The sequence below is a fragment of the Bradyrhizobium sp. WSM471 genome (genome assembly GCF_000244915.1).
In the GTDB taxonomy this organism is placed as follows: domain Bacteria; phylum Pseudomonadota; class Alphaproteobacteria; order Rhizobiales; family Xanthobacteraceae; genus Bradyrhizobium.
This window is the reverse complement of the sequence record NZ_CM001442.1, coordinates 7,637,423-7,751,898: the sequence shown is the minus strand read 5'-3', so window position 1 is coordinate 7,751,898 and position 114,476 is coordinate 7,637,423. Positions and strand designations below refer to the sequence as shown.

Annotated in this window: 94 protein-coding genes and 2 pseudogenes (2 of these 96 running past the window's edge); 58 read left to right on the top strand and 38 right to left on the bottom strand. The window is 63.9% G+C overall.

The genetic code is table 11. From position 1 onward, the window contains the following. Positions 1-1,380, bottom strand: partial view of a bifunctional diguanylate cyclase/phosphodiesterase gene (locus BRA471DRAFT_RS35385; protein ID WP_007616025.1) — the 5' portion only. 357 nt of this gene lie to the left of the window's left edge; the window shows 1,380 of its 1,737 coding nt (coding positions 1-1,380); its start codon is at positions 1,378-1,380; the stop codon falls past the left edge of the window. Between the two features lie 209 nt (positions 1,381-1,589). Next, positions 1,590-2,555 carry a sensor histidine kinase gene (locus tag BRA471DRAFT_RS35380; protein ID WP_007616024.1) on the bottom strand — a complete coding sequence of 322 codons (966 nt, stop codon included), beginning with the start codon at positions 2,553-2,555 and terminating at the stop codon, positions 1,590-1,592. A 195-nt stretch (positions 2,556-2,750) separates the two neighbouring features. Between BRA471DRAFT_RS35380 and BRA471DRAFT_RS35375 the strand changes: the two genes are divergently transcribed. Next, complete coding sequence (locus BRA471DRAFT_RS35375; RefSeq protein ID WP_007616023.1) at positions 2,751-3,590, top strand: SDR family NAD(P)-dependent oxidoreductase; 840 nt, start codon at positions 2,751-2,753, stop codon at positions 3,588-3,590. A 140-nt stretch (positions 3,591-3,730) separates the two neighbouring features. On the opposite strand, the gene BRA471DRAFT_RS35370 is transcribed toward BRA471DRAFT_RS35375, so the two are convergent. After that, positions 3,731-5,107: a cytochrome P450 gene (locus BRA471DRAFT_RS35370; RefSeq protein ID WP_007616022.1), complete on the bottom strand. Its 1,377-nt coding sequence runs from the start codon at positions 5,105-5,107 to the stop codon at positions 3,731-3,733. A 255-nt stretch (positions 5,108-5,362) separates the two neighbouring features. Here BRA471DRAFT_RS35370 and BRA471DRAFT_RS35365 point away from each other — a divergent pair, with 255 nt between their 5' ends. Beyond that, positions 5,363-6,700 carry an IS1182-like element ISBrsp10 family transposase gene (locus BRA471DRAFT_RS35365; protein ID WP_007610752.1) on the top strand — a complete coding sequence of 446 codons (1,338 nt, stop codon included), beginning with the start codon at positions 5,363-5,365 and terminating at the stop codon, positions 6,698-6,700. Between the two features lie 197 nt (positions 6,701-6,897). Here BRA471DRAFT_RS35365 and BRA471DRAFT_RS35360 read toward each other — a convergent pair whose 3' ends face one another. Beyond that, entirely contained in the window at positions 6,898-8,133 is a 1,236-nt protein-coding gene (locus tag BRA471DRAFT_RS35360) for an LLM class flavin-dependent oxidoreductase (protein ID WP_007616021.1), read from the bottom strand. A 553-nt stretch (positions 8,134-8,686) separates the two neighbouring features. On the opposite strand from BRA471DRAFT_RS35360, the gene BRA471DRAFT_RS35355 reads away from it, so the two are divergent. Further along, on the top strand, positions 8,687-9,853 hold the full coding sequence (locus BRA471DRAFT_RS35355; protein ID WP_007616020.1) for a PHB depolymerase family esterase: 1,167 nt from the start codon (positions 8,687-8,689) through the stop codon (positions 9,851-9,853). A gap of 118 nt (positions 9,854-9,971) precedes the next feature. Here the strand turns inward: BRA471DRAFT_RS35355 and BRA471DRAFT_RS35350 are convergent, their stop codons facing one another. Next, positions 9,972-10,652, bottom strand: coding sequence for an MBL fold metallo-hydrolase (locus BRA471DRAFT_RS35350; RefSeq protein WP_007616019.1), 681 nt, complete (start codon positions 10,650-10,652; stop codon positions 9,972-9,974). Between the two features lie 172 nt (positions 10,653-10,824). Between BRA471DRAFT_RS35350 and BRA471DRAFT_RS35345 the strand changes: the two genes are divergently transcribed. Next, a complete protein-coding gene (locus BRA471DRAFT_RS35345; protein ID WP_007616017.1) occupies positions 10,825-12,423 on the top strand; it encodes an alpha-amylase family glycosyl hydrolase in 1,599 nt (532 codons plus the stop codon). Positions 12,424-12,577: 154 nt separating this feature from the next. On the opposite strand, the gene BRA471DRAFT_RS35340 is transcribed toward BRA471DRAFT_RS35345, so the two are convergent. After that, positions 12,578-14,275 carry an alpha-amylase family protein gene (locus BRA471DRAFT_RS35340; protein WP_007616016.1) on the bottom strand — a complete coding sequence of 566 codons (1,698 nt, stop codon included), beginning with the start codon at positions 14,273-14,275 and terminating at the stop codon, positions 12,578-12,580. Between the two features lie 260 nt (positions 14,276-14,535). On the opposite strand from BRA471DRAFT_RS35340, the gene BRA471DRAFT_RS35335 reads away from it, so the two are divergent. Then, entirely contained in the window at positions 14,536-15,585 is a 1,050-nt protein-coding gene (locus BRA471DRAFT_RS35335) for an IS110 family transposase (RefSeq protein ID WP_007604958.1), read from the top strand. Between the two features lie 321 nt (positions 15,586-15,906). After that, positions 15,907-16,395 carry an MmcB family DNA repair protein gene (locus tag BRA471DRAFT_RS35330; RefSeq protein WP_035974532.1) on the top strand — a complete coding sequence of 163 codons (489 nt, stop codon included), beginning with the start codon at positions 15,907-15,909 and terminating at the stop codon, positions 16,393-16,395. A 109-nt stretch (positions 16,396-16,504) separates the two neighbouring features. On the opposite strand, the gene BRA471DRAFT_RS35325 is transcribed toward BRA471DRAFT_RS35330, so the two are convergent. Both BRA471DRAFT_RS35325 and BRA471DRAFT_RS35320 read right to left on the bottom strand, forming a co-directional pair. After that, positions 16,505-17,059, bottom strand: a complete 555-nt coding sequence (locus tag BRA471DRAFT_RS35325; protein WP_007616013.1) for an ActR/PrrA/RegA family redox response regulator transcription factor — start codon at positions 17,057-17,059, stop codon at positions 16,505-16,507. Positions 17,060-17,161: 102 nt separating this feature from the next. After that, positions 17,162-18,472 (bottom strand): ActS/PrrB/RegB family redox-sensitive histidine kinase, encoded by a 1,311-nt coding sequence (locus BRA471DRAFT_RS35320; protein WP_007616005.1) that lies wholly within the window; start codon positions 18,470-18,472, stop codon positions 17,162-17,164. A gap of 105 nt (positions 18,473-18,577) precedes the next feature. Between BRA471DRAFT_RS35320 and BRA471DRAFT_RS35315 the strand changes: the two genes are divergently transcribed. From BRA471DRAFT_RS35315 to BRA471DRAFT_RS35300, 4 genes are all read left to right on the top strand, one after another. After that, a complete protein-coding gene (locus BRA471DRAFT_RS35315) occupies positions 18,578-19,381 on the top strand; it encodes an ABC transporter ATP-binding protein (protein ID WP_007616003.1) in 804 nt (267 codons plus the stop codon). Between the two features lie 106 nt (positions 19,382-19,487). Further along, complete coding sequence (locus BRA471DRAFT_RS35310; protein WP_007616001.1) at positions 19,488-20,306, top strand: ABC transporter permease; 819 nt, start codon at positions 19,488-19,490, stop codon at positions 20,304-20,306. A 121-nt stretch (positions 20,307-20,427) separates the two neighbouring features. Next, positions 20,428-21,756 (top strand): polyhydroxyalkanoate depolymerase, encoded by a 1,329-nt coding sequence (locus BRA471DRAFT_RS35305; RefSeq protein WP_007615999.1) that lies wholly within the window; start codon positions 20,428-20,430, stop codon positions 21,754-21,756. A gap of 217 nt (positions 21,757-21,973) precedes the next feature. Next, positions 21,974-22,813, top strand: coding sequence for a M48 family metallopeptidase (locus BRA471DRAFT_RS35300; RefSeq protein WP_007615997.1), 840 nt, complete (start codon positions 21,974-21,976; stop codon positions 22,811-22,813). A 252-nt stretch (positions 22,814-23,065) separates the two neighbouring features. Here BRA471DRAFT_RS35300 and BRA471DRAFT_RS35295 read toward each other — a convergent pair whose 3' ends face one another. Next, positions 23,066-25,279 carry a transglycosylase domain-containing protein gene (locus tag BRA471DRAFT_RS35295; protein WP_007615996.1) on the bottom strand — a complete coding sequence of 738 codons (2,214 nt, stop codon included), beginning with the start codon at positions 25,277-25,279 and terminating at the stop codon, positions 23,066-23,068. 166 nt (positions 25,280-25,445) lie between these two features. Here BRA471DRAFT_RS35295 and BRA471DRAFT_RS35290 point away from each other — a divergent pair, with 166 nt between their 5' ends. Continuing rightward, entirely contained in the window at positions 25,446-25,871 is a 426-nt protein-coding gene (locus tag BRA471DRAFT_RS35290) for a DUF1330 domain-containing protein (RefSeq protein ID WP_007615995.1), read from the top strand. Positions 25,872-25,989: 118 nt separating this feature from the next. On the opposite strand, the gene BRA471DRAFT_RS35285 is transcribed toward BRA471DRAFT_RS35290, so the two are convergent. The 3 genes from BRA471DRAFT_RS35285 to BRA471DRAFT_RS35275 form a co-directional block, all read right to left on the bottom strand. Then, a complete protein-coding gene (locus tag BRA471DRAFT_RS35285; RefSeq protein WP_007615994.1) occupies positions 25,990-27,216 on the bottom strand; it encodes an ABC transporter substrate-binding protein in 1,227 nt (408 codons plus the stop codon). 233 nt (positions 27,217-27,449) lie between these two features. Beyond that, the gene (locus tag BRA471DRAFT_RS35280) at positions 27,450-28,691 is read right to left on the bottom strand and encodes an ABC transporter substrate-binding protein (protein WP_035975290.1); all 1,242 of its coding nucleotides are present in this window, start codon (positions 28,689-28,691) and stop codon (positions 27,450-27,452) included. Between the two features lie 135 nt (positions 28,692-28,826). Beyond that, complete coding sequence (locus BRA471DRAFT_RS35275; protein ID WP_007615992.1) at positions 28,827-29,270, bottom strand: DUF1304 domain-containing protein; 444 nt, start codon at positions 29,268-29,270, stop codon at positions 28,827-28,829. Positions 29,271-29,279: 9 nt separating this feature from the next. Here BRA471DRAFT_RS35275 and BRA471DRAFT_RS35270 point away from each other — a divergent pair, with 9 nt between their 5' ends. Beyond that, entirely contained in the window at positions 29,280-29,810 is a 531-nt protein-coding gene (locus BRA471DRAFT_RS35270; RefSeq protein ID WP_007615991.1) for a methylated-DNA--[protein]-cysteine S-methyltransferase, read from the top strand. Positions 29,811-29,950: 140 nt separating this feature from the next. Here BRA471DRAFT_RS35270 and BRA471DRAFT_RS35265 read toward each other — a convergent pair whose 3' ends face one another. Further along, positions 29,951-32,740 (bottom strand): [protein-PII] uridylyltransferase, encoded by a 2,790-nt coding sequence (locus tag BRA471DRAFT_RS35265; RefSeq protein WP_007615990.1) that lies wholly within the window; start codon positions 32,738-32,740, stop codon positions 29,951-29,953. Between the two features lie 187 nt (positions 32,741-32,927). Between BRA471DRAFT_RS35265 and BRA471DRAFT_RS35260 the strand changes: the two genes are divergently transcribed. The 7 genes from BRA471DRAFT_RS35260 (at position 32,928) to BRA471DRAFT_RS35230 (ending at position 40,772) form a co-directional block, all read left to right on the top strand. Next, positions 32,928-33,899, top strand: a complete 972-nt coding sequence (locus BRA471DRAFT_RS35260) for an aliphatic sulfonate ABC transporter substrate-binding protein (RefSeq protein WP_007615989.1) — start codon at positions 32,928-32,930, stop codon at positions 33,897-33,899. Positions 33,900-34,129: 230 nt separating this feature from the next. Then, complete coding sequence (locus tag BRA471DRAFT_RS35255; protein ID WP_035974529.1) at positions 34,130-34,975, top strand: ABC transporter permease; 846 nt, start codon at positions 34,130-34,132, stop codon at positions 34,973-34,975. Between the two features lie 4 nt (positions 34,976-34,979). Next, entirely contained in the window at positions 34,980-35,765 is a 786-nt protein-coding gene (locus tag BRA471DRAFT_RS35250) for an ABC transporter ATP-binding protein (RefSeq protein ID WP_007615986.1), read from the top strand. Positions 35,766-35,834: 69 nt separating this feature from the next. Continuing rightward, complete coding sequence (locus BRA471DRAFT_RS35245; RefSeq protein WP_007615985.1) at positions 35,835-36,344, top strand: OsmC family protein; 510 nt, start codon at positions 35,835-35,837, stop codon at positions 36,342-36,344. 215 nt (positions 36,345-36,559) lie between these two features. Further along, complete coding sequence (locus BRA471DRAFT_RS35240; RefSeq protein WP_007604958.1) at positions 36,560-37,609, top strand: IS110 family transposase; 1,050 nt, start codon at positions 36,560-36,562, stop codon at positions 37,607-37,609. 322 nt (positions 37,610-37,931) lie between these two features. Then, complete coding sequence (locus BRA471DRAFT_RS35235; protein ID WP_007615983.1) at positions 37,932-38,735, top strand: hypothetical protein; 804 nt, start codon at positions 37,932-37,934, stop codon at positions 38,733-38,735. Between the two features lie 360 nt (positions 38,736-39,095). Further along, positions 39,096-40,772: a PAS domain-containing methyl-accepting chemotaxis protein gene (locus BRA471DRAFT_RS35230; protein WP_007615981.1), complete on the top strand. Its 1,677-nt coding sequence runs from the start codon at positions 39,096-39,098 to the stop codon at positions 40,770-40,772. Positions 40,773-40,824: 52 nt separating this feature from the next. Here BRA471DRAFT_RS35230 and mutS read toward each other — a convergent pair whose 3' ends face one another. Then, positions 40,825-43,563, bottom strand: a complete 2,739-nt coding sequence (mutS, locus tag BRA471DRAFT_RS35225) for a DNA mismatch repair protein MutS (protein ID WP_007615979.1) — start codon at positions 43,561-43,563, stop codon at positions 40,825-40,827. A 215-nt stretch (positions 43,564-43,778) separates the two neighbouring features. Between mutS and pcaF the strand changes: the two genes are divergently transcribed. The 6 genes from pcaF to BRA471DRAFT_RS35195 all read left to right on the top strand — a co-directional run bounded on the left by pcaF (position 43,779) and on the right by BRA471DRAFT_RS35195 (position 50,445). Beyond that, on the top strand, positions 43,779-44,987 hold the full coding sequence (gene pcaF / locus BRA471DRAFT_RS35220; protein ID WP_007615978.1) for a 3-oxoadipyl-CoA thiolase: 1,209 nt from the start codon (positions 43,779-43,781) through the stop codon (positions 44,985-44,987). A gap of 138 nt (positions 44,988-45,125) precedes the next feature. Beyond that, complete coding sequence (locus BRA471DRAFT_RS35215) at positions 45,126-46,019, top strand: dioxygenase (protein WP_007615977.1); 894 nt, start codon at positions 45,126-45,128, stop codon at positions 46,017-46,019. Positions 46,020-46,110: 91 nt separating this feature from the next. Then, the gene (gene pcaH, locus BRA471DRAFT_RS35210) at positions 46,111-46,812 is read left to right on the top strand and encodes a protocatechuate 3,4-dioxygenase subunit beta (RefSeq protein ID WP_007615976.1); all 702 of its coding nucleotides are present in this window, start codon (positions 46,111-46,113) and stop codon (positions 46,810-46,812) included. Further along, positions 46,813-47,403: a protocatechuate 3,4-dioxygenase subunit alpha gene (gene pcaG / locus BRA471DRAFT_RS35205; RefSeq protein WP_007598143.1), complete on the top strand. Its 591-nt coding sequence runs from the start codon at positions 46,813-46,815 to the stop codon at positions 47,401-47,403. Positions 47,404-47,613: 210 nt separating this feature from the next. Then, positions 47,614-49,305 carry a methyl-accepting chemotaxis protein gene (locus BRA471DRAFT_RS35200; protein WP_007615974.1) on the top strand — a complete coding sequence of 564 codons (1,692 nt, stop codon included), beginning with the start codon at positions 47,614-47,616 and terminating at the stop codon, positions 49,303-49,305. 75 nt (positions 49,306-49,380) lie between these two features. Next, positions 49,381-50,445: a phosphotransferase gene (locus BRA471DRAFT_RS35195; protein WP_007615972.1), complete on the top strand. Its 1,065-nt coding sequence runs from the start codon at positions 49,381-49,383 to the stop codon at positions 50,443-50,445. Positions 50,446-50,617: 172 nt separating this feature from the next. Here the strand turns inward: BRA471DRAFT_RS35195 and BRA471DRAFT_RS35190 are convergent, their stop codons facing one another. Genes BRA471DRAFT_RS35190 through BRA471DRAFT_RS35180 form a run of 3 tightly spaced genes read right to left on the bottom strand, consistent with a single transcriptional unit; the run spans position 50,618 to position 53,829 of the window. Next, positions 50,618-52,174 (bottom strand): MDR family MFS transporter, encoded by a 1,557-nt coding sequence (locus BRA471DRAFT_RS35190; protein WP_007615966.1) that lies wholly within the window; start codon positions 52,172-52,174, stop codon positions 50,618-50,620. 4 nt (positions 52,175-52,178) lie between these two features. Continuing rightward, positions 52,179-53,354, bottom strand: a complete 1,176-nt coding sequence (locus BRA471DRAFT_RS35185) for an HlyD family secretion protein (protein WP_007615965.1) — start codon at positions 53,352-53,354, stop codon at positions 52,179-52,181. Further along, the gene (locus tag BRA471DRAFT_RS35180) at positions 53,347-53,829 is read right to left on the bottom strand and encodes a MarR family winged helix-turn-helix transcriptional regulator (RefSeq protein WP_007615964.1); all 483 of its coding nucleotides are present in this window, start codon (positions 53,827-53,829) and stop codon (positions 53,347-53,349) included. Before BRA471DRAFT_RS35180 ends, BRA471DRAFT_RS35185 begins: the two co-directional genes overlap by 8 nt. Before the next feature lie 156 nt (positions 53,830-53,985). Between BRA471DRAFT_RS35180 and BRA471DRAFT_RS35175 the strand changes: the two genes are divergently transcribed. From BRA471DRAFT_RS35175 to BRA471DRAFT_RS35150, 6 genes are all read left to right on the top strand, one after another. Further along, complete coding sequence (locus BRA471DRAFT_RS35175; protein WP_007615963.1) at positions 53,986-54,480, top strand: Fur family transcriptional regulator; 495 nt, start codon at positions 53,986-53,988, stop codon at positions 54,478-54,480. Between the two features lie 36 nt (positions 54,481-54,516). Further along, on the top strand, positions 54,517-55,470 hold the full coding sequence (locus BRA471DRAFT_RS35170; protein WP_007615962.1) for a DMT family transporter: 954 nt from the start codon (positions 54,517-54,519) through the stop codon (positions 55,468-55,470). A 12-nt stretch (positions 55,471-55,482) separates the two neighbouring features. Then, positions 55,483-56,766: a flavodoxin-dependent (E)-4-hydroxy-3-methylbut-2-enyl-diphosphate synthase gene (gene ispG, locus BRA471DRAFT_RS35165; protein ID WP_007615960.1), complete on the top strand. Its 1,284-nt coding sequence runs from the start codon at positions 55,483-55,485 to the stop codon at positions 56,764-56,766. Between the two features lie 142 nt (positions 56,767-56,908). Continuing rightward, the gene (locus tag BRA471DRAFT_RS35160; protein WP_007615959.1) at positions 56,909-57,805 is read left to right on the top strand and encodes a TauD/TfdA family dioxygenase; all 897 of its coding nucleotides are present in this window, start codon (positions 56,909-56,911) and stop codon (positions 57,803-57,805) included. An 85-nt stretch (positions 57,806-57,890) separates the two neighbouring features. Next, entirely contained in the window at positions 57,891-59,228 is a 1,338-nt protein-coding gene (locus tag BRA471DRAFT_RS35155) for a Rieske 2Fe-2S domain-containing protein (RefSeq protein ID WP_007615958.1), read from the top strand. Between the two features lie 3 nt (positions 59,229-59,231). Beyond that, positions 59,232-60,053 (top strand): N-acetylmuramoyl-L-alanine amidase, encoded by an 822-nt coding sequence (locus tag BRA471DRAFT_RS35150; RefSeq protein ID WP_007615957.1) that lies wholly within the window; start codon positions 59,232-59,234, stop codon positions 60,051-60,053. 26 nt (positions 60,054-60,079) lie between these two features. On the opposite strand, the gene BRA471DRAFT_RS35145 is transcribed toward BRA471DRAFT_RS35150, so the two are convergent. From BRA471DRAFT_RS35145 to BRA471DRAFT_RS35135, 3 genes are all read right to left on the bottom strand, one after another. Next, complete coding sequence (locus tag BRA471DRAFT_RS35145; protein WP_007615956.1) at positions 60,080-61,687, bottom strand: Na+/H+ antiporter; 1,608 nt, start codon at positions 61,685-61,687, stop codon at positions 60,080-60,082. A 48-nt stretch (positions 61,688-61,735) separates the two neighbouring features. Beyond that, complete coding sequence (gene bla / locus BRA471DRAFT_RS35140) at positions 61,736-62,605, bottom strand: class A beta-lactamase (protein ID WP_007615954.1); 870 nt, start codon at positions 62,603-62,605, stop codon at positions 61,736-61,738. Positions 62,606-62,797: 192 nt separating this feature from the next. Continuing rightward, complete coding sequence (locus BRA471DRAFT_RS35135; RefSeq protein ID WP_007615952.1) at positions 62,798-63,172, bottom strand: nuclear transport factor 2 family protein; 375 nt, start codon at positions 63,170-63,172, stop codon at positions 62,798-62,800. A 90-nt stretch (positions 63,173-63,262) separates the two neighbouring features. Here BRA471DRAFT_RS35135 and BRA471DRAFT_RS35130 point away from each other — a divergent pair, with 90 nt between their 5' ends. Together BRA471DRAFT_RS35130 and BRA471DRAFT_RS35125 are read left to right on the top strand one after the other, a co-directional pair. Continuing rightward, complete coding sequence (locus BRA471DRAFT_RS35130; protein ID WP_007615951.1) at positions 63,263-63,691, top strand: GFA family protein; 429 nt, start codon at positions 63,263-63,265, stop codon at positions 63,689-63,691. A gap of 180 nt (positions 63,692-63,871) precedes the next feature. Next, positions 63,872-65,662, top strand: a complete 1,791-nt coding sequence (locus BRA471DRAFT_RS35125) for a caspase family protein (RefSeq protein ID WP_007615950.1) — start codon at positions 63,872-63,874, stop codon at positions 65,660-65,662. Between the two features lie 53 nt (positions 65,663-65,715). Here BRA471DRAFT_RS35125 and BRA471DRAFT_RS35120 read toward each other — a convergent pair whose 3' ends face one another. Both BRA471DRAFT_RS35120 and BRA471DRAFT_RS35115 read right to left on the bottom strand, forming a co-directional pair. Further along, positions 65,716-66,408: a DUF1345 domain-containing protein gene (locus tag BRA471DRAFT_RS35120; RefSeq protein ID WP_007615949.1), complete on the bottom strand. Its 693-nt coding sequence runs from the start codon at positions 66,406-66,408 to the stop codon at positions 65,716-65,718. Between the two features lie 7 nt (positions 66,409-66,415). Further along, a complete protein-coding gene (locus BRA471DRAFT_RS35115; RefSeq protein ID WP_007615948.1) occupies positions 66,416-67,339 on the bottom strand; it encodes a polyprenyl synthetase family protein in 924 nt (307 codons plus the stop codon). Between the two features lie 160 nt (positions 67,340-67,499). Here BRA471DRAFT_RS35115 and mtgA point away from each other — a divergent pair, with 160 nt between their 5' ends. The 3 genes from mtgA (at position 67,500) to BRA471DRAFT_RS35100 (ending at position 69,314) form a co-directional block, all read left to right on the top strand. Further along, complete coding sequence (mtgA, locus tag BRA471DRAFT_RS35110; RefSeq protein ID WP_007615947.1) at positions 67,500-68,174, top strand: monofunctional biosynthetic peptidoglycan transglycosylase; 675 nt, start codon at positions 67,500-67,502, stop codon at positions 68,172-68,174. A gap of 169 nt (positions 68,175-68,343) precedes the next feature. Further along, a complete protein-coding gene (gene rpmF / locus BRA471DRAFT_RS35105; protein ID WP_007598106.1) occupies positions 68,344-68,526 on the top strand; it encodes a 50S ribosomal protein L32 in 183 nt (60 codons plus the stop codon). A 143-nt stretch (positions 68,527-68,669) separates the two neighbouring features. After that, positions 68,670-69,314: a hypothetical protein gene (locus BRA471DRAFT_RS35100; protein ID WP_007615946.1), complete on the top strand. Its 645-nt coding sequence runs from the start codon at positions 68,670-68,672 to the stop codon at positions 69,312-69,314. Here the strand turns inward: BRA471DRAFT_RS35100 and BRA471DRAFT_RS35095 are convergent, their stop codons facing one another. After that, a complete protein-coding gene (locus BRA471DRAFT_RS35095; protein WP_007615945.1) occupies positions 69,315-69,575 on the bottom strand; it encodes a hypothetical protein in 261 nt (86 codons plus the stop codon). It lies immediately after the preceding gene. 221 nt (positions 69,576-69,796) lie between these two features. On the opposite strand from BRA471DRAFT_RS35095, the gene BRA471DRAFT_RS35090 reads away from it, so the two are divergent. Next, a complete protein-coding gene (locus BRA471DRAFT_RS35090) occupies positions 69,797-71,494 on the top strand; it encodes a bifunctional diguanylate cyclase/phosphodiesterase (RefSeq protein WP_007615943.1) in 1,698 nt (565 codons plus the stop codon). A 21-nt stretch (positions 71,495-71,515) separates the two neighbouring features. Here the strand turns inward: BRA471DRAFT_RS35090 and BRA471DRAFT_RS39910 are convergent, their stop codons facing one another. The 6 genes and pseudogenes from BRA471DRAFT_RS39910 to BRA471DRAFT_RS35070 form a co-directional block, all read right to left on the bottom strand. Then, entirely contained in the window at positions 71,516-72,307 is a 792-nt protein-coding gene (locus BRA471DRAFT_RS39910; protein ID WP_231171169.1) for a bifunctional diguanylate cyclase/phosphodiesterase, read from the bottom strand. A 72-nt stretch (positions 72,308-72,379) separates the two neighbouring features. Next, positions 72,380-72,802, bottom strand: a pseudogene (locus BRA471DRAFT_RS39905) (diguanylate cyclase domain-containing protein); the annotation flags it as partial. An 85-nt stretch (positions 72,803-72,887) separates the two neighbouring features. Continuing rightward, positions 72,888-74,291 (bottom strand): annotated as a pseudogene (locus BRA471DRAFT_RS39900) (PAS-domain containing protein); the annotation flags it as partial. Between the two features lie 247 nt (positions 74,292-74,538). Further along, positions 74,539-75,414, bottom strand: a complete 876-nt coding sequence (locus tag BRA471DRAFT_RS35080; protein WP_007615942.1) for a hypothetical protein — start codon at positions 75,412-75,414, stop codon at positions 74,539-74,541. A 37-nt stretch (positions 75,415-75,451) separates the two neighbouring features. Next, entirely contained in the window at positions 75,452-76,432 is a 981-nt protein-coding gene (locus BRA471DRAFT_RS35075; RefSeq protein ID WP_007615940.1) for an amino acid--[acyl-carrier-protein] ligase, read from the bottom strand. A gap of 64 nt (positions 76,433-76,496) precedes the next feature. Then, on the bottom strand, positions 76,497-77,714 hold the full coding sequence (locus tag BRA471DRAFT_RS35070; RefSeq protein ID WP_007615938.1) for an acyl-CoA dehydrogenase family protein: 1,218 nt from the start codon (positions 77,712-77,714) through the stop codon (positions 76,497-76,499). A gap of 357 nt (positions 77,715-78,071) precedes the next feature. Between BRA471DRAFT_RS35070 and BRA471DRAFT_RS35065 the strand changes: the two genes are divergently transcribed. The 3 genes from BRA471DRAFT_RS35065 to mtnA all read left to right on the top strand — a co-directional run bounded on the left by BRA471DRAFT_RS35065 (position 78,072) and on the right by mtnA (position 80,532). Beyond that, positions 78,072-78,344 (top strand): phosphopantetheine-binding protein, encoded by a 273-nt coding sequence (locus BRA471DRAFT_RS35065; RefSeq protein ID WP_007615936.1) that lies wholly within the window; start codon positions 78,072-78,074, stop codon positions 78,342-78,344. A gap of 184 nt (positions 78,345-78,528) precedes the next feature. After that, the gene (locus BRA471DRAFT_RS35060) at positions 78,529-79,404 is read left to right on the top strand and encodes an S-methyl-5'-thioadenosine phosphorylase (protein ID WP_007615935.1); all 876 of its coding nucleotides are present in this window, start codon (positions 78,529-78,531) and stop codon (positions 79,402-79,404) included. A gap of 18 nt (positions 79,405-79,422) precedes the next feature. After that, entirely contained in the window at positions 79,423-80,532 is a 1,110-nt protein-coding gene (gene mtnA / locus BRA471DRAFT_RS35055) for an S-methyl-5-thioribose-1-phosphate isomerase (protein WP_007615934.1), read from the top strand. A gap of 131 nt (positions 80,533-80,663) precedes the next feature. Here the strand turns inward: mtnA and BRA471DRAFT_RS35050 are convergent, their stop codons facing one another. After that, entirely contained in the window at positions 80,664-81,299 is a 636-nt protein-coding gene (locus tag BRA471DRAFT_RS35050; RefSeq protein WP_007615933.1) for an HAD-IA family hydrolase, read from the bottom strand. A gap of 110 nt (positions 81,300-81,409) precedes the next feature. On the opposite strand from BRA471DRAFT_RS35050, the gene BRA471DRAFT_RS35045 reads away from it, so the two are divergent. Together BRA471DRAFT_RS35045 and BRA471DRAFT_RS35040 are read left to right on the top strand one after the other, a co-directional pair. Then, positions 81,410-82,168 (top strand): trypsin-like serine protease, encoded by a 759-nt coding sequence (locus BRA471DRAFT_RS35045; RefSeq protein ID WP_035974520.1) that lies wholly within the window; start codon positions 81,410-81,412, stop codon positions 82,166-82,168. A 125-nt stretch (positions 82,169-82,293) separates the two neighbouring features. After that, positions 82,294-83,796: an NAD(P)/FAD-dependent oxidoreductase gene (locus tag BRA471DRAFT_RS35040; protein WP_007615931.1), complete on the top strand. Its 1,503-nt coding sequence runs from the start codon at positions 82,294-82,296 to the stop codon at positions 83,794-83,796. 225 nt (positions 83,797-84,021) lie between these two features. Here BRA471DRAFT_RS35040 and BRA471DRAFT_RS35035 read toward each other — a convergent pair whose 3' ends face one another. Together BRA471DRAFT_RS35035 and BRA471DRAFT_RS35030 are read right to left on the bottom strand one after the other, a co-directional pair. Continuing rightward, on the bottom strand, positions 84,022-84,951 hold the full coding sequence (locus BRA471DRAFT_RS35035; protein ID WP_007615930.1) for a response regulator: 930 nt from the start codon (positions 84,949-84,951) through the stop codon (positions 84,022-84,024). Next, positions 84,935-88,306, bottom strand: coding sequence for an ATP-binding protein (locus BRA471DRAFT_RS35030; protein WP_007615928.1), 3,372 nt, complete (start codon positions 88,304-88,306; stop codon positions 84,935-84,937). Before BRA471DRAFT_RS35030 ends, BRA471DRAFT_RS35035 begins: the two co-directional genes overlap by 17 nt. 166 nt (positions 88,307-88,472) lie before the next feature. Here BRA471DRAFT_RS35030 and urtA point away from each other — a divergent pair, with 166 nt between their 5' ends. From urtA to BRA471DRAFT_RS34990, 8 genes are all read left to right on the top strand, one after another. Then, on the top strand, positions 88,473-89,732 hold the full coding sequence (gene urtA / locus BRA471DRAFT_RS35025; RefSeq protein ID WP_007615926.1) for an urea ABC transporter substrate-binding protein: 1,260 nt from the start codon (positions 88,473-88,475) through the stop codon (positions 89,730-89,732). Positions 89,733-89,879: 147 nt separating this feature from the next. Continuing rightward, positions 89,880-90,806, top strand: coding sequence for an urea ABC transporter permease subunit UrtB (gene urtB / locus BRA471DRAFT_RS35020; protein WP_007615924.1), 927 nt, complete (start codon positions 89,880-89,882; stop codon positions 90,804-90,806). A gap of 18 nt (positions 90,807-90,824) precedes the next feature. Next, a complete protein-coding gene (urtC, locus tag BRA471DRAFT_RS35015; protein WP_007615922.1) occupies positions 90,825-91,967 on the top strand; it encodes an urea ABC transporter permease subunit UrtC in 1,143 nt (380 codons plus the stop codon). A 118-nt stretch (positions 91,968-92,085) separates the two neighbouring features. Then, positions 92,086-92,841: an urea ABC transporter ATP-binding protein UrtD gene (gene urtD, locus BRA471DRAFT_RS35010; RefSeq protein ID WP_007615920.1), complete on the top strand. Its 756-nt coding sequence runs from the start codon at positions 92,086-92,088 to the stop codon at positions 92,839-92,841. Positions 92,842-92,852: 11 nt separating this feature from the next. Beyond that, positions 92,853-93,542: an urea ABC transporter ATP-binding subunit UrtE gene (gene urtE / locus BRA471DRAFT_RS35005; RefSeq protein ID WP_007615918.1), complete on the top strand. Its 690-nt coding sequence runs from the start codon at positions 92,853-92,855 to the stop codon at positions 93,540-93,542. 27 nt (positions 93,543-93,569) lie between these two features. Continuing rightward, the gene (gene fmdA / locus BRA471DRAFT_RS35000) at positions 93,570-94,799 is read left to right on the top strand and encodes a formamidase (protein WP_007615916.1); all 1,230 of its coding nucleotides are present in this window, start codon (positions 93,570-93,572) and stop codon (positions 94,797-94,799) included. Between the two features lie 90 nt (positions 94,800-94,889). Then, the gene (locus BRA471DRAFT_RS34995) at positions 94,890-95,252 is read left to right on the top strand and encodes a zinc ribbon domain-containing protein (protein ID WP_007615914.1); all 363 of its coding nucleotides are present in this window, start codon (positions 94,890-94,892) and stop codon (positions 95,250-95,252) included. 46 nt (positions 95,253-95,298) lie between these two features. After that, on the top strand, positions 95,299-96,339 hold the full coding sequence (locus tag BRA471DRAFT_RS34990) for an aliphatic amidase (protein ID WP_007615912.1): 1,041 nt from the start codon (positions 95,299-95,301) through the stop codon (positions 96,337-96,339). A gap of 67 nt (positions 96,340-96,406) precedes the next feature. Here BRA471DRAFT_RS34990 and BRA471DRAFT_RS34985 read toward each other — a convergent pair whose 3' ends face one another. The 5 genes from BRA471DRAFT_RS34985 to BRA471DRAFT_RS34965 all read right to left on the bottom strand — a co-directional run bounded on the left by BRA471DRAFT_RS34985 (position 96,407) and on the right by BRA471DRAFT_RS34965 (position 103,919). Continuing rightward, on the bottom strand, positions 96,407-97,237 hold the full coding sequence (locus BRA471DRAFT_RS34985; RefSeq protein ID WP_007615910.1) for an MlaD family protein: 831 nt from the start codon (positions 97,235-97,237) through the stop codon (positions 96,407-96,409). Between the two features lie 147 nt (positions 97,238-97,384). Next, the gene (locus BRA471DRAFT_RS34980; RefSeq protein WP_007615908.1) at positions 97,385-99,604 is read right to left on the bottom strand and encodes an acetate--CoA ligase family protein; all 2,220 of its coding nucleotides are present in this window, start codon (positions 99,602-99,604) and stop codon (positions 97,385-97,387) included. Positions 99,605-99,759: 155 nt separating this feature from the next. Next, on the bottom strand, positions 99,760-100,740 hold the full coding sequence (locus tag BRA471DRAFT_RS34975) for a glycosyltransferase family 2 protein (protein ID WP_007615907.1): 981 nt from the start codon (positions 100,738-100,740) through the stop codon (positions 99,760-99,762). 154 nt (positions 100,741-100,894) lie between these two features. Then, positions 100,895-101,464, bottom strand: a complete 570-nt coding sequence (locus BRA471DRAFT_RS34970) for a class GN sortase (protein WP_007615906.1) — start codon at positions 101,462-101,464, stop codon at positions 100,895-100,897. A 193-nt stretch (positions 101,465-101,657) separates the two neighbouring features. Continuing rightward, positions 101,658-103,919 carry a marine proteobacterial sortase target protein gene (locus tag BRA471DRAFT_RS34965; protein WP_007615905.1) on the bottom strand — a complete coding sequence of 754 codons (2,262 nt, stop codon included), beginning with the start codon at positions 103,917-103,919 and terminating at the stop codon, positions 101,658-101,660. Between the two features lie 183 nt (positions 103,920-104,102). Between BRA471DRAFT_RS34965 and BRA471DRAFT_RS34960 the strand changes: the two genes are divergently transcribed. Next, positions 104,103-104,873: a helix-turn-helix transcriptional regulator gene (locus tag BRA471DRAFT_RS34960; RefSeq protein ID WP_007615904.1), complete on the top strand. Its 771-nt coding sequence runs from the start codon at positions 104,103-104,105 to the stop codon at positions 104,871-104,873. Positions 104,874-104,921: 48 nt separating this feature from the next. Further along, positions 104,922-106,442, top strand: a complete 1,521-nt coding sequence (locus tag BRA471DRAFT_RS34955) for a glycosyltransferase family 2 protein (RefSeq protein ID WP_007615903.1) — start codon at positions 104,922-104,924, stop codon at positions 106,440-106,442. Between the two features lie 74 nt (positions 106,443-106,516). Here BRA471DRAFT_RS34955 and BRA471DRAFT_RS34950 read toward each other — a convergent pair whose 3' ends face one another. After that, on the bottom strand, positions 106,517-108,067 hold the full coding sequence (locus tag BRA471DRAFT_RS34950; RefSeq protein WP_007615902.1) for a long-chain fatty acid--CoA ligase: 1,551 nt from the start codon (positions 108,065-108,067) through the stop codon (positions 106,517-106,519). A 264-nt stretch (positions 108,068-108,331) separates the two neighbouring features. Here BRA471DRAFT_RS34950 and BRA471DRAFT_RS34945 point away from each other — a divergent pair, with 264 nt between their 5' ends. The 6 genes from BRA471DRAFT_RS34945 to BRA471DRAFT_RS34920 form a co-directional block, all read left to right on the top strand. After that, positions 108,332-109,468: an acyl-CoA dehydrogenase family protein gene (locus BRA471DRAFT_RS34945; protein ID WP_007615901.1), complete on the top strand. Its 1,137-nt coding sequence runs from the start codon at positions 108,332-108,334 to the stop codon at positions 109,466-109,468. A gap of 123 nt (positions 109,469-109,591) precedes the next feature. Further along, a complete protein-coding gene (locus BRA471DRAFT_RS34940) occupies positions 109,592-110,755 on the top strand; it encodes an acyl-CoA dehydrogenase family protein (RefSeq protein ID WP_007615900.1) in 1,164 nt (387 codons plus the stop codon). Beyond that, positions 110,755-111,411, top strand: a complete 657-nt coding sequence (locus BRA471DRAFT_RS34935) for a glutathione S-transferase family protein (protein WP_007615899.1) — start codon at positions 110,755-110,757, stop codon at positions 111,409-111,411. The genes BRA471DRAFT_RS34940 and BRA471DRAFT_RS34935 overlap by 1 nt, the downstream gene beginning before the upstream one ends. 181 nt (positions 111,412-111,592) lie before the next feature. After that, positions 111,593-112,393 (top strand): AraC family transcriptional regulator, encoded by an 801-nt coding sequence (locus BRA471DRAFT_RS34930; protein WP_007615897.1) that lies wholly within the window; start codon positions 111,593-111,595, stop codon positions 112,391-112,393. Between the two features lie 215 nt (positions 112,394-112,608). Further along, positions 112,609-113,475 carry a 3-keto-5-aminohexanoate cleavage protein gene (locus tag BRA471DRAFT_RS34925; protein WP_007615895.1) on the top strand — a complete coding sequence of 289 codons (867 nt, stop codon included), beginning with the start codon at positions 112,609-112,611 and terminating at the stop codon, positions 113,473-113,475. Positions 113,476-113,589: 114 nt separating this feature from the next. Then, a protein-coding gene (locus BRA471DRAFT_RS34920; RefSeq protein WP_007615894.1) for an acyl-CoA carboxylase subunit beta crosses the window boundary here: on the top strand, positions 113,590-114,476 show its 5' portion. 730 nt of this gene lie beyond the right edge of the window; only the first 887 of its 1,617 coding nucleotides appear in the window; it begins with the start codon at positions 113,590-113,592; its stop codon lies beyond the right edge, outside the window.

The following is a 114,476-nucleotide window of genomic DNA, read 5'->3' as shown; positions in this document are numbered from 1 at the left end:
GGAATAGCCGGTCCCGAAATCATCGATCGAGATGGCGACGCCGAGCTTGCGGAACATCGGCAGGATCTCGGCCTGGAAATGATTCTTGGCGACGAAGGCGTCTTCCGTCACCTCGATCATGAAGCGCTGCGGGAAACCGGTGTCATCGAGCGCCTGGGCAAAGCTGCGCATGAACTCGGGGTTGCCGGCCTGCTTGGCCGCGACGTTGATGCTGATGGTCGCTTCCTCACCGAACGTCTCGTTGATCAGGTCGATCGACTTGACGATCTCGGCGAGCACGAGATGGGTCAGCTCGTCGATCAGCCCGAGTTCGGTGGCGAGATTGATGAACGAGCCCGGCGCCTGGATCACGCCCTCGTCGTCGCGCAGCCGCACCAGGGCCTCGATGCCCTTCACGTCCTGCGTGCGGATGTCGACCTTGGACTGGAAGGCGCAGCAGAAGCGTTTCTCGAGGATGGCGAGCCGCAGCGACTGCTCGATCTTCATCCGCGCCAGCGCCTCGCGCTCCATGCTGGAGTCGAAGAAGGCCGCCGATCCCTTGCCGTCATTCTTGATGCGGTACATCGCGATGTCGGCGTTCTGACGCAGTGTCTCGAAGCTGCTTCCGTGATCGGGGTAGAGGCTGATGCCGACAGAGGTCGAGGCGAACACTTCCGAATTGTCGATGAAGAACGGCGCGGTCAGCCGCTCCAGCGTCGATTGCATGAATTCGGCGACTTCCTCCTGGCTCTGGATCGGCGACAGCAGCAGCAGGAATTCGTCGCCGGAGATGCGCGACAGCATGTCCGAATCGCGAAGGCCGCGTCCAAGCCGCTTCGACAGCTCGACCAGCAGGGCATCGCCCACCGCGTGGCCGTAATAGTCGTTGATGTGCTTGAAATTGTCGACGTCGAGAAAGGCGAGCGCAAAGCGCTCGCCGGCGCGACCCTGCGCGAGCAGGCTGGTGGCGCGATGTTCGATCACGCGCCGCGAGGGCAGACCGGTCAGCTCGTCGAAATAGGCCGAGCGGAACAGCTGGTCCTCGAAATTCTTCTGCTCGGTGATGTCGGAGGAGGCCGAGATCAGCAGCTCGCGTCCATCGAAGCGGACCGGACGATGGGTGGTCAGCAGCACCTGGCGCGCGGCTCCGTCGTGGAGCGCTTCCTCGGCGACGACCGCACGGCCGGAGCTCAGGGCCTGCCGGCAGGCTTCCTGGCGCGGCGCGAGATCGCGCGAGGGGCGGCTGCCGTCCATGCCGAGCTGGGCGGCCGCGACATCGTTGACCAGGAGAAGTTCGCCTTGCGCGTCCTGCACGGTCAGGCCGGCAGGCAGCATTCTAACGATTTCCTTGAGAAATCCGAGTTCGGCTTCGCTCGCGCCGGAATATTTGTTGTCGTTCATAGAAGTCATGAATCTTGTTGTTTCAGCGCGCTTTTGCAATGACCGCGATCTTGCGCGGTTCCCTCTTAAGTTTGGTTAAGGGGTCCGGAGAATTACGGTGGTGTTTTGCGGCGATGCGACGCGCGCAGCCCATCGTCATTAACAGGGCGTCAACGCGTCCGGCGAAACCGCGAACGGACGCACGCGAACGGCTTTCGTTTGCGCCGCGTCTAACCGTCCTTGGGGATACGGCATTGCATGGTGCAATGAAGTCCGGTCCTGAGATAGGAAACCTCCGTCTTGCCGTCGAAGGCCGACAGCGCCGACTTCAACAGCTTGGTGCCGAAACCCGGCTCGGAGACCTTGTCGACGCTCGGGCCTTCGGTTTCATCCCAGGTCACGGTCAGGCGGTCGTCGCTGACGGTCCATGACACCTGCAACAACCCGCGCGGCGCGGAGAACGCGCCATATTTGCCCGCGTTGGTGGCGAGTTCGTGAAACATCAGGGACAGCGTGACCGCAAGCTTCGGCGGCAGGAACAGCCGTTCGCCGTTGAGCGTGAAGCGGACATGGCCGTAAGGGCCGAGCTCGGAGATCAGGAGGTCGCGAATGTCGCAGCCGGCCTTGTCGATCCGCGAAATCAAATCGTCGGTCGCGGCGAGCGATCGCAACCGTGGATCAATCCGGGCCCAGATTTGCGGCTGATCGTGCAGCACCTGATGCAGCACCGCATGCACCGTCGACAGCTTGTTCTTCAGCCGGTGCTGGAGCTCGTCGACCAGCAGCTTGCGGTAGTCTTCTTCTTCGATCAGGCGCCTGGAAATCCGGCGCTGCTCGACGAGGAGCGTGCGATAATGCTCGACGCCCCAGATGGTGAGCGCGCAGACCGCCCAATAGAGCGCCAGCAGGGCGAATCGCGCGTGATCGGCAAGGGCATCGCCGAAATTCACGACGACGCCGAGCACGCCGCCGACCAGCGCGGTGATGATGCCGATGCGGAAGCCGCCGAACGCGGCCGCAAAGAACACGGCCGGGAAATACGGCGTGAAATAGACGTCGGGCCGCACATGGGCGAGAGCCCAGCGCGCCAGCGTCGCAACAAGCAGGCAGGCGACCGCAAACGCAAGGCTCAGGCCGAGCGATGGCGGTGCCACGCCCTGCCAGCCCTTGCGGAATTCGTCGATCAGCTTCCCCATAAGCAGTCCGGTCGCGATATGCGTTCGACAATCGAGCGGTCGCCAGGAATGTTACGCATGTCGCTGGCCCCAAGCAAAGCTTGCCTTCTCGGAAGCCGGCAGGAATAGTGCCTGCTGCGGCGCCGACCGTCTTGGCGCCGTCGTCGATCGGTGTCCGCCATTTGGCGTCAAGGGGTTCGAAAACAGGGACATTCCATGGGCAGGCTGGATGGCAAGGTCGCGGTGATCACGGGCGCGACGAGCGGGATCGGGTTGCGGACTGCAGAAGTCTTCGTTGCCGAAGGTGCCAAAATTGTGATCGCGGGGCGGCGTATACTGGAAGGCGAGGCGCTGGCGAAGCAGCTCGGGGCGAATTGCGTCTTCCGCCAGACGGATGTGACGGTCGAAGCGGAGATGCAGGCGCTGATCGCGCTCGCGGTGGACAAATTCGGCCGCATCGACTGCCTGTTCAACAATGCCGGCGGCCCCGCGCAGACCGGCGGCATCGAAGGCCTCGAGGTCGAGCGCTTCGACGCGGCGATGGCCACCTTGGTGCGCAGCGTCATGCTCGGCATGAAGCACGCCGCGCCGCACATGAAGAAGCAGGGATTTGGCAGCATCATCAACAATGGCAGCATCGCCGGCCGTCTTGCCGGCTTCTCGTCGTCGATGGTCTATGGTGCGGCCAAGGCGGCGGTGATCCATCTCACCAAATGCGTGGCGATGGAGCTCGGCGAATCCAACGTCCGCGTCAACTCGATCTCGCCCGGCGCCATCGCGACCGGTATTTTCGGCAAGGCGCTCGGGCTTTCGACCGACGCGGCGGAGAAGACGCCCGCGGTGATGCGCGAGATCTACAAGACCGCGCAGCCGATCCCGCGAGCCGGCCTTCCCGATGACATCGCCCATGCAGCGGTGTTCCTGGCCAGCGACGAATCCAGCTTCATCAATGGCCATGACCTCGTCATCGACGGCGCGATGACCGGCGGCCGCAACTGGAGCCAGCAGCAGCAGGGCTATGTGGCGCTGCGCAAGGCGTTCGATCAGGGGGCGTAGGAGGTTGGTCTCGTGCCCCGGACGCGGCGCGGCGCGAAGTGCCGCTCCGCAGAGCCGGGGCCCATCTCTCGCACGGAACGTGGCTCACGATTCTGGGTCTCGGCTCGCGCTTCGCGCGTCCGGGACACGCAAATGGAGCGCTAAACCGCCTTCACCCGCACGCGCAATCCGTCGCGCGGCTTCGGGATCGGCCACATCTGCCAGTCGGGCTTGTAACCCGGCTCCAGCGAGACCTCGATGTTCTGCAGGAAGTGCCGCGCGAAACATTTGGCCTGCATGTAGGCGAAGTGCAGGCCGAGGCACATATGCGCGCCGCCGCCGAACGGCACCCAGGCAAAGCGGTGGCGGTTGCGCTGGGCCTCTTCGGTGAAACGCAGCGGATCGAACCGATCCGGTTCCGGCCAGATCTCCTTCATGTGGTGGGTGTAGAGCGGATTGACGCCGATCGCGGTGCCGGCCGGAATCGTAAAGCCCTTGAAGGTGAAATCGCGCATGGCGCGGCGCGGCATCGAGGGCACCGGCGGCTTGATCCGCAGCGCTTCCTTGAACGCCATCTCCGACAGCGGCATCTTTTCGAGATCGTCGAAGCTGCTCGGCGCATCAGGGGCGAGCCCCAGCGCCATGACTTCCGCGCGAAGCTTGTCCTGCCAGTCGGGATTTGCCGCGAGCTCGCCGATGAACGACGTCAGCGACGAGGTCAGCGTATCGTGCGCCGCCATCATCAGAAAGCTCATGTGGTCGATGATATCCTGTTCCGAGAGCAGCGCGCCGTCCTCGTGGGTTGCGCGGCAGAGCTGCGAGAACAGATCATCGCCACCGTGATTGCCACGCCGCAGCGGAATCTGCTCGCGGAAATAGGCGACGATGCGCTGGCGTCCCCTGACGCCGGCCGCCATCTGCGTGCCGGGCAGCGGCCGGCGGATCGGGGCGACGGCAGCGGCGACCATGTCGACGAAGGCGCGGTTGATCTGGTCCACCTCCGGCCCGATATCGGCGCCGAGAAAGGACGCGGCGGCGAGATCGAGCGTGAGCTGCTTCATCGCCGGATAAAGCTGCATCTCGCCGGGCTTGGCCTTCCACTGCGCGACGCGGGCGGCGATGCCGCGGTCGAGATCACTCAGATACGACTTCATCGGGCCGGACTTGAACGCGACCGACAGCGCCTTGCGGTGCAGCCGGTGCTCCTCGAAATCCAGCAGCATCAATCCGCGCGGAAACAACAGGCCGAGTACCTTGTTCCAGCCATGGGTCGAGGAGAACAGCTTTTGCTGGTCAAACAGCACGAGCTCGTTGGCCTCGGGGCCGAGCAGCACGACATTGGTCTCGCCGAAGAAGTGCGTGCGATAGACCAGGCCGTATTTGGCGCCGTTCGCCTCGATATGCCCCTTGGGGTCGGCGAGGACCTGAAAGGTCTTGCCGACGATCGGCCAGCCTTCGTCGCCGGGGATGTGTGTCAGCTCGTTGCGCTTGGGCGGAGTGAAGCCGAGCGCAGGGGCGGCCACATTCTGCATCGACATGACGATCGCTCCGGTTGGCTGGACCCAACATAACACAATCCGGGTCCGCGGACGTGACGATGCTTCGCTGCGGCCATCCTTCGAGACGCCCGCCTCTGGCGGGCCCTCAGGATGAGGACAGCGTTGTGCGGCAGCAGTTTCATCGGACTCCGGTGCCGCTTAGCCTCATCCTGAGAGGGTGAGAATCTTTCGTCTAAACGGGCATTTGCCGTAGCCGCTTTGCTATGATTCGATGACGGGGCGAAGCAGGGGCAGATGATGGCTGACGATCAATTGTTCGAAGACTTGCCCGAGCAGGATAAGCCACTACCCAAGGGACGCGGCGCGGTGCGGTTGCGAGAACCGGAACGCAGCCAGATGAGCATGCAGGTCGCGGCATTGGACGATCTGGTAGGGGATGATCATCCGGTCCGCGCGGTTTGGTCGTTTGTCGAGGGGCTGGATCTGTCGGCGCTGTACGACGTCATCAAGGCGCGGGAGGGCGAGCCCGGACATCCGCCGGCCTCGCCGAAGCTGATGCTGGCGCTTTGGCTCTGGGCCACGATCGATGGAGTGGGCAGCGCTCGCCAACTGGACCGGCTGTGCCGGGATCATCTGATCTATCGTTGGTTGTGCGGCGGAGTGTCGATGAACTATCACAGCCTGTCGAACTTCCGGATCGCCCATATGGCGGTTCTGGAACGGCTGCTGACACAGGGCGTCGCGTCGATGGTGGACGCTGGATTGGTGTCGCTCGACACCTTGGCGCAGGATGGTTTGCGGGTGCGCGCGGCGGCCGGAGCGGGCTCGTTCCGCCGGCGGCCACGGCTTGATGAGTTGAAGACGGCAGCGCAGACGCGGGTGGAGCGCCTGCGCTTTGAAGTCGAGACCGATCCTGCGGCCGATGATCGGCGTCGGCGTGCGGCAAAGGAGCGTGGCGCCCGCGAGCGTGCGGAGCGGATCGCGGCGGCGCAGGAACGCATGAAGGAGCTGGAAGCCGAGCGGGAGCGGCGAGAGAAAACCAACAAGAAAGAGGTGGCCAAGCAGAAGTCGCCGCGCGCTTCCACCACCGATGCCGACGCACGGGTGATGAAGATGGCCGATGGCGGATGGCGCCCGGCCTACAACACACAGATCGTATCGGCTCCGGAACACCAGGTGATCGTTGCGGTCGATATCGATACCAGCGGCTCGGATCGGGGCTTGGCCCAGCCGGGGATCGAGATGGTGCATGCCGAAGGCTACCAACCCTCCAACTATCTGGTCGATGGCGGCTTCACCAAAAACGAAGCCATTGAGTGGGCCCATGCCAACGGTATAAAAGTGTGGTGTCCGCCAGCGCAGACAAAACACGGCACCGACCCTTATGCCCCTAAGAAAGGTGACGGTGTTGGCGTCGCGGACTGGCGTGAACGCATGAAGAGCGACGATGGCAAGGCGTTCTACCGGCTGCGTTGCGAACACGAATGCATCAACGCCCATGCCCGACGCATGGGCCTGCGCCAGTTATCCCTGCGCGGCAAGATCAAGGCCCGCATCCACCTGTTGTGGTTCGCGGTCGCTCACAACATGATGCGCTTCTTCGCCTTACACGCCAAGGCGCAAGCGGCATAAATAGGCGAGCCCGCACCAATAGGCGCCAACAAAGCCCCCATCAGCGGGCCGGTTCAGCTGAAAACCTTGGGGTCACTGCTCTCCAGGCAATGCAAAGCTCTCTCGGCGGGAGCGAAACATTCTCAAGCTCTGAGGAGACCGCGCAGCGGTCGTCTCGAAGGACGAGGCGTTCGCCGAGGTCCGGGCGGGCTCTGAACCTATCGTTTCGCCGCTTCCTTCTGCAAATCCGGCGCGTTGACGGCCGGAATCGCAACGCGGCCGGCGCCGGTCACCTTCAACGCCTCGGCGGCCTTCTCGTTTTCCATGATCTTGGCCATCACGGCCTGTCCTGCGCGTTCGAAGATCGCGCGATTCTCGATCACGAATTTTTGCGACTTGCGCAAGCCGTCGACGTAGCCGTTGATCTCCGGCACGACGTAGCGCGCGACCATGTCCCAGCTCCGGCGCGTGTTCTCCGGATTGGCCCAGTCGTGCACGAAGCCGATGACGGCTCCGACTCCGCCGGAGACCTGCATCACGTTCTTGATCATCTTGACGAGATCGTCGGGCGTGCCGATGACGGAGGCCGCGCCGTCGACGAAAGCGGTCTTGTCCACGGCCTCGTCGGGTGAGGCGAACGCGGTCAAGCCCGGCCGCTGCAGCGTGCCGACGTTATATTCGTTGTGCCAGCGCATCAGCCCGGCGCCGGCCTCGCGGCGGGCCTGCTCGCGGGTTTCGGCGACGTGCCAGGTCAGCAGCACGCGCCAGTTCGCGCGATCGACCTTGGTGCCGTGCTTTTTCGCCGCATCCTCGGCGAACTGCCATTGCTGCTGCAGCGACATCAGCCCCTGCGTCGTCATCGAACCCAGCGAGATGATGCCGATGCCGTATTTGCCGGCGAGGGTCATGCCGGAGGGCGAGATCTGCGAGGCCACGACGAACGGCATCTCTTCCTGCAGCGGCAGGATCTGCAGCGCGGCATCGTTCATGGTGAACCAGTCGCTCTTCGCGGTGACGCGCTCGCCGTCGAAGAGGCGGCGGATCACGCCGATCGCCTCATCCTGACGGTCGCGTTGCGTCATCGGATCGATCCCGAGCGTATGCGCATCGGAGGCCAGCGCGCCGGGGCCCGAGCCGAAGATGGCGCGGCCGCCGGTCATGTGGTCGAGCTGCACCATGCGCTGCGCGACGTTGTAGGGATGGTGATAGGGCAGCGACACCACGCCGGTGCCGAGCTTGATCCGCTTGGTGCGCTCACCGGCCGCAGCCAGGAACATCTCCGGCGAGGCGATCATCTCCCAGCCGGAGGAATGATGCTCGCCGCACCAGAACTCGTCATAGCCGAGGCTATCCAACTGCTCGACCAGGTCGAGATCGCGCCGGAACTGGAGCATCGGATGCTCCCCGATCGGATGATGCGGGGCAAGGAAGGCTCCGAACTTCAGGCGCGCCATTGGCGTTCTCTCCAACTTACATTTTTTGTTTGTTTGTGACGCGAAGCTACGTGTTGAAGACAGCGAACGCAATCGCGCGATGTCCCGCGCGGTGGAATGCAGCCATGCGATGGAGCGCTCTGTCGGGGAAGACGTGAGACCTCGCGATACCTGCCTCGGAGGCCAACACGCGTTCGCGCGCCAATGCATCAAACCGTCACAAAGCAGATCGATTCGTCGCACCGCTGGTGGGCGACCTTCACGGCAACAAAAACGTCCTTCTGGCCGCCTGCTCGGCTCACCCTGACTTTGCCATTGAAGCCCTGCAATCAGCGCGCGCAGGATTTCTCGTCTCGCCCGCCCTGTTCCTGACGTTAATCATGATCTGCCCGCATTCCTGGCGTGGATGCGCCGGGCATCTGCACGAAGTTGAGGCATTGCGGTTAATACGTGCGGATTTCTGCAGGCTTTCCTGAGATTTAGCACCTCATCGACAGCACACGGTCTTTTTATTTTGCGCTGCAGCAACTATTTGGTTTGGGTGGACGTTGAACGTCGCCTGCCAGGAGTTGCCGTGTCGCTAACCAGAAATGTCGATCTCTTGAGACGTCTGCCAAAGCTGGACGGATTGCGCTTCGCCGAGTTTGGCCGGAGCGCCGATGCGTCCAGTCCGTTGCAGGAGGTCACGGGCTTCGGCGACAATCCCGGCAATCTGCGCCTGTTCGCGTTCGTGCCGCCGCAACTGCAGAAGCCGCGCGCGCTCGTCGTCGTGCTGCACGGCTGCGGCCAGACGGCGGCAAGCTACGACCTCGGTGCCGGATGGTCGACGCTCGCCGAGCACTACGGCTTCGCGCTGTTGATGCCCGAGCAGCAGCGCATCAACAACAGCAACACCTGCTTCAACTGGTTCAATCCCGAAGACACGGCACGGGACAGCGGCGAGGCGTGTTCGATACGCGAGATGATCGCGCACATGATCGAAACCCATCGCGTCGATCCCAAGCGCATCTTCATCACGGGCCTGTCGGCGGGTGGCGGCATGACGTCGGTGATGCTAGCGACCTACCCTGAAGTCTTCGCGGCCGGTGCGGTCATCGCGGGACTTCCCTACGGCATCGCGACCAATCTGCGCGAGGCGCTGGACGGCATGTTTCATTCCCCGGAGCGGCCGGCGCGCGAACTTGGCGATCTGGTGCGGCGGGCCTCGAATCATCGCGGGCCGTGGCCGAAGATCTCGGTGTGGCACGGCAGCGCCGATCGCACCGTCAATCCCGGCAATGCCAACGAGATCGTCAAGCAATGGCTCGACCTGCACGATCTGCCCGAGGCGCCGATGGCGGAAACCGACATCGACGGATATCCGCGCCAGGCGTGGTGGAACAAGGACGGCGAGACGCTCGTCGAGTCCTACGCCATCACCGACATGGCACACGGCACGCCGCTCGGCCTTGCCGACAACGACCAGCGCTATGGCGTGGAAGGCGCGTTCCTGATCGAGGCCGGCATCTCCTCGTCCTATCACATCGCCAAATTCTTCGGCCTCACCGGCTGGATTCCCGACGCGGCGAAGAAGGCCGAGCCAAAGCCGACGCCGGCCCGCTCGCCCGCGCCGCATCTGGCCCGCTCGATCCGCGCGGCGGTCGCCGAAGAGCCGGCCGAGCCGAAGCGCGAGGAGGCCCGCGGCTTCGATCTCGGCCAGATCATCACGCGCGCCCTCACGGCCGCGGGATTGATGAAGTAATTCAGGCCGTCGCGCCGATAAGGCAGGAGTTTTGTGCCCGTCGTCGCTGCGATCCGCGACTGGGGTGACCGCAACCTGAGCCAGCCCGCAGCGTTCGCAGACGCCGCGGAATAGGCGCTCACATCTCGCCGGTGATGAACGGATTGGTCATCCGCTCCTGGCCGATGCTCGAGCCGGCGCCGTGGCCGCAGATGAAGCCGACGTCGTCGCCGAGCGGCAGCAGCTTGGTCTTGATGGAGTCGATCAGCGTCGCGTGGCTGCCGCCGGGCAGATCGGTGCGTCCGACCGAGCCTGCGAACAAGACGTCGCCGACATGGGCGAAGCGCAAGTCCTTGTTGAAGAACACCACGCTGCCCGGCGAATGGCCGGGGCAATGATAGATGTCGAACTTGAGATCGCCGATGGCCACGCTGTCGCCTTCGTCGAGCCAGCGGTCCGGCTCGAAATTGCGCACCCCCGTCATGCCGAAGCGCGCGCCGCTCTCGACCACGTTATCGAGCAGGAATTTGTCCGCGACGTGCGGGCCCTCGATCGGCACCTTCAGCGCGTCGCGCAGTTCGGCCGCGCCGCCGACATGGTCGATATGGCCGTGAGTCAGCCAGATCTTCTCCACGGTGACGCCGGTCTGTTTGATGGCGCCCAGGATCTTCGGCACGTCGCCGCCGGGATCGATCACCACGGCCTTCTTGGAAGGCTCGTCCCAGATGATGGTGCAATTCTGCTCGAACAGCGTCACGGGGACGATGATCGCGCCCGCCTTCGCGCCTGCCTCGGCTTGTGTCTCATTTTGCTCGGTCATGGCGCCACAATGCCGATTTTTGCCATGTCGCCAAGCAAAAGATTTGTCCACGGGGCTCGGGAACAGCCGCGGACATCGTCACACGGCCGTCCCAATTCGCCTGCCGTTTTGAACCGGGGCGCTCCTTCCGCGTTCTTCCGCGCGAGAAGCAGTTTTTGGATGGATTTCCCGCATGGCTCAAGGCGGCAGCATTTGGTGGCGCGACGGCATTTTCTATCAGGTCTATCCGCGCTCCTTTCAGGATTCAAACGGCGACGGTGTGGGCGATCTCGCCGGCATTTTGCAGCGGCTGTCTTATGTGAAATCGCTCGGCGTCGACGCGATCTGGCTGTCGCCGATCTTCCCCTCGCCAATGGCCGATTTCGGCTACGACATCTCCGACTACACCGGCATCGAGCCGCTGTTCGGCACGATGGCGGATTTCGATGCGCTTCTCGCCGCCGCGCACGACAACGGCCTCAAGCTGATCCTCGACCTCGTGCCGAACCACACCTCGGACCAGCATCCCTGGTTCGTCGAGAGCCGCTCCTCGCGCGATAATCCCAAACGCGACTGGTACATCTGGCGCGACCCGGGCGAGGGTGGCGGCGTGCCGAACAATTGGCTCTCCGAGTTCGGCGGCAGCGCGTGGCAGTTCGATGAGACGACCGGTCAATACTACTATCACGCCTTCCTCGCCCAGCAGCCGGACCTCAACTGGCGCAATCCCGATGTCCGCGCGGCGATCTACGACGTGATGCGGTTCTGGCTGGAGAAGGGCGTCGACGGCTTTCGCGTCGACGTGATCTGGCACCTGATCAAGGACGCCGAGTTCCGCGACAACCCGCCCAATCCGCATTATGCCGAGGGCCGGCCGCCGAACGAAAAGATACTGACGCAATATTCCACCGACCAGCCGGAGGTGCACGACGTCATCGCCGAGATGCGCCGCGTCACGGATGCCTATGATGCCCGCGTCCTGATCGGCGAGATCTATCTGCCGCTGCATCGCCTGATGGCCTATTACGGCAACGATCTCACCGGCGCGCAGATGCCGTTCAATTTCGCGCTGCTCTCCACCTTCTGGAGCGCACGGTCGATCGAGAAGATCGTCGAGGATTACGAGAAGGCGCTGCCGAAGGGCGCCTGGCCGAACTGGGTGCTCGGCAATCACGATCGCCCGCGCGTCGCAAGCCGCGTCGGGCCGGAGCAGGCCCGAATCGCCGCCATGCTGCTGTTGACGCTGCGCGGCACGCCGACGCTCTATTACGGCGACGAGATCGGCATGCATCAGCTCGCGATCGCTCCCGAGTTCGTGCGCGACCCCTTCGAGAAGAACGTACCCGGCATCGGTGTCGGCCGCGACGGCTGCCGCACGCCGATGCAGTGGGATTCCTCCAACTTCGCCGGCTTCTCGGACGTCAGGCCATGGCTGCCGCTGCCGGAGGATCACATCCGCAACAACGTCGTCGATCTCGAAGCCGATCCAATTTCGATCCTGACGCTCTACAAGCGCCTGATCGCGTTGCGGAAGGGCTGTCCGCCGCTAGTCGCGGGCGACTATCATCCGGTTGCCGCGCAAGGCGATCTCCTGGTCTATCGCCGCGAGGCCGCGGGCAGGGCGGTGACCGTGGTGCTCAATCTCGGCCCCGAGCCGATCGCGGTCACCACCAGCGCGATCAAGTTTGGCAGCGAGATTCTGCTGTCGACGTTTCTGGATCGCGAAGGGGAGCGGCTCGAAGGCGTGCTGGATTTGCGCGGCAATGAAGGGGTGGTGGTGATGCCGCCATGACCGTCGTCCTGGACAAGCGAAGCGCAGATCCAGGACCCATTACCCCAGGGAGTGGTTTCGCGAAAATTCGTAGTTTTCACTTCGAACGACAACGAGCGATTGGGGTAGTGGGTCCTGGCTTTCGCCAGGGCGACAACGGAGTGTGTAGTCGCACCTACCCCGGATGCTTGTTGCCCCGCACCGTCTTGTCGATATCGCTCCGCTTCAACAGATAATCCAATCCGCCGACACGGTACCAGCGATAGCCGTAGGGCTCCAGCACGACGCGGTGCTGGCCGCGCTTGTCGGCGTGGCTGTGGTCTTCCGCGAGCAGATTGATGAGGTGCTCGCCGGCCTCGCCCGGCAGCCCCGCCGAGAATGCGATCTCGCGCGGCTTCTCGTCGAGATTGTGCACGAACAGCACGGAATTGTTGCGCCAGTCGTAGCGCATGATGAACACGGCGGGATCGCGCGTCGCGATGATCGAAAAATCGCCCCAGCCGATCTCCGGCACCTCCTTGCGCATGCGGACGATGCGCTCGGTCCAGTTCAGCATCGAGTTGGGATCGCGTCGCTGCTTGGCGACGTTGACATGCGGATAGCCGTACGGTCCTTCGTCGATGACGGGCAGGGCTGGCTTGTCGCTGGTGGTGAAGCCGCCATGCGGCTCCGTCGACCATTGCATCGGCGTGCGCGCGCAATTGCGTTCCGGCAGCGAAAGGTCATCGCCCATCGCGATCTCGTCGCCATAGCGGATCACCGGCGTCCCCGGCAGCGTGCACATCAGGCTGTAGGCGAGCTCGAGCCGCCGGCGGTCGCCACCCAGCATCGGTGCCAGGCGGCGGCGAATGCCGCGGTCGTAAAGCTGCATGTCCTTGTCGGGACCGAACCTTTTGAACACGGTGTCGCGCTGCGCGGGGGTCAATCGCCCGAGATCGAGCTCGTCATGATTGCGCAGGAACAGGCCCCATTGCGCCGAGGCGGGCCGCGGCTTGGTCGCCTTCAGCGCTTTCGCCAGCGGGCGGGAATCGGATGAGGCCAGCGCATAGAACAGATGCTGGTTGACCTGGAAATTGAACATCATATGCATGCGGTCGGCATCGCGGCCGAAATATTCCATGTCGGTTTTCGGCAGCACATTGGCTTCGGCGAGGATGATGGCGTCGCCCTGCCGCCACTGCAGGAATTCGCGGAATGCGCGCAGCATGTCGTACTGCTCGGCCGGCTTTTTCACCTTGGCACCCTTGGTGGCGATCACGAAGGGCACCGCGTCCATGCGGAAGCCGGAGACGCCGAGCTGGATCCAGAAGCCCATGATCTTGAGGATCTCGGCTTGCACATGCGGGTTCGAGGTGTTGAGATCCGGCTGGAAATCGTAGAAGCGATGAAAGTAATACGCTCCCGCTTCCTTGTCGCGCGTCCAGGTCGATTTCTGAACGCCGGGAAACACCATGCCCTGATTAGCGTTGGCCGGCTTCTTGTCGGACCAGACATACCAGTCGCGGTAGGGCGAGTTCTTGTCGCTGCGCGCCGCCTTGAACCAGGGATGCTGGTCGGAGGTGTGGTTGACGACGAGATCGATGATGACGCGAATGCCGCGCTGCTTGCAGCCATGGGTGAACTCGACGAAATCGCCGAGCGTGCCGTAGCGGGCATCGACACTGTAATAATCCGCGACATCGTAGCCATCGTCGCGGCCGGGCGAGGTCTGGAACGGCATCAGCCAGATCGTGGTGATGCCGAGGCCGTGCAGATAATCGAGCCGGCGCAGCAGGCCCTTGAAATCGCCGATGCCATCGCCGTTGGCGTCCATATAGGTGCCGACGGAGAGGCAATAGACGATGGCGTTCTTGTACCAGAGATCATCGATCATGCGCGCGCAGCCTCGGTGGTTCCGCCGAGGTGCGGCGGCTGCGTGATAAGTGTTAAGAGCGAGAGCGGTTCCGTGCTCCGCCGTCGTCCTGGACAAGCGAAGCGCAGATCCAGGACCATTGCCACAGGGCAAAGTTTGACGAGGACTGGTGGCTATCAGCTCGTGCACCAACGATCCCTTGGGGTGATGGTGTGGACGGCCCCCTACGGCATCAGTGTGCCAGAATGAGGTTGTCAGAAACTCATTCACAGGAGCCGTCCGTGAGCCAGATTATCCGCATTGGGATGGATACGTCGAAGTATATCTTTCAACTGCATGGGGTGGATGCCTCGGAGCAGGTCGTGCTGCGCAAACGGCTTGGCCGCAAGGGGATGCTGGAGTTCTTTGCCAAGCTGCCGCCGACGGTGGTGGTGATCGAGGCGTGTGGGGCGGCTCACGTCCTGGCGCGAGAGCTAGGTAAGCTGGGACACACAGCCAAGCTGATCGCTCCGCAGCTGGTGAAACCCTACGTGGCGCGCAATAAGAACGATGGGCGCGATGCAGAGGGGCTGTGCGAGGCGGCGAGCCGGCCGCGGATGCGCTATGTGCCGGTGAAAACCGCCGAGCAACAGGCCGCGCTGATGCTGCTGGGCATCCGCGAACAACTGGTCGTGCGACGCACTCAACTTTCCAACATGATCCGCGGCTATGCGGCGGAGTTCGGTCTGATCGAGGCCAAGGGGCTGGACAAGCTGGTCTCGTTCCTGGCCGCAATCGAGCACGATGAAAGGGTGCCGACGCTGGCCCGCGAACTGTTTGCGACGCTTGCCCGCCAATATGATCAGGTGCAGGTCGAGCTGAAGGCAGTGGAGGCGAAGCTTCTCGCCTGGCACCGTGCCAATGCCTTGAGCCGTCGTTTGGCTCAGATCCCGGGGATCGGTCCGGTCACCGCCGCAGCACTGGTGATGAAGGCACCCGATCCTCACGCCTTCCGCTCGGGACGGCTGTTTGCCGCCTGGCTCGGCCTGACCCCAAAGGACCATTCCACCGCGGGAAAGACCAGGCTCGGCAAGATAACCCGTGCAGGCGATGAGACCTTGCGTCAGCTGCTGGTGCTTGGGGCAACTTCGGTGGTCAAGATCGCCAAATCGAAAGCTCGTGGGCCGAGCTGGCTGATCGAGCTTTTGAAGCGCAAAACACCGAAGCTGGCGGCGGTGGCGCTGGCCAACAAGATGGCCCGCATCGCCTGGAAGCTGATGACGACGGGAGAGCAATACGATCGCGCGCGGCTAGGGGCGCAAAACGAGGCCCAAACGGCCGCTGCCGTGTGATCGAAAGATTCGGCCGACCGGCGGGTTAGCCCCACCGGCCGAACCGGAGCTGCAAGAGCAGAGGAGATGGTGCGATCGATCGTTCGAGATGCGAGCAAATCCGTAGGACCCATTGGCCGAATAAGGTCGCATGGGTGATTGGAACTCGTGTCGCGAAAACCATCTTGGCCAGCGGTCCGACAAAGCCGCATCAACAGGCCGGACATATGGATGCAAGCGATCCGATCAAACCTCACTAAGCTCTTGTGCCACGGGGGCCGTCCACATATGGGTCCTGGCATTCGCCAGGACGACGACGGAGGAATCGGTTATCCTCGCCCCATGGACAACACCGCCCGCATTGCCCTCGTGCCGCCGACGGACCGCCGTCAATCCGAGACAGCGCTGGCCATCGCGCGCGGCACGGCGCGATTGTTGCGCTCACTCGGATTCACCTGCATCAGCGAATTGCCGCTGCCCTCCGGGCGGCGCGCCGATCTCGTCGCGCTGAACGAGCGTGGCGAGATCTGGATCGTCGAGATCAAATCGTCGGTGGACGATTTGCGGGCCGATCAGAAATGGCACGAATACCGGGCGCATTGCGACCGGCTGTTCTTCGCGTTCACCCAGGACCTGCCTTGCGAGATCTTTCCGCAAGACACGGGTCTGATCATCGCGGATGCCTATGGCGCGCACCTGCACTGCGAGGCGCCCGAGCACAAGCTCGCTGCGGCCACGCGCAAGCAGATGACGGTGCGGTTCGCCATGGCGGCGGCGTTGCGGATCAACCGGCTGGTCGATCCGCAGGGGCATGCGGAGTTTTGGGAGTGAGTCCGTAGCCCGGATGGAGCGCAAGCGTAATCCGGGATTCGCGCATACGGAACGGCTGTCCCGGATTACGCTTCGCTCCATCCGGGCTACGCAAAGATCCGCGACACCGCTATCGCGGCGCGCGCTTCGCCAGAATCCGCTGCAACGTGCGCCGGTGCATGTTGAGTCTGCGCGCGGTTTCCGAGACGTTGCGGTTGCACATCTCGTAGATGCGCTGGATATGTTCCCAGCGCACGCGGTCGGCCGACATCGGGTTCGCCGGCAACTCGGACTTGTCCGAGCTGGTCGACAGCAGCGCCGCGACGACGTCGTCCGCATCCGCGGGCTTTGAGAGATAATCGACCGCGCCCATCTTCACCGCGGTGACGGCGGTGGCGATGTTGCCATAGCCGGTCAGCACGATTGCGCGGGCGTCGGGGCGCTTCTTCTTCAGCGCCGAGACCACGTCGAGACCGTTGCCATCACCGAGCCGCAGATCGACCACGGCGAATGCCGGCGCCGCCTTGCCGATCTGCGCCAGACCGTCCGAGACGGTGTCGCATGACGTCACCGCAAAGCCGCGCGTTTCCATGGCACGCGACAGCCGCTCCAGGAACGGCTTGTCGTCCTCTACGATCAGAAGCGAGCGGTCGGTCTGTTCATTCAGTTCGGCGATGGCGTTCAAGGTTTGTCCTCTCTCCAACGCATCTACATATGGCCTCGCAATCGGGCGGTGCCAAGGCCGCCAATGGTCGATCGGCCCCGTTGTGCGACGCAAGGTCGCGGCCTATCCTATTGTTTCTTCAAAGGTCTCGATAGCCTCAAAACGCTCCCTCGGCCATGTGATCTGGACCACGGCGCCATGGTCCGGAAAAGTCCGGTTGGTAAACGAGACCTTGGCGCCGGTGCGCTCCAGCAAAGTGCGCGCGATGAACACGCCGAGCCCGAGGCCGCCGCCTTCGTCCTTGCTGCGCCGCCGCGACAAATAGGGCTCGCCGATCCGGTTCAGGATGTCAGGCGGAATGCCGGGACCATCGTCGGAGATCACGAGCTCGATCGTGTCCTTGTTCCACCACGCATTCACCTCGACGGTGGTGCGGGCGAAATCGACCGCGTTCTCGACGATGTTGCCGACGCCGTAGAGGATCGCCGGATTGCGCGAGCCCACCGGCTCGGCCACGATGACAACGGCGATGCGCACCTTGATATCGACGCCGAAATCGCGGTGGGGCGCCACCACCTCCTCGATCAGCTCCGACAGCTTCATGCGGTCGAACGGTGCGCCGGTGGAGGAGAGCTGGGTGATCTTGCTCAATATGTCGCGGCAACGCTGCGTCTGCTCGCGCAGGGTCTTCAGGTCGGCGGCAAAGTTCGGCTCCTTCACCGTCTTCTCCAGCTCGCGCGAGATCAGGAAGATCGTCGCGAGCGGCGTGCCGAGCTCGTGCGCCGCGGCCGCCGCGAGGCCGTCGAGCTGGGTCAGATGCTGCTCGCGCGTCAGCACCAGCTCGGTCGCGGCCAGCGCGTCGGCGAGCTTGCGCGCCTCCTCGGTGACCTGGAACGAGTAGAGGCTGGTGACGCCGATCGCGAGCGCGATCGAGAGCCAGACGCCGACGAGATAGATTGGCGGCAGCACCAGCGGATCGTCGGAATCCCACGGCAGCGGCAGATGGAAGAAGAACAGGATCGAGGCGCAGGCGACAGCCAGCACGCCGAGGCCGAAGGTGAAGCGGGCCGGCAGCGCGGTCGCCGAGATCAGCACGGGCGCGAGGAACAGGAACGAGAACGGGTTCTGGAGTCCACCGGTGAGGAACAGGAGACCCGCCAGCTCCACGATATTGAGCGCGAGCAGTCCGGCCGCCTGCATCGGCTCCAGCCGCTGCAGCGGATTGGATACGGTCTGGAGCGCCAGATTGAGCGCCGCCGACAGAGCGATGATGCTGACGCAGGGGACGATCTCGACATTGAATTCCAGCCCCTGCGCCACGATGAAGATCGCGGCGAGCTGGCCCAGCACCGCGAGCCAGCGCAGCCGCAGGATCGTATCCAGGCGGATATGCCGCTGCGCGGGGCGAAAGTCGGAAGCGGCAAGTTCGGTCATTTCGGCCAAGGGGGCGGTGCCTTCTCGATCACAAGCGCGCGGCTCACGGAACCACCGGATTACAAGCCTTGCGCTCTCCGCTGCAATAGCAGAAGAACGCCCAGCATGACCGAGAATGACAAGGCTTCAAGCTGGCCGACTGTCGCGGATCGCAGCCTCTCCGCGGCCATCGCGGTCGATCACCTCGTCAAGGTGTACAAGCAGACCCGCGCCGTCGACGACATCTCCTTTTCGCTTCCGCGCGGCAGCATCACCGGGCTGCTGGGCGGCAACGGCGCCGGCAAGACCACGACCATCGCAACGATCATGGGCCTGGTGCTGCCAACCTCCGGCCGCGTCCAGGTGCTCGGGCATCGGATGCCGGAGGACAGTGCTTCCGTGCTGGGCCGGATGAACTTCGAGAGCCCCTATGTTGACATGCCGATGCGGCTCACAGTGCGTCAGAACCTCACCGTGTTCGGCAAGCTCTATGCGGTGAAGAACCTCTCCGACCGCATCGCTGAGCTCGCCTGCGATCTCGATCTCACCGAGTTCATCGACCGCGCCAACGGCAAGCTCTCCGCAGGACAAAAAACGCGCGTTGCGCTTGCCAAGGCGCTTATCAACCAGCCCGAACTGCTGTTGCTGGACGAGCCGACCGCCTCGCTCGATCCCGACACCGCCGACTGGGTCCGAGGCCATCTGGAGCGTTATCGCAAGGCGAACAACGCCACCATCCTCCTGGCCTCGCACAACATGCTCGAGGTCGAGCGGCTCTGCGACCGCGTCATCATCATGAAGCGCGGCCGCATCGAGGACGACGATACGCCCGAGGCCATCATGGCGCGCTACAACCGCACCACGCTGGAAGAGGTGTTTCTGGACGTCGCGCGCGGCCGGGTGAACGGCGCGCAGGAGGCGGTGCGATGAGAAACTGTATTCGTAGCCCGGATGGAGCGCAGCGCAATCCGGGGCCTTCGCTTGTGGCACGATTCCCGGATTACGCTTCGCTCCATCCGGGCTACGGGAGAGCGGAATGAGTGAGGCCTCCCTCCACCGCGGCATCTCCCTCCATCGCATCGGCGCGATGATCCTGCGCTATTGGTACCTCTTGCTTTCGTCCTGGCCGCGGCTGCTCGAGCTGTTGTATTGGCCGGCGCTGCAGGTCATCACCTGGGGCTTTCTTCAGCTTTATATCGCGCAGAATGCGAACTTCTTCGCGCGTGCCGGCGGCACGCTGATCGGCGCCGTCATCCTCTGGGACATCCTGTTTCGCGGGCAGCTCGGCTTTTCGATCTCGTTCCTGGAAGAGATGTGGGCGCGCAACCTCGGCAATCTCATGATGAGCCCGTTGAAGCCGATCGAATTCCTGCTGTCGCTGATGATCATGAGCCTGATCAGGCTCGCGATCGGCGTCATCCCGATGACGCTGCTCGCGCTGTTCCTGTTTCACTTCAACGTTTATGCGCTCGGCGTGCCGCTGATCGCGTTCTTCTGCAATCTGATCTTCACGAGCTGGTCGGTCGGCATCTTCGTCTCCGGCCTGGTGCTGCGAAACGGCCTCGGTGCCGAGAGCATCGTCTGGACCCTGATGTTCGGAATCATGCCGCTCGCCTGCGTCTACTATCCCGTCAGCGTGCTGCCGGTCTGGTTGCAATATATCGCCTGGACGCTGCCGCCGACCTATGTGTTCGAAGGGATGCGCGCGCTGCTGATCGAAAACACCTTCAGGACCGATCTGATGCTGAGCGCGTTGGCCATCAACGCGGTGCTGTTGGTTGCATCTTTTGGGGCATTCCTTGCCCTTTTGCGCAGCGCCCGGATGCAGGGCTCGCTGCTGTCAGGCGGCGAATAACGTCACTTTCTCGTGGATTCAGCCCGGTTTTGGCACCTGGGCCACGTAGATGTACGGAACCATGCATTGACGCAATATTACGCATTCGGCAGTATGCTGCGATGCGAAGAGGAATATAGCGATGCCGATTGGTGAGTTTGGCGGCGCGCCGCCCCTGGTGGCCGAAGGCAGTCCGGTCCTGACGACGCCGATGTACTGGATGTACGAGATGGGGCAAGCCTCTCTCAATCCGGCGCGTGCGATCACGGACGCGACCAAGCTGCTGTTTCAAAATCCCCTCAATCCATGGGCACGCACCGAGGTCGGCAAGTCGGTTGCCGCGGCCTGCGAATTGTTCGAACGCACCACGCGCCGTTACGGCAAGCCGGAATGGGGCCTCAACGACACCGAGGTCAACGGCATCCGTGTCCCCGTCGAGGTCCGCTCGGTCTGGGAAAAGCCGTTCTGCCGCCTGCTCTACTTCGATCGCAAGTTCACCCGTCCGCTACGCAGCCCGCAACCGCGCGTGCTGATCGTAGCGCCGATGTCCGGCCATTACGCGACGCTGCTCCGCGGCACGGTCGAGGCTTTCCTGCCGGCGCATGAGGTCTACATCACCGATTGGGCCGATGCCCGCATGGTGCCGCTTAGCGACGGCCGTTTCGATCTCGACGACTACATCGACTACGTCATCGAGATGCTGCACGTCCTCGGCGGCAACACGCATGTGCTGGCGGTGTGCCAGCCCTCGGTTCCCGTCGTCGCCGCCGTTTCGATCATGGAAGCGCGCCGTGATCCCTTCGTGCCGACCTCAATGACGCTGATGGGTGGCCCGATCGACACCCGCCGCAATCCGACTGCGGTGAACAACCTTGCCCAGGAGCGCGGCATCGACTGGTTCCGCAACCACGTCATCACCAAGGTGCCGTTCCCGCATCCGGGCATGATGCGCGACGTCTATCCGGGCTTCCTGCAACTCAACGGCTTCATCAGCATGAATCTCGACCGGCATATGGATGCCCACAAGCAGCTGTTCGCCAATCTGGTGAAGGGCGACGGCGATCTCGTCGACAAGCATCGTGACTTCTACGACGAATATCTCGCGGTGATGGATCTCTCCGCCGAGTATTACCTGCAGACCGTCGACACCGTGTTCGTGAAGCATTCGCTGCCAAAGGGCGAGATGACCCATCGTGGAACACGCGTCGATCCCTCCAAGGTCACGCGCGTCGCGTTGATGACGGTCGAAGGCGAGAACGACGACATCTCCGGTATCGGTCAGACCGAAGCAACGCACACATTGTGCAGCTCGATTCCCGATCATCGCCGCGTTCATTACGTCCAGAAGGGCGTCGGACATTACGGCGTGTTCAATGGCTCGCGCTTCAAATCGGAAATCGTGCCGCGCATCCACGACTTCATGGTCTCGGCGGCGAATCCGAGCTCATTGCAGGCGCTCGCGGCCGAATAATCGCGTTTTTCGGCTTTCCCGCTGAAAATCGACGCCCTGTCGGAGGCTCCGACGGGGGTGAGTTCCCGCCAGATTCGCGGTATTTAGGTAGCTTTGTAGGAGTGAGTCCAACCTCACCCCTTGGGGGTGCCGCATGCGCCGGATGGGGGCGAAAAAAGCCGGTTCCGACCCCAGTCTGTAGGGTCTCCCGGACGCCAGACCCCTGTATATTGGGCAAATGATTTGTTTTTGCGCCGAGCGCTTTCCCTGGCGGCGGTTATGGCAGAATCCGGGCGCTCTCCTGCCCCCCGGACTGACAGACATGGCCACTCGCGCACTCCTCTATCGGCGGCCCCACGAGCCGAAGACCCTCCTGATCACCCATGGATCGCAATATTTTGCGATTCGGCTGCGCCGGCATCGCCGCGCGCGTCGTTACACGCTCAGAATTCATCCGAGCGATCGCGAAGCCATCCTCACCATGCCGCCGCGCGGCACGCTCGCCGAAGCAAAAGACTTCGCGCAGCGCCACGGCGCATGGATCGCGGCACGTCTCGGCCGTTTGCCGAAGGCCGCGCCGTTCCAGCCTGGCACAGTGATACCGCTTCGCGGCGTTTCTCATCGCATCGTTCATCGCGCCGGCACGCGCGGTACGGTGTGGACGGAAGTGCGCGACAGCGGTGAACGCATTCTCTGCGTCGCCGGCGGCGTCGAGCATGCCGACCGTCGCGTCAGCGACTTCCTCAAGCGCGAGGCGCGTCGCGATCTTCAGCGTGCCGCGGAATCCTACGCCGTCGAGCTCGGCGTCAAGGTCAAGCGGCTCTCGATCCGCGATCAATCCAGCCGCTGGGGCTCCTGCACCTCGGCCGGCTCGCTGTCGTTCTCCTGGCGCCTGATCCTCGCACCGCCCTACGTGCTCGACTATCTCGCCGCGCACGAGGTCGCCCATCTCGTCGAGATGAACCACTCCGCGCGGTTCTGGCGCGTCTGCGGCAAGGTCTGCCCGTCGATGGAGCGCGCCAAGAAGTGGCTCGATACGTACGGCAACGATTTGCACCGCTACGGGGTCGAGGATTAGGGCTCGTTGGTGCCTCATGTGACGCTGTCATCGCCCGCGAAAGCGGGCGATCCAGTATTCCAGAGGCCTTAGTGATTGATCGAGAAGCCGCGGCGTACTGGATTTCCCGCTTTCGCGGGGAATGAAAGCCCAGCGCGCGCTTCAAGCGTCTTTGCTGCCCGCGCAAGCCGTTGATTTCGTTATCCTCGGCTACTGTGCATGGGGTTGTTTTCGCAGTTTTTGTTTTGAGGTCACCCGGACCTCAAGCAGAACCTAGCGATTTCCGCCGAACAGCCGGTCCATCAGCCAGCCATCGAGTCCTGCCGCTGCTTCCGGTCGCGCATTGGCGCGCGTGGGGGGCGGGCGATAGCCGCCGTTGTTGACAGGTGCGGGTGCGGGCGCTGCCGCTGTCGGCGGCGAGACCTGCGATGCCGCCTGCGCGAGATTCGACAGGCCCCAGCTGCCTTGCGAGCTCGGCAAGGCTGCCACCGGCACGCCCTCGTGCGCCGTCTTCATGAAGCGCGACCAGACTTCGACCGGCAAGCCGCCGCCGGTCGCCTTCTTGGTCGGCGAGTTGTCGTCATTGCCGAGCCACACGCCGGTGACGAGGTTGGCGGTGTAGCCGATGAACCAGGCGTCGCGGTAGTCCTGGCTGGTGCCGGTCTTGCCGGCCGCCGGCCAGCCCGGGATCTCCGCCTTCTTGGCGGTGCCGCTGATCAGCGTTTCCCGCATCATCGCGTTCATCATGCCGACATAGCGCGGGTCGACCACCTGGTTGTGCTCGTCCGGCTGGCGCATGTAGAGCAGCTTGCCACTGAGCGTCCTGATCCGGGTGACGACATGCGGCGTCGCCGCGAAGCCGCCATTGGCGAAAGGTGCATAGGCGCCGACCAGCTCGACCATCGAGACTTCGGAGGTGCCGAGCGCGATCGAGGCGTTGGGCTCAAGCTTCGAGGTGATGCCGAGCCGGTGCGCGGTGCGCACCACATTCTTCGGCCCGACCTCGAGGCCGAGGCGGATCGCGACCGTGTTGAGCGACATCGCGAGCGCCTGGGTCAGCGTCACCGCGCCGAAATATTCGTGGGTGTAGTTCTCAGGCTTCCAGCCCTTGACCTCGATCGGCGCGTCCTGGCGGAGCGTGTCGGGCGTCAGTCCCTGCTCGAGCGCGGTCAGGTACACGAATGGCTTGAACGAGGAGCCCGGCTGGCGCCTGGCGGTGACCGCGCGGTTGTACTGGCTCTCGGAATAGTTCCGGCCGCCGACCATGGCGCGAACCGCGCCGTCCGGCGTCATCGCCACCAGCGCGCCCTGGCTGACATTGAACTTCACGCTCTTGGCCGCGAGCTCGTCGATGATGGCGGCTTCCGCCACGCTCTGGAGCTTCGGATCGATCGTGGTCTCGACTTTGATGCTCTCGTCGATCTGGCCGACCAGATCGTCCAGCACCTCGCCGATCCAGTCGGCGACGTAATTGATCGTGCCGGCGCCGACCGGCTTCACATTGTAGGAGGGTTGGCCGATCGAGGCCTGCGCCTGCGCCTCGGTGATGAATTTGGCATCCGCCATCGCCGTGAGCACGATTTTCGCGCGCGCTTCGGCGCCCTCGGGGTTGCGGTTCGGCGCGAGCCGCGAAGGCGATTTGACGAGGCCGGCCAGCATCGCGGCCTCCGCGACAGTGACGTTCTTGGCCGACTTGCCGAAATACCTTTGCGCAGCTGCCTCGACGCCATAGGCGCCGGAGCCGAAATAGACGCGGTTGAGATAGAGCTCCAGGATCTCGTTCTTGGAATGCTTGCGCTCCAGCCAGATCGCGAGCTCCGCTTCCTGCAGTTTGCGCGCCATGGTGCGCTCCTGGGTCAGGAACAGGTTCTTCGCCAATTGCTGCGTCAGTGTCGAGCCGCCCTGCGACACGCCGCGATGGAGCACGTTGGTGACGAGCGCGCGCAGGATGCCGACGGGATCGATGCCGAAATGCGAATAGAAGCGGCGGTCCTCAATGGCGATGAACGCCTTGGGCAGATATTGCGGCAAATCTTTCAGCGAGACGTTGGCGCCGGCCATCTCGCCGCGCTGCGCCAGCATGCTGCCGTCGATGCCGACGATCTGGATCGTCGGTGGCCGCTTGGGGATTTCCAGCGACTGGATCGGCGGCAGATGAGCGCCGACCCAGATCACGACGCCGATCACCGCGATCGCCCCCCACAGGCCCAGCACCGCGCCCCAATAGACCAGGCGACCAAGACCAGCGCCGATGCGCGACTTCGATCGCCGCTTGGCACTGCCGCGCCCGCCCGGCGCCTTCCGCTCGCGCGGCGGCTCGTCGCCGGCATCCTCGCTCTTGCACCTGGCAGATGATTTCGTTGATTTCTTCGGCTTGTCATCGCCGCCGGGAATGCGGTCGGCCGGGGTCAGGCGCAGATCGGCGAGTGCTGCAGGCAAGCCGAACAGCGGCTCCTTGCGCCCACTCTTTTTCTTTCCCAACCCCATACGCAACGCCCGGTCAGCCCGCCCCGCCGCACGCTAGCGGTCGCTGTTTAAGGCCCGGTTACCCAGAGCTTAACGCGCGATTAGGAGGTGCGGCATTCGCTGGCCGCAGTTCCGCTGGCTGGACGGCAGAGCTAGGATCGCCCGCATAAAACAACAGGGAACTCAGATGGGCCACATCGATCCGACCAAGGAGATTTTCGCGCAGTTCCGGGACAACGACCGCCCCGGTCCGATCCACATGCTCAACCTGGTGCGCTTGCGCAAGGAGGCGGCCTATCCCGACGGCCGCAAGGCAAGCGGCGCGGAAGCCTATGCGGCCTATGGCCGCGAGAGCGGGCCGGTGTTCGAACGCCTCGGCGGCCGCATCGTCTGGCAGGGCAAATTCGAGCTGATGCTGATCGGCCCCGAGACTGAGCGCTGGGACCATTGCTTCATCGCCGAATACCCAAGCGTCGCCGCCTTCGTCGAGATGATCCGCGATCCCGTCTATCGCGAAGCGGTGAAGCACAGGCAGGCCGCGGTGGAGGATTCACGGCTTATTCGGCATGCGGTGCTGCCGGTGGGGAAGAACTTTGGCGAGATACCGGAGTAGAGCCACGTCATTCCGGGGCGATGCGAAAGCATCGAACTCAGGTGCGCAATTGCGCACCTGAGAATCTCGAGATTCCGGGTCTGGCGCTCGCGCGCCAGCCCGGAATGACCGTGCAGAACTAACCCGCCGGACTCGCATCCTCAATGATTGGGCCGAACAGCTCCCAGCGTTCGCCGTTGAACTTCATCATCTGAAGCTGCTTGTTGACGCGGTAGTCGGTCGGTGAGGTGTTGGCCTTGATGCCGGGCAGCGCGGTGTCGCTGGTCACGTCCTTCAGCGACGCGGCCTGCTTCATCACGTTCTCGCGCGTCAGGTCGTCGCCGCACTGCTTCAGCACATGGACCAGCAGCTGCGCCGTGCTGTAGCCGTAGGTGTTGAAGTTCGAGTCCTTGTCCCCATCCGGATAATACTTGGCCATGAAGTCGAAATACCTCTTGAGGCCGGCATCGTCCTTCCAGGTCGGGTCGAGCGGTTCCTTGCCGTAATTGACGCTGATCAGGCCCTTGGCGGCGTCGAGGCCGGCCGGCTTCAGCACCGCGCCGACCGAGGTGGCGTTGATGTCGACGATCTGCACCGGATGCCAGCCCATCTCGGCGATCTTCTTGATCGCCTGGGCCGCCTGCTTCGGCGTGGTGGCGCTGAAGAACAAATCGGCGCCGGCATCCTTGATCTTGAGGATCTGCGAGTCGACAGTCGGATCGGAGACTTCGTAGGAAGCTTCAGTCACGATCATCTTGGCAGCCTTGTCGCCGAGGCCGGCCTTGATGCCGTTCAGATAGTCCTTGCCGAGGTCGTCGTTCTGATAGAGCACGCCGATCTTGGCGTTCGGATGCTCCTTCAGGATGTACTGTCCGTAGATGCGGCCTTCGACGAAGTAGTTGGGGTTGAAGCCCATCGTCCACGGAAAGTTCTTCGGATCCGTGAACCTCGAGGCTCCGGTCGCCGCGAACAGTTGCGGCACCTTCTTCGAATTGAGATATTTCTGCACGGCTGCGTTCACCGGCGTGCCGATGATCTGGAAGGTCAGCAGGACCTCGTCGCTCTCGACGAGCTTGCGAATCTGCTCCACGGCTTTCGGCGGCGAGTAGGCATCGTCATACTGGATCAGATTGATCTTGCGGCCGTTGACGCCGCCCTGGTCGTTGATCATCTTGAAATAGGCGGCTTGGGTCTTGCCGATCGACGAATAGGCCGATGCCGGTCCAGAAAACGGCATCGTCTGGCCGACCTTGATCTCGGTATCGCTGGCGCCCGGATCATATTTCTTCTGGGCATTGGCCGCCGAGACCGACAGCGCCAGGGTCAGCGCCGTTGCCGTGGCCAGATGCAGAATTCCATTCCTCATTCGCATTTCCTCGGTTTGTTGTTGCCGACGGTCTGCCGGGCGCACTGTGCGTCCGATGCCATCGCTACGGGCGAGTGTGGAGGAACGATTACCGCAGGGCAAGGTGCGCGTTCGTAGGGTGGGTTAGCCCTGCGGCTGCGCAAAGCGCAGTCCGCCGGGCGTAACCCACCACTTCTGTTTCCGCGGAAATCAAAGAGGTGGGTTACGCTGCGCTAACCCACCCTACCCAGAGACTAACCCGCTGGACCCGCATCCTCCATGATCGGGCCGAACAGCTCCCAGCGTTCGCCGTTGAACTTCATCATCTGCATCTGCTTGTTGACGCGGTAGTCGTTCGGCCCGGTGTTGATCTTGATGCCGGGCAGCGCGAAGCTCGGGGTGAAGTCCTTGATGTTGGCGACCTGCTTCATCACGTTCTCACGCGACAGGTCGTCACCGCACTGTTTCAGCACTTGCGTCAGCAATTCGGCAACTGAATAAGCGTAGGTGTTGACGGTATTTAGCTTGTCGCCTTCGGGGAAATACTTGTCCATGAAGGCGAAGAAGGCTTTCACGCCCGGATCGTCCTTCCACTGGGGATCGCCGGGCTCCTTGCCGTATTGGGTCGAGATAATGCCCTTGGAGATGTCGAGGCCGGCCGGCTTCAGCGTCGCCGAGATCGGGCTCGCGTTGATGTCGAGAATGTGCACCGGCGTCCAGCCGAGCTCGGCGACTTTCTTGATCGCCTGCGCCGCGAACTTGGGTGTCGAGGCATCATAGAAAAGATCGGCGCCCAACGATTTCAGTTTGACCACCTGCGAGTCCACCGTCGGATCCGTGACCTCGTAGGACACCTCGCCGACGATCATGCCGGCGGCCTTGTCGCCGAGACCGCTCTTGAGGCCCGCGAGATAGTCGCGGCCCATGTCGTCGTTCTGGTAGAGCACGCCGATCTTGGCGTTCGGATGCTCCTTGAGAATGTACTTGGCGTAGATGCGTCCCTCGGACACGTAGTTGGGATTATAGGCGATGGTCCAGGGATAGTTCTGCGGATCGTTGAAGCGCGCGGCGCCCGTCGAGGCCAGCAGCTGCGGGATCTTCTTGCCGTTGAGATATTTTTGTACGGCGGCGTTCGCGGCCGTGCCGATGATCTGGAAGGTGAACAGCACCTCGTCGCCTTCGACGAGCTTGCGCACCTGCTCGACCGTCTTCGGTGGCGAATAGGCATCGTCATACTGGATCAGATTGATCTTGCGGCCGTTGATGCCGCCCTGATCGTTGATCATCTTGAAGTAGGCGGCCTGGGTCTTTCCGATATTGGCGTAGACGGAATAGGGCCCGGAGAACGGCACGGTCTGGCCGATCTTGATCTCGGTGTCGCTCGCGCCGGTGTCGTATTTCTTCTGGGCGAGGGCTTCACTGACAAAGGCTTGGTTGGCGGAGAACGCGAAGGCGAGCGCCGCCGTGGCAGTGATGAAGGCTCTGCGATTGCTCATGGGGGGTTGTTCCTCCTGACGGAATTTCCGGCCGACGGTCTTTTCCCGTTGATTGCCAACGGTCGCCATCGCTGTCGGAGATTGTGGAGGAACGGCAGGCGACGCGCAAGGATCGCGGCGCCGCGCTATGGCGTCTCAGGTCAGGAACAACGTTAACAGCGCGAGCGCAGCCGGCAGCGCCTGCACCATCAGGATGCGCGTGCTGACGGTCGCTGCGCCATAAGCGCCGGCCACGATCACGCAGAGCAGGAAGAACGCCTTGATCTGGAACGCGAAGGCCGGATTGCCGTGCACCAGCCCCCAGACCAGGCCTGCGGCCAGGAAGCCATTATAGAGCCCCTGGTTGGCGGCCAGCACCTTTGTGATCGCTGCCTTCTCCGGCGTGTTGCGGAAAACCTTCAGGCCCTGCGGCTTTTCCCAGAGAAACATCTCCAGGATCAGGAAGTAAGCGTGCAGTGCGGCGACCAGCGCCACCAGGATATTCGCGATCCAGATCAAGTTGAGCTCCCCCAGCGTCAGCTTTCGGGTGGACGCTAGCACGGCGGGCGTGGCAAGTGCGATGGCGTGTTTCGATGCCATGGTGCCGCAATGCCCGCGCGACTGACCAAACCACCTGTAAGCTTTGGCCTCGATCGGCTGGAGACGCCGATCGGGATTGCGCTGCTGGTCACCGACGCCGCGGGCGCCTTGCGCGCGCTCGACTGGGAGGATTACGAGCACCGCATGCGCGAGCTCTTGCGGCTGCACTACGGTGTGGTGGAGCTGAATGACCAGCCCGCGCCAGCAGCCATGCGGACTGCGCTGTCGGACTATTTCGACGGCGATCTCGGCCAGCTCTCAGGCATCGCCTGGCGCATCGCCGGCACGCCATTCCAGCAGAAGGTCTGGAATGCGTTGGCGCAAATCCCTGCCGGCACCACGATGAGCTATGGCGCGCTGGCCGCCAGGATCGACACGCCCAAGGCCATTCGCGCCGTCGGCCATGCCAACGGCTCCAATCCGATCAGCGTGGTACTGCCGTGCCACCGCCTGATCGGCGCCGATGGTTCTCTGGTGAAGTATGGCGGCGGCCTCGAGCGCAAGCGCTGGCTGCTGCGGCATGAAGGCGTGGCGGTTTAGATATCCGCCAGTCGTCATTCCGGGGCGCGCGAAGCGCGAACCCGGAATCCATTTATCCGCGTCACCAGTGGCTCGATGGATTCCGGGTTCGCCGCTGCGCGGCGCCCCGGAATGACGAGAGGAGAGGCGCGCAGCCGTCCTCACGCCGCCGGCTGAACCGCCTTGTCGCCGGCCATCACGTGGGTCAGCGCGCTCTTGATCGCGGATTGCCGCGTCGGCGCGCTGATCTGTGCGCCCAGGAGATCGGTGACGTAGAACACGTCGCGGGCGCGCTCGCCGAAGGTCGCGACATGGGCCGAGGCGATGTTGAGGTTGAGCTTCGAGATCGCGGTGGTCAGCTCGTAGAGCAGCCCGGGCCGGTCGAGGCCGGACATTTCGATCACTGTGTAGCGGTCTGACCATTGGTTGTTGATGGTCACTTCCGGCTCGATCACGAACGGCCGCGCCTTGCCGCGCACGGTTCGCCGCGCCACCACTTCGGGCAGACGCAGCTTGCCTTCGAGCACGTCCTCGATCATCTCGCCGATGCGCGTGGCGCGCCGTCCCTCGTCCTCGTCGCGGTCGTATTCCCTGGAGATCGAGATCGTGTCGAGCGCGCGGCCGTCGGTCGTGGTGTAGATCTGGGCATCGACGATGTTGGCGCCGGCCGAGGCACAGGCGCCCGCGATGATCGACAGTAGCCAGGGATGGTCGGCGGCGAAGATGGTCAGCTCGGTGACGCCACGCACCTCGTCGAAGCCGACATTGATCGCGAGCTTGTGGCCGGCCTGCTCGCTGGCACGGACGAAGCGCGCGTGGCGGATCTTGCGCGGCAGCTCGACCTTGAGCCAATAGGCCGGATAGTGCCGGCCGATATAGGCGTCGAGCTCTTCCGCCGGCCATTCCGCGAAGGCGTTACGGAATTCGGCGTATGCGGCCGTGAGGCGCTTGCCGCGGTCGACCTCCGAGAAGCCGCCGGTCAGCACCGGTTCGGTCTCGTAGTAGAGGGAGCGCAAGAGCTGCGCTTTCCAGCCATTCCATACGCCCGGACCGACGCCGCGGATGTCGGCGGTTGTGAGGATCGTCAAGAGCTTCATCTGCTCGACCGACTGCACCACGGCGGCGAAATTCTCGATGGTTTTGCGGTCGGAGAGATCGCGCGACTGTGCGACCGTGGACATTGTCAGATGCTCCTCGATCAGCCAGGCCACGAGCTCGGTATCGGCCGGACTGAAGCCGAGCCGCGGGCAGAGCCGTCGCGCCACCTTGGCGCCGGCGATCGAGTGATCCTCGGGCCGGCCCTTGGCGACGTCGTGCAGCAGCGTCGCAATGTAGATCACGGAGCGATGCTCCGGCCGGATCTTGCGCATCAGGTCGCTCGCCACCGCGAATTCCTCGATGCCGCCGCGTTCGATGTCCTGGAGGAAGCCGACGCAGCGGATCAAATGCTCGTCGACGGTGTAGTGATGATACATGTTGAACTGCATCATCGAGACGATCTTGCCGAAGGCGCGGATGAAATGGCCGAGCACGCCGGTCTCGTTCATCCGCCGCAGCACGATTTCCGCGTTGTCGGACGTCAGGATCTCCATGAACAGCCGGTTGGCTTCGGGATTCTCGCGCATCTGGGCGTTGATCAGGCCGAGCGAGCGCGTCACGTCGCGCATCGCGTCCGGGTGGAAGGCGAGATTGTTCTTCTGCGCCAGGCGGAAGATGCGGATCAAATTGACCGGATCGTGCTTGAAGACGTCGGGTGCGGCGACGTTGATGCGGTTGTTGTCGACGATGAAGTCGTCGCTGTCGGGAACCCGCCGCTTCACCGCGGTGGGGCGCAGCCGCGCCATCATCCGGCTCAGCACCGGCGCGGGCTTGGCCTGCTGGTCCTCGAGCTTGGCGCAGAGAATGGCGGTGAGGTTGCCGACTTCCTTGGCGACCAGGAAGTAGTGCTTCATGAAGCGCTCGACGTCCTGCATGCCGGGATGCGAGGTGTAGCCGAGCCGAACCGCGATCTCGCGCTGAAGGTCGAAGGAGAGCCGCTCTTCGGCGCGGCCGGAGTGGAAGTGCAGGTTGCAGCGCACCGACCAGAGGAAGTCGGCGCAGCGGCGGAAGGTACGGTATTCCTGCGCGTCGAAGACGCCGCGGTCGACCAGCTCGTCGGTGTCGCTCACGCGGTAGACGTACTTCGCGATCCAGAACAGCGTGTGCAGGTCGCGCAGGGCACCCTTGCCGTCCTTGACGTTGGGTTCGACCAGATAACGCGATTGGCCGCCGCGGCGATGCCGCTCCTCACGCTCGGCGAGTTTCGCGGTGACGAATTCGGACGCAGTGCCTTGCACGACCTCCTTGTCGAAGCGGGCGACCAGCTCGTCATAGAGCGGCCGGTCGCCGGTGAGGAAGCGCGTCTCCAGGATCGCGGTGCGGATGGTCATGTCGCCGCGCGCCTGCCGGATCGACTCGTCGACCGAGCGCGTGGCGTGACCGACCTTCAGCCCCATGTCCCACAGACAATAGAGAATGGCCTCCGCGACCTGCTCGCCCCAGGCGGTCTGCTTGTAGGGCAGGATGAAGAGCAGATCGATGTCGGACTCGGGAGCCATCAGGCCGCGGCCATAGCCGCCGGTCGCCACCACGGCCATGCGCTCGGCGCCGCTCGGGATCGGCGAGCGGTAGAGATGGCGGGTCGCGGCCGAATACAAGATGCGGATGATCTCGTCCTGTACGTGGCACAGCCGCTCGGCGCAGCGCCGGCCGTGACGGTCCTTCAGCAGGATCGTCTGTGCCGCGGCGCGCGACGCAATCAGCTCGGCCTTGAGCAGTTGCGCCATCGCCGTGCGGAACGCGTCCTCGCGTCCCTGGTGCTTCTCGGCAAGCGCATCGACCGCGGCGGTGATCCGCGCGGTGTCGAAGCGATCGTCCACCTCGGCCTTGTGCTCAGTTGCGACGCTGTCCATGTCTCACCGGATATAAGAGGCGGCAGGCGCTGTCACCCGCCATTCTCTCGCAATAGTCGTTCCATGCTGGAAACGTGCGGCTTTGGGCAAAGCTGTTCTCAGCCGGCGCGCTTTCGAGAGGCGGATTTTCTCGTTGACCTCTAGATATAACTCATTGAAAAACAATGAAATTTTGAGGAGGCCGGGCATGACTAAAGTTACACGACGCGTACTTTTGGCGGGAGCGGTCGCTCTTGCCGTGTCCCCGGCGGCACGGGCGGCGGATCCGCTCAAGGAAATCCGTATCGACTGGGCGACCTATAATCCGGTGTCGATGGTCCTGAAGCAGAAGGGGCTCCTGGAAAAGGAGTTCGCCAAGGACGGCGTCACGGTCACCTGGGTGCAGTCCGCTGGCTCCAACAAGGCGCTCGAATTCCTCAATGCGGGCTCGATCGACTTCGGCTCGACGGCGGGATCGGCGGCGCTGGTCGCACGTATCAACGGCAACCCGATCAAGTCGATCTACGTCTATTCGCGTCCCGAATGGACGGCGTTGGTCACATCAAAGGATTCCAAGATCGCCGATGTGGCCGGCCTCAAGGGCAAGCGCGTCGCGGTGACGCGCGGCACCGATCCGCACATCTTCCTGGTGCGCGCGCTGCTTGGCGCAGGTCTCACCGAAAAGGACATCACGCCGGTGCTGCTCCAGCACGCCGACGGCAAGACCGCGCTGATCCGCGGCGACGTCGATGCGTGGGCCGGGCTCGATCCGATGATGGCGCAGGCCGAGGTCGAGGACGGCGCGAAACTGTTCTACCGCAAGGACGACGCCAACACTTGGGGCATCCTCAATGTGCGCGAGCAGTTTTTGAAAGACCATCCGGACGCCGCCCGCCGCGTGCTCGCCGTTTACGAGGAAGCGCGAAAGTATTCGCTGGCGAATTACGACGAGCTCAAGAAGACCTTCATCGCCGTGACCAAGCTGCCTGAGCCTGTCGTCGACAAGCAGCTCAAGGAGCGCACCGAGCTTACCCACAGCCGCATCGGCGCACCGCAGCGCGAATCGATCCTCGCCGCGGGCCTCGCCCTGCAACAGGCCGGCGTCGTCGACGCCAAGGTCGATGTGAAGGCGATGCTGGATGCGTTGATCGACGATCAGGTCCCGCTGCCGACGAATTAACGACGGGCGCGCGGCAAACTCCGGTGTCGTCCCGGGGCGCGAAGCGAGCCCGGGACCCATAACCACAGGAAGCAGTTTGGGGCCAAGGGTAACTCCGAGTCCCCGTAACCACTTCTCCCTGTGGTTATGGGTCCCGGATCTGCGCTCCGCTCCGCTGCGCTTGTCCGGGACGACGGCTGAGAATGCCGCGCGCTCTTGCAATCTCGTACAAGACGCGCTTCCTACCGGCCATGATCTCCGACGCGCCAGTCCTGCAACAGACCACGGAACCGGCCGAAAGCGCCGCTGCGCCTTCGTGGTTGTCGCGTTATGCGCGTCCATTGCTGGGTGTGTTGCTGCCGCTTACCCTCGCGCTCGGTTGGGAGTTCCTGGTCTGGTTCGGCTGGTCCAACGGCCGGCTGGTGCCGCCGCCCTCGCGCGTGTTCGCCACCATCGTTGACCTTGCCCGCTCCGGCGAACTGTTCCGTCACATCGCCGCGACGCTGTGGCGTGTCGGCCTCGGCTTCGCGTTCGGCGTGGTCGCCGGCACGTTGCTCGGCGCCATATCCGGCTATTGGTCGCTGGCGCGGCGGCTGCTCGATCCGACCGTGCAGGCGCTGCGCGCAATTCCATCGCTGGCCTGGGTGCCGCTGTTCATCCTCTGGCTCGGCATCTTCGAGACCTCGAAGATCGCGCTGATCGCAGTCGGCGTGTTCTTCCCGGTCTATCTCGGCGTGATGGGCGCGATCCTCATCGTCGATCGCAAGATCGTCGAAGTCGGTCGCACCTTCCGTCTCTCCGGACCTGCCATGATCCGCCGTATCCTGCTGCCCGCGGTGCTGCCGGCCTATGTCGTGTCCTTGCGCGTCGGACTTGGTCTGGGCTGGATGTTCGTGGTGGCGGCCGAGCTGATCGGCGCCTCCGAAGGCCTCGGCTATCTCCTGCTCGATGGCCAGCAGCTCGGCAAGCCCGCGCAGATCCTCGCCGCCATCGTGATCTTCGCGATCCTTGGCAAGCTCACGGATTGGTTGATCGAGATTGCGGCCGCGCCCTTCCTGCGCTGGCAGGACGCCTTCGGGCGTACGACGGGAGCATAAGGCGATGCTGGCGCTCGACCGGGTCAGCAAGACCTATCCCAACGGCGTGCAGGCGCTGGCGCGCTTTTCCGCCGAGATCAGGCAAGGCGAGATCGTCGCCATCATCGGCGGCTCGGGCTGCGGCAAGTCCACGCTGCTGCGCGCCATTGCGGGCCTCGACCGCGCAAGCTCGGGCACGGTGACGCTCGACAACGAGGCGATCGCCTCGCCGCATGCCAAGATCGGCATCATCTTCCAGGAGCCGCGCCTGCTGCCCTGGCTCAGCGTCGCCGATAATATCGGCTTTGGTCTTGCCGATGGGCCCGCGACCGAGCGGCGTGAAAAGGTGGCGCGTGCGCTGGAGCGTGTCGGGCTCGCCGAGAAAGCGCAGGCCTGGCCGCGCGAGCTCTCCGGCGGGCAGGCACAGCGCGTCGCGATCGCCCGCGCACTGGTGCCGCAGCCCGAGGTGCTCTTGCTCGACGAGCCGTTCTCGGCGCTCGACGCTTTCACCCGCAGGGACCTCCAGGATCATCTGCTCGATCTCTGGGCCGACACGCGGCCGACGCTCATCCTCGTCACCCATGACGTAGACGAGGCCGTGGTGCTGGCTGACCGCGTGCTGGTGATGCGGCCGCGGCCGGGCCGGCTGTTCGACCAGATCGAGATCAATCTGGGCCGGCCACGCGACCGCAATTCGCCGCTGTTCGAGAATTTCAAGCGAAGTGTGCTGACGTCACTCGACCGTTCGCTCGACCGCAGCGTGCCCGACCGCGACGCAACCCAGGGTCCCGGTCAGGCCATGTGGTGGTGACAATTTCTCTCTGAGCCGGTACATCGCAAGCCGGTACTTCGTAGAAACGATTTTCCCGGGAGAGACAAAATGGACGCCGCAGCACTGCGCCAGATGCAGGCCCCGATCAAGGAGCGCTACAAGACCGATCCCAAGACCGCGATGATCACGTTGAAGGCCAAGGGCTCGACCGACAGCGAAGGCATCGCCTGCAAGGTCGAGACCGGCCGCGCCATCGCAATGGCCGGCCTGCATCCCGGGACCGGCGGCTCCGGCCTCGAGCTCTGCTCCGGCGACATGCTGCTCGAGGCGCTGGTCGCCTGCGCCGGCGTCACGCTGAAATCGGTCGCGACCGCGATCGAGGTGCCCCTGAAGACCGGCAACGTCTACGCCGAGGGCGATCTCGATTTCCGCGGCACGCTCGGCGTCGACAAGGAGACCCCGGTCGGCTTCGCCGAGATCCGTCTGCGCTTCGACGTCGACACCGATGCTCCGCAAGACAAGCTCGACCTGCTGCTCAAGCTCACCGAGCGCTATTGCGTGGTCTATCAGACCATCAAGAACGGCCCGAAGGTCTCGGTCTCGATGCAGCGGATGTAAGGCGCGACCGCAGTCCAACAATCGGTGTCGTCCTGGCCTTGTGCGCAACTGCGCACTGGAGCCAGGATCCATTATCCCCGACGCCGATTGTGTCGCGATACTGGCGACTACGACCGTCTAACACAGCGAAGCCTGTGGTTGATGGTGTGGACGGCCCCCTACGGCATCAGTGTGCCAGAATGAGGTTGTCAGAAACTCATTCACAGGAGCCGTCCGTGAGCCAGATTATCCGCATTGGGATGGATACGTCGAAGTATATCTTTCAACTGCATGGGGTGGATGCCTCGGAGCAGGTCGTGCTGCGCAAACGGCTTGGCCGCAAGGGGATGCTGGAGTTCTTTGCCAAGCTGCCGCCGACGGTGGTGGTGATCGAGGCGTGTGGGGCGGCTCACGTCCTGGCGCGAGAGCTAGGTAAGCTGGGACACACAGCCAAGCTGATCGCTCCGCAGCTGGTGAAACCCTACGTGGCGCGCAATAAGAACGATGGGCGCGATGCAGAGGGGCTGTGCGAGGCGGCGAGCCGGCCGCGGATGCGCTATGTGCCGGTGAAAACCGCCGAGCAACAGGCCGCGCTGATGCTGCTGGGCATCCGCGAACAACTGGTCGTGCGACGCACTCAACTTTCCAACATGATCCGCGGCTATGCGGCGGAGTTCGGTCTGATCGAGGCCAAGGGGCTGGACAAGCTGGTCTCGTTCCTGGCCGCAATCGAGCACGATGAAAGGGTGCCGACGCTGGCCCGCGAACTGTTTGCGACGCTTGCCCGCCAATATGATCAGGTGCAGGTCGAGCTGAAGGCAGTGGAGGCGAAGCTTCTCGCCTGGCACCGTGCCAATGCCTTGAGCCGTCGTTTGGCTCAGATCCCGGGGATCGGTCCGGTCACCGCCGCAGCACTGGTGATGAAGGCACCCGATCCTCACGCCTTCCGCTCGGGACGGCTGTTTGCCGCCTGGCTCGGCCTGACCCCAAAGGACCATTCCACCGCGGGAAAGACCAGGCTCGGCAAGATAACCCGTGCAGGCGATGAGACCTTGCGTCAGCTGCTGGTGCTTGGGGCAACTTCGGTGGTCAAGATCGCCAAATCGAAAGCTCGTGGGCCGAGCTGGCTGATCGAGCTTTTGAAGCGCAAAACACCGAAGCTGGCGGCGGTGGCGCTGGCCAACAAGATGGCCCGCATCGCCTGGAAGCTGATGACGACGGGAGAGCAATACGATCGCGCGCGGCTAGGGGCGCAAAACGAGGCCCAAACGGCCGCTGCCGTGTGATCGAAAGATTCGGCCGACCGGCGGGTTAGCCCCACCGGCCGAACCGGAGCTGCAAGAGCAGAGGAGATGGTGCGATCGATCGTTCGAGATGCGAGCAAATCCGTAGGACCCATTGGCCGAATAAGGTCGCATGGGTGATTGGAACTCGTGTCGCGAAAACCATCTTGGCCAGCGGTCCGACAAAGCCGCATCAACAGGCCGGACATATGGATGCAAGCGATCCGATCAAACCTCACTAAGCTCTTGTGCCACGGGGGCCGTCCACATATGGGTCCTGGATCGGCGCTCACTCCGTTCGCTTGTCCAGGACGACGAAGAAAAAATGTCCCCCGAGCTCCACTTCATTCTCATCCTCGTTCTGCGCATGATGGTTGCGGCGGCGTTCGTCGTGACGGCGTCGATCATCACCGAGCGCTCAGGGCCGGTGATCGGCGCGCTGGTCGCGACCTTGCCGGTTTCGGCCGGACCATCCTACGTCTTCCTCGCGCTCGACCACGATGCCGCCTTCATCGCACAGGGCGCGCTGTCGAGCTTGCCGGTCAATGCAGCGACGATCTTCATGTGCGTCACCTATGTGGTGCTGGCACAGCGGCGCAGCCTTCTGGTGAGTTGCGGAAGCGCGGTCGCGGTCTGGATCGTGTTCGCATCGATCATCAAGCAGTTCGACTGGCCGCTCACCGCCGGGCTCGCCGCCAATCTGATCGCGTTCGGCATCTGCATTCCGCTGCTCGCGGGCTATCGCCACGTGAAGATGCCACTGGTGACGCGGCGCTGGTATGACGTGCCGATGCGGGCTGCACTAGTCGCGACCCTCGTCGCGATCGTCGTCTCGACCTCGAGCTGGGTCGGTCCCCGGATCAGCGGCATCATCGCGCTGTATCCGGTGGTGTTCACCAGCATCATGGTGATCCTGCATCCGCGCATCGGCGGTCCGCCGACCGCCGCGGTGCTGGCCAATTCGGCCTGGGGCCTGCTCGGATTCGGAATGGCGATCGCGGTGTTGCACGTGGCGGTGGCGTGGTTCGGCTCCGCCGCCGGACTCTCTCTTGCGCTTGGCACTTGCGTGACCTGGAATCTGACGCTGTGGTGGAGGGGCCGGCGGAAGCTGAGAGGCAACCAGGCCTGACAGTATCGTCGCGCAGACTTTTCGCGGCGAGCCGCAGGTCACCCGGAGTACTACGGTGGTGAGCCGACGCGCCGCAGCAATTGCAGCATGCAGTTCACTTTTCGTCCTTGCCAGGCATCGTTGCCGCGCTAAGTCATTGAACGATCGTTCATCTGCCGATGCGCCGTCGCTTCGGTGCAGGTTGTTTCGAGCGTTCTTCAATCACTCGCGCATGCCCTTTTATCGATAGCTTAGTTAGCGGTTTGTTTCAGCTTGCGTCCTATACTTGGACTCGTTGGCGTCCAGTTTAGCATTCAACGCTATTTTTTTTCGGCCGTCGGTCCATGGCACCGAGCACAACCAGATCAATTTGGAGAGACCATGTTCAAGCGCAAGTCGAATAGCGGTGCATTGGTTATGATGGCTGCCAAGGCCGTGAGCGCCAACCTGATGGTGGCCGACAACGACCTGAACATCGTCTACATGAATGACGCGGTGACAGACCTGCTGCGCGCCGCTGAGCCCGACCTCAAGAAAGAACTGCCCCACTTCAACGTGGCTACGCTCGTTGGAACCAACATCGATGTGTTTCATAAGAATCCGCAGCATCAGCGCCAGATGCTGGCGAGCCTCAGCGCGGTGCATCGCGCGATGATCCAGGTCGGTGGCCACAAATTCGACCTCGTCGCGACACCGCTGAAGAATGAAGACGGCAGCCGGGCCGGAACTGTCGTGGAATGGTCCGATGCCTCGATCCGCCTTCAGAACCTCGACTTCGGAGGGCAGGTTGCGGCCGCGAACCGCTCACAGGCGGTCATCGAGTTCGCGATGGATGGCACGGTCCTCACCGCCAACGAGAATTTCCTGCGTACGCTCGGATACACGATGAACGAGATCCAGGGCAAACATCACAGCATGTTCGTTCCGTCTGTCGAACGCGAAAGCCCGGCCTATCGCGAGTTCTGGGCCGCGCTCAACCGCGGCGAATATCAGGTCGCCGAATACAAGCGGATCGGCAAGGGAGCCAAGGAAGTCTGGATCCAAGCATCATACAATCCCGTTTTCGACGAGAAGGGCAGGCCCACCAAGGTGGTGAAGTTCGCGACCGACGTCACTGAACAGAAGCTCAGGAATGCCGACCTTGCGGGCCAGATCGCGGCGATCGACAAGGCGCAGGCGGTGATCGAGTTCAACATGGACGGTACGATCATCACCGCCAACCCCAATTTCCTCGGCGCGCTCGGCTATTCGCTGGCCGAGATCAAGGGCAAGCACCACAGCATGTTCGTCGAGCCGTCGGAGCGCGATGGCAATGGCTATCGCGAGTTCTGGGCGGCGCTCAACCGCGGTCAGTACCAGGCGGCCGAATACAAGCGTCTCGGCAAGGGCGGCAGGGAGGTCTATATCCAGGCCTCCTACAACCCGATCATGGATCTCAATGGCAAGCCGTTCAAGGTCGTGAAATATGCGACCGACGTCACGAAGCAGGTGCTGGTCCGCATGGGCAACGAGCGTGTCCGCGGCATGATGGAATCGGTCGCCGCGGGTTCGGAGGAACTGAACGCCTCGGTGCGGGAGATTTCCGAGGCCATGACCAAATCGCGCGAGACGGCGATGAGCGCAGTGGAGCAGGTCGCGTCCGCTGATGCCCAGGCCCAGCGCCTCACTGAAGCGGCGCTGGCGATGAGCGGGATCGTCGAGCTCATCAACAACATCACCGGGCAGATCAATCTCCTGGCGCTCAACGCCACCATCGAATCCGCCCGCGCTGGCGAAGCCGGCCGCGGCTTCGCCGTAGTTGCTTCCGAAGTGAAGAGCCTCGCCAATCAGGCCAAGCAGGCCACCGACAAGATTGGTGCCGAGATCGGCAGTCTCAACGGCATCTCCGGCGATGTCGTGAGCGCGCTCGGCTCGATCAAGACGGCCATCAGCAACGTCAGCGAATATGTGACGTCGACGGCCGCGGCAATCGAAGAGCAGAGCACGGTGACCAACGAGATGTCGACCAGCATGCAGCGCGCCGCCGCAGAAGCGGCGGCGATCGCGGCGAGGGCGTAACGGTCAGAGGCGTAGGGTGGATTAGCGCAGCGTAAGCCACCCTACGGCACCTTCACTGCTTCGGCAGCTTGGCCTTCAAGGCATACAGCGCATCGAGCGCTTCGCGTGGCGACATCTCGTCCGGATGCAGCGCCTTCACCGCGGCCATCAGCAGTTCGGCCTCGCTCGGCGGAGCGGCTTCTGCGGCGGCGCGCGAGGGCACTGCGAACAGCGGCAGATCGTCGGCGAGCGCGCGCGCGGTCTGACCGCGGTCCTGGGCTTCCAGCTTCGCCAGTACCGATTTGGCGCGCGTGATCACGGCCGGCGGCAGGCCCGCGAGCTTGGCGACCTGAATGCCGTAAGAGCGATCGGCCGAACCCGGCAACACCTCGTGCAGGAACACGACGTTGCCCTGCCATTCCTTCACTCGCACGGTCGCGTTGAACATCCGCGGCAGTTTGGCAGAGAGCGCCGTCAGCTCGTGATAATGCGTCGCGAACAGCGTGCGGCAGCGGTTGCTCTCGTGCAGGTGCTCGATTGCGGCCCAGGCGATCGAGAGACCGTCGAAGGTCGCGGTGCCGCGGCCGATTTCATCGAGGATCACGAGCGCGCGCTCGCCGGCCTGGTTGAGGATCGCGGCGGTCTCGACCATCTCGACCATGAAGGTGGAACGGCCGCGGGCGAGATCGTCGGCGGCGCCGACACGCGAGAACAGGCGGTCGATGATGCCGATCCGCGCGCGTGTCGCCGGCACGAAACTTCCGATTTGAGCAAGAAGAGCAATCAGCGCGTTCTGTCGCAGGAAGGTCGATTTACCGGCCATGTTCGGACCGGTCAGCAACCAGAGCTGGCCGGAGTTTTGCGCAGGGCCCGGCGAGAGATCGCAGGCATTGGCGATGAACGGCTGGCCATTACGCTTCAAGGCCTGCTCGACCACCGGATGGCGGCCGGCCTCGATGGCAAAGCCGAGAGACGAGTCCACCTCGGGCCGCACATAGTTCTCGTCGATCGCCAGCTTGGCAAGCGACGTCGCGACGTCGAGCAGCGCAAAGGCGTGGGCGGCGGCGCGCAGCTCCTCGCTGATTGCCAACGCCTTGGCGCAGAGCCGCTCGAAAATTTCGAGCTCGAGCCCGAGTGCGCGGTCGCCGGCATTGGCGATCTTGGCTTCGATCTCCCCGAGTTCCGAGGTGGTGAAGCGGACCTGGCCGGCCAGCGTCTGACGGTGGATGAAGGTTGCGTTCAGCGGCGCCGACATCAGCTTGTCGCCGTGCTGCGCGGTGACCTCGACGAAATAGCCGAGCACGTTGTTGTGCCGGATTTTGAGACCCTTCACACCCGTGTTGTCGGCATAGCGCGCCTGCATCGAGGCCACCACCAGGCGCGAGGCGTCGCGCAGGTTTCGCGTTTCGTCCAGCGCAGGCTCATAGCCCTGGCGAACGAACCCGCCGTCGCGCTTGATCAGCGGCAGTTGATCGTCGAGCGCCCTGGCGAATTCCGCCGCGAGCTCGCGCGATGGCCTTTGCAGCGCCGCCATCACCGCGGCGATCTCCTGCGGCGGCTGGTCGAGTTCATCAAGCCGCGTCAGCACCTGGTCGGCGGCGATGATGCCGTCGCGCAGGCCGGCGAGGTCGCGTGGCCCGCCACGGCCGACGGAGATACGGGCCAGCGCCCGCGACATGTCCGGGGCGCCGCGCAGGATGCTGCGGATGTCCTCGCGCGCGGCGGAGTCGGCAACGAAGCTGCCGACGGCATCGAGCCGCCGCGCAATCGCCGCCGCATCGGTCAGCGGCGCGGCAAGCCGCTGCGCCAGCAGGCGCGAGCCGGCCGAGGTCACGGTGCAGTCGATCGCATCGAGCAGCGAGCCGCGGCGTTCGCCGGCCAGCGTCCGCGTCAGTTCGAGATTGGCGCGCGTCGCCGGATCGATCGCCATGGTCGCACCCGAGGCTTCGCGCGCTGGCGGCGACAGCGGCGGATGCTTGCCGACTTGGGTGCGGTCAACATAGGTGACGGCGGCGGCGGCGGCAGTGGCTTCCAGCCGCGTCAGCTGCGACAGTCCATCCATGGTCGCGACGGCAAAATAGTCGCACAGCCGTTTCTCGGCGGTGGCGCCGTCGAAGACGTCACGGGTTAGCGGCGTCACCGCCGGCAACTCGCGCAGGGTCTGTCCGAGCTCGCTATCGTTATAGAGCGCGTCGGTGACGATCACCTCGTTCGGATTGATGCGCGCCAGCGTCGCGGCGAGTTCGCCGCCCGAACATTCCGTCACCGTGAACTCGGCGGTCGAGATGTCGATCCAGGCGAGGCCGAAGCGGTCCCCGCCCGCCGATGAGCGCGCGCGCGCGAGCGCCAGCAGGTAATTGTTGGCGCGCGCGTCGAGCAGCGTGTCCTCGGTCAGCGTGCCCGGCGTGACCAGGCGCACCACGCCGCGGCGCACGACGCTCTTGTTGCCGCGCGCCCTGGCGGCGGCGGGATCCTCGGTCTGCTCGCACACCGCGACCCGGTGGCCGGCGGTGATCAGCCGGTGCAGATAATCCTCGGAGCGCTCGACCGGCACGCCGCACATCGGGATATCGGCGCCCTGATGTTTGCCGCGCTTGGTCAGGACGATGCCGAGTGTCCTGGAGGCGATCTCTGCGTCCTCGAAGAACAGCTCGTAAAAGTCGCCCATCCGGTAGAACAGCAAGAGACCCTGATGCGCCGCCTTGATTTCAAGGTACTGTTCCATCATCGGGGTCACGCGCGCGGCAGCTTCCGCCTGCGGCGCGGGCGTATCGTCGGGGGGCGGTACAGGGATCGGTTGTTGCATTGTCATGGGCGGCGCAACCTACAAAATTTCACCCCGCGCTCCTATCGCTTTGGCCGCGGAGGGGAGGTTTTCCACGTTGTCCGCACCGCGGCATGCGCAACTCGCCTGCGCACCCCCAGGAACACGCGCGTATCGGTCAATTGACCTGCCGCGGGCGCCCTCCTAAAACTCCGTCGACATTGAAGAATTTGGCCGGATCGCGGCATTCAGGGAGAACAACGATGCGTGACGTCTTTATCTGCGATGCCGTGCGGACCCCGATCGGCCGTTTTGGCGGCTCGCTCGCCAAGGTGCGTGCCGACGACCTGGCGGCGGCCCCGATCAAGGCTCTGATGGCCAAGCACCCCAATCTTGAATGGGCTGAGGTCGACGAGGTCTTCTTCGGCTGTGCCAACCAGGCCGGCGAGGACAACCGCAACGTGGCACGCATGGCGCTCCTGCTTGCGGGCCTGCCGGATTCGGTTCCGGGCCAGACCCTGAACCGGCTCTGTGCCTCCGGCCTCGATGCGGTCGGTGCCGCCGGCCGCGCCATCCGTTCCGGCGAGATCGAGCTTGCGATTGCCGGCGGCGTCGAATCCATGACGCGCGCGCCCTTTGTGATGGGCAAGGCGCAGGAAGCGTTCTCGCGCTCGGCTGAGATCTTCGACACCACGATCGGCTGGCGCTTCATCAATCCGCTGCTGAAGGCGCAGTATGGCGTCGACGCGATGCCCGAGACCGGCGAGAACGTCGCCGAGGAATTCCAGGTCTCCCGCGCCGATCAGGACGCGTTCGCGATCCGCTCGCAGCAGCGCGCGGGCGCCGCGATCGCGGCCGGCTATTTCGCCGAAGAAATCACCCCGATCACCATTCCGGGCGGCAAGGCCGGCCCTGTCATCGTCGACAAGGACGAGCATCCGCGCCCCGAGACCACGCTGGAGGCCCTGACCAAGCTCAGGCCGATCGTGCGCAATCCCGGCACGGTGACCGCCGGCAACGCCTCCGGCGTCAACGACGGCGCCGCCGCAATGATCCTGGCGTCCGAGGCCGCCGTGAAGAAGCACGGCCTGACGCCCCGCGCGCGCATCCTCGGCCTCGCCTCGGCCGGCGTGCCGCCGCGCATCATGGGCATCGGCCCGGTGCCGGCAACCCGCAAGCTGATGGCGCGTCTCGGCAAGAAGATCAGCGATTTCGACCTGATCGAGCTCAACGAAGCGTTCGCCTCGCAGGGTATCGCCTGCATGCGCCAGCTCGGCGTTGCCGACGATGCCGATTTCGTCAATCCGCATGGCGGTGCGATCGCGCTCGGTCATCCCCTCGGCATGAGCGGCGCGCGCCTCGCGCTCACCGCGGTGCACGGCATGGAAAAGCGCGGCGGCAAGCTGGCGCTTGCCACCATGTGCGTCGGCGTCGGTCAGGGCGTGGCTGTCGCGATCGAGAAGCTGAACTGACCGGACGCGCAGCGTTCGGGCATCCCGGGGCGGTGCACTTGCACCGAACCCGGGATCTCGAGATTCCCCAGTGCGCAATGGCGCACCTGAGGTCTGGTCCTTCGGACCATCCCGGAATGACAGGGAGAAAGTAGCGCCATGATCATCGCGGGCGAGCAGGACGTCACGGCCGCGGCATTGGCGGTGATGCAGCGGACATCCGATCCCCGGCTGCGTCAGATCATGGTCTCCCTGGTCAAGCATCTGCACGGTTTCGTTCGCGACGTTCGCCTGACCGAGAAGGAATTCCGCGACGCCACGGCTGTTATCGCCGAACTCGGCAAGCTCTCGACCGACACGCACAACGAGGTCGTGCTGATGGCAGGCTCGCTCGGCGTCTCGCCGCTGGTGTGCCTGCTGAACAATGGTGATCAGGGTAACACGGAAACCGACCAGTCGCTGCTCGGACCATTCTGGCGGCTGAACTCGCCGCGGGTGGAAAATGGCGGATCGATCGTTCGCTCCGAGACCCCTGGCGCGCCGCTGTTCGTCAACGGCCGCGTCGTGGACAAGGACGGTCGCCCCGTCGCCGGCGCCGAGGTCGACGTCTGGCACGCATCGCCGGTTGGTCTCTATGAAAACCAGGACCCTGAGCAGGCCGACATGAACCTGCGCGGCAAGTTTACGACCGACCAGGACGGAGCCTTCTCGTTCCGCTCCGTGATGATGGTCGGCTATCCCATCCCGACCGACGGCGTGGTCGGCCGCCTCCTGGAGGCGCAGAGCCGGCATCCCTATCGCCCCGCGCACCTGCATGCGTTGGTTTTCAAACCCGGATTCAAGGTGCTGATCTCGCAGGTCTACGACCCCGCCGATCCGCATATCGATAGCGACGTGCAGTTCGGCGTGACCAAGGCGCTGCTCGGCAAGTTCCTGCGCCATGACACACCACACCCAACCGGGCGCGACGTCGCGACGCCCTGGTATTCGCTCGACCATGTCTACCGGCTCGAAGCCGGCGAGGCCGTCCTGCCGCGTCCGCCGATCAAATAGGGCTCAAAGCCGCTTCCCCCAATTAGTTATATCCTATAATGATTGGCGGAAACGTTGACCGGTCGGAAGAGGGCCGGGGAGGAGTTCGCCAATGACATTCATCTATCCCGTCGACAGCAACACGGCGCATCCGCTGCCGCTGTCGCCCGAGTACAAGAGCTCGATCAAGCGCGCGCCGAACAAGCCCTTGATCCCGATGCGCCATACGCTGTCGGAGCTGACCGGCCCGGTCTACGGCCACGAGACCGTGCGCGAGGGCGACAACGACCTCACCACCCAACACACCGGCGAGCCGCTCGGCGAACGCATCATCGTGCACGGCCATGTGCGCGACGAGGACGGCCGCGGCGTGCCGAGTTCGCTGGTCGAGATCTGGCAGGCCAATTCCTGCGGCCGTTATGTTCACGTCCGCGACCAGCATCCGGCGCCGCTCGATCCGAACTTTACGGGCGCCGGCCGCACCGTGAGCGACGCCTCCGGTTACTATCGCTTTGTCACGATCAAGCCTGGCGCCTATCCCTGGGGCAACCATCACAACGCCTGGCGTCCCGCACACATCCATCTCTCGGTGTTCGGCCATTCCTTCGTCACGCGTCTCGTGACGCAGATGTACTTCCCGGCCGATCCGCTATTCCCGTTCGATCCGATCTTCAATTCGGTGCCGGACGAGAAGGCGCGCGCGCGGATGGTGTCGTCGTTCGATCTCGACAACACCCAGCCCGAATGGGCGCTGTGCTACCGCTTTGACATCGTGCTGCGCGGCAAGAACGCCACCCCTATGGAGAACCATTAAGTGCAGGACAATGGGATCACGCCGTCGCAGACCGTCGGCCCGTTCTTCAAATACGGCCTGACGCCGACCGGCGAGTATGCCTGGAACGATGCGTTCACCAATTCGACCCTGACGCCCGACGTCACCGGTGAGCGTGTCCGGATCGAGGGCCGCGTGTTCGACGGCGATGGCGTCGCCGTGCCCGATGCCATGCTGGAGATCTGGCAGGCAGATGCGCAGGGGCGCTTCGCCGATCCGCAGGACAAGCGCGCGCTGCCAAATGCGAGCTTCCGTGGCTTTGCCCGCTGCGGCACTGACAAGGACGGCAATTATTCCTTTGAAACCATCAAGCCGGGCGCCGTGCCCGATCCCGACGGCAAGCCGCAGGCACCGCATATCCTGCTTGCGGTGTTTGGTCGCGGCATGCTGCGGCATCTTTATACCCGCATCTATTTCAGCGACGAGGCCGGCAATGCCGCCGATCCCGTGCTGGCGGTGGTGCCCGCCGACCGTCGCGCCACGCTGACGGCCGTGCGCGAGGCCGGCAAGCCGGTGTACCGGCTCGACCTGCGGCTTCAGGGCGACAACGAAACGGTGTTTTTCGACGTGTGATCCCCAGCGTCGTCCCGGACAGGCGGAGCGCCGATCCGGGACGACAGCGGAGGACGGGCTCAAGCTTCGCTGCCCGAAACCGTTCACCTGACGCCGTTTCCCGTATTTGTTCGGAGTTCGCGCGGGCGCAATTTCCGCGCGATGCAATCCCGTGTTTACCGTAATGCTTTAGGATCCGTGGGATTCGGCGCGGCCCCATTGGATTGTTCCATGAAAATTCGCCTTTCGCTTTCTTCCGCAATCATTGCTTTCGGCATCGTTCTGGCCATCGGTTTCACCGCCGTGGTCTCCACCAGCCTTTACGCCTTGAAAGAGCTCAAGGTCGGCGGTCCGCTCTATTCCGACATCAAGCTGGGCAACGACCTCATCGCCGACATCCTGCCGCCGCCGGAATATGTGATCGAGGCCTATCTCGAGGCCACGCTTGCCATGCGCGAGCCCGACCAGCTGGCGGCTCATGGCGAGCGCCTGGTCCAGCTCCGCAAGGATTACGACGAGCGCAAGGCATTCTGGGTCACCTCCAGCCTCTCGGCCGACCTGAAGACGGCCCTGGTGTCGAAATCCGACGCCGAGGTGCAGAAGTTCTGGAAACTGTTGTCGGACCAGCTCCTCCCCGCTCTCAAGGCCAAGGACGCGGTCGCCTCCGAGCGCGCCTACGCGCAGCTCAAGGAGGCCTACACCGCGCATCGCACCGTCATCGACAGCATCGTCGAGAGCGCCAACAAGCAGAATGCCGACATGGAAAAGCTGGCCGCCGACCGCGACCGCTCCATGCTTTATATCCTCCTCGGCGTCTCCGCCGCCGTCCTCGCCTTCATTGCGGCGGGCCTGCTCGGCGTCGCCCTCGGCGTGGTGCGCCCGATCGTGCGCATGACGAGCGCGATGCAAAAGCTCGCGACCGGCGATCTCGCCGCCGACATTCCTTTCGCGCACCGGCAGGACGAGGTCGGCTCGATGGCGGGCGCGCTCCTGGTGTTCAAGCAGTCCGCGGTCGAGAATTCCCGCCTGCGCGAGGAGCAGTTGCAGAAGGAGCAGGAGGCAACGCTCGCCAAGCGCGGGGCGTTGCACCAGATGGCCGAAATCGTCGAGCGCGAGACCGGCCGCTCGGTCGACACCGCGAGCGCCGCGACGCAAGGCGTGGAGCGTGCCGCCTCCAGCTTGTCCGAGATCGCAAGGTCGCTCTCGACACAGTCGCAGGCGGTCGCAGCCGCCTCCAACCAGGCCCTCGGCAGCTCGCAGACCGTGTCGGCCGCGGCTGAAGAACTCAGTGCGTCGATCCGCGAGATCGCAACCCAGGTCGCGCGGACCAGCACGGTTACAAAATCGGCGGTCGCCGGTCGGGAACAGGCGCGCTCGACCATCCAGACGCTGGCCGGATCGGTGAAGAAGATCGCCGAGGTTTCCGACCTCATCGGCGGCATCGCCGGCCAGACCAATCTGCTGGCACTCAACGCCACGATCGAGGCGGCGCGCGCCGGGGAGGCCGGCCGTGGCTTCGCGGTGGTCGCCGCCGAAGTGAAATCCCTGTCCGACCAGACCGCAAAATCCACCGAGGAGATCGCGCGGCTGATTGCCGAGATCCAGGCCTCGACCCAGGCCGCAGTCGATGCCGTCGAAACCATGGGCGGCCACATCGTCGAGATCGACGGCGTCGCCACCTCGGTTGCCGCCGCGATGGAAGAGCAGGACGCCGCGACCCGCGAGATCACGCGGTCGATCTCCGAATCGACTTCCGCAGCGAAGGAGGTCTCGGCCAAGATCGGTGATGTCAGCCGCGACGCCGCCTCCGTGAACGAGCGCGCCGCGGAGGTCAGGCAGGCGATCGCCGGCATGGCAGCCAATCTCGAACAGCTCCGGTCGGTCGTGGTCAGGACCGTGCGCGACTCGACCGCTGCGGCTTAAGCCGGCGGCTGAAGCCGCTGGCGGCCGGCAGCGCGGTTGTGCAGAATGGAGCAACGCGACGGGGGTCGGGCGCTCATGACAGAAATACGATTGCCGGAGGTGGCGGACGCGGCAAATCTCACCGCGGCGCTGCGCAAGGCCGGCGCACTGGACGCCGGTGCCGTGCGCGAGGTCAAGGTCCTGCATGAGCGCGACACGGTCGTGTCGCATATCACCCGGCTCGGCCTTCGCTATGTCGGGGAATCCGCCGGCTCGCCGCAGTCTCTGATTCTCAAGACGCCCCATGCCGCGTTCGCCAAGCCGCTGGCGAATGCCGGTCGCCACGAGGTGGCCTACTACACACAGCTCGCACCCAGAACGCCCGCGCAGTTGGTGCCGCGCTGCTTTGACGGGAATTTCGACGAGGAGAGCCTCTCCTGGCATCTCCTGCTGGAGGATCTCACCGATAGCCACGAGATCGCGACCCAATGGCCGCTGCCGCCATCGCGCGGTCAGGCGATGGCCATCGTCGCCGCGCTCGCGCGCTGGCATGCGGCGTGGTGGGACCATGCTGGTCTCGGCGAGACCGTCGGGATCTGGGCGAGCACCGACGATACAGCCGGGCACATGGAAACGTTCGCATCCCATTACGACCGGTTCGCTGATCAGCTCGGCGATCGTCTCAGTGAAGAGCGCCGCACGCTCTACCGCCGCTTCATCGATCAGTCCGACAGGATGTCACTGCGCTACCATTCGCACCGGCACCTCACTGTCACCCATGGCGATGCCCATATCTGGAATTTTCTGCTGCCGCGTGCCGGCGTGTCCGACACTGTCCGCATCTTCGACTTCGACCTGTGGGATATCAACGTGCCGACCCACGACCTCGCCTACATGGTGGCGCTGCACTGGTATCCGGAGCGCCGGCAGGCGTTCGAACGCCTTCTGCTCAACCATTACCACGACACGCTGATCGCGCACGGCGTCAGCGGCTATACGCGTGGCGCGCTCGATCAGGACTATCGCTGGTCAGTGCTCTGGCACATCACCAAGCCGGTCCGGCAATGGAGCATCAACATCCCGCCGGTGATCTGGTGGAATAATCTGGAGCGCGTGATGATGGCGGTCGAGGATTTGGGCTGCGAGGAGTTGTTGGGGTAGTTGGTGCCGCATGCTCGCCGTCGTCCTGGCGAAAGCCAGGACCCATTACCCCAGGGAAAGGTTGTGGTGCGATGCTCGAAACTACGAGTTACCACCAAACTCCTCGCCGGGCCAATGGGTCCTGGATCTGCGCTGCGCTTGTCCAGGACGACGGCGGAAGTTGTGACCCACGCTACTCCATCACCGCATGTTCCGGCCCGGCCGCCTGCTTGCGCAGGGTGGCCTTGGTCGAGCCGATCAGCAGGGCGAGCGGGATGGTGCAGAGGATGAAGAACATCACCAGCTGGTAGTCGTGCGCGAAGGCGATGATCTGCGCCTGCACGCTGACCATGCGATCGGCCATGGCGCGGCCGGCGTCGGTGGAGAGATTGATCATGCCGCTGACGCTGGGCATCTGGAGTGCATGGTTGAACGGATTGATGTGCTCGGACAGGATCGCGTAGGTCCGCCGCGTGCCCTGCGTCAGCTGGGCGATGACGACGGAAATGCCCACCGAGCTCGCGACGTTGCGCATCAGGGTCAGCATCGCGGTGCCGTCGGTGCGCAGCTCGTTCGACAAGGTCAGGAACGCCACCGTCGATAGCGGCACGAAGACCAGGCCGAAGCCGAAGCCCTGGATGACGCTGACGGTCACGATCTCCGGCACCTGGGTCAGATCGGTCCAGCCGGTCATCTGGAACAGCGAGCCCGCGGTCAGCGTCAGGCCCGTGATGATCAGCGTGCGGGCCTCGACATAACGCATCATGCGGCCGACCAGCATCATGGCGAAGAAAGTGCCGAAGCCGCGGCTCGCCAGCAGCAGGCCCGCGGTGATGATGGGATAGCCGATCACGTTCTGCATGTAGGGCGAGGCCAGCGCCATGGTCGAGAACAGCACGAGGCCCATCACGACCATGAACATGCAGCCGGTGACGAAATTGCGGTCCTTGAACAGCGCGAAGCGGATGAACGGTGTCGAGGTCGTGAAGGAATGTGCGATGAAGAAGTAGAAGGCGACGGCCGAGACGATGAACTCCGCAAGGATCTCGCCCGATTCGAGCCAGCCTAGTTGCTCGCCGCGGTCGAGCGCGAGCTGAAGCGAGCCGATCGCGACCGCCAGCGCGGCGAAACCGAACCAGTCGAATTTCAGGCTGAGATCCTTCCTGGTCTCGTCCATGAAGACGATCAGCCCGATCACGGTGATGGCGCCGAACGGCAAATTGACGAAGAACACCCAGTGCCAGGAATAAGTCTCGGTCAGCCAGGCGCCGAGCGATGGGCCCATGATCGGCCCCATCATCACGCCCATGCCCCAGATCGACATCGCCTTGGCGCGTTCCTGGAGCGTGTAATAGTCGAGCATCACCGATTGCGACAACGGCACCAGGGCGGCGCCGAACACGCCCTGCAGCAGGCGGAACAGCACCATCTGGTTGATGTCCTGCGCAAGCCCGCACAGCACCGATGCCATGGTGAAGCCGGCCGAGCAGATGATGAAGATGCGCTTGCGGCCGAAGCGGTTGGCGATCCAGCCCACCGGTGCCGTCATGATCGCGGCGGCGACGATGTAGGAGGTCAGCACCCAGTTGATCTGGTCCTGCGAAGCCGACAGCGTGCCCTGCATGTAGGGCAGGGCGACGTTGGCGATGGTGGTGTCCAGCGCCTGCATGATGGTTGCCGTCATGGCGCAGATCGTCACCATGTTTCGGCGCAGGCCGGGAACCATCAAATGGGCATTCGGGCCGGACACCGGATCAGTCCTTGTCTTGGTCTTTGTCTTGGCTCGCGGTCGCCGACAGGCCGAGCAGGCCGGCGAGCGAGCGTTGATGGCCGGTGTCGATGGTGGCGTAGACGCTCATGCCGGCCTTCAGCTTGCGCACGGATTTGTCGGTCTCGTCGAAATAGATGCGGATCGGCACGCGCTGCACCACCTTGACGAAATTGCCGCTGGCGTTCTGCGGCGGCAGGATCGCGAATTGCGCGCCGGTGCCGGGCGAGAGCGAGCCGATCTTGCCCTTGAAGGTATGGTTCGGGAACGCGTCGACCTCGAGCGTGACCGGCTGTCCCTCGGTGACGTAGGTGAGGTCGCTCTCCTTCGGATTGGCGTCGACCCAGGGATGAGCGACATCGATGATGGAGAACACCGGCGTGCCGGCGGCGACGTAACGGCCGAGCTGGATCTGCTCGACCTGGGTTGCCACGCCATCCATGGGCGCGCGCAGCACGGTGTGGTCGAGGTTGCGCTGGGCATCGTCCAGCTTGGCTTTGGCTTGCGCGTAGGCGGGGAATTGCTCCAGCGGCAACTCGGGATTGCCGAGCAATTGGGTCTTGGCGTTGGAGAGTTGCTGCTTGATGTATTGCGCCTGCGCGCCGGCGGTCACCAGTGCGTTCGACGCGTTGTCGAGATCGAGCTGCGAGCCGTAATTGTTCTTCACCAGCGCCTGCTTGCGCTCGACGTCGCGCTGCTTCAGGTCCATGCCCTGCTGGGCGAGATTGAGCATGTCACCGTAGATCTTGATGTTGGCAACGAGATTGTCATAGGTGACGCGGGCTTGGGCGAGTTGCGCTTTGGCTTCTTCCAATGCATGACGGAACGGAGCGGGGTCGATCTCGAACAGCTCGTCGCCGTGCTTGACGATCTGGCCCTCCTTGACGACGACCTTTTGGATTTTGCCGGAGATATCGGGCGTCACCAGCACTTTCTGCGCGCCGACATAGGCGTCGTCGGTGCCGACATAGCGGCCGCCATTGAGATAGAAGGTGAAGCCGGCAACGGCGACGGCGACCGGAAGCACGACCAGGAGCAGCACGCGGCGATAGCGGCGCAGGCCCGCCACCAAGCGGCGGCGCGGATTGGTGCCGGCTTTCTTGGTGGGCTTGCCGCCGTCGATTTTCTGCTCGGGCTGGAACTTGAGAACCTGATCAGCCATAGCGTTGCTCCTTACGCGCTTGTTCCGCTCCGCTGGTCTGGATCGCGGACCGCACGTTTTCCTTGATTGTTTCGAGTTGGGTGAGGAGGCGATGAGCGTCCGCCGGCGTGATGCCGTCGAGCGCGTTGGCCGTGAGCTCGGACTTCAGCCCGCTCATCCGCCCCAGCAACTGCCGCCCGGCCTTCTTCAGGTACAACCGCTTGACGCGGCGATCCGAAGGATCGTTGCGTCGCTCGATCCAGTCGCTTCCGCAGAGTTTGTCGATCAGGCGCGTCAGCGTGATCGGCTGCACCTCGAGAAGCTCGGCGAGCTCCGACTGCTTCATGCCTTCGCTGCGCTCGACCTTGGCCAGCACCGCCCATTGCGCGCGAGTGATGCCGAAGCGCGAGGCTTCCTTGTCGGCATAAACCCGGAGCAGGCGATAGACCTCGGCGAGTGTAAACAGGAAATTCTGGTCCACGGGCCCTGGGCTCATGAGCTTTGTCTCCAATAAGCTTAGGATATTATAAGCAAGCTTATGATTATTTCATGGTGGGTTTGCGGGACACTGTCCCGCAGGGCGAGCATGGCTGATGGCCACATCGCCGGTCCTGCTTTGGGTTCCCCCTTCGAAATGCTAGAAGGCCGTCGCATGACCCTCGCGAAACCGGCATTTCCCGCGCCCGACCACGATCACGGCCGCTGCACCGCGGATGCGCTGGCGCATGCCGAGGCCGTTTGCGGAGAGCGCGCGCAGAAATTCACGCCGATACGCCGCCATGTGCTGGGGGCGCTGCTCTCGAGCCACCGGCCGCTCGGCGCCTATGAGGTGATCGACGAACTGGCGAAATCGATGCCGCGGCCGGCGCCGATCACGGTCTATCGTGCTCTCGATTTCCTGATGGCCAACGGCCTCGTGCACCGCATCGAAAGCCGCAACGCCTATCTCGCCTGCGCCGCTCACGACCACGACGCGACCTCGGCGGTGACGTTCCTGATCTGCGAGCGCTGCGGCCTGGTCGGCGAGATTCCGTCGGCATCCTTCGCCAGGGACCTCAACGCCGCCGCGCGCAGCTCAGGCTTCGCTCCCAAATTGTCCGTGGTGGAAATCACGGGCGTTTGTGCGCATTGTCAGAAAGCTGCATAGAGCAACAACGGCGCAAAGCCGGTTTTTCGGGAAGAAATGTCCTCACCTCAAGCCATACCGTCCGCCGGTCGTCCCCTCAGCGCCGGCGCTATCGCCCTGATGCTCATGCTGTGCCTGACCTGGGGATTCAACCAGATCGCGGTGAAGCTGGTGCTGCCGGACATTCCGCCGATGCTTCAGGCCACGTTCCGCTCGATGGGCGCGCTGCCGGTGCTGTTCATCATCGGCAGCTTGCGCGGCGTTAAATTCTTTGAGCGCGACGGCACCTGGAAGCCCGGCGTGATCGCGGGACTGATGTTCGGCATCGAGTTCGTTCTGATCTTCCAGGGCCTGCGCTTCACGCCGGCATCGCGGGCGGTCGTGTTCCTCTACACCGCGCCGTTCTTCGTCGCGCTCGGCTCCTACCAGGTGCTTGGCGAGCGGCTTGGCGGGACGCAATGGCTGGGGCTCGCCATCAGCTTTGCCGGTGTCGCACTCGCGATCGGCGTGCCGCAGCCCAATGTCGATTCGCATGTCCTGCTCGGCGACCTCATGATCGTCGGCGGCGCCGCGCTGTGGGCGGCGACCACGCTGGTTGCCAAGGGAACGCGGCTGCGCTTCGCCGCGCCCGAGAAGGCGTTGGGCTATCAGGTCGCGACCTCGATCCCGATCTTGGGGCTGGCCGCCTGGCTGTTCGGGGAGACCATCCCCCACACCCCGTCGCCGCTGTCGCTGGGCCTGATGGCCTTCCAGGCGATCTGGGTCGTGGGAACCACGTTCACGCTTTGGTTCGCGCTGGTGAAGACCTATTCGGCCAGCAAATTGTCGGCTTTTACCTTCATCACCCCTTTGTTTGGCGTGGTGGGTAGCTATTTCATCATGCACGACACGCTGAACCTGACATTCGGGGCTGCCGCCGTCCTTGTCATTGCTGGGCTTTTTCTGGTTAACCGTCCCAGCCAATCCGCTGCGGCACCGCGCGATGCATTGCTGAACGTCACCAAAACCTGATATTTGGACGCCATGAACAAGCTCGAAAACACCATCGATTCCGACGTTGCGGGCCCCGCGCCCCGGCACAGGACCACCCAGGTCAAGGTCGGCGACGTCGCCGTTGGCGGCGGCGCGCCGATCGTCGTGCAGTCGATGACCAACACCGACACCGCCGATATCGACGGCACCATTGCCCAGGTCGCAGCGCTCGCCCGCGCCGGCTCCGAAATGGTCCGCATCACCGTGGACCGTGAGGAGGCCGCCGCCGCCGTCCCGCACATCCGCGACGGGCTGCTTAAACGCGGCATCACCACGCCGCTGATCGGCGACTTTCACTATATCGGCCACAAGCTGCTCGCGGCCTATCCGGCCTGCGCCGAGGCGCTCGCCAAATATCGCATCAATCCCGGCAATGTCGGCTTCAAGGACAAGCGCGACACCCAGTTCGCCGACATCATCGAGATCGCCAACAAGAACAACAAGCCGGTGCGCATCGGCGCCAATTGGGGCTCGCTCGACCAGGAGCTCTTGACCAAGCTGATGGACGAGAACGCCGCGTCCGCCGATCCGCGCGACGTGCGCGCGGTGACGCGCGAGGCCATGGTGCAGTCCGCGCTGCTCTCGGCCGCGCGCGCCGAAGAGCTCGGCATGCCCAAGAATCGCATCATCCTCTCGGCCAAGGTCTCGGCCGTGCAGGATCTGATCGCGGTCTATCAGGATCTCGCCAGCCGTTCCGACTACGCGATCCATCTCGGCCTGACCGAGGCCGGCATGGGCACCAAGGGCATCGTGGCGTCCTCGGCGGCGCTTGGCATCCTGTTGCAGCAGGGCATCGGCGACACCATCCGCATCTCGCTGACGCCGGAGCCCGGCGGCGACCGCACGCGTGAGGTGCAGGTCGGCCAGGAGCTCTTGCAGACCATGGGCTTCCGCACCTTCGTGCCGCTGGTTGCGGCATGCCCCGGCTGCGGCCGCACTACCTCGACCACCTTCCAGGAACTGGCCAGTTCGATCCAGGGTTTCATCCGCGACGAGATGCCGACCTGGAAGACGAAATATCCCGGCGTGGAAGAGCTCAACGTCGCGGTGATGGGGTGCATCGTCAACGGCCCCGGCGAATCCAAGCACGCCAATATCGGCATCTCGCTGCCGGGCACGGGCGAGGCGCCGGCTGCTCCGGTGTTCGTCGACGGCAAGAAGTTCCGCACCTTGCGCGGCCCGACCATCTCCGCCGACTTCAAGGCGCTCGTGATCGACTACATCGAGCAGCGCTACGGCCAGGGCGCCAAGGTGCCGGTGACCGCGGCGGAGTAGTATTGCTCCGCTTTTGCGGCGTGTAGCCCGGATGGAGCGAAGCGAAATCCGGGTTCTCGCAAGCTGACGAACTCAACCCGGATTGCGCTTCGCTCCATCCGGGCTACCATGCTCCCAATCAAGAACGATCGGGAGACACCCCATGAGCTCACTCGCCGGCAAGCAGGGCCCGCGTTATCGCCACGCGACGGACGACGGCGCGCCCTACGAGACGCTTCGGGTCGAAAAGCTCACCCCGATCATCGGCGCGGAAATCTCCGGCGTCGATATCGGCAAGCTGGTTTCGGACGATGCCCGGTCCAACCGGCAGATGGACGAGGTCCATCGCGCGCTCGCCGAAAACCTCGTCATCTTCTTCCGCGACCAGCACATTACGCCACAACAGCATCTCGCCTTCGGCCGCAAGTTCGGCGAGCTGCATTTTCATCCAGCCGCGCCGCATGAGGATGAAGACCCGGCACTGATGAAGATCTATGCGGATGCGAACTCGCCGCGCGCCAACGGCGAGGGCTGGCATTCCGACGTGTCCTGCGATCTCGAGCCGCCGATGGGCTCGATCCTCTACATCAAGCAGTGCCCGCCGCGCGGCGGCGATACGCTGTTCGCCAACATGTACGCGGCCTACGAGGCGCTGTCGGACCGGATGAGGGCCTATCTCGACGGGCTGACCGCGCTGCACGACGGCGAGCACATCTATCGCGGGCTCTACGCAAATTACGGTGTCGCCGACCGTCCGTCCTATCCGAGTGCCGAGCATCCCGTGGTGCGCACGCATCCGGTCACGGGCAGGAAGGCGCTTTACGTCAACCGCGGATTTACCCGTCACATCAACGGAATCCCACGCGACGAGAGCGACGCGATGCTGGCCTATCTCTATCAACACGCCGAGAACCCGCTGTTCCAGTGCCGCTTCCGCTGGACCGAGAACGCCATTGCCTTCTGGGACAACCGCTGCACCCAGCACCGTGCGATGTGGGACTACTGGCCCCATACGCGCTCAGGCACGCGGGTGACGGTGAAGGGCGAACGGCCGGTTTAACCCGCCTGCGCACCGCTTCCGCGTTGACGTCTTCCCGCGTCCGCGCCAATCTTGCCGAAAACAAAGACCGTCGGGAGGATTTTCCATGCTCCGCGCCGAGGACAACAAATTCCTGACCGAGTCGGGCCCCGGAACGGGTATGGGCGAATTGTTGCGCCGGTTCTGGATTCCCGTGCTTCTGTCGGAAGAACTCCCCGAGCTCGACGGCGAGCCGAAGAAGATCATCGTTCTCGGCGAGGAACTGCTCGCCTTCCGCGATACCCGCGGCGTTGTCGGATTAATCGATCAATACTGCCCGCATCGCGGCGCCAATCTCTGGCTTGGGCGCAATGAGGAATGCGGCATCCGCTGCGTATACCACGGCTGGAAATTCGACACCGACGGCCGCTGCGTCGACATGCCGACCTCCTATCCCGACCTCAACGCCAAGGATCTCGTTCGTATCAAATCCTATCCGGCGCGCGAATGGGGCGAGATGATCTGGGCCTATATGGGTCCCGCGGATGCGATGCCCGAGCTGCCCGATCTCGAAATGGCGCTGCTGCCGGCTTCGCATCGCTACGTCGGCAAGAAATGGCAGGACTGCAACTGGGTGCAGGCGCTGGAAGGCTCGATCGACACCGCGCATTTCACCTTCGCCCATCTCTCCTTCGACAAGGAGGAGAACGAAATTTTGGACATCAAGAAGCATTTCGTGAATCCGATCGCGCGGATGTCGAGCGATCACATGCGCTGGATCGCGGAGGATCCGCGCCCCGTGATCAAGATCGCCCCGCACGCGGCGGGCCTCACCATCGCCGGTGGGCGGCTCACCGGCGGCGACAACATCTACTGGCGCATTGCCCAATTCCTCATGCCGTTCCACGCCTATGCCCCGAGTGCGATGCCGGGCGAGAACATCTTTGGACAGACTTTCGTGCCGGTCACCGACACCAATTGCTGGATCTACACCTATGCCTGGAATCCGGAGCGGCCGCTGACGCAAGCCGAGCGTGACGCCTTCGACCGGGGCAACGGCGTGATCGCGGAGGTCGGCGACAATTACGTGCCGCTGCGCCACAAGGGCAACGACTATCTGATCGACCGCAAGCTGCAGAAGACCAGGAGCTACACCGGCATCAAGGGCGTCTCCGAACAGGATGCGGCCGTGCAGGACAGCCAGGGCCCGATCGCCGACCGCACCCGCGAGCATCTTGGTCCGACCGATCTTGGTATCATGCATTTCCGGAAAGTCGTGATGGAGCTGGCGCGGGCGCTTCAGCAGGGCGAGCCGCCGCCGCAGGCGGCGCATCAGGATCGCTACGCTGTGCGCTCGGGCGCCTGCGTCACCAGCAAGGCCAAGGACCTTTCCGCGGTGATGCTGGAGCGTTTCGGCGACGTCACGGGATTTGTCGGCCGGCCGCGAACAGCGGCAGCGGAGTAGCACTTGGGGCAGCCGCGCAGCATCATCGCAAGTCTCGTCTCGACGCTGGTCGCGTCGATCTTGCTATGGTCGCTCGCGCCTGCAGGTGAGGGCCATGCTGCTATCGCGCGGCAAATCGCGAAAACCAAGCCGCCGCATGCGCCGGTCAAATGTGAGATGTCGAAATTCCGGATCGTCGTGGATGTCGGGCACACCCCGGACTCCTACGGCGCGTTGAGCGCGCGCAACGACACCGAGTTCGGCTTCAACTTCCGGCTTGCGAGTCTGATCACGGCGAAGCTCAAGGCCGAAGGCTTTGCCGCGACCCGGCTGCTCGTCACGGACGGCAAGGCGCGGCCGAGCCTGCTCAAACGCGTCAGCACTGCGAACGATGCCCGGGCCGATCTCTTCCTGTCGATCCATCACGATTCGGTGCCGGACAAACTGATCGAGAGGTGGGAGTTCGACGGGGCGAACAGTTATTTCAGCGACCGATTTTCGGGCCACTCCCTGTTCGTGTCGCAGCGAAATCCGCACTTCGCCGCAAGCCTGATGCTGGCCCGGATGATCGGCCGACAGCTGAAGGATCAGGACCTGCATTATGCCGGCCAATATGCCCTGCCGGTGATGGGCCGCTATCGGCGCCAATTGCTCGACAAGGATGTCGGCGTCTACCGCTATGACGGCCTCGTCGTGCTGTCGCAGACGCGGAGCGCGGCCGTGTTGCTCGAGGCGGGCTCGATCATCAACCGCGATGAGGAGATGACGATGAACTCGCCGGAGCGGCAGGAGATCATTGCGGGCGCCGTGGCGGTGGCGATGAGGGAGTTTTGCGCGAGGCGGTAGGTGGCGCCGCTGGCAATGACGGGAATCTACAGCGGCGCTCCCCGGTACTCCCGGTTCGCCAAGCTCGCCTCCTCCAAATCCAGATCCCGCTCGATTCTCCGGCGCGTCTCGTCGGTGATCTGGCCGTCGCGCAGCAGCTCGTGGATGAATTTACGCTCGGCGGCGATCAGATCGCGGGTCAAGGCGGTGCCGGCGGCGGAGACGTCGTGGTGGGTGGGATCGAGCGAATCGGGCAGCTGGTTGACCCGGATCTCGTGGCGGGCGCGCAGGAGCCGCATCACCTCGTCGGACACGTCCTTCTCCTCGGTCAGCGCATCGAGCGACTTCAGGGCGGCATCGAGCGCCTGGCGCCGTGCCGCGATCTCGGCCTCGTGCTCGGCGGCATGCTCGTTGCGACCGGCTTCCGCGACACCGAGCCAACGCACGACCGGGGGCAGCGTGAGACCGACGCCGATCAGTGTGATGAAGATGACGCCGAACGCGACGAACAGGATCAGGTCGCGAAACGGAAAGGCCTCGCCGCCCGGCAGCGTGAAAGGCAGCGCCAGTGCCGCCGCCAGCGACACCGCGCCGCGCACGCCGGTGAACGCAAGCACGAACGGCCATTGCCACGGTGGGGACGGATCGCGCGCACGCAGCGACTTGCTGAGCATTCGTGGCAGATAGGTCGCAGGATAGAGCCAGGCGAAGCGTGCGATCACGACGACCGCCAGCACCACGGCGGTCGCGATCATGATGTCGTCGAGCGGGAACGCCTTCGACTTCTCGTAGAGCGCGCGCATCTGGAACCCCGTGAGCAGGAACAGCAAGCCCTCGATCAGATAGATCACGAGGTCCCAGAAGAAGATTCCCTGCAGCCGCGTCGATGCCGAGATCAGCAGCGGGCCGTTCCAGCTCACATAGAGGCCACAGGCGACGGTGGCGATCACGCCGGAGCCGCCGAGATGCTCGGGCAGCCAGTAGGAGACGTAGGGCGTGATCAGCGACAGTGTCAGCTCGACCTGCGGGTCCCCCGACCATTTGCGGAACCGCAGGGAGAGCCAGCCGACACCGATGCCGAAGGCGATCTCGCCGGCGATGATGAGCAAGAATTCGCCGCCCGCCAGAGGCAGCGAGAAATGCCCGACCATGATTGCGGCAAGCGCGAAGCGGTAGAGGATCAGAGCGGTGGCGTCATTCGCGAGCCCTTCGCCTTCGAGGATGACCATGAGCCTGCGCGGCAAATGCAGCCGGCGCGCGATCGCGAGCGGCGCCACCACATCGGGCGGCGCCACGATGGCGCCGAGCAGGAAGCCGATGGTCCAGGGCAGGCCGATGAAATAATGCGTGGCGGTTGCGACGAGTGCTGTGGTGAAGATCACCGCGCCGACCGCGAGCAGCACGATCGGGCGAAGATTCTTTTTGAATTCGCGCCAGCTCATCGCGACGCTCGCCGAGTAGATCAGCGGCGGCAGCACCATCAGCAGCACCAGTTCCGGCGGCAGCTCGACCGGCGGCATGCCCGGCACGAAGGCGAGGCCGACGCCGGAGAGCATCAGCAGAATGGCAGGCGCGATGTTGAAGCGGCGGGCGACGAGCGCGGTGCCTGCCAGCACGGCGAGCAGGATGAGAAAGGTCTGAAATTTTGCTTCCATGATGATCTGTCTTCACCCGGAAGCGGTCGTAAGGTCAATGTGTGCGGCTTACGCCAGCCGCTCGGCCACCATGCGGCCGATGCGTGCGAACACGGTTTCGATCTGCGCCGCACTCGGCGTGCCGCCCTGCGTATAGGCCGCGATCAGGATCGGTGCATCGGGCTTCGTATCGGGCTTGGGCCAGGCCACCGCGATATCGCCCGAGGCGTCCTTGCCGTTGTTGCCGGTCTTGTCGCCGATTTTCCAGCTTGCGGGGAGCCCGCCACGCAGCCGGTTCGCACCGGTCTTGCAGCCCACCAGCCACTCTGTGAGCTGCGCGTGCGAGGTGGCCGACAGCGCCTCGCCCGCGAGCAGCCGGCGCAGATTGCCTGCCATCGCCGCCGGCGTCGTGGTGTCGCGGGGATCGCCGGGCGGTGAGCGGTTCAGCTCGGGCTCGTTGTGATCAAGCCGCGAGGTGGCGTCGCCGAGCGACCGCCAGAACGCGGTGAGTGCGGCGGGACCGCCGATCCGTGCCAACAACAAATTGGCGCAGGTGTTGTCGCTGAGCTCGACGATCGCCTTGCACATCTCGGTGACCGACATTGCGCCGGCGGCAATGTTTTGCCTGGCGACCGGTGCGTACTCCAGCAGGTCGGCCTTGCCGTACGGGATCATGGCCGCAAGCTCATCCTCGCCACGATCGACCCGCGCCAGCACGCAAGCCGCGAGCGAAGCCTTGAATGTCGAGCACATGACGAACCGTTCGTCAGCGCGCCAGGCGAGCTTTGCGCCGGTCGCGAGGTTCTCGGCATAGACCCCAATCCGGCCGCCACTCTCGCGCTCATAGGTTTCAAGCTCAGGCTGCGCGTCCGCGGCGAGCGCAGGGGAAGCGGCAATCCAGCACAGCGAGGCGAGCAGCGAACGGCGGTCGAGAAGCATGGGGGACTCTTGGGCGAGACGGGGGCGGGGTGGAGATGCGGCATGCACTCCATCCGCATCGTCATTGCGAGCGCAGCGAAGAAATCCAGTCTGCCTCCGCGGAAAGACTCTGGATTGCTTCGCTTCGCTCGCAATGACGGAGGATGTGGGACAAGTGTGCCCGATTTCGGGCAGCGGAAGATTAGGCCCCCCTCACTCCCGCAGGTCATACCGATAAGACTTCGATACGATCTGCCAGCCGTCGGCGAGCTTCATCGCCACCAGATAGTCCGTGAAAAAACGCGGCGGCAGTTGGCACCGGATCTTGATGAAGGCGGTCTTGTCGTCCGAACGGTCAATCGTGACGATGAAATCCTCGCGCGGCTTGCCTTCGGCCTTGCCGGAGGGGCGCTTGCGCACGCGGTCGAGCCAGTCCGGCACGGTCAGCACCTGCAGCTCGCCCTTCTCGACCCAGCGCAAATCGGCGGAGGGATGGAAAATGGCGCCGAGCTTTTCGGCATCGCCCTCGTAAAGTCCGTCGAAGTAAGATTGCACGACGGCTTCGACGCTCGAACGGCTCTGGCTCATGGTCATCCCTTTGAATGATGGCTCAGGGCGAACTTAGTCGTACACATCAAAATGCGCTATGGTGTCCGTACCATTTGCTAGGACGCGGTGATGACCGGATCAGAGAATTCGAACGCTTCCTTCCTGATTGGCGAATGCTACTGCCGCGCCGTGCGCTACGAAGTGGCGGACGCGTTCTCCTATGCGATGAACTGCCACTGCTCGAATTGCCGCCGCACCACCGGCGCCGCCTTCAAGCCGTTCGCCGGCATCGAGCAGAGCAAGTTCCGCATCGTCAGCGGCGAGAACCAGCGCACCATCTACGGTGACGACACCACCCATGACGCCCACTGCGCCCGCTGCGGCTCGCTGCTTTATTCCCGGGTGCGCGAGGGAAAATGGGTCCATGTCGCCATGGGAACCCTGGTCGATGCCCCCTCGATCCGACCGAACGCCCACATTTTCGTGGGCTCGAAGGCGCCCTGGCACGAGATTACGGACAATCTGCCTCAATATCGGGGCCACATCGGGGATGCCTGAGGGAACCTGCTGCGCGCCTGTTTGTCGGCGAACCGCGACCGCACTGGCGCGACAAACAAAAGGGGCCTTTCGGCCTGCCGCCAGCGCCACCTTCGTGACCTCCGTCACAAGCGTCCGCGACGGACCCTGCTAAAGCCGTCCCAAAGGGGCTCGAATGGCCCTGAACCCGGAAGTCGTGTCATGCGCAAATTGCTCAGACTTTGCCCCCTTCTCCTCGCCGTCGCGCTCCTATTCGGCACCGGGCCCGCTTTCGCCGGAAAGCGCGCCGCGTTGGTGATCGCCAATTCCGCCTATCAGCATGCGCCGTCGCTGACGAACCCGGTCAATGACGGTTCGGTGATGGCCAGGACGCTGAAGGAGGCCGGGTTCGATATCGTCGATTCCCGGCACGACCTGACGGCGCAGGAAACCCGGCGCGTGCTGCGCGAATTCGCCGACGGGACCCGCGATGCCGATATCGCCGTGGTCTATTATGCCGGTCACGGCATCGAGGTCGAAGGCTCGAACTACCTGATCCCTGTCGACGCCAAGCTGGAGCGTGACACCGACGTCTTTGACGAGGCGCTCTCCCTCGACCGCGTCCTGGTCGCGGTCGAACCGGCCAAGCAGCTTCGCCTGGTGATCCTGGATGCCTGCCGTGACAATCCGTTCGCCAAGACCATGAAGCGCACGGTCGCCTCGCGCGGCATCGGCCGTGGTCTCGCCCAGGTTGAGCCGACCAGCCCCAACACGCTGATCGCCTATTCGGCCAAGGCCGGCTTCACGGCGCAGGATGGCGACGGTGCGAACAGCCCCTTTACCGTGGCGCTGTCCAAGCATCTGACGACGCCGGGCCTCGACGTCCGTCGCGCCTTCGGCTTCGTGCGCGACGACGTGCTCAAGTCGACAGGTAACAAGCAGGAGCCGTTCGTCTATGGCTCGCTCGGCGGCGAAGACGTGCCGCTGGTGCCGGTCAAGGTGACCGCTGCGGCTGCCGCTGCGCCCGCGCCGAACCCGCAAGCCGACATCCGCCGCGATTACGAACTCGCGCTCCAGGTCGGCAACAGGCCGGCATGGGAGGCGTTCCTCGCCCAGCATTCCGACGGCTTCTATGCGAGCCTCGCCAAGCTTCAGCTCGAAAAAATCGGCGCCGAGCAGGCTCATGCGGCGGCCACCGAGAAGGCGAAACAGGCCGAGGCCGAGCGCGATCGTCTTGCTGCACTTGGCGCGCAGAAGGATACGCAGGCCAAGGCAGCTGCCGATGCGAAGGCTGCCGAGCAGGTACAGCTTGCCGCGCAAAAGGCCAAGGAGCAGGCGCAGCAGCAGGCGGCCGCCGCCGAGCAGCAGCGCGTCAATCTCGCCGCCGCGGCGCCGGGTGCAGCGCCAGCCAGCACGGCAACCCCAGCCGGCACCAACGTCGCGTCGCTGACGCCGGCCACGGCGCCGGCCGATCTCAGCCGCTCGGTGCAGACCGAACTCGGCCGGGTCGGCTGCTTCTCCGGCGCCGCCGATGGCAACTGGAATACGTCCTCGCAGCGCTCGCTGTCGCAGTTCAACCGCTATGCCGGCACCAAGCTCGACGTGAAGGTGGCGAGCACTGACGCGCTCGATACCGTCAAGGCGAAGCCTTCACGCGTCTGCCCGCTGGTTTGCGAGCATGGTTTCAAAGCCGACGGAGACAAGTGCAGCAAGATCGTCTGCCGCGAAGGATATGCGGTCAACACTGACAATGAGTGCGAAAAGCAGCGTGCGGCCAAGCCGGCCAAACCTGCGACCGCCAAGCGCGACGACAGCGATGAGCGCCCAGCACGGCAGCGTCGTCAGGCCAGTGGCGCTGCTGCTGGCGGGGCGGGCGGCTACGGTGCCGCGGGCGGCAGCGGTCAGATCTTTTGCAATGATCTCCTCTGCCGGCCGGTCAGGCGCGGCTGTCACCTTGTGTATCGCGGCGGCGGCGGCCCTCACGTCGATGCCAATGCCGAGGTCTGCAACTGACAAGGGCACTGGTTTCCGACATCGTCATGGCGGAGCCGCCACAATGTCGGGAATCACGTTGAAATCGCGCTCGCCGCGATGTTCACCGTCAGGGCCAGCAAGGCCGTGTTGTAGATGAACGACACGATCCCGTGCGCCGTGGCCGTGCGGCGGATCGTCTTGTCTGAGATGCCGACGTCGGAGACCTGCGCGGTCATGCCGATCACGAACGAGAAATAGACGAAGTCCCAATAATCCGCGTGGTCTTCCTTGTCGCCGCTGGGAAACTGAAGGCCGCCCGGCGTGGCGTGCCGGTAATAATCATGCGCGTAATGCAGCGCGAAGATCGTGTGAACGGCGGCCCATGACAATACGATGGTGGTGATTGCGATGCTCAGCTCCAGGACGCCGCGATGCGGCGTTCCAAGCTCGGAGACGATCGCGGCGATGCTGGCGAAGGCGCCGATCGCCGTCACCAGTAGGATCACGAAGCGGCCGTCGTCCTGCATCGCTGCGGCGCGGCGGATGTGCTGGTGATCGTTGCACAGCATCATCGTGAAGACCAGCACCAGATAAACGGCGATCAACGCATCCCAGCCGAACAGAAACCGCGTGACCAGCCGGTGCGAACCCGGGATGAGCAGACAGACGAGAATACCAACGGCAAGCGATATGAACGTCCGCGGACGCGCATAAATCAGCCGCATCGGCCGCGACATCTTGCGAAAGCGGGCGAGGGCGGGGTCTTCCTTGCTGCCGCCCGCCATCGAGCTATCAGCTCTTCCGTTCGGCCACGAACCGCGCAGCCGCTTGCAGCACGGCGGCGCGATCGCCGAAAATCGAGACCGCGCTGTCGGCGCGCGCGAGCAGGTCGCGCACGCGCTGCTTGGCGCCTTCGATGCCGAGCTGGGTGACGAAGGTGGTCTTGCCGAGCGCTGCATCGGCGCCGGCAGGCTTGCCGAGCGCGGCGGCATCGCCTTCGACGTCGAGCAGGTCGTCGGCGATCTGGAAGGCTTCGCCGAGCGCGCGGCCGTAATCGTCCAGCGCCTGATATTCCTTTTGCGAGGCCTGGCCGAGGATAGCGCCGGCGATGCAGCCGTAGCGCAGCAGCGCGCCGGTCTTCATCTGCTGAATGCGGGCGACGTCGATCGGCTCGTTGCCGCCAAAGCGGCCTTCGCCGGCGAGGTCGAGAATCTGGCCGCCGACCATGCCGCCAATGCCGGCGCAGCGCGCCAGTGCGCGGGTCAGCAAAAGCCTCACATTGGCGTCGCGATGGATCTCGTCGCGGGTGATGATGTCGAAGGCGAGTGTCAGGAGGCCGTCGCCGGCGAGGATCGCGGTCGCGTCGTCGGTCTTCTTGTGCAGGGTCGGGCGGCCGCGGCGCAGGTCCGAATTGTCCATCGCCGGCAGATCGTCATGGATCAGCGAATAGCAGTGGATGCATTCGAGCGCCGCACCCGCGAGCAGCGCGGCTTCGCGCGGCACGCCGAACACGGCCGCGCTCTCGACCACCAGGAAGGGCCGCAGGCGCTTGCCGCCGTTGAGGCTCGAATAGCGCATTGCGTCCATCAGTCGCTTGGGCCGGGCGATCTCATCAGGCAGGATGTCGTCCGACAGCAGGCGCCCGAGCAGGGCCTCGGTGTCATCAGCGGTCTTGTCCAGACGTTTGGCGAAATCGGACGGGGACGTGCCGGTCATCAAGAAGGGCTCCAGAACTAAAATTCGGCGGGACAATCCTTTATGCGCCCGCCTCAGTCAATCGTTTGGAAGGCCTAAAAAGTGCTGGAAAAGGCCCGAATTATCACAGACTTAATGCCGGGCCCGTGGCCGCGTTTCGTTCTGCGCCGGAAAGGTTGATTTGCGCGTCGTCAAAACCCTTCTCCTGGCGCTCGCGGTCGCGGCTCTCGCGCCCTATGTGGTCGCGCCGTTCTACCGTGCCGGCCATCCCGTTTCGACGCTGATGATCTGGCGCTCGCTTCGGGGTGCGCCGATGCAGCGGGAATGGATCGATCTGGCGGCGATCTCGCCCTCGCTGCCACGCTCGGTTGTGGCGGCCGAGGACGCCCATTTCTGCAAGCATCACGGCATCGACTGGGGTGCGCTGCGTGAGGCGATCGACGATGCGAAGGAGGACGGCACCCCGTTCCGGGGCGCTTCCACCATCACCCAGCAGGTGGCGAAAAACCTGTTCCTCTGGCAGGGGCGGGACTTCGTCCGCAAGGCGCTGGAATTCCCGTTGGCGCTGTGGATCGATCTCGTCCTGCCCAAGGCACGGATCCTGGAGATTTACCTCAACATCGCCGAACTGGGACCACAGGGCCAGTTTGGGGCCGAGGCCGCCAGCGCCTATGCTTTCGGCAAATCGGCGGCGAACCTCTCCCCCCGCGAGGCGGCGCTTCTGGCCTCGATTCTGCCGAATCCGGTCAAACGCAGCGCCAGGACGCCGGGACCGGGTGTCCGGCGGCTGGCGGGGACCTATGTGGCGCGAGCACAGGCGAGTTCACTTTCGACCTGCTGGCGGGAGAATCGCTGATTTCGGTCCTTTTCGGGCGCATTTTCCGGCCCCAGAGCCCTAGATTTAAGGCAGGCCTTCCTCTATAAGCCCGGCCTTGACCGGCATTCAGCTCGCCTCGGTTTGCGGGTGCTGAGCCGTCCCTCCGCGGACGATGCCCTGATGACACCAATCCCTAGAGGATACTGAAATGGCCGTTCCGAGAAGAAAAACCTCGCCGTCGCGCCGCGGCATGCGCCGCTCGGCTGACGCCATCAAGAAGCCGACCTATGTGGAAGACAAGGATTCCGGCGAACTCCGTCGTCCGCACCATCTCGACCTCAAGACCGGCATGTACAAGGGCCGTCAGGTCCTGAAGAAGAAAGAGTCCTGAGTTCGGGACCTTTCTGTGGGCAGGACGATCGGGCCTGCCTGATTTCGGCCAACCCATGAGATATGACAGTGACGGCGGCGGAGCCAATGCTTCGCCGCCGCATTGTCCTGTCTGGATATCTTGATCGAGAAGGCATTTCGCCGATGGTCGGTTTCCCGCTGCTCCTGATCCCGCTCGCGGTCTACAACATCATCGCCTTCCTGATGCCGAGCGTGTCCTTTACGGACGTGCTGTTCAGGGTACCGATGATCACAGGCGAGGCCTGGCCGGTCACGCTCGCCGACGTGATGCTCGCGCTAGGTATCGTGCTGCTGCTGCTCGAAGTGGTCAAAGGCGCGCGGCCCGGCGCGAAATTCCTGATGGATCATCTGCTGTCTCTGATCGTGTTCGGCGCGGCAGCGGCCGAATTCGTGATGTGGCCGAAATTCGGCAACTCCACCTATTTCCTTCTGGTGCTGCTCGCGATGGCCGATTTCCTCGGCGGCATTGCCCAGCGCACCCGCCGCCGCGTCGCTTATGTCACCGAAACGACGGTGCCCGCGCGCCGCAAGGCCAAGCGCCAGGCCGAGACGCCGGCGGATGAAGGGACGTTCGAGCCCAAGTTCGAGCCAGTGTCCGCTCCGCAACCAGCTCCGGCGGAGCCGCCGGCGCCTACGGCACAATCGGTCGCCGAATCCGTGCTGATGGATCACCCGGCGCCGAAGCCTGTGAGTACGCCCTCGCCGGAAATTCCCTCGCCGCATTTGCAGCCGGGCAACGGCCAGCCGTCTCCCGACGCACCGCGCTGATCAAGCCATCTGCCGCGTGCGTGCGGTGACGCTCGGAAGCGGGCGCTTGCTGCCATAGGCGACCTGCGCATCCTCGGAAGACGCGCGGCGCAGCCGGCTCGCCTGGGGAAGGTGCTCGGCATTGGCAATGAGCTGGGCGACGAAGCTGGGGTCCGGGCGCGGCAGCGGTGCCTTGTGGACCCACTGCAGAATCGGCATCAGCGGCACCAGGGCCGAGCCCGTGCCGTTGTCCGAGGCGTTCGATCGATCGGTACTCAACATCGCAATCACCGTTGACCCGGCTTGGATTGTCGCGTTTCGAGACGCTGGCGCCGGTGCGTGTCATGTACTCGCAAGGCCTATGCCGGGCGGGCCGGTTTGGTTCCTGCACGCGAGGAAACGTGGTTTCCAAATTGTTTATCAACTTTGCCTAGGGTCAATGGCGAATCTGGCTTTATCCTGTGCCGGCTCAGGACTCCCCGCTGTCCCGAAACGAGGCGATTTTGACCCCCGCATTGCCGCAAGCCTCCGAAATCCTGGCCGCCCTCGGCCAGGCCGTGTTCGCCTGGGACATCGCCAGCGATGTCATCGTCTGGGGTGAGCAGGTCAGCGCCATCTTTCCCGGGATTCCCGCCGAACGGCTGGCCACCGGCGCCGAATTCGCCAGGCTGATCGAGCCCGCGCAATCACAGCGAACCGCCGCGCTGGCGCAGACCTCAGCCGTGCATGGCGCCGACGGCACGCCCTACCGGGTCGAGTACGGCGTGCGCACGAGCGCCGCCGATCCCATGGTCTGGATCGAGGAGAACGGCCGCTGGTTCGCCGGCCCCGACGGCCGCCCGGTGCGTGCGGTCGGCTCCGTCCGCATCAACAATGAACGCCACGCCCGCGACGAGGAACTGACGAAGCTGGCCCGGCTCGATCCGCTGACCGGCGAGCTCAATCGCTCGCATCTGATAGCCGCGCTGGCCGAGGCCATCGAGGAGACGACCCGTTTCCGCTCGACCGCGGCCTTCATGCTGGTCGGCATCGATCATCTCGCGCGTGTCAACGAGGCCTTCGGCTTCGACGTTGCCGACGCCGTGATCCTCGACGTCGCCACGCGCATTCGCGCGCGCTTGCGCGGTGGCGACGTGCTCGGCCGCTTCTCCGGCAACAAGTTCGGGCTGATCCTGAAGAACTGCACCGTCGACGACATGAACGTCGCCGCCGAGCGCTTCCTCGTCGGCATCCGCGATGAGGTGGTGCCGACCAAATCCGGCCCGGTGTCGGTCACCGCCTCGATCGGCGCGGTCAGCGTGCCGCGCTATGCCCGCAACACCGATGAAGCCGTCAATCGCGCCCATGAGACCCTGGACACCGCGAAACAACGTCGCGTCGGCTCGTTCGCCGCCTGGCGCCCGGATGCCGCGCGCGACGCCCAGCGCCGCGTCAACATCCGCGTCACCGACGAGATCGTCACCGCGCTGAACGAGCGCCGCATCAAGCTGGCCTATGAGCCGGTGGTTGCTGCTCTCTCGCGCGAGTGCGCTTTTCACGAATGCCTGGTGCGGATGGACCAGGGCGACGGCCAGGTGCTGCTCGCGCCCGACATCGTGCCGGTCGCGGAAAGGCTCGGCCTGATCCGCCTGGTCGATCACCGCGTGCTCGAGCTCGTGGTCGCCGAGCTCGCGGCCGCGCCCGACATCTGCCTCAGCCTCAACATCTCGCCGGACACCACCATGGATCCGGATTGGTGGGCCGGAATCGAATCGCTGATGCGGGCCCATCCCGGCGTCGCCGAGCGGCTGATCGTCGAGATCACCGAAACCGTCGCGATCCAGGACATCGACGACGTGCGCGGCTTCGTCACGCGGCTGAAGAATTTCGGCAGCCGCATCGCCATCGACGATTTCGGTGCCGGCTACACCTCGTTCCGCAATCTGCGCAAGCTCGGCGTCGACATCGTCAAGATCGACGGCGCGTTCGTGCAGAACATCACTCGTTCCGCCGACGACCGGGCCTTCGTGCAGACCCTGATCGACCTCGCCCGCCGCCTCGACATCAAGACGGTGGCCGAATGGGTGCAGGACGAAGAAGCTGCGAACATGCTGCGCGACTGGGGCTGCGACTACATTCAGGGCCGCCTGATCGGGCTCGCCTCAGCCGACCGCCCCTGGGGCGCGCCGCCGCCGGACAGCGCGTTGCCCGCAGCAGGTTAGGGGTCAATCTGAGCCGGATCCCTACGCCACCCGCAGTACTGCGTTAAGGCCCTCGATAACTCGCACGACCTCCGCGGCCGGGGAGGGCTTGCCGAAATAATATCCCTGTACGGCGGTGCAGCCGCATTCGCGGACGAAGTCGAGTTGTTCAATCGTCTCCACGCCTTCTGCCGTGGTCTCGACGTTGAGCACCGAGCCGAGGCTGGCGATGGTGCGGACGATCGCCATACTCTCAGGGCTTTCGCCGAGCGTGCCGACGAAGGAGCGGTCGATCTTGATGCGGTCGAACGGAAACTTGCGCAAATAGCTCAGCGAAGAATAGCCGACGCCGAAATCGTCGAGGCTGACGCGCACCCCCAACGCGCGGAGCTGGTGCAGGATCTCGATCGTCGCTTCGCTGTCGTCGAGCAGTGCCGTCTCGGTGAGCTCGAGTTCGAGCCGATGCGGCGGCAATCCGGCCTCCGCAAGCGCGCTCGTCACCATCGTCACCAGCCCGCGCGAGCGGAATTGCACCGGCGACAGGTTCACGGCGACGGTGAGATCGGGCCAGGTCGCGGCGGTCGCGCAGGCCGTGCGCAGCACCCATTCTCCGATCGGAACGATCAGCCCGTTCTCTTCCGCAATCGGAATGAATTCGGCCGGCGAGACGAGTCCACGCGAGGGATGTTTCCAGCGCAGCAGCGCCTCGAAGCCGGTAAGTTCGGTGGTATCGAGCCGCACCTGCGGCTGGAACGCCAGGTGGAATTCACGGGCCTCCAGCGCGCCGCGCAGATCGCGCTCCAGCGCGTGCCGGCTGCGAGCCTCTTCCTCCATTTCGGGCTCGAACATCCGATAGGCGCCGCGCCCTTTGGCCTTGGCCTGGTAAAGCGCGAGGTCGGCGCATTTCATCAACTCGTCGGCATCGAGCCCGTGATCGGGCGCGATTGCGATGCCGACGGAGACGCCGACATGGATCGACTGGTTCTCCAGCGGCGGTGGGTGACCGATGATCCCGACCAGGCGGCGTGCGAGCCTTTCTGCCGATTGCGGCTGCGGTCCGCGCTGGAGAACCGCGAATTCGTCGCCACCGAGCCGCGCGACGGTGTCGTGCTCGCCGATATTCTCCTGCAGCCGCGCCGCGACCCAGCGCAACAGCCGGTCGCCGGCCGCGTGGCCGAGGCGGTCGTTGACGGTCTTGAAATTGTCGAGGTCGAAGCACAGCACGGCCATCGCGCCGCCGGCGACCGCGACCTGGTTCAGCCCCTCGCCCATTTTTTCGCGGAATAGCGTGCGATTGGGCAGGTCGGTGAGCGAATCGTGCCGCGCCATGTGCGCCACGCGGGCCTGGGCCTTGGCGTTCGGTGACGTCCTCATAGGTGACGACCCAGCCGCCGTGCTCCATCCGCTTGTGATTGAGCTTTATGATGCGGCCGTCGCTCAAATAGCGGTGCAGCGTGTGCTCGCCCACGCGCAGCCTCTCGACATAGTCGGCATAGAGCCGCGCGGCGGTGGTGTTTGGATGGATGCCGAGCTCGCAGCTGTGCTCCATGATCTCACGCATCGACACACCCGGCTTCACCAATTCGGGTGACAGTCCGTACATCTCGATATAGCGCCGATTGCAGACGATGACACGCAAGTCCGAATCGAGCATGCACAGGCCCTGGCTCATGTTGTTCAGGGCCGCGTCGAAGCGCCGATACTGCTCGCTCAGCTCTTCGACTGCGTGCTCGCGTTCGGTGATGTCCTCGTAGGTGGCCACAAAACCACCCTCGGCCAGGGCGCAATAGCGCACCGAGATCGTAGTGTCGTTCGACATCCGCCGGCGCATCGGCGAGGAGTTGCGGTCCGCAATTCTTGCGCTGGCGGCTTCCAGGAGTTGTTGCGGACTATACTCGGACGAGAACGCGCCGTTTGCCATCGAGCGTTCGATCAGTTCGCCGAGATGCGTGCCTGGCTTGGCTTCCTCCGGCGAGAGCCGATAGATCTTCCGGTAGGTGGTGTTGCAGACGCGCAGGCGCATGTCGCTGTCGTAGAAGGCGAGCCCGTGCGCCATGTTTTCCAGCGCCGCATCGAGCATGAAATTCTGCTGCCTCAGCATCTCCTCGTATTGCAGCCGCTCGGTGACGTCTTCGTGCACCGTCACCCAGCCGCCGTCGGGCAGAAAACGGGAAACCACCTGCACCATCCGTCCGTCATAGCGCATCACCAGCAAGGTTTTCGTCTTCCTGGTGCGCACGTCCTCCAGCCTGGTGTCGTGGAATTCCTCACCCGGCATGCCCGGCAGGTTGCCGCGCGACATCCAATGCTCGATGACCGTACCATGCGAGACGCCCGGCTTCACGATGTCCGGGTCGAGATTGTAGAGCTTCAGGAAGCGATCGTTGCAGACGACGACGCGGCTGTCGGCGTCGTACATGATCAACCCGTGCGACATGTTGGCGAGCGCGTGCTGGCTGCGCTCGGTCTGCACGCGCAGCTCCGCCTCGACCCGGGCGAGGCGGCTGATGTCGTCGCAGATCGTCATCCAGCCGCCGCCGGGGAGGGGCTTCAGCTCGAGCGCCATGACGAGGCCGCTCGCGAGCGTCTGTTGAGTCCGGAACGGCTGGCCGGCTGCGATCCGCGCCATGCGCGCGGCATAGAGTGCGTCGACTTCCCCCGCGGGGATGTTGCCGAGGGCCACGCTGTGGGCGAGCACGTCACGGTAGCTCGTGCCGACCCGCACCTTCTCGGCCGACATGTTGAACAGGCTGAGATAGCGCTGATTGACCAGCACGATCCGGTTGGCGGCATCGTAGACGCAGACGCCTTGCTCCATGTGGTCGAGCGCAAGCTGGCTCAGCCCGACCAGGGCCTTCGGGCCTTGCTCGCGGCGTGCATCAAGCTCGTTGTCGCGGATCGACGTCATGGGCTTGGCGGGGTCTCGGCGGGCAATAGACTTAACGCAACCTAATTCGGTCGCCGAGGCTAGCGAAGAGACGGGAAAATTCCCTTAAGCGCCGTAGTTTACGGAGGGTGGCCGGCGATGCAGGGATGCTGCCAATGTGGAGGGCGTGCGAGGCGGCCTACGGCCCGTACAGCACGAGTTCCGTATCCGTGAGATCGGCGAGCTGCGGCCGGTGCGGGCCCTTGAAATATTTGCGGCCACGACGCTCGGTGTAGATGCCGACGAGGCCGGGAACCGGGCCGTTGGAATCGACGGCGACCGCGATCTTGCCGAGCCGCAGCAGCAGCCGGCCGATGCGGCCCGCGCATTCGGTGTATTCGGCCGCGTTGCGGCAGTAGATCAGCTTCATCGCGGGCGGCGCAATGATGCCACGGCGGATGCGCACCGGTTGCAGGATGAAGGGGAACGCTCCCTTCGGCGTGCGGCAGACGAGGCTGAGGCAATTGTAGCGCGCGTGCCGCGTCAAGAGTTCGGTCTCGGCATCGGAAAGCCCGTCGATCGTCTTGGCGTGCTGCGAGATGACTTCGATCGTGCTCCAGCGTGGGACGCGTGCCAGCGCAGGCACAGAGAAGAATATACCCCTGCAATAGGCGCGAAAGCCCTGCGTCTCGATGATCGGCCAGGTCCACGGCGCCGGGCTGATGTTGAGATAGGTGACGTCCTTGTGCCGCTGCGCGATCTTGGTCAGGAGCGGGGCGTAGTTGCGGTAGGCCGGATCGACGTACCAGCTCGACAAATTGCACTGGATGGCGGTCTCATCGTCGTCCCTCCGCGCCGTGTAGATCAGCAGCAGCACGCCGACCGGCGTACCGCCATTGTCGAGCATGTAGCCGAAGCGCGGGTAGCCATCCGGTACCGGCCGGAAGGCTTGCCGGCGCAGGCCCTGGATCCAGTAGCTGCGCGAGCGGCCGACGAAGCCGCGCGTCAGCAAGTCGGCGACCGCATCGACGTCGGACTCGGTGATCTCGCGGCATCGGACCTTGGTATGGATCACGCTCGTCTTTCCCGTGGAAATGACCGGCCTCGTTCCGTTAGCGCCAGCCTTCGCCGTGGGCATCGGCCGCGATCTGCGGCTGCAGGCCCATGATCTCCCGCACCTTGGCGGGCCAGGCGGAAGGGTCGGTGCCGTGGGTGTGGAACATGGCGACGGCCAGGCGGTCCATGCCGAAAGCGACGCAGCCGGTGTGGGCCGGCTCGCCATTGGCGTCCTTGATGTCCCAGGTCGTGCCGAAATGCTCGCGGTGATAATTGAAGCTCATGCAAGCGGTCGGCTGCTCTTCCGAGCGCAGCGGGATCAGCAGTTCGAACTTGAGCTGCTGCTGCTTCTGGCTGACCGCCTTCATCTGACCGACGCGGCCGAAGAACGGATCGCTCGCGTAATCGACGCGGAAGGTGAGACCGAGATCGGTAGCAATCGCCTGCGCCCGCACCATCCAGCGCTCGCGGAAATCGGCGACGTCATCGGGGCTGCCGATGCAGACATATTCCCGCATCCGGAACGATTGCAGCCGGTCGAGATGTTTTGACGGTTCACGGCGGAAGCAGTCGGCGGCGACGTCGAAGCGCAGGCCGCCCTTCGGCAACTGGCCGCGGCTCGCCGCGATCGGATAGACGGGATAGCAGGCCGCCGGCGACAGCACGAGGTCTGCCGGCGAGAGCGAGCTGGTCCAGTCGCCGCCGGCATCGAAGCGGCTGACCGCGGCGTTGATCTCGCGCTCGGTGCCGTGCAGGCCGCAGACGCAACCGAGTAGGTTCGGAAAGCTCTTGAGGTAGCCGGATTTTTCCAGCTGAGACCGGCTCATCACCGGCGGGAAGCGCATCACTTCAGTGCCGGCCTCGCGATGGCTCGTGATCAGCGCGGCGAGCTTTTCGACGATGCCCTCGTAAAGCGCGGTGCGGGCATAGACGCCGTCCGAGCCCATGGGATGGAACAGCTTCTCGGCGAGATGATCCAGCGGATCCACGATCTGCGGCGCGGTCTCAGGCGAGTTGGGGAGAACAACAATGTTCATGTTCGGCTTCCTGCTATCTGAAATTATTCTTATTGAACGAAGGCACGTCGGTCTCGAAAGCTCGTCAGTCCCGAAGGCTTGTCGGCACGCCGCTCATCAGGGTCGATGTTGCGGCATTGGCCAGAATGCGGTCGTTGTTGATCATGATCGGCGACGACAGCACGTCGCGCAGGTGGCGGCCCATGGTGAACTCACCGTCGTTGCGGTAGCCGGAAAGGCCAGCGGTGCGCATCGCATGCATCACGGTCTCGACCGCGAGCTCCGAGGCCTGCACCTTCAGAAGCGTGATCGAAGACTGGAAGTCGAGCGAGCCGAGCGCGCGTTCGTCGTGCTCGGCGCGAGCAAAGGCGTCGATATTGGCCGATATCAGCGCCCGCAGCTTGGCCAGCGACATCTTGGCGGCGGTGAAATGCGCGGCTGCCGGGGGCATCTGACCGCCTGAGGTGCGGGCCGCCTTGCGGACGAAAGCCTGCGCGCGGGTGACTGCGGCTGCAGCGATACCAGCCCAGGCCGAGGACCAGCACAGATGCGCGAACGGCGTCATGGTCTGGGCGTGGATCTTGTCGTAGGATTCCGGGAAGACGCGGTCGGTCGGGCAGTCGACCTTCAGCTCGAAACCGGTCGAGCAGGTGCCGCGCATGCCGAGCGTTTCCCAGCCCAGCGTCCGCTTCAGCGAATAATCGTCCCTGGCGAGCGCCAGCAGCACCTGGTCGGACGCAGACGCGTTGGTGGCGCGGCGGGCGATGGTGACGAGGCCGTCGGCCTCGGCACCGTAGGAGATCACGGTGGCGTCGCGCAGCAGCGAGACGGTATCGCCGGCGACGTCGACGGCGGCGGCGCTGGCGCGGATGTTGCCGCCGTTCTGGCCTTCGGTGGTGGAGGAGGCGAGCAGCCATTGGTCGCGCGCGACCCGGCGCATCATGGTTTCCATCCAGGGGATGCCGTGGCCGTGCCTGACGACGCAGGCGACTTTTGTCGTGTGCATGGCGTAGATCATCGCCGTGGAAGCGCAGGCGCGTCCGAGCGCGTAGCAGACGTCGGTGACGTCGTGGATCGAGGCACCGAAGCCGCCGAACTCGGCCGGGATCATGACGCCGAGCAGCTTCTGCTCGCGCGCGACCTCGAAGGCCTTGTGGGGGAAGCGGGCATCGCGATCGACCCCGTCTGCGTCGGCAGCCGCCACGGTGGCGGTCCGGGCGGCGCGCTCAATGAGGGAGGGACCCTGCTCGAGAAAGCTCGTCTGCGCCTCGTCGACAGTGAGGACTGCTTCACGCACGTTCATACTCGTCCGCCTCCGGTTTGCCGTTCAGGATCGCCGGCATCATTCGCGATGCCGCTTGAGCGATCCTTCGACCATCTTTGCTTATGAGATGAGGCTACGGATTTAATTCAAATTCGTCGATGAAATAGAGGGTAAACAAAGCCCAATTCCGAACGAACAGTTAAGTTCGGGTTGTTTGCATCGTCCGGATTCCCGCGATCGCGTTAGGGATCTGTAAGAAGCCGGAAATCCAGACAATCTGAGTCATCGTTTACTAAGAAACGCGAAGTAATGGTGGCGTCCATTGCGGGATCGGCCCGCCGTGCCCATCGTAGCGGGCAACCGGTCCGACCTATGTCGACAGATGGGAATTTACCGATGCAGGCTTTCGATACCGAATTGCGCAATCGCATCATCAAGCTGGTGAAGGGCATCCTCGCCCAGAACTCGCTCTCCACCGAGGTCACGCCGCAGGCCAAGCTCGTTGACGTCGGCCTGACCTCGATGGACATGGTCAATCTGATGCTCGGCGTCGAAGCCGAGTTCGACTTCACGATTCCCCAGTCCGAGATCACACCGGAGAACTTCCAGTCCGTCGAGACCCTGGAGCGCATGGTCGCGACCCAGCTGCAGTCGGCGGTCGCGGCATAATCGAGATTTCCGGCGTCGTCCCGGCCTAGTGCGCAATTGCGCACTAGGCCGGGACGACACCGGATGTGTGGCGAGCGCTTTCCGCTCGTCTCGGCATCGGACCCCATCACCCGTTCCAAAACCGACGTAAAACTGGCATAGCTTCCCCACGGGATTGCGAAGGCGCGAACGGGGTGGAGCAGGCATGACGCAGGCGGTATTGGGCATCATCGGCGGCTCCGGCATCTACGATTTGCCGGGGCTGGAGGACGCTCGCGAAGAGGTGATCAAGAGCCCCTGGGGTGAGCCGTCGGCGCCGCTGCGGCGCGGCTCCATTGCCGGCCTCCCGATCGTGTTCCTGCCGCGCCATGACAAGGGCCACCGGCTGTCGCCCTCCGACATCAACTATCGCGCCAATATCGACGTCCTCAAGCGTGCCGGGGTCACCGATCTGATCTCGCTGTCGGCATGCGGCTCGTTCAGGGAGGAACTGCCGCCGGGAACCTTCGTTCTTGTCGACCAGTTCGTCGATCGTACCCACAAACGCGAGAGCTCGTTCTTCGGGAGGGGATGCGTCGCGCATGTGTCGATGGCGCACCCAGTCTCGCCGCGGCTGCGCATCCATCTTGCCACGGCGGCCGAAGCCGAGGGCATCGCGTTTGCGCGCGGCGGCACCTATGTCTGCATGGAGGGACCGCAGTTCTCGACCTATGCGGAAAGCATGACCTACAAGACGCTGGGCTATTCCGTGATCGGCATGACCAACATGCCCGAGGCGAAACTCGCGCGCGAGGCCGAGCTTTGCTACGCCACTGTTGCGATGGTGACGGATTTCGATTGCTGGCATCCCGATCACGACGCCGTCACCGTGCAGGACATCATCCGCGTTCTGAGCTCGAATGCCGACAAGGCAAAAGCGCTGGTGGCGCGGCTGGCGAAAGACTTCCCGCGCGAGCATGAGCCGTGCCCGATCGGCTCGGACCGCGCGCTCGATACCGCGCTGATCACCGCGCCCGAGGCGCGCGATCCCGAGCTCTTGAAGAAGCTCGATGCGGTGGCAGGGCGCATCCTGCGGACGTGATACGAAAGGCAGAATGCCATGAAGGTCGACGGCAAACATTTCCGCAGCATCTGGCGTGAGCGCGACGGCTGGTCGGTCGGCGCGATCGACCAGCGCCGGCTGCCGCATGAGTTCATCGTTGCGAAGCTGACCTCATGCGAGGACGCGGCCCTCGCCATCCGCGACATGCTGGTGCGCGGTGCGCCGCTGATCGGCGCGACCGCGGCTTACGGCATGGCGCTGGCGATGCGCGAGGACGCCTCCGACGCCGGCCTGAGGCGTGCCTACGACACGCTCGTGGTGGCGCGGCCGACGGCGATCAATCTGAAATGGGCGCTGGACGAGATGCGCGCGAGCCTCGCGCCGATCGATCCGCGGGAGCGCGCCGAAGCTGCCTATGCGCGCGCCGACGAGATCGTCGAGCAGGACGTCGAGATCAACCGCGGCATCGCCGGCAACGGCCTGAAACTCATCGAGGCGATCGTCGCAAAGAAGAAGCCGGGCGAGACCGTCAATTTGCTGACCCATTGCAATGCCGGCTGGCTTGCGACCGTCGACTGGGGCACGGCGACGGCGCCGATCTATCTCGCGCATGAGCGCGGCATCAAGATTCATGTCTGGGTCGACGAGACGCGTCCCCGCAACCAGGGCGCCTCGCTCACGGCCTGGGAGCTCGGCCATCACGGCGTGGCGCATACGGTGATTCCCGACAACACCGGCGGTCATCTGATGCAGCACGGCATGGTCGATCTCGCCATCGTCGGCACCGATCGCGTTGCCGCCAATGGCGACGTCTGCAACAAGATCGGCACGTATTTGAAGGCGCTCGCCGCGCACGACAATAACGTGCCGTTCTATGTCGCGCTGCCGTCGCCGACGATCGATTTCGCCGTTGATGACGGCATCCGCGACATCCCGATCGAGCAGCGCAGCGGCACGGAAGTCACCGACATGACCGGCCGCACCGCAGACGGAAGACTTGAGACGGTGCGCATCGTGCCGGAGGGCTCGCCGGTCGCGAATTATGCTTTCGACGTCACCCCGGCGAGGCTCGTCACCGGTCTCATCACCGAGCGCGGCGTGCTGAAGCCTGATCGTGCTTCACTTGCCGCGGCGTTTCCGGAGCGGATCGCCGCCGCGGCGGAGTAGGATGTGTAATCCCTCACCCTGAGGAGCCGCGCTTGCGCGGCGTCTCGAAGGGCGAGGAGCCCCAGTGAGGCCTTCATCCTTCGAGACGCGCGCAAGGGCGCGCTCCTCAGGATGAGGCACAGGCAGCGCGGCTAGCTCAGCTTCAATCCTGTTGCGGCCTCGAGCTCGGCGATCGCCCGGGCGCCGCTGGTCACCTTGATCGTCGTCATGCCCATCTCGCGTGCCGGCTTCAGGTTGACGCCGAGATCGTCGAGATAGACGCAATTCTTTGGATCTACCTTCAGCGTCTCTACCATCAGCTGATAAATGCGCGGGTCGGGCTTGCGCAGGCCGATCTTGGCGGACTCGATGACATGGTCGAACAGTACCATCACCTCGGCGACATAGAGTGAACGCCCGGTCATGCTGCCGATCGCATTGGCCGGCAGATTGTTGGTAATGCAGCCGGTCTTGAATTGCGCGTTGATGCGCTTCAGCGCTTCCACCATCTCGGGGCGCAGATCGCCCTGAAGCAGCGGCAGCACATCGCGGCCGCGCACCTCCGCGCCGAGCGCCAGCGATTCCGTCGCGAACAAATGATCGAACGTGTTGATGTCGACCTCGGCGCGCTCGAACTTGGCCCGGGCATTCTCCAGATGATTGGCGGCATTGGTGCGCCGGATGATGTCGATGGGCAGGCCACGCTCCGTCTCGAACCGCGTGAACGCCTCGAACGGCGAACTCGTCAGCACGCCGCCAAAATCAAAGATCACAGCCTCGATCGTCAAGATCCCGCCCTCGTCAATTCCTTTCCAAGAGCGCTAGCATGCGCTATCGGCAAGGACCAGTCCGAAGCCATCCCACCGCCGTCACCGACCCGATACCAAAGCGTGTTCCCATGAAGAAGCTCGTAACCCTCACTACGACCGCGCTGCTGCTCGCCACGCCCGCTTATGCCATCGTTGGTGGCGGCACGCCGCAGGCCGATGGCGTCGCGCGCGCCGTCGTCACGATCGTCGGCTCCCGCGGCAATTTCTGTACCGGCACCCTGGTTGCGCCAAAACTGGTGCTCACCGTTGCCCACTGCGTGCAGCCCGGCGCGGACTACAAGATCGTCGATCGCGGCACCGACGGGCAGCCGCAACTGCTGAATGTCCGCACCGTCGCGATCCATCCGAATTTCAACATGCAGGCGATGCAAGCGCATCGCGCTACCGCCGACCTGGCGCTGCTGCAACTGGAAATTCCACTCAAGGGAAAATCGACGGTGCCCGTCGGTGCGCCGAATATTCCGATCCAGGTCGGCAGCCGCTTCGTCATCGCCGGTATCGGCGTCACCGTGCGTGGTGACGGCAAGAGTGGCGGCGCGACGCGCGTTGCCGGCCTCGTTGCGACGGGGCAGCCCGGCACGCTCCAGATCCGGCTGGTCGACCCCGTAACCAACGGTGTTCGCGACGGAATTGGCGCTTGCACCGGTGATTCCGGCGGTCCCGTGTTCGAGGACAAGCCGAATGGAGCCGTGCTCGTCGGCATCATCAGCTGGTCCACGGGGCCGAACGGAGCCGCCGGCTGCGGCGGGCTGACCGGCGTCACGCCGCTCACGCTCTATCGCGACTGGATCTTGCAGACCGCGCGGAGCTGGGGTGCGGCGCTGTGATTTGACCGCGCCCTGATCTATGTCATCTTGAAGCGGAAGCGCGATGGGCAACCACGTCCGTCGCGGAGGAAACGCGTTGCCCAATCAAGGGCGGCCACAAAAACAAGCAAGGCATAGAAGCAACAATGAATGTCGCTGTTCGCAGTCACGCCACGGCCAAACAGGCTTCTGAACATTTCGACGTGCTGATCGTCGGTGCCGGCATCTCGGGCATCGGCAGCGCCTATCACATGACCAGGCAGCTTCCGGGTGCGAGCTTCGTCATCCTGGAAACGCAGGCGACGTTCGGCGGCACGTGGACCACGCATCGCTATCCCGGCATCCGCTCCGACAGCGATCTCCACACCTTCGGTTATAGCTTCAAGCCCTGGGTCGGGCCGCCGATCGCGACCGCAGAGGAAATCCTCGCCTACATGAACGAGGTGATCGATGAAAACGATATCGCGCGGCATATCCGCTACAAGCACAAGATCAATTCGGCGAACTGGTCTAGCGAGCAGAACCTCTGGACCATCGAAGCGGTGACGACCGACACTGGCGAGCCAAAAACTTTCACGGCGAATTTCCTCTGGATGTGCCAGGGCTATTACCGCCATTCCGAAGGCTATACGCCGGAATGGAAGGGCATGGATCGCTTCAAGGGCCGCATCGTTCATCCGCAGACCTGGCCTGATGATATCGACCTCGCGAACAAGAAGGTCGTCGTGATCGGCTCCGGCGCGACGGCGGCGACGCTGGTGCCGAACATCGCCGACAAATGCGCGCATGTCACGATGCTGCAGCGTTCGCCGACCTATTTCCGTTTGGGGCGCAACGCCATCGAGATCGCGGAGGAACTCCGCCGGCTCCAAATTGACGAGGCCTGGATCCACGAGATTGTCCGCCGCAAGATCCTGTTCGAGCAGGATGCCTTCACGAAACTCTGCATCTCCAAGCCCCAGCAAGTGAAGAAGGAGCTGATCGGCCAGATCAGCGCGGTGCTCGGTCCGGAGTACGATGTCGACACACATTTCACGCCGAGCTACCGGCCCTGGCGGCAGCGCATCGCCTTCGTGCCCGATGCCGATCTGTTCAAGGGGATCGCCAGCGGCAAGGCGTCCGTCGTCACCGACGAGATCGAGTGCTTCATCGAGAACGGCATCCAGCTCAAATCCGGCAAGCTGCTTGAAGCCGACATCATAGTCACCGCAACCGGCTTCAATCTCGCGGCGCTCGGCGACATCGCCTTCGAGGTCGACGGCAAGCCGCTCGCCTTCGGCGACACCGTCACCTATCGCGGCATGATGTTTACGGGCGTGCCGAACATGGTCTGGGTGTTCGGCTATTTCCGCGCCAGCTGGACGCTGCGCGTCGACCTCGTCGCCGACTTCGTCTGCCGCCTGCTCGGTCACATGAAGACCAAAGGCAAGAAGAAGGTCGAGGTCAAGTTACGCGCCGAAGACCACAACATGCCGATCCTGCCCTGGATCGATCCGGAAAACTTCAATCCCGGCTACATGATGCGCAACATGGACCTGCTTCCCAAGCGCGGCGACAAGCCGGAATGGCAGCACAGCCAGGATTACTGGACCGAAAAGGACGAGATCCCGAAGACGGATCTGGATGGAGGGGAGTTTGTGTACGGGTGAGGGGGCCCGTAGGGACGCAAGCGATCGCGACACTTTCCACTGTCGTCCCGGGGCGCGAAGCGAGCCCGGGACCCATACTCCCAGGCAGTGGTCGTGGGGCGAGCCGGTCACTCCGAGTCTTCGCCAATCGTCTCCCTGTGGTTATGGGTCCCGGATCTGCGCTTCGCTTGTCCGGGACGACACTGTTGGTTGGACGGGGCGCGTTTCAACTCACTCGCAGCAAGACTACGAATTCCTTCTTGTCGCATTCGTTGCAATCGCCGCCGCCGCAGTCCGGTTCTCGACTCCAAGCTTGGAATAGATCTGCTCGAGATGCTTGTCGACCGTGCGCGGGCTCAAGCCCAAAATCTGCGCGATGTCGCGGTTGGTCTTGCCCTTGCTGAGCCAGGCCAGCACCTCGCCTTCGCGTGTAGTGAGGCCAAGCTCGCTGGTGAATTCGGGTGGCGGCGCGGTGCCGGACTCCTTGGAGAGCCGCAGCAGGAACTCGTTCGGCGCGGTCTCGCCCATGTAGTACAGCCGGAGCTGAGGATTGTCGGGCAGGGAAGCCGCCTGGGACTTCGAACTGCCCTTGCCCTTCGCCTGCTCCAGCCATTGCAGCAATGATATCGGCAGGACGAAGTCGTCGTCGGCCTGCGCGCCGTGGTGGTCCGCCAGCAGCTTCTGCGCCTGCGGGGTCGCCCACAACAATTTGCCCTGGCGGTTGACCGCGAACAGGAATCGGCCGGACACGTCGAGCGCGGCGCGTGCGCTTTGCGTCAGACGCGCATTGCCGAGATGAACGCGGATGCGCGCCAGCATCTCCTCGATCACGATCGGCTTGGTCACGTAGTCGACGCCGCCCGCCTCCAGCCCGCGCACGATGTGCTCGGTCTCGGCGAGCCCCGTCATGAATATCACCGGGACATTGGCAAGGCCCGCATCGCGCTTGAGGCGGCGGCAGGTCTCGAACCCGTCCATGCCCGGCATCACCGCGTCGAGCAGCACGATGTCAGGCGTGATCTGGTCGACGATGCGCATCGCGGCCGCGCCGTCGAGCGCCACCATCACCGTCATCCCGGCGTTGTCGAGCGCGTCGGTGAGCAGCCGCAGCGTCTCCGGGGAGTCGTCGACAACGAGCGCGACGTCGCGCTTTTTCGACTCAGTGCTCATACGCATGCAACGTCTTCAATGTGGCCATGTACTGGTCGAGATCGAAGCGGTCGATCAGCGACCGCATTTCCGCGACGAAGTCGGCATGTTCAGGATGCTCACCGCCGATCTCGTCCAGCTTCAACTGGATAGCCTTGACGTAGCCGATCTGACCAAGCCCGATCAGCGCCTCGATGTGTCGTACAGGCGGCCGCGAGCCGCTCTCCGGCCGCCATAGCGGCACGGCGATCTCGTCCGTGCCGTATTGCCATTCGATCTTCAGAAGCTGGCGGATGCCTTCCAAAAGCCTGGGGATGTCGATCGGTTTCATCAGATAGCCGTCGTGGAAGGGTTGCGCCAGCGGTGTGCCGTGGGCCTCGAGCGCGCTGGCCGACACCATCAGGATGCGCGCCTGATGGTGGCCGTTCGCGCGCAGCGTTTCCGCGACTTTCCAGCCGTCCATACCCGGCATGGAAATATCGAGCAGAAACAGATCGGGCCGGCAGTGCTGGGCCAGCGCCAGGCAACCAGGTCCGTCGGGCGCGCTGAGCAGGATGAAGCCGAGTGGTGTCAACACCTCACGCAGGAGGTCGCGATGCACGGGATCGTCGTCGGTGATGAGGATGGTCTTGCGCGCGCCGTGATAGCCGGAGATCGGGGCCTCCACCGGCGCGATGCGCTGCGGATTGGTGACTTCCGAGAGCAACATCTTGACCTTGAACGTGCTGCCGCTGCCGACCGTGCTCAAGACCTTGATGTCGCCGCCCATGACGCCGGCGAGCAGCCGGCTGATGGTCAGGCCCAGCCCGGTGCCGGTCTGCGGCTGCGAGACACCGAGCGCGCCGCGTTCGAAGGGTGCGAAGATGCGTTCGAGATCGTCCCCTTGGATGCCGGGACCGGTGTCGATCACCTCGAACTCGGCGACCGGGCTGCGATAGTGCACCACGAACTGCACGCTGCCGGCCTGGGTGAATTTGATCGCGTTGGACAGCAGATTGATCAGCACCTGGCGCAGCCGCTTCTCGTCGGCATAGACCACGACCGGCAAATGCGCCGGCCGCCGGAACACGAAGTCGATGCTCTTGGCTGCGGCTTGAAGGCGGAACATGCCGACGAGCTGGTCGAGGAATTCGCTCAAGCGCACCTCGTCGCGCGACAGGTACAGCCGCCCCGCCTCGATCTTGGAGATGTCCAGAATGCCGTCGATCAGGCCGGAGAGGTGATCGGCGCTGCGGCGGACGACGCGGACCTGGTCGCGCGGCTTGGTGTTGAGCGTGGTGTCCTGCTCCAGGAGTTGGGCATAGCCGCTGATCGCATTGAGCGGCGAGCGCAGCTCGTGGCTCAGGCCGACCACGTAGCGGCTCTTGGCGAGGTTGGCGGATTCGGCGATTTCCTTGGCGCGCTGGAGCTCGGCGTCGGTGCGCTTGTGCGCGTCGATCTCCTGGATCAGCAGCGTGGTCTGGCGCCGGGTCTCGGCCTCGGCGGCCCGTCGGCTCTGCTGCGCCAGCACGAACAGCCAGGCCACCACTCCGATGATGATGCTGAGCGAGAAGAACACCTTCCAGAGCACGTTGGAGACGAGCATGTTCTCGCCAGGCACGCTGACCGAGGTCTGGAGGTAGATCAGCCCCAGCACCAGCGCGACGAGGCCCGCCGAGACCACGAACACACCGATGTAGTGGCCGAACTGCGAATTGATCCGCTGATAGATCGACTGCGGCAAGATCCTGGCGAGCGCGTCGGCGAACTGCACCTGCGCGCGCGCATGCGGTTTGCACAAATCATGGCAGCGCGCATCGAGCGAGCAGCATAGCGAGCAGATCGGGCCGGCATAGGCAGGACAGGATGTCATGTCCTCCGGCTCGAAATGGTGCTCGCAGATGCAGCACTGGATCGATTCGATATTGGCCCAGCTCCTCTTCGGCTTGCGCGCGATGTAGTATTTGCCGTCGGTGAGCCAGGCGATGACGGGCGCGGTGACGAAGGCGACCGTCAGCGCGACAAAGGCCGCGAGCGCTTTCATGGTCGAGCCGAACAGGTCGTAGAATGCCGCGATCGAGACAATGGTCGCGATCGTCATCGCGCCGACGCCGACCGGGTTGATGTCGTAGAGATGGGCGCGCTTGAATTCCATCTGGGGTGGGCGCAGGCCGAGCGGCTTGTTGACCACGAGATCGGCCACCAGCGCGCCGACCCAGGCGATTGCGACATTGGAATATAGCGCGAGCGTCTGCTCCAGCGCCTTGTAGACGCCGATCTCCATCAGCAGCAGCGCCACCATCACGTTGAACACCAGCCAAACGACCCGGCCGGGATGGCTATGCGTCAGACGCGAGAAGAAGTTCGACCAGGCGATCGAGCCTGCATAGGCGTTGGTGACGTTGATCTTGAGCTGCGACAGGATCACGAACGCGCCGGTGAGTGCCAACGCCATGTCCGGCTGCGACAACACGTAGCGAAACGCTTCGAGATACATGTGCGCAGGCTCGGCCGCCAGCTCGCTGGAGAGACCGTGGCTCAGCGCGAAGAAGGCGAGAAACGAGCCCAGCAGCAGTTTCAGCGCGCCGAAGATGATCCAGCCGGGGCCCGCGATCAGCAGGGCGGCCCACCACGACGTTCGCGACGTGCGGCGGTCGCGCGGCAGAAACCTGAGGAAGTCGACCTGCTCGCCGATCTGGGCCACCAGCGAAAACACCACGGAGGATGCGACACCGAACAGCAGCAGATCGAAATGTCCGCTGGGGTCGCCGTGTTCGCCGGCGAATTTGCGCCACTCCGTGAACGAGTAAGGGTTGGCCCAGGCGATCGCGGCGAAGGGCAGGATGTGCAGGATGATCCAGATCGGCTGCGTCCAGAGCTGGAAGCGGCTGATCAGCGTGATGCCATAGGTGACAAGCGGGATGATCGCGACCGCGCTGATGAGATAGCCGATCGGGCGCGGAATGCCGAAGCACATCTCGAGCGCCGTCGCCAGGATCACGGCCTCGATCGCGAAGAAGATGAAGGTGAAGGAGGCGTAGATCAGCGAGGTGACGGTCGAGCCGATATAACCGAAGCCGGCGCCGCGGGTGAGCAGGTCAATGTCGATGCCGCATTTGGCGGCATAATAGGCAATCGGAACGCCGCAGCAGAAGATGATGGTGGAGACGACGAGGATCGCGGCGGTGGCGTTGGTCACGCCGTAGTTCAGGGTGATGGTGCCGCCGATCGCCTCCAGCGCGAGAAAGGAGATGGCGCCCAGTGCGGTGTTGGCGACGCGGGCGGCGGACCAGCGGCGCGCGCTCTTGGCGGTGAAGCGCAGCGCGTAGTCTTCCAGCGTCTGGTTGGCGACCCATTGGTTGTACTGGCGCCTGACGCGATCTATCCGCTGCCGCCCTGCCACTTAACCCCCACTCCCGAACTCCCGGATCCCTCGCAAAACCTGTACCAAAACCCTACGTCGTCATTTTGCGGTGCAGTATACGCGATCTTGCGTATGCTTGCAGTGCACAAATTCGAGCCATCCTCACGGCACCAATCGCGTGTCCTCGAACAACAGTGGGGTGCTCATGTCAGACGAAGCGAACAAGGGCCTGTTATCGCCGCTCCGGCGCAAATTATTGATGGGAATGGCGGCCGTGCCGGCCATTACCATGCTGCCGCGAGCATCTTTTGCGCAGGCCCCGGCGACCTCGGCGGTCAATACCACGGGCCTCGCGGTCACCGACACCGAGGTGACGGTCGGCATCCTGCATTCGGCGACCGGCACCATGGCCATCTCCGAGACCGGCTCGATCGAAGCCGAAAAGCTCGCCATCGAACAGATCAATGCCATGGGCGGCGTGCTCGGGCGCAAGATCAAGTTCATCCAGGAAGACGGCGCCAGCGACTGGCCGACCTTTGCCGAAAAGGCCAAGAAGCTGCTGGTCAACGACAAGGTCGCGGCGATCATGGGCTGCTGGACTTCGGCGTCCCGCAAGGCCGTGCTGCCCGTCATGGAACAGTACAACGGCATGCTCTATTACCCGACCTTCTATGAAGGTCTCGAGCAGTCGAAGAACGTGATCTACACCGGCCAGGAAGCCACTCAGCAGATCCTCGCCGGCCTGAACTGGATCGCCAAGGAGAAGGGCGCGAAGTCGTTCTTCTTCATCGGCTCCGACTACATCTGGCCGCGCACCTCGAACAAGATCGCGCGCAAGCACGTCGAGAACGTGCTGAAGGGCAAGGTCGTCGGCGAAGAGTATTATCCGCTCGGCAACACCCAGTTCAATTCGGTCATCAACAAGATCAAGCTGACCAAGCCCGACGTGATCTTCACTGACGTCGTCGGCGGTTCGAACGTTGCGTTCTACAAGCAGCTCAAGGCCGCCGGCATCGACCTCTCCAAGCAGGCGCTGCTCACGATCTCGGTGACCGAAGACGAAATCGACGGCATCGGCGGCGAGAACATCGCGGGCGCCTATGCCTGCATGAAGTACTTCCAGTCGCTCGACAACCCGAACAACAAGAGCTTCGTCCCGGCGTTCAAGAAGATGTGGGGCGAGAAGACCGTGATCGGAGACGTCACCCAGGCTGCCTATCTCGGCCCGTGGCTGTGGAAGTTGACGGTGGAGAAGGCGGGCTCCTTCGACATCGACAAGATCGCGGCGGCGTCGCCGGGCATCGAGTTCAAGGGCGCTCCGGAAGGCTATGTGCGCATCCACGAAAATCATCACCTCTGGTCGAAGACCCGGGTGGGACGCGCCAAGCTCGATGGCCAGTTCGAACTGATCTACGAGACCGCCGATCTGGTCGAGCCGGATCCGTTCCCCAAGGGCTACCAGTAAAACTGGGATCACCAGTAAGACGCGGCGCCTGCCGCGGCTTCCCCTGAGATCAAGCGTCTCCCTGGCGTGGACCGCAAATCCACGCCCAAGACCCCCGCGTCGCGAACCTGCTCGCGACGCGGGACCCTTTCCCGACGGAGGACATCGATGTTCGGCGACTACTCGCTTGGTGACCTTGGCTCCATCTTCGTCATGCAGGGCTTTGCAGGACTGATCCTGTTCTCCGTCTACGTCCTGATGGCGCTGGGTCTTGCGATCATCTTCGGCCAGATGGGCGTCATCAACATGGCCCATGGCGAGTTCATGATCCTTGGGGCCTACGTCACCTGGATGACCTCGAGTTTCTTCCAATCCAATTTGCCGAGCCTGTTCAGCGGCTACTTCTTTCTCGCGATGATCCTGGCCTTTGTCGCATCCGGTGCGCTGGGGATGCTGGTGGAGTGGGTGCTGATACGGCATCTCTACAAGCGCCCGCTCGACACGCTGCTTGCGACTTGGGGCCTCAGCCTGATCCTGCAACAGGCCTATCGCTCCGTGTTCGGCGCGCGCGAGGTCGGCGTCGAGCTGCCGCAATGGATGCTTGGCTCGCTGCACGTGACCGACAGCATCGAAGTGCCGATCAACGGCGTCTTCGTGATGTGCCTCACCCTCCTGATCACCGTCGGCGTCGCCTACGTGATGTACAAATCGCGCTGGGGTCGGCAGGTGCGCGCCGTCGTGCAGAACCGCATCATGGCCGGTGCCGTCGGCATCAACACCGAAAAGGTGGATCGCTACACTTTCGGCCTTGGCTGCGGCATTGCCGGTGTCGCCGGGAGCGCCTTTACGATGATCGGCTCGACCGGGCCGACCTCCGGACAGCTCTACATCGTCGATACGTTCCTGGTGGTCGTGTTCGGCGGCGCGGCAAGCCTGCTCGGCACCATCGCATCGGCCTTCTCGATCTCGCAGACCCAATCCACCCTCGAGTTCTTCATGTCGGGCTCGATGGCCAAGGTACTGACGCTGCTAGCCGTTGTCGGAATCCTGATGCTGCGGCCGCAGGGGCTGTTCGCCCTCAAGGTTCGCAAGTGAGAAACTGGGGCTGATGCAATGACCGACAATCGCTTCTTCAATCGATCGGAGCTCATCGGAATTCTGGTGCTCGCGGTCTTCCTGGTGGTGGTGCTGCCGCTCACGCTCGATGTCTTCAGGCTCAACCTGGTCGCAAAATACCTGACTTACGCTTTCGTCGCGCTGGGGCTGGTGGTCTGCTGGGGCTATGGCGGCATTCTCAGTCTCGGCCAGGGTGTGTTCTTCGGGCTCGGCGGCTACTGCATGGCGATGTTCCTCAAGCTCGAGGCCTCGAGCGTGGAGAACACCAAGATCCAGTCGACCCCCGGCATTCCCGATTTCATGGACTGGAATCAGATCACCGCGCTGCCGCTGTTCTGGAAGCCTTTCAGCAGCCTGACCTTCACGATCGCCGCCATCATTCTCGTCCCCGGCATATTTGCTCTCATCATCGGCACTGCGATGTTCAAGCGCCGTGTCGGCGGCACGTATTTCGCCATCATCACCCAGGCGGTCGCGGCCATCCTGACCATCCTGATCGTGGGCCAGCAGGGCTACACCGGCGGCATCAACGGCATGACCGATTTGCGGACGCTGAAAGGATGGGACATCCGTCCCGACCACGCCAAAATCGTGCTGTATTTCTTCGAGGTCGGGTGCCTGTTTGCCTGCATCATGATCGCGCAATTCGTCCGGCACTCCAAGCTCGGGCGCATCCTGGTCGCGATGCGGGAGAAGGAGGACCGCGTCCGCTTCTCCGGCTACAGCGTCGCCAACTTCAAGATCTTCGCCTTCTGCGTCGCCGCCGTGTTCGCCGCAATCGGCGGCGCCATGTTCGCCCTCAATGTCGGCTTCATGTCGCCGTCCTTCGTCGGCATCGTGCCGTCAATCGAAATGGTGATCTACACCGCGGTCGGCGGCCGCTTGTCGATCCTCGGCGCGGTCTACGGCACGCTGCTGGTCAATTTCGCCAAGACCAGCCTGTCGGAAACCTTTCCCGAATTGTGGCTGTTCGGACTGGGCGGGCTGTTCATCGCCGTCGTGCTGGCCTTTCCCAACGGCCTTGCCGGGATCTGGGGCGATTATGTGCAGCCGCGCATCGACAGCCTGATCTCGTCGCGCAAACCGAAACCCGAAGGCTGGACCGACAGCTCGGTCGCCGACGGCGCCCCGGCCGAGTGAGGAGATCATCATGCTCTTAGGTCATCACGATGCCGATGCCATGCTGGCAGTGAGGAGATAGATCATGCTCGTCGGTCATCACGATGCCGATGCCATGCTGGCAGTGAGGAGGTAGATCATGCTCGTCGGTCATCAGCCCAAGGAATTTCTGCTCGCCGTCGAAGCGCTGACCGTGTCGTTCGACGGGTTCAAGGCGGTCAACGATCTCTCATTCTACGTGGATGAGAACGAGATCCGCGTCATCATCGGTCCGAACGGCGCCGGCAAGACCACCGTGCTCGACCTGATCTGCGGCAAGACCAAAGCGACCTCCGGTTCGATCCAGTTCCGCGGCAAGGAGCTGACCCGGATGAGAGAGAACGAGATCGTCAAGACCGGGGTCGGTCGCAAATTCCAGAACCCGTCGATCTACGACGATCTCACCGTGTTCGAAAATCTGGAGATTTCCTATCCGCGCGGACGCTCGGTGTTCGGGGCGCTGACCTTCACGCGCGACGCCGCCGTACGCGACCGCGTGCATGAAGTCGCCGAAATGATCTTCCTGAAGGACCGGCTGAACGTGAATGCCGATCTGCTCAGCCATGGCCAGAAGCAATGGCTCGAGATCGGCATGCTGCTGATCCAGGACCCGGACCTGCTGATGCTCGACGAGCCGGTCGCCGGCATGAGCGTGTCCGAGCGCGCCAAGACCGCCGAGCTGCTCAACCGCATCATCAAGAACCGCTCGGTGCTCGTCATCGAGCACGACATGAAGTTCGTCGAGGACATCGCGCACAAGGTCACCGTGCTTCACCAGGGCCAGATCCTGTCGGAAGGGACCATGGAAAAGGTGAAGAACGACCCCAAGGTCGTCGAAGTTTATCTCGGTCACTAAGGAGCGCGACGATGCTGGCTATTTCTGATCTTCACGTCGCCTACGGCCAGAGCGAGGTGCTGCACGGGCTCAACGTCAAGGTCGCGCCCAACGAGATCGTGGCGATCATGGGCCGCAACGGCATGGGCAAGACCACGCTGATGAAATCGCTGATGGGCATCCTGCCGGCGAAGAGCGGCTCGGTGACCATGGACGGTGCCGAGCTCGGTGCCTTGCCGAGCTACGAGCGGGTGGCCAAGGGCCTCGCCTATGTGCCGCAGGGCCGCATGATCTTCTCCACCATGACGGTGAAGGAGAACATCGAGACCGGCCTCGTGGTCTCCGGCGGGACCGAGGTGCCCGGTGACATTTACGAACTGTTTCCGGTGCTGCTGGAGATGAAGGACCGCCGCGGCGGCAATCTCTCCGGCGGCCAGCAGCAACAGCTCGCGATCGCCCGCGCGCTGGCGACCAAGCCAAAAGTGCTGCTGCTGGACGAGCCGACCGAAGGAATCCAGCCGTCGATCATCAAGGAGATGGCGCGCACGCTCAAGCGCATCCGCGACGAGAAGGGGCTTTCGATCGTGGTGTCCGAGCAGGTCCTGAGCTTCGCACTCGATATCGCCGACCGCGTGCTGGTGATCGAGAACGGCGAGATCGTCCGCGACGATCCGCGCGACGCCGTCGATGCCGCGCAGGTCTCGAAATATCTGTCCGTCTAACCAACCGTGTAAAAGGGGAGCATCTCGATGCCAGAGACACTGATCAAGGTCGATCTCACCAAGTCGGCCTACGAAAATGACATGGTGCATAACCGCTGGCACCCCGACATTCCGATCGTGGCCTGGGTCAATCCCGGCGACGACTTCATCATCGAGACTTATGACTGGACCGGCGGCTTCATCAAGAACAACGATTCCGCCGACGACGTGCGCGACATCGATCTATCGATCGTGCACTTTCTCTCCGGCCCTATCGGCGTCAAGGGCGCCGAGCCCGGCGACCTCCTCGTCGTCGACCTGCTCGACGTCGGTCCGATGAAGGAGAGCATGTGGGGCTTCAACGGCTTCTTCTCCAAGCAGAACGGCGGCGGTTTCCTCACCGATCATTTCCCGCTGGCGCAGAAGTCGATCTGGGACATCAAGGGCCTCTACACCTCGTCGCGCCACATCCCCGGCGTCAACTTCGCCGGCCTGATCCATCCCGGCCTGATCGGCTGTCTGCCCGATCCGAAGATGCTGGATACCTGGAACAAGCGCGAGGCCGAGCTGATCGCGACCAATCCGACCCGCGTGCCCGGCCTCGCCAATCCGCCGTTCGCGCCGACTGCCCATGGCGGCCGCGCCAAGGGCGACGTCAAGGACAAGATCGGCGCCGAAGGCGCGCGCACCGTGCCGCCGCGCGAGCACGGCGGCAATTGCGACATCAAGGATCTTTCGCGCGGCTCGAAGATCTACTTCCCGGTCTATGTGCCGGGTGCCGGTCTCTCGATGGGCGATCTGCACTTCAGCCAGGGCGACGGCGAGATCACCTTCTGCGGCGCGATCGAGATGGCCGGCTGGTTGCATCTGAAAGTCGAGGTGATCAAGGACGGTATGGCGAAGTACGGTGTCAAGAATCCGATCTTCAAGCCGTCGCCGATCACGCCGAATTACAAGGACTATCTGATCTTCGAGGGCATTTCGGTCGACGAGGCCGGCAAGCAGCACTATCTCGACGTCACCATCGCCTATCGCCAGGCCTGCCTGAATGCAATCGAATATCTGAAGAAGTTCGGCTACTCCGGTGCCCAGGCCTATTCGATCCTCGGCACGGCACCGGTTCAGGGCCACATCTCCGGCGTGGTCGACGTGCCCAATGCCTGCGCCACGCTATGGCTGCCGACGGAGATCTTCGACTTCGACGTGATGCCGTCCTCGGCCGGACCTATCAAGCACATCAAGGGCGATATCCAGATGCCGATCTCACCCGACAAATAATCCCTGCGCGACGGGGTGCGGGACGGCGTATCTGCCGCCCCGCATCCGCCGCGGCAGTTCTCTCACAGACAACAGCGTAGGGATGATGCGATGCCGGTCTATGAATATCTCTGTGACGATTGCGGTCCGTTCAAGGATATGCGCCCGATGGCCGAATGCGACGATCCGCAGGTCTGTCCGCAATGTGAAATCATGGCGCCGCGCGTTATCCTGACCGCCCCGAACTTCTTCTGCATGCCGTCGGAGACGCGCAAGGCTCACGCCGTCAACGAGCGCAGCACGCACGCGCCGCAGACGCTGGCGCAATACAAGGCCTCGCACGGTCCCGGTTGCGGCTGCTGCTCCACGGGAAAAAACTCATCGGACAAGAAAAAGCCGGCGCGGCTGGTGACCAAGACCAGAAGCGGCGCCAAGGGCTTCCCTACCGCACGGCCCTGGATGATCAGTCACTGATTTACCCGGCACTCCCAAACAGAAACAGAGTAGAGGAGCAATTCAAATGCTTCACGGTGACATCTCCAGCAGCAACGACACCGTCGGCGTCGCGGTGGTCAACTACAAGATGCCCCGCCTGCACACCAAGGCCGAGGTGCTCGACAACGCCCGCAAGATTGCCGACATGGTGGTGGGCATGAAGACCGGCCTTCCCGGCATGGATCTGGTGATTTTCCCGGAATACTCCACCCAGGGCATCATGTACGATTCCACGGAGATGTATGAGACCGCTTGCGCGGTACCGGGTGAGGAGACCGCGATCTTCGCCGAAGCCTGCCGCAAGGCCAAGGTGTGGGGCGTGTTCTCGCTCACCGGCGAACGCCACGAGGAGCATCCGCACAAGGCGCCCTACAACACCTTGATCCTGATGAACGACCAGGGTGAGATCGTGCAGAAGTACCGCAAGATCATGCCGTGGGTGCCGATCGAGGGCTGGTATCCCGGCAATTGCACCTATGTCTCCGACGGCCCGAAAGGGATGAAGGTCAGCCTGATCATCTGCGACGACGGCAACTTCCCGGAGATCTGGCGCGACTGCGCCATGAAGGGGGCCGAGCTGATCGTGCGCTGCCAGGGCTACATGTATCCGGCCAAGGAGCAGCAGATCCTGATTTCGAAGGCGATGGCGTGGGCCAACAACGTCTATGTCGCGGTCGCCAACGCCGCCGGCTTTGACGGGGTCTATTCCTATTTCGGTCACTCCGCGATCATCGGTTTCGATGGCCGCACCCTCGGTGAGTGCGGCGAGGAGGACTACGGCATCCAATATGCCCAGCTGTCGAAGCATCTGATCCGCGATGCGCGCCGCAACGGCCAGTCGCAGAACCATCTCTACAAGCTGGTCCATCGCGGCTACACCGGCATGATCAATTCCGGCGAAAGCCCGCGCGGCGTCGCCGCCTGCCCCTATGATTTCTACAAGAACTGGATCGCCGATCCCGAGGGCACAAGGGACATGGTCGAGGCGATGACGCGTGCGACGCCCGGGACCGCCGAATGCCCGATCGACGGCATCCCCAATGAAGCGGCGCCGAGCAACTACTGAGCCATGGCTGCATCGACCACGCGGTCCTGCGCCGGCACGGGCGTCGTGCACAACGCGTGCTGAGGGTCTACCGTTTCTGCCGCGCCGGCTTGCGCGGCGGTCGCGGAGCGGCAGCCGGTGTGGGTGTCCCGCTCATCTTGTTGGCGGCCTCGCTGACGTCGAGCAGTGAGCGACGGATGTCATCGAGGAAGTTTGCCGACTTCTTTCTCATGGTGTCGGCGAGCTCGTGCAATCCCTGGATCTTTTCGAACAGCTCATCCGCCTTGCCGTCGGCAAAGCCGGGCACGACGCCTTCGATCTTTGTGACCGCCTTGTCGAAGCCTGCGAAGGCGCTGTCGACCTTGGCCATGACGGAATCGATTTCGCCGCCCTTGCTCCTGAGATCGGCGGTGTAGTTCTCGAACGTGCGCAGGCCCTCCTTGATCGCCGGTGCGTTGCTGACGATTGTGCGGTCGACACTATGCAGGGTGTCGACGATCGATTCGGCGTCGCTGAGATCGGCGGTCAGCACGGGGACGCCGTCCGAATCCAGCGGCACCGGCGGCGCGGAGGGCGCGCCACCGATCAGCGAGACCGCGGCGACGCCGGTGAGACCCTGGAACTCGATGCCCGCGACGGTGTCCTTGCGGATCGGCGCGGTATTGTCGAGCATCACCAGGGCCACGACCTTGCGCGGATTGTCCAGCTTGATCGACAGGATCTGGCCAGCGGGAACACCGTCGAAATTGACCGGCCCGCCGCGGCGCAATCCGCTGGCGGAGCCGCCCTCGAATACCACGCGCAACTGGCTGCGGCTCTGGAGGGTGCGCCATTTCTGCACGCCGAGCACGCCGCCGAACGCCACGGCGATCACCGCCAGCGTCGCCGTTCCGATCACCAGATTGCTCGCGCGTGCCATGCAGGGTGATTTTACGGCCAAACGAAGGAAGTTGGAAGGAGCTGCAATGGTACGTAAGGCGGGTTAGCGAAGCGTAACCCGCCAACGCCTCCTGCGGCCATGGACCGATTTGGCGGATTACGCTGCGCTAAACCGCTCTACGCGACATCAACGCCCAGCGGCGCTCTTGGCCGCAGCATTGTTCAGCACGATGAGGGCATCGACGGCGACACCGGTCCTGGCATTGATCAGGAACGGATTGACGTCGATCGAGGCTATCCGGTCGCCGGCATCCGCGATCAGGTTGGACAGACCCACCAGCGCCTTCACCGCGGAGGCTTCGTGCAAGGCCGGCTTGCCCCGATAGCCGCGCAGCTTGATACCCGCCTTGGTGCGGCCGATCAGGAGCCGGGCCTCGGCCTCGTCCAGCGGCGCACCGGCGAGCGCCACGTCCTTCATCAGCTCGATGTCGATGCCGCCGGTGCCGAACAGCACGACCGGGCCCATCTCGGCATCGAGGGAGGCACCGACCACGAGCTCCAGATCGGCCTTGACCTGTTGCGCGATCAGGATGCCGGCGAGCTTCGGCTTGCCCTTCAGCTTGTTCACGCGCGCGGTGATGTCGGCGAACGCCTTTTTCACCTCGGCCACACTGGTGAGATTCAGCACCACGCCGCCGATGTCTGATTTGTGCAGGATCTCGGCGCTGACGACTTTGGCCACGACAGGGAAGCCGATCTGCTTGGCGATCTTCACGGCCTCCGCTGCCGTCTGTGCGATTGCCTCCTTCGAGATCGGAATGCCGTACGCTTTCAGAAGCTTCTTGGAGGCGACCTCGTCGAGTGCGGCGCCGGTTGCCGATTTCAGCGCCTTCTCCAGCACGGCACGAGCGGCAGACTTCGAGCTCGAGACGACATCAGGCACTTCCTTGCGTAGCTTGGCGTAGTCGAGCAGCGACTTGATCGCGGTCACCGCGCGATCCATGCCTTGCATGACCGCGAGATGTGGCAGCGACTTGCGCAAGGTCTTGGTGAACTCGGTGAAGCCGATCGACATCGCGCTGATATAGATCACCGGCTTGCCGGCCCGGCTCGCCATCTCGTCGACAATGCGCAGATTGCGCTCGCGCAGCTCGTGCGGCGCTTTCGGCAGCTCGGCATCGATGATGACGATGTCGATATCGGGATCGTCGATCATCAGCCCGATCGATTTCATGTAGACGGAAGGATCGACCACCGCGGCAAAGCCAGCGTCGAGCGGATTGCCGACGATCGAGCCCGGCCCGAGCATCTTTGCCAGCTCCGAGCCGACATGCGAGCTGAGTGGTGCAAAATTCAAGCCTTCTGCATCGAAGGCGTCGATCAGCATGCCGCGCTTGCCGCCGGATAGCGTCACTGCGGCGAGCCGGTCGCCCCTGGGCACAGCGGCATGGACGAAGCATTCGGTGGTCTCGATCAGCTCGTCGAGCCCGCCGACCCTGATGACCCCTTCGCGCGTTGCAATGGCGTCGAATGTCTCGATCGAGCCCGCAAGCGCGCCGGTGTGTGCCATCGCCGCCGCGCGGCCACCCTCGGACGCTCCGAGCTTGAGCGCGATCACCGGTTTGCTCGCGGCGCGCGCCGCCTTGCAGGCGTCCCGGAATGCCTTGGTGTTGCGCACGCCTTCGAGGTAGACCACGATCACCTTGATGCTCGGATCCAAGGCGAAATAGCGCATCAGGTCCGGCGTCTCAAGCCCGGCCTCGTTGCCGGTCGTCACCATGTAGCCGACCCCGACGCCGCGATCTTCCAGGGCCTGGCGGATCGCCATGACGATGGCGCCGGATTGTCCGGCAATCGCCACCGCGCCCTGTTCCATGGTGACGATACGGTCATCGATATTGGTGAAGAGCTTCTCGCCCGCGCTCAAATTGCCGAGGCAGTTCGGGCCGGTGACCGCCAATCCCGTCTCGCGCACGGCCGCTTGCAGTTCGGCGGCGAGCTTCTGGCTTTCCTCGTCCTGCAACTCGCTGAAGCCCGAGGTGACGATGGTGGCCGAGCGCGCGCCGGCCGCGGCGGCATCGCGGATCACCTGCACGGCAAAGCGCGCCGGCACCAGCACCAGCACGTGGTCGGGCTTCTCCGGGAGGCTTGTAAAGTCCTTGTAGCAGGGGACACCCCAGATGGTGTCGCGTTTGGCATTGACCGGATAGAGCCCGCCCTCGTAGCCGTATTTGACCAAATTGTTCCAGATGCGCTCGGCATAGTTGCCGGGCTTGTCGGTCGCGCCCACCAGCACGATGTTGCGCGGATGCAGCATGGCGTGGATGCCTTTGACAATGTCGCTGGCATCGGGCGACGGAGACCATGGGCGCGATGAAGCTGAGGCGGCAGATACGCGAGCTTCCATGGTGTGACCTCACCTGTTGTTCTTGTTGGCGATGCGTCACTCTGTTCTATGGCGAGTTCTTCGGACTGGCAACCACGTGGGCAGGTATGCCGTGCGGTGGAATGAGCGCGCATCCCTGGTGATCGACATCTTGGGATCACTGCTCGCGCCGTCGTTCAGTATCTCAGGATGCCGAGCTTGTAGGCGTAGTGATAGGCCAACTGCTTCGCCAGATAAGGAGCGATGGCGCGCCGGATCTGCATCTGTGTCGGTTCGAAGCCGAGAATGCGTCGCCGCAGGACGCCCATCTCCCTGACGCCGATCGCATAGGTAGATGCCGTCTTTTGTGCGTCATGGATTCGGAAACAGGCGAGAAATCGCGGCAAGCGTGCGAATTTGAATCCTGCGGCTTGCGCTCGAAGGATGAAGTCCCAGTCCATCGCGTAGTGTAAGCTCTCGTCGATCGGCCCGATCCTGTCCCAGACGCGCTTGCGCCAGAACATCGTCTCTTGCGGAATGTAGTCGGCATATCGCAGCGCCCTGCCGTCATGGGGCGGCAGGACGGCGCGGCCCACTTCGAGTCCCTCGCGATCGATGAAGACGCGATGGCCGTAGACGACGTCGACACGCGGATGTGCGATGAAGTAATTTGCGACATAGGCAAGCGTCCCGGGCAGCAGCATGTCGTCGCTGTTGAGATAGGCCATGATCTCGCTCTTGATGCCGGCGAAGCCGAGATTGATGGCGCTGGATTGCCCCTTGTCCGGTTCGCTGCTCCAGCTCAGGCTATCGCCGCGCCTCTTCAGGAGATCGAGTGTGCCGTCGATCGAGGCGCCGTCCTGCACGTGATAATACAGGTCCGGATAGTTCTGGCTGACGATGCTGTCGATCGTGGCGCCGAGATATTGCGCATGGTTGTAGCTCGGAGTGACCATCGCGATCCTGGGCGCGCCCGAATGGATCGCAGGTGCTGGCGGGAAAGCCGTCAGGTTGAGCAGGCGCGGCGGATATTGCTCGAAAGTCCACATCGGCGGGCGGCGCCAGAGGCTCCGAAGCGAGGAGCGTCTTTGTCCGGCGGCGATAAGATCCTGGTTCCTCTCCAAGAGCGCGACGCGGTTTTCGAGCTGTTCGAGACGCTGCCTGAACTCCTCATCCATCACCGTTCTTCTCGCAAATTGCAGCGAAAATGCTCAATGGGCCGTTCTGATAGGTCTCCGGTCGGCGGCGCCGGTTCACGGGTTCCATCATGCGGGATTGTCCCTACAGGCCGGGCGGATTCAAGAGGGGGGGGCGCGGATCGATTGCGAACCGCTATTCATCGGTTCCGATCAGGGTGGCATGCACGATGTAGCGCTCGGGGCCGGACGCGACGGCGTCGAACGGCCAGCAGGTCGCGAGCACGAGTTCGGTAGCCCGTGCCGCGGGATCGATGCCGGAGGCATCGAAGCGAACCACAGCGGAGGAATCCGCGCGAAAGCGAAAGTGCTTGCCATCAATGCGTGTGACATCGATCAAGTCACCAATGGCGACATTCCGCAGGAAGCGGAAATGAGTGTCGCGGTGCGCTGCATATACGGCAACACCCCGCTCGCCCGCGTCAGCCGTTTGGCGGATATGGCCGGGACCGAAAGCGAGCGCCTGGCCGCTCGCGCCTTCCAGCACGATCGCGCTGGCGCCGATCCGCCTCACCTCGATCCGTGCGACCGGCCAGGTATCGGCCCAGGACCATGGCCTGACCACCTCGCCGGTCGCAACGCTCCGGTCGAACGCGCGCTCCAGCAGCACCTGCGCGAGCCACGCTTTGGCATGGATGTAGGCGCCGTCGCCGAACAGGATGATGCCGATCAGGGCGAGAGCCAGGGGAGAGATGAGGCGGGGCATTGTACTAATTCCCGTCATTGCGAGGAGCGAAGCGACGAAGCAATCCGGACTGTTTCCGTGGATGAATTTCTGGATTGCTTCGCTTCGCTCGCAATGACGAAGTTGAGAGGGCGTGTTCAAAAAGGCGCGCGCGGCCGTTGGTGTGGGACGGGCAGCCGCGCGCGCTAACAGAGGAGTTCGGGGGGCTCCTCTCTCAAGCGGCGTCAGTGAGCAAGGACTGACGCCGGTTGAACACGAACAGGATCAGGGCGAGCACGACCAGGATCAGGCCTGCGGTCATTTTCAGCTCCGCCGAGGTCGCGGTTTTGGGCAGGCGGATCGCATCCGGTGCAGCGGGCGTCGGCCGTCTCGTGGCCGGCTGGTTGCGTGCATCGGCGTGACGCTCGCGGAGCTGCGCCGGGACCTGCTGTCGTTCGCCAAAGACCTTCGCGAAATCCCAACCGGCCGGCAGGTTGATCGGCAATTCGCTGGGCTTGAGCGGCTCGCCTTCGGGACGGCTCGGCGTCTTGTCGACCGCGACGAGGCTGGTGAGCCGGGTGACGATCTGATGGTCGAGCGCCAGTGCCAGGATTGCCTTGTCGGAATCTTCGGGCGTCATCTCGCGCAGGGTGCGCGCCACTTCGGCATCGGCGATCTTTCGCTTGGCCCAAAGCTTCGATAGGCCTTTGCCTTCCGCCGCATTTTGCAGCGGCAGCGTCACCGACCATGGGCGGTCGCCGACGCGGCCTTTGATCTCGACCGAGCCCGCGAGCGTGTCGAGCTTTGCCGCCAGCACCAGGGGCTCGTCGCGATAGAGGTCGGGAATGATCGTCGGTGTGACGTCGGCCTTGGCTTCGGAGAACTTTGCGCTCAGGCCGGTCACGGCCGGGTTCTCGAGCTTGGCAAACAGGCCGCGCATGCGCTCCTCGACCTGCTCGACGGAGCCGATATGGGTGAAGGCACCGCGGCCGAGCTCGGCGGCGCGCGTCATCAGATAGGTGTTGGGCGCCGACCCGATGCCGACCATGAACACGCGCGAGCGGCCGCGCATCGCCGTGATCGTTTCGAACAATTGCTGCTCGTTGCCGATCGCACCATCGGTCAGAAATACGACCTGGCGAACCATGCTGGCGTCGCCGAGCTTGTCGGTCAGCGCGGCCCGCATCGCCGGCACCATCTCGGTGCCGCCACGCGCCTGCAGCGCGCTGACGAACGAGGTGGCTTCACCGACACGCTCGGCATCCGCCGCCACGGAGGCCGGAAACAGCACGTCCATGGTGTCGTCGAAACGGATGACGTTGAAACGGTCGGTGGGCTGGAGACGGGAGAGCGCGTAGGTGAGGCTCGCCTTGGCCTGAACGATCGACGTGCCGCCCATCGAGCCGGAATTGTCGATCACGAATATCACTTCCCGCGGCCGTGGCTTCTGCGTCGCCTGCTCGGCGGCGGGCGGGGTGACGAAGGCGAGCAGATAATCGGCGTCGCCGACGCGCTCGCGGAACAAACCGACCGACGGCGCCTTCACGGCGGCCGGCTTCCAGGTCAGTTCGAAATCGCGATCGGCAGGCACGGCACCGTCGGCAAGCGTGACGATTCTCGTCGTATTATCCGGGCTCTCGACCTTGACGGTGTGGTGGGAGCTCTTGACCTCACCGAGCGCAAAGCCGGCGTTCAGGCGCACCGTGATGCTGGTCGGATTGACCGGCGCATTCCTGGCGGGATCCAGCACGGGCGGCGAGATGCGGTCGCGGTCCGGCACCGGGTCCGAGTTCGTCGCGCCCCAGCCGGAGCCGTCGTTGCGGAAGTCGACGCTCTGGACGATCGGCGCCGGATTGTAGCGCGGCCCGACCACCAGCGGCAGCCGCAGCGAATATTCGTTGCCGGATTGATGCACCGGCTCCTGATATTCGATCTGCACCAGCACGGCTTCTCCGGGACCGATATTGGCGACCGAGTTGGTGAAGATGTTCGGCCGCTCCTGTTCGGTGAGCGCGGCCTTCTGGCCGGCCCGACGCGCCTCTTCGTAGATCACGCGCGCCTGCTGCCGCTCCTTGACGTCGCCGACGATGACGCGGTTACCGACCACCATCTTCAGCGAATCGACCGCACCGCCGGTGGGGAGCGGATAGACATAGGTCGCCTCGACCCAGTCCTTGGTTGGGTTGCGAAAGATCTGGGTGACTCGTGCGCGCAGTGTCGGGCCCGACACCGTGATGTCGACGTCGATGCCGAGGCGGATCGCTTCCGTGTAGGCGCCGTCCTCCTTGAGGAGGAGAGACCCGGATTTGGCATCGCCGGGCTGGAGCAGGCTGGCCTGCTCCGTCGTCGCCGACCAGCCCGGCTCCAAGCTCACCAGCAGGGCCACGAAGGCGACCAGCATCACCGCGATGCCCTGCGCCAGAAGGAACAGTCCGACCACGATAAGTCTGCCCAGCCAAGGGTGTTCGTTACTGTCCATCGTGTCGTAGGTATCCATTTGGCCTGCTCCCGAGGTTGTTCGCTGGCCTCGAGCATCCGCCGGGACGGCCCGATTTCGCGAGCAGAATGATCGGCAATGATCCGCCGCGGCCGGCCCGCGTGGGCCGCCGCCGGGTGGCCAAGTGTGGTTTTGTGCTAGTTTGTCCGCCCTGCTAGGATGTCGTCCTGGAGCAGGGCCACGATGCAGACGCAGGACAAATTCACCGACAAGCAGCTGTCGGACGAGCAGAGCCGCGAGATTGCGGAGACCATCCGTGAGGAGCTCGCTAGGCGCCGGATTTCCCGGCAGGCGCTGGCCGAGCAGGCCAAGCTCAGCCTGTCGACGCTGGAGAAGGTGCTCGGCGGTCGACGGCCGTTCACGCTGGCAACCACAGTGCGGCTGGAGCAGGCGCTCGGCGTCTCCCTGCGCAGAAGCGCCGCCGTGGTGACGCCTCCGGCCGCAAACGATGTCGCCCCCGACAGCCTCGGCTCCTATGCGCATCGCGCGGTGACCTGGCTCGAGGACGTCTACATCACGTTGCGACCGTCGTTCGGCGACAAGGACGCGATCTTCGCCTACCGCACCGAGATCGTCTGGGAGCCGAAAGTCTCTTCACTGGTGTTCCGCGAGGGGGAGCGGACTGATGCCGCCTATGAACACACCGGCGAAGTCGCCGTGCCGCATCAGTCCGGCTTCATCTATCTCGTCATCATCAAGCACGGCCAGCATCGCGTGATCACTGTGTCGCGGCCGACGGTCGCCGGCGAGATGTACGGGATCATCTCGACGCTCCGCGCCGGTCCCGGCTCGCAGCTGACGCCGATCGCAGCGCCGATCGCCTATGTGCCGTTCCGAAACTTCGCGAAGCCCCCGCTGGGTCGGGTCGCGCCCGGCGATGCTAACCACGAATTGTACCAAAAGCATCTGCGCCGAACGGTGGAAGAATCGTTCGCGCTGTTTCTGTCGGTATAGTCCGCAAGAAATTATCCGGAACGACGCAGCATGCGTCTATAAGGGGACATGCAGGACGCGCCCGCACTCGACGACGGCGAATCTCCGCTGTTCTCAATCATTATCCCGCTCGAATCTCACCGCGGGCAGTGGGAGATGTCCTGGCTCGGCTGGACGTCGCAGACTGCCGACAAATCGCTCTACGAGATCATTTTGGTCGTGCCGCCGGATTTCACGGCACGCGAGCAGTTGAAGGCGCTGGCCGGCAACAGGGCTCGCCTTGAATTCACCGATTCCGAACACGACATCGGGCTCTGCGCATTCGGCGCGACGAAGGCGCGCGGCAGCTATCTGTTCTTCACTGAATCGCACTGCCGGCCCGAACCCGACGTGATCGAACTCTGCATTCGCGCGATCGATGCTCATCCCGACTGGGCCGGCTTTTCCTGCCGTTCGATCCCGATCTGCCATAACCGGTTATCCGTGGCAGAGGCCGCCATGTACCAGGCCGACATCGAGTTCGGTATGAAGCAGCATCCCTGGCGCAAGGTCCTGGATCAGTGTTTCGTGACGCGGCGCGACGTCTACCGGGAATGCGGCGGCCTGCGCGAGGAGCTCGGTCATTTCGCCGAATGGGTGCTTGCAGCCGCCTATCACGCGAGAGGCCATTCCATCGGCTATCTCGAGGAGGCGCGCTTCCATCACTATTACGTCGGCGAGATCGACGAGCTGAAGCAATTCACGCTCGACTTCGTGCAAGGCGAGATTCGCTATCTGAGCGAGGCCCGCAACGATGCCGGCAGCGAGCTGCTCGACATTCCGGTCGAGTGGAGCTCGCGGAGCGAGGCCGGCGCGTCGCTCGCCCGCAATGCATTGAACGCGCTCCTGCGCTACAGCCTCGCTGGCGGCGGCTGGGGACGGCCTGGCGAGAAATTGCTGGCGTTATGGCGTTGGGCGGTACCGGCGCTGCTCGGCAGTCTCGGCGCGCGCGGCTTCGCGCGGCTGGGGGCATGGTACGCGCGGGCCGTGCTGGTCGTTCTGACGACCGTCGGATCGCGCGATGCGATCGCGCGATGGATGCGGCGATACATCGCCGCGCTGATCCGGCATCAGAGACTCGATTGCATTCATCGTCTCGGGCGATACACGCGGTCTGCCGGCGGCCTTCTTGGCGAGCAGATTATCGCGCAGATCGGCTTCCATGCCGAGGAGATCTCCGTCGGTCATACGTTTCGCTGGAGCGAACCGGAGGCTGCCGTTCGGATCAAGGGAATGCCTGGCCGCACCATCGTCCGCGTTCGAAGCCCCGCGCTTCGCGCGCCGCTGGATACGATCGGCACGCGATTCTATCTCGACGGCACGGCCGTCGCCCCCGAAGCGGTCGCGACCGGCTATGACAGCTACAGACTGAGCCTCGATCTGCCGCCGTCAGGCATCGCCACCCTCGCCTGGGCATGCCCCGTGTTCAGGGGCCGCGGCGATTCGCGTCGTCTCGGCCTGCCGATCGCGGCGATCGATGTAGGCCAGGACAGGCTCGCGATTGAATGCGCGGAAACCCCCGCGCTCGCCGAAGAGAATAGCGGCCCTTAAAACCCCTTGGGGTTTCTTCTGGGTTGGAGCAGGCGCATTGAAAGAGAAAAGCGCCAGCGAGAGGGGTGCTTTGATCAGGCGTTGGCGGCTTTGTTGTCGACTTCGGAAGTAACCGAGAATTCCTTGCGCAAGGTCGGCTTGTGGATCTTGCCGGTGGCGTTGCGGGGTAACGCTTCGACGAAGCGGACCTGTCGCGGACATTTGAAGCGCGCGAGATTCGCCGCGCAATGCGCGAAGACATCGGCCTCGGTCAGCCTTTGCCCCGGCTTGGCCGCGACGATGGCGAGGCCGACCTCGCCCCATTGAGGATCGGGAATGCCGATTACGGCGGCTTCCGCGATGGCGTTGAGCTGGTGCAGGACGTTTTCGACCTCGGCCGGATAAACGTTCTCGCCTCCGGAGATGTACATGTCCTTCCAGCGGTCGACGATGTAGTAGAAACCTTCCTCGTCGACGCGTGTCGCGTCGCCCGTGTGCAGCCAGCCATCGGTGAACGACGTCTTGTTCGCCTCCGGCCTGTTCCAGTAGCCGGGCGTGATGTTCGGTCCCTTGACCCAGAGTTCACCAAGTTCGCCGACATCGGCGTCACTGCCGTCAGGACGCACGATGCGCACTTCCGTGTGCAGCACCGGCTTGCCGGCGGAGCCGGCTTTCCGTGCCGCATCTTCGCGATCGAGCACCAGCACGGCCGGCGAGGTCTCGGTCATGCCGTAGCCCTGCTGGAGCGCGACGCCGCGCGCCTCCCACACCTTGAGCAGCGGCACCGGCATTGGTGCGCCGCCGACACCGCCGACGATCAGCCGGCCGAGGTCGGTGGTCGCGAAGGCCGGATGCTGGGCCATGAACTGGTAGATCGCGGGCACGCCGAAGAACACGTTGATGCCCTGCGCGGGATCATTGATGAGACCAAGCGCCGTGCCGGGATCGAAGGCGCGCATGATCATCACGGTGCCGCCGGCATGCAGCACCGGATTGGTGTAGCAATTCAGACCGCCGGTGTGGAACAGCGGCAGCGCGGTGAGCAGCACCGAGGACGGCCCGATGCAGGCGGGGCCGCCGAGATTGACGCAATTCCAGAAGGTCATGCCATGGGTGATGGTGGCGCCCTTCGGATGACCCGTCGTGCCCGAGGTGTACATGATGGTCGAGACGTCATCGAGGGTGACCTCCTCGATTGTCTCAAGCGGCTTTGCGGCGGCGATCCCGGCCTCATAAGTGCCGCCGGGGCCAAGCAGCAGGCTCGTCTCGATGCCGCAGAGCTTTGCGACGGCAAGCGCCGTTTCGGCAAGATCGGTGTCGTGGATCATCACCTTCGGCGCGCAATCTGCGGTGATGAACTGGAGTTCGGGAACTGTGAGGCGGGTGTTCAGCGGCACGAAGATCGCACCTAATCGCCCGCAGGCGAATTGCACCTCCAGCGTATCGGTCGTGTTCAGCGCCAGCACGGCGACCCGCTCGCCGCGCGAGACTTCCAGCGTATGGCGCAGAAATGACGCGAGACGCGAGATGCGCGCGTCGAGCTGCGCATAGCTGAAGCGGCGCTCGCTCGCGAGGTCGATCACCGCAATCTTGTTCGGCGTGCGGCGGCCATAATGGGCGATCCAGTCGTAGTAACGAACGGCCAAGAATTCCTCCTCGGCGGTCTGGTGCCGCCAGCGTCCCTATTGCCATGCACCATGCCCGGCATGGCCCAGGGGCCAGCCGGAGTTTGTGCACCACGCCTTTTTTTGATCCGGAGTTGGCGCGCGAGCGGTCAAAATCGTCTTGCGTTGAGTTGCTAGAGCGGGCGCTGCTCGGAAGCGGCCGCCGGCCAGCCACTCCGCGCAAGTGAGCCGCCAAGGTTCCGGCCATGGTGGACGAGACGAATCCGCCAGCAAGGCGAGAGTGCGATGATGAGCCCGTTCTATACCGCCGAGCATGACACCTTTCGCGAGGTGATGCGCCGCTTCGTCGACAAGGAGATTACGCCCTTCGCCCACGAGTGGGATGAGGCCGGCGAATTCCCGCGCGCACTCTATCGCAAGGCGGCCGAGATCGGGCTCTTGGGACTCGGATTTCCCGAGGAATATGGCGGGATCGCCGCCGACCAGTTCATGAAGATCGTCGCCAGCCAGGAGCTGGCGCGGGCTGGCGCCGGCGGCGTCAGCGCCAGCTTGATGAGCCATACGATCGGTTCGCCGCCGGTCGCGCGGGCCGCGCGCCCCGAGGTCAAGGCGCGCGTGCTGCCTCAGGTGCTCGCGGGTGAGAAAATCTCGGCGCTCGCGATCACCGAGCCGGGCGGCGGTTCTGATGTTGCGAGCCTCCGGACCAAGGCGCGGCGCGACGGCGATTACTACGTCGTGAGCGGCGAGAAGACCTTCATCACATCCGGGATGCGTGCCGACTATCTGACCGTTGCGGTGCGCACCGGCGGCGAGGGCGCCGGCGGCGTCAGCCTGCTCCTGATCGAGGGGGATACGCCCGGCCTGTCTCGGACCAAGCTGAAGAAGATGGGCTGGTGGGCCTCCGACACCGCGACCCTGCATTTCGACGCGTGCCGCGTACCGGCGGAAAACCTGATCGGCGAGGAAGGCCATGGCTTCAAGATCATCATGCGGAATTTCAACAGCGAGCGCATGGGCATGGCGGCGGGCTGCACCGCGTTCGCGCGCGTCTGCCTCGACGAGGCGATTGCCTATGCCAAGGAGCGCAAGACCTTTGGCAAGCCCCTCGCGCAGCACCAGGTGATCCGCCACAAGATCGTCGACATGGCGCAGAAGGTCGCCGCATCGCAAGCGATGCTTGAGATGCTGGCCTGGCGCCTGGAGCAGGGCGAAAGCCCGGTCGCCGAAATCTGCATGATGAAGAACCAGGCGACCCAGACCATGGCATTCTGCGCCTCGGAAGCCGTGCAGATTTTTGGCGGCGCAGGCTTCATGCGCGGCATCAAGGCCGAGCGCATCTATCGCGAGGTCAAGGTCAACGCCATCGGCGGCGGCACCGAGGAGATCATGAAGGATCTGGCGTCGCGGCAGATGGGGTTGTGAAGGACGCCGTCATTCCGGGGCGGCGCGTAGCGTCGAACCCGGAATCCATCGAGCCGCAGATGTCGCAGAAGAACGGATTCCGGGTTCGCGCTTCGCGCGCCCCGGAATGACAAAGGGAAAGAAATGCTGTTTACCGCCGATCACGACGAGATCCGCCGAAGCTTGCAAAAATTTATTGCCAACGAAATCAATCCCTATGTCGATGAATGGGAAAAAGCCGACATCTTCCCGGCGCACGAGCTGTTCAGGAAGATGGGCAGCCTCGGCTTTCTCGGGCTGAACAAGCCGGTCGAATTCGGCGGCTCCGGGCTCGATTACTCCTACGCACTGATGATGGCGGAGGAGCTTGGCGCCATCACCTGCGGCGGCGTGCCGATGGCCATCGGGGTGCAGACCGACATGGCGACGCCGGCGCTGGCGCGGTTCGGCTCGGACGAGGTGCGGCGTGAGTTTCTCAGCCCCTCGATCTCAGGCGACTACGTCGCCTGCATCGGCGTCTCCGAGCCCGGCGCTGGTTCTGACGTCGCCTCGATCAAGACCAATGCGCGCGCGGACGGCGACGATTACGTCATCGATGGCGGCAAGATGTGGATCACCAACGGCACTCAGGCCGACTGGATCTGCCTGCTCGCCAATACCGGCGACGGACCCGTTCACCGCAACAAGTCGCTGATCTGCGTGCCGATGAAGACCAAGGGCGTCACCGTCGCGCGCAAGCTCGACAAGATGGGCATGCGCTCCTCCGACACCGCGCAGATCTTCTTCGATAATGTCCGCGTGCCCAGGCGCAACCGGATCGGCGAGGAGGGCAAGGGCTTTACCTACCAGATGATCCAGTTCCAGGAGGAGCGGCTCTGGGGCGCGGCCGCCTGCCTGAAGGCGCATGAATACATCATCAACGAGACCATCGACTACACCCGCAATCGCAAGGCCTTTGGGAAGTCGATCCTCGACAACCAGGTCGTTCACTTCAAGCTGGCCGAGATGCAGACCGAGGTCGAGCTGCTGCGCGCGCTGATCTATCGTGCTGGCGAGGCGCTGGTGGCGGGCGAGGATGTCACAAAACTTGCGACCATGGCCAAGCTGAAGGCCGGGCGACTCGGCCGCGAGCTTACCGACGCCTGCTTGCAATATTGGGGCGGAATGGGCTTTACCAACGAGACGCCGGTCAGTCGCGCCTATCGCGATAGTCGCCTGACATCGATCGGCGGTGGCGCCGACGAGGTCATGCTGATGGTCCTGTGCAAGATGATGGGCACGCTGCCCGGCAGCAAAGGAAGTTCCTGATGATCACGCTTTATCACTGCGACGCTGCGCGTTCCTTCCGTCCGCTCTGGATGCTGGAGGAGATGGGGCTTCCCTACGAATTGAAGATGCTGCCATTCCCGCCGCGGGTGTTCGCCAAGGAATACCTCGCGCTCAATCCGCTGGGCACGATCCCCTTCTTGATCGACGGCGAGACCAGGATGACGGAATCGTCCGGCATCTGCCACTATCTCGGCACCAAGCATGGACCGACGCCATTGATGGTCGGACCTGAAGATCCCGCCTATGGCGCGTTCCTGAACTGGATGTATTTCAGCGACGCCACGTTAACCTTCCCGCAGACGCTGGTGCTCCGATATACCCAACTCGAGCCGGAAGAGCGCCGCAATCCGCAGGTGGCCGGCGACTATGCCAAATGGTTCTTGGGGAGGCTGCGCGCCGTCGAGGCAGCCACTGCGAATACTGAAACCTTGTGCGCCGGCCGCTTCACTGCCGCCGACATCGTGATCGGCTACGCGCTCCGCCTCGCGGAAAATATCGGGCTCGCCAAGGATTTTGGGCCAAATGTCGCAGCCTATTGGGCGCGCCTGCAGCAGCGCGATGGTTTCAAGCGCGCGGTTGCTGCGGAGCAACAGGCCGGCGTCGAGCAGAACGTGGCGCCAAGGGTGAGGGCTTAATTGTCGTCCTGGCGAAAGCCAGGACGACAATGTTGGCAGGAGTTCCGGCTCGTCATCACCCCTCGCGGAGTGCCGACCTTTTGCGCTCCATGATAGCGCTATCCCGCCGTGACAGCGCCCAGATTTCCGCTAAGGTGACCTCCGTCCGCAGCGGCCAAAGAGCCGCGCGAGGAGGATCCCCATGGAAGATAACGGTCGCGAATCCGACCATTTGATGCTGATCACGCCGGAGCGGGTATTCTATGCCGGCCTGCTCGGCCGGCCCCGTAAGCGGACCCCCGGCTGCTGCCATGTCTATGTTGCGGTGAAGGGCAGCCTGCATCTGACGATCGAGGATGTCCTCGCCACCGGCGAGCTGTTCGTCACCCTGCCGAACCAGCGGCATTCCATTGCCAGCGACTACCGCACCGCGATCAGCGTCACGCTGGAACCGGAGAGCATGCCTGATGGCGTGATCGAGGCCTTGGCCGAGCGGCTCACCGGACCCGACAGGGCTGTCTATGCCCGCAAGATACTCGCCGCCTACACGCTGCTGCGCCAGCGCCGCTACGGCGACATCACTACCGCCGAATTCGACGAGATGTGTTTTGGCGAAGCGCTGCCGCGCCGCGTGCTCGATCCCCGCGTGACGCGTGCGGTCGCCCGTATCGGCCGCTTCACGGGCGAGCCCGTGACGGCGGACACTTGTGCGGCGGACGCCGGACTTTCCGCTTCGCGTTTCCTGCATCTGTTCAAGGAGGAGACCGGCATCTCGTTCCGCTCCTTCCGCGCCTGGAAGCGGGCGCGTCACCTGCTGCACTTCGCCAACCAGGACCTCAACCTCGCCCATCTCGCGCAGGACATCGGCTATCCCGACAGCACCCATTTCAGCCACTCGATCCGCCGCTTCTACGGTTTGAAACCGCGCGCGATCTTCGTCGGCTCGCGGGATCTCGCGATCTATCGCAGCAGCGAGACGGTGAGGCTTGCAGAGGCGAGCTAGGGTCGTCTCGTAGGGTGGGTTAGCTCGCGGCTGCGCGAAGCGCAGTCCGCTAGCGTAACCCACCACCTTTCTCTCCGGGGAGACCTTGGTGGGTTACGCCTTCGGCTAACCCACCCTACGATCGCATTGTTTCCAGCTTCTCCGCGCAAGAAGCCGTATGCCGCCCATCACATGATCGCAAGCGTTGAATTCTCAACGTGCGAGACATCAGTGGCATGAGCGACAAGGCCGTCATCACCTGCGCGCTGAACGGCGTGCTCACCGACCCGAAGCAGCACAACGTGCCTGTGACGCCTGAGCAGATGGCGCGCGAGGCCAAGGCTGCGTTCGACGCCGGCGCGTCCATCATGCACATCCATCTGCGCCAGCAGGCGCCGGACAAGGGGCATCTGCCGTCGTGGGAGGTCAGCGTCAGCAAGGAGATCCAGCAGGCGATTCGCGAAGCTTGCCCCGGCGTGATCATCAATCACACCTCGGGCGTCTCCGGGCCGAACTACAGCGGAGCGCTGGATTGCATCCGCGAGACCAGGCCGGAGATCGCCGCCTGCAATGCCGGCTCGCTGAACTATCTGAAGGTGAAGGCCGACAACAGTTGGGCCTGGCCGCCGATGATGTTCGACAATGCGGTCGAGAAAGTGAAGGACTATCTCGACGTCATGAACGCGGTCGGGACCATCCCCGAATTCGAATGTTTTGACGTCGGCATCGTGCGCTGCGTCGGCATGTACCGCCAGGTCGGCATGTACAAGGGCCCGCTCGAATATAACTTCGTGATGGGCGTCGCCTCCGGCATGCCGTCGGATCCCGATCTGCTGCCGATCCTGATCAAGCTGAAGCGTCCCGAGGCGCAATTTCAGGTCACCGCGATCGGTCGCGAAGAGATCTGGCCGCTGCACCAGCGCTGCGCCGAGCTCGGTGGCCATCTGCGCACCGGCCTCGAAGATGCCTTCTATCTCGCCGACGGCAAGAAGGTGACGTCGAACGCCCACCTGATCGAGGCCATCGCCGCCTGCGCCCGCCGTGCGGGCCGCGAGATTGCGAGCCCCGCGGAAGCGCGGACGATTTTTGGAACGAATCGGTAAATTATCGCCTCAACCGTCATTGCGAGCGAAGCGAACCAATCCAGAATCTCTCCATAGATGCAGTCTGGATTGCTTCATCGCTTCGCTCCTCGCAATGACGAGCAGGATTGAGTCATGTCCATTCTCGAAAACACCGTCTCCCCAGGCAGTGCCGCCTATCGCGCCAACCGCGACGGCATGCTCGGCCTGATCGACCGCATGCGCGCGCTGGAAGAGCGCACGCGTGCGGCGTCGGCCGCAGCGAAAGATCGCTTCCACAAGCGCGGCCAGCTGTTGCCGCGCGAGCGCGTCGCGCTCGTGCTCGATCCCGGCGCGCCCTTCATCGAGCTGTCCACACTCGCCGGCTACATGTTCGACGTATCGGATCCGGACAAGAGCGTGCCCGGCGGCGGCGTCATCGCCGGCATCGGCTTCGTCTCGGGCATCCGCTGCATGATCAGCGCCAACGATTCCGGCATCGATGCCGGCGCGCTTCAACCCTACGGCCTCGACAAGACGCTGCGGGTGCAGGAGCTCGCGCTGGAGAACAAGCTGCCTTACGTCCAGCTGGTGGAGAGCGCCGGTGCCAATCTCCTGCGTTACCGCGTCGAAGACTTTGTCCGGGGCGGCAACATTTTTCGCAATCTCGCGCGGCTCTCGGCAGCCGGGCTACCGGTCGTCACCGTGACGCATGGCTCGTCGACCGCGGGCGGGGCCTATCAGACCGGCCTGTCCGACTACATCGTCATGGTGCGCGGCCGCACCCGCGCCTTCCTCGCCGGGCCGCCGCTGCTAAAGGCTGCAACGGGCGAGATCGCGACTGAGGAGGAGCTAGGCGGCGCCGAGATGCACACGCAGGTTTCCGGCCTCGGCGATTACCTCGCCGAAGACGACCGCGACGCCCTGCGCATCGCGCGCGAGATCATGGCGGCGCTGGAATGGGCGCGGCCGGACCAGGGAGCTGCGCAATACAAGCCGCCGCGCTACGACCAGGACGAGTTGCTCGGCATCATGCCGATGGA

What these genes read in the sequence shown, in the direction of transcription:
- BRA471DRAFT_RS35250 (WP_007615986.1), top strand. Translation starts at nt 34,980, where the DNA reads ATGCTGGCGCTCGACCGGGTCAGCAAGACCTATCCCAACGGCGTGCAG.
- BRA471DRAFT_RS35285 (WP_007615994.1), bottom strand. Translation starts at nt 27,216, where the DNA reads ATGAGGAATGGAATTCTGCATCTGGCCACGGCAACGGCGCTGACCCTG.
- BRA471DRAFT_RS34970 (WP_007615906.1), bottom strand. Translation starts at nt 101,464, where the DNA reads ATGCCCCGCCTCATCTCTCCCCTGGCTCTCGCCCTGATCGGCATCATC.
- BRA471DRAFT_RS35170 (WP_007615962.1), top strand. Translation starts at nt 54,517, where the DNA reads ATGTCCTCACCTCAAGCCATACCGTCCGCCGGTCGTCCCCTCAGCGCC.
- BRA471DRAFT_RS34940 (WP_007615900.1), top strand. Translation starts at nt 109,592, where the DNA reads ATGCTGTTTACCGCCGATCACGACGAGATCCGCCGAAGCTTGCAAAAA.
- BRA471DRAFT_RS35145 (WP_007615956.1), bottom strand. Translation starts at nt 61,687, where the DNA reads ATGGAAGCAAAATTTCAGACCTTTCTCATCCTGCTCGCCGTGCTGGCA.
- BRA471DRAFT_RS35120 (WP_007615949.1), bottom strand. Translation starts at nt 66,408, where the DNA reads ATGGCGGGCGGCAGCAAGGAAGACCCCGCCCTCGCCCGCTTTCGCAAG.
- BRA471DRAFT_RS35045 (WP_035974520.1), top strand. Translation starts at nt 81,410, where the DNA reads ATGAAGAAGCTCGTAACCCTCACTACGACCGCGCTGCTGCTCGCCACG.
- BRA471DRAFT_RS35095 (WP_007615945.1), bottom strand. Translation starts at nt 69,575, where the DNA reads ATGTTGAGTACCGATCGATCGAACGCCTCGGACAACGGCACGGGCTCG.
- BRA471DRAFT_RS35360 (WP_007616021.1), bottom strand. Translation starts at nt 8,133, where the DNA reads ATGGCGCGCCTGAAGTTCGGAGCCTTCCTTGCCCCGCATCATCCGATC.
- BRA471DRAFT_RS34955 (WP_007615903.1), top strand. Translation starts at nt 104,922, where the DNA reads ATGCAGGACGCGCCCGCACTCGACGACGGCGAATCTCCGCTGTTCTCA.
- urtD (WP_007615920.1), top strand. Translation starts at nt 92,086, where the DNA reads ATGCTCGTCGGTCATCAGCCCAAGGAATTTCTGCTCGCCGTCGAAGCG.
- BRA471DRAFT_RS35275 (WP_007615992.1), bottom strand. Translation starts at nt 29,270, where the DNA reads ATGGCATCGAAACACGCCATCGCACTTGCCACGCCCGCCGTGCTAGCG.
- urtC (WP_007615922.1), top strand. Translation starts at nt 90,825, where the DNA reads ATGACCGACAATCGCTTCTTCAATCGATCGGAGCTCATCGGAATTCTG.
- BRA471DRAFT_RS34930 (WP_007615897.1), top strand. Translation starts at nt 111,593, where the DNA reads ATGGAAGATAACGGTCGCGAATCCGACCATTTGATGCTGATCACGCCG.
- BRA471DRAFT_RS35135 (WP_007615952.1), bottom strand. Translation starts at nt 63,172, where the DNA reads ATGAGCCAGAGCCGTTCGAGCGTCGAAGCCGTCGTGCAATCTTACTTC.
- rpmF (WP_007598106.1), top strand. Translation starts at nt 68,344, where the DNA reads ATGGCCGTTCCGAGAAGAAAAACCTCGCCGTCGCGCCGCGGCATGCGC.
- BRA471DRAFT_RS34935 (WP_007615899.1), top strand. Translation starts at nt 110,755, where the DNA reads ATGATCACGCTTTATCACTGCGACGCTGCGCGTTCCTTCCGTCCGCTC.
- BRA471DRAFT_RS35065 (WP_007615936.1), top strand. Translation starts at nt 78,072, where the DNA reads ATGCAGGCTTTCGATACCGAATTGCGCAATCGCATCATCAAGCTGGTG.
- BRA471DRAFT_RS35305 (WP_007615999.1), top strand. Translation starts at nt 20,428, where the DNA reads ATGCCGATTGGTGAGTTTGGCGGCGCGCCGCCCCTGGTGGCCGAAGGC.
- BRA471DRAFT_RS35235 (WP_007615983.1), top strand. Translation starts at nt 37,932, where the DNA reads ATGTCCCCCGAGCTCCACTTCATTCTCATCCTCGTTCTGCGCATGATG.
- BRA471DRAFT_RS35380 (WP_007616024.1), bottom strand. Translation starts at nt 2,555, where the DNA reads ATGGGGAAGCTGATCGACGAATTCCGCAAGGGCTGGCAGGGCGTGGCA.
- BRA471DRAFT_RS34975 (WP_007615907.1), bottom strand. Translation starts at nt 100,740, where the DNA reads ATGGATGAGGAGTTCAGGCAGCGTCTCGAACAGCTCGAAAACCGCGTC.
- BRA471DRAFT_RS35060 (WP_007615935.1), top strand. Translation starts at nt 78,529, where the DNA reads ATGACGCAGGCGGTATTGGGCATCATCGGCGGCTCCGGCATCTACGAT.
- fmdA (WP_007615916.1), top strand. Translation starts at nt 93,570, where the DNA reads ATGCCAGAGACACTGATCAAGGTCGATCTCACCAAGTCGGCCTACGAA.
- BRA471DRAFT_RS35245 (WP_007615985.1), top strand. Translation starts at nt 35,835, where the DNA reads ATGGACGCCGCAGCACTGCGCCAGATGCAGGCCCCGATCAAGGAGCGC.
- mutS (WP_007615979.1), bottom strand. Translation starts at nt 43,563, where the DNA reads ATGACAATGCAACAACCGATCCCTGTACCGCCCCCCGACGATACGCCC.
- BRA471DRAFT_RS35265 (WP_007615990.1), bottom strand. Translation starts at nt 32,740, where the DNA reads ATGGACAGCGTCGCAACTGAGCACAAGGCCGAGGTGGACGATCGCTTC.
- BRA471DRAFT_RS35295 (WP_007615996.1), bottom strand. Translation starts at nt 25,279, where the DNA reads ATGGGGTTGGGAAAGAAAAAGAGTGGGCGCAAGGAGCCGCTGTTCGGC.
- BRA471DRAFT_RS35365 (WP_007610752.1), top strand. Translation starts at nt 5,363, where the DNA reads ATGATGGCTGACGATCAATTGTTCGAAGACTTGCCCGAGCAGGATAAG.
- BRA471DRAFT_RS35160 (WP_007615959.1), top strand. Translation starts at nt 56,909, where the DNA reads ATGAGCTCACTCGCCGGCAAGCAGGGCCCGCGTTATCGCCACGCGACG.
- BRA471DRAFT_RS35375 (WP_007616023.1), top strand. Translation starts at nt 2,751, where the DNA reads ATGGGCAGGCTGGATGGCAAGGTCGCGGTGATCACGGGCGCGACGAGC.
- pcaF (WP_007615978.1), top strand. Translation starts at nt 43,779, where the DNA reads ATGCGTGACGTCTTTATCTGCGATGCCGTGCGGACCCCGATCGGCCGT.
- BRA471DRAFT_RS34925 (WP_007615895.1), top strand. Translation starts at nt 112,609, where the DNA reads ATGAGCGACAAGGCCGTCATCACCTGCGCGCTGAACGGCGTGCTCACC.
- BRA471DRAFT_RS35330 (WP_035974532.1), top strand. Translation starts at nt 15,907, where the DNA reads ATGGACAACACCGCCCGCATTGCCCTCGTGCCGCCGACGGACCGCCGT.
- BRA471DRAFT_RS35195 (WP_007615972.1), top strand. Translation starts at nt 49,381, where the DNA reads ATGACAGAAATACGATTGCCGGAGGTGGCGGACGCGGCAAATCTCACC.
- BRA471DRAFT_RS34965 (WP_007615905.1), bottom strand. Translation starts at nt 103,919, where the DNA reads ATGGATACCTACGACACGATGGACAGTAACGAACACCCTTGGCTGGGC.
- BRA471DRAFT_RS35310 (WP_007616001.1), top strand. Translation starts at nt 19,488, where the DNA reads ATGAGTGAGGCCTCCCTCCACCGCGGCATCTCCCTCCATCGCATCGGC.
- BRA471DRAFT_RS35125 (WP_007615950.1), top strand. Translation starts at nt 63,872, where the DNA reads ATGCGCAAATTGCTCAGACTTTGCCCCCTTCTCCTCGCCGTCGCGCTC.
- BRA471DRAFT_RS35035 (WP_007615930.1), bottom strand. Translation starts at nt 84,951, where the DNA reads ATGCGTATGAGCACTGAGTCGAAAAAGCGCGACGTCGCGCTCGTTGTC.
- BRA471DRAFT_RS35070 (WP_007615938.1), bottom strand. Translation starts at nt 77,714, where the DNA reads ATGAACGTGCGTGAAGCAGTCCTCACTGTCGACGAGGCGCAGACGAGC.
- BRA471DRAFT_RS34995 (WP_007615914.1), top strand. Translation starts at nt 94,890, where the DNA reads ATGCCGGTCTATGAATATCTCTGTGACGATTGCGGTCCGTTCAAGGAT.
- BRA471DRAFT_RS34945 (WP_007615901.1), top strand. Translation starts at nt 108,332, where the DNA reads ATGATGAGCCCGTTCTATACCGCCGAGCATGACACCTTTCGCGAGGTG.
- BRA471DRAFT_RS35340 (WP_007616016.1), bottom strand. Translation starts at nt 14,275, where the DNA reads ATGATCGATGATCTCTGGTACAAGAACGCCATCGTCTATTGCCTCTCC.
- BRA471DRAFT_RS35180 (WP_007615964.1), bottom strand. Translation starts at nt 53,829, where the DNA reads ATGAGCCCAGGGCCCGTGGACCAGAATTTCCTGTTTACACTCGCCGAG.
- urtA (WP_007615926.1), top strand. Translation starts at nt 88,473, where the DNA reads ATGTCAGACGAAGCGAACAAGGGCCTGTTATCGCCGCTCCGGCGCAAA.
- BRA471DRAFT_RS35115 (WP_007615948.1), bottom strand. Translation starts at nt 67,339, where the DNA reads ATGACCGGCACGTCCCCGTCCGATTTCGCCAAACGTCTGGACAAGACC.
- BRA471DRAFT_RS35230 (WP_007615981.1), top strand. Translation starts at nt 39,096, where the DNA reads ATGTTCAAGCGCAAGTCGAATAGCGGTGCATTGGTTATGATGGCTGCC.
- BRA471DRAFT_RS35130 (WP_007615951.1), top strand. Translation starts at nt 63,263, where the DNA reads ATGACCGGATCAGAGAATTCGAACGCTTCCTTCCTGATTGGCGAATGC.
- BRA471DRAFT_RS35175 (WP_007615963.1), top strand. Translation starts at nt 53,986, where the DNA reads ATGACCCTCGCGAAACCGGCATTTCCCGCGCCCGACCACGATCACGGC.
- BRA471DRAFT_RS35100 (WP_007615946.1), top strand. Translation starts at nt 68,670, where the DNA reads ATGGTCGGTTTCCCGCTGCTCCTGATCCCGCTCGCGGTCTACAACATC.
- BRA471DRAFT_RS35315 (WP_007616003.1), top strand. Translation starts at nt 18,578, where the DNA reads ATGACCGAGAATGACAAGGCTTCAAGCTGGCCGACTGTCGCGGATCGC.
- mtnA (WP_007615934.1), top strand. Translation starts at nt 79,423, where the DNA reads ATGAAGGTCGACGGCAAACATTTCCGCAGCATCTGGCGTGAGCGCGAC.
- bla (WP_007615954.1), bottom strand. Translation starts at nt 62,605, where the DNA reads ATGCTTCTCGACCGCCGTTCGCTGCTCGCCTCGCTGTGCTGGATTGCC.
- BRA471DRAFT_RS34990 (WP_007615912.1), top strand. Translation starts at nt 95,299, where the DNA reads ATGCTTCACGGTGACATCTCCAGCAGCAACGACACCGTCGGCGTCGCG.
- ispG (WP_007615960.1), top strand. Translation starts at nt 55,483, where the DNA reads ATGAACAAGCTCGAAAACACCATCGATTCCGACGTTGCGGGCCCCGCG.
- BRA471DRAFT_RS35290 (WP_007615995.1), top strand. Translation starts at nt 25,446, where the DNA reads ATGGGCCACATCGATCCGACCAAGGAGATTTTCGCGCAGTTCCGGGAC.
- BRA471DRAFT_RS35200 (WP_007615974.1), top strand. Translation starts at nt 47,614, where the DNA reads ATGAAAATTCGCCTTTCGCTTTCTTCCGCAATCATTGCTTTCGGCATC.
- urtE (WP_007615918.1), top strand. Translation starts at nt 92,853, where the DNA reads ATGCTGGCTATTTCTGATCTTCACGTCGCCTACGGCCAGAGCGAGGTG.
- BRA471DRAFT_RS34980 (WP_007615908.1), bottom strand. Translation starts at nt 99,604, where the DNA reads ATGGAAGCTCGCGTATCTGCCGCCTCAGCTTCATCGCGCCCATGGTCT.
- BRA471DRAFT_RS35255 (WP_035974529.1), top strand. Translation starts at nt 34,130, where the DNA reads ATGATCTCCGACGCGCCAGTCCTGCAACAGACCACGGAACCGGCCGAA.
- BRA471DRAFT_RS35270 (WP_007615991.1), top strand. Translation starts at nt 29,280, where the DNA reads ATGCCCGCGCGACTGACCAAACCACCTGTAAGCTTTGGCCTCGATCGG.
- BRA471DRAFT_RS35075 (WP_007615940.1), bottom strand. Translation starts at nt 76,432, where the DNA reads ATGAACATTGTTGTTCTCCCCAACTCGCCTGAGACCGCGCCGCAGATC.
- BRA471DRAFT_RS35155 (WP_007615958.1), top strand. Translation starts at nt 57,891, where the DNA reads ATGCTCCGCGCCGAGGACAACAAATTCCTGACCGAGTCGGGCCCCGGA.
- BRA471DRAFT_RS35370 (WP_007616022.1), bottom strand. Translation starts at nt 5,107, where the DNA reads ATGTCGATGCAGAATGTGGCCGCCCCTGCGCTCGGCTTCACTCCGCCC.
- BRA471DRAFT_RS35320 (WP_007616005.1), bottom strand. Translation starts at nt 18,472, where the DNA reads ATGACCGAACTTGCCGCTTCCGACTTTCGCCCCGCGCAGCGGCATATC.
- pcaH (WP_007615976.1), top strand. Translation starts at nt 46,111, where the DNA reads ATGACATTCATCTATCCCGTCGACAGCAACACGGCGCATCCGCTGCCG.
- BRA471DRAFT_RS35040 (WP_007615931.1), top strand. Translation starts at nt 82,294, where the DNA reads ATGAATGTCGCTGTTCGCAGTCACGCCACGGCCAAACAGGCTTCTGAA.
- BRA471DRAFT_RS35260 (WP_007615989.1), top strand. Translation starts at nt 32,928, where the DNA reads ATGACTAAAGTTACACGACGCGTACTTTTGGCGGGAGCGGTCGCTCTT.
- BRA471DRAFT_RS34960 (WP_007615904.1), top strand. Translation starts at nt 104,103, where the DNA reads ATGCAGACGCAGGACAAATTCACCGACAAGCAGCTGTCGGACGAGCAG.
- urtB (WP_007615924.1), top strand. Translation starts at nt 89,880, where the DNA reads ATGTTCGGCGACTACTCGCTTGGTGACCTTGGCTCCATCTTCGTCATG.
- BRA471DRAFT_RS35185 (WP_007615965.1), bottom strand. Translation starts at nt 53,354, where the DNA reads ATGGCTGATCAGGTTCTCAAGTTCCAGCCCGAGCAGAAAATCGACGGC.
- BRA471DRAFT_RS35280 (WP_035975290.1), bottom strand. Translation starts at nt 28,691, where the DNA reads ATGAGCAATCGCAGAGCCTTCATCACTGCCACGGCGGCGCTCGCCTTC.
- BRA471DRAFT_RS35345 (WP_007616017.1), top strand. Translation starts at nt 10,825, where the DNA reads ATGGCTCAAGGCGGCAGCATTTGGTGGCGCGACGGCATTTTCTATCAG.
- BRA471DRAFT_RS39910 (WP_231171169.1), bottom strand. Translation starts at nt 72,307, where the DNA reads ATGGAGGAAGAGGCTCGCAGCCGGCACGCGCTGGAGCGCGATCTGCGC.
- BRA471DRAFT_RS35300 (WP_007615997.1), top strand. Translation starts at nt 21,974, where the DNA reads ATGATTTGTTTTTGCGCCGAGCGCTTTCCCTGGCGGCGGTTATGGCAG.
- BRA471DRAFT_RS35215 (WP_007615977.1), top strand. Translation starts at nt 45,126, where the DNA reads ATGATCATCGCGGGCGAGCAGGACGTCACGGCCGCGGCATTGGCGGTG.
- BRA471DRAFT_RS34985 (WP_007615910.1), bottom strand. Translation starts at nt 97,237, where the DNA reads ATGGCACGCGCGAGCAATCTGGTGATCGGAACGGCGACGCTGGCGGTG.
- BRA471DRAFT_RS35350 (WP_007616019.1), bottom strand. Translation starts at nt 10,652, where the DNA reads ATGACCGAGCAAAATGAGACACAAGCCGAGGCAGGCGCGAAGGCGGGC.